This is a genomic window from Blautia sp. OM07-19, from assembly GCF_003481595.1.
Taxonomy (GTDB): Bacteria; Bacillota; Clostridia; order Lachnospirales; family Lachnospiraceae; genus Blautia_A; species Blautia_A intestinihominis.
Map to the genome: position 1 here is coordinate 1 of NZ_QULA01000009.1, position 115,343 is coordinate 115,343.

The following is a 115,343-nucleotide window of genomic DNA, read 5'->3' on the forward strand; positions in this document are numbered from 1 at the left end:
TATGGAAAATAATTTAAAAGATCAACATTATAAAAACATGGGTATAATGCTTCTACTTCTTTGGTTGTCCGGTCTTTTAAAATCCCTTCCGCATCCATTACCTCCCGGTCATGCAGCAATGCGTGGCTTACTTCATGGACTCCGGTTTTCATGGTCTGGAGATTACTCATATTTTCCTGAATTGCGATATATTTTTCTGTCTGATGATAATACCCCTTTGCTTCCCCTTCTATCTCCATCATGCGGATTGGCACAGGGGAAATGTTCTGCAATGCTTCCATGAACGTGTCATAAAACTGTACGCTCCCGGTAAGTTCCGGTACTTCCAGCTCTGCAATCGGTTCTCCCTCTGTCTGGCTGACATCAAATACTGTTGTCACACGGAACCTTGGAATGACCATCTCAACAATCTCTGTTTCCGGCTGACCGTCATCCCCGATCACCGGCTCTTTGGTCACCGGGTCAATCTTTTCAATCTCCTGTTTCTCACGGATGGGTGCCGGTGCGATGATCTGGATTCCTTTTTCCCCTCTCTTTACATGGCGGTTAAACTTCTTCTGCCATGCCTGATACCCTGCCACCAGAGTAGCCTCCGGTTTCTGCATGGTGATCAGAAGGGTGTTATTAAAACTGTAATTATGAAACTTGGACATGGTATTCAGATATTCCGTATACCGTTCCGAAGTAAAAATCTCCTTTACGCCCTGTTCCAGACGTTCCGATATTTCCTTTAACTGTTTCTCTATATTATTTGCCATATAAAAATCCTCCTTTTGGATGTTTCCCGCCAGAGAACCCTCTGACGGGAAAACTTTTATAACTCCTGCTCGTGTTTCTTCTTTGCCGGCTTCTGTACAGTCGGCTGTTGTAGTGCGTTTTGCTGTGCTTTCTCCTGCTTCAGACGGTCTACGATGGAAGGCTTATGTATGTTATCTGCGATTTCCGGCAGTTCCCGTTCTCCCACAGATTCTCTCTTATTGCTTTCCGCACTCGCTTCCCTGCCAATATCTTCATCTGCCATGATGGTTTCATTTCCCTTCTCGTCCATATTTAACAGGGAATTTAACTCCGATAACCGTTCCATCTTTTCATTCAGTTCTGCCTCTTTTGGAAACGGCTTTTTCACTTCTTCCTGTGCAGTCGCAAGCTGCTGTTGTACCGTTTCCAGTTTCTGCTCACTCTCTGCCAACTTTTTCTCGATAGAAGAAAAAGCATTGTGAATACGCTGGATATTTCCTGCGGGGTCTTTTCCAATCTCCAGCTTATAGGAACATTTTCCTTTGACCGTCAGTTCAAATGTATGGGTGAATGCATTAAACGTTGCTGACAGACGAAATCCATGATACTCCCCGACTTTGCCGCCGGTACTGACTGTCTTTAATCCTGCACAGGCTGCAAGTAACGCTTCCCCTGCCTCCTTTTTATCTGCATAATTGACATTCCCTACGTTCATAACAAAAGCATCATTGTCCTGTAAATCCACGCTTTTTATGACCTGCAAGTCTGCCTGCATCCCGGCAATCCGTTCCTTCAATGCACTGATCTGTACTGGGAAATTCTTTGCAATATCGGATTCCAAGCGGTAGATCTGACTGGTATGGTTCGCCTTTAAGAGCTTTAATTTACTGACCTGCACATCCAGATCCATCTTTTCCTTGATATACGGATTTCCTGTGGCAAGTGCCTTGATCTCGGCATAGGAAAGTGCCGTATCATCCACATCTTCACAGGCCCTGACCGGGGATTTACTGGTCATGATCTGGCTGATGAACTTCTGCTTGTTCTCCAGAATCTGCCACATGTACGCATCAAATGTATTTTCCGTAACGTACCGGAAGATCTTTACCTTCTCATTCTGGTTTCCCTGTCGTAAGATTCGACCTTCCTGCTGTTCCAGATCGGACGGCTTCCACGGGCAGTCCAGATGGTGCAAGGCAATCAATCGGTCCTGCACATTAGTACCGGCACCAAGTTTCGGTGTGGAACCCATCAGGATTCTCACCTGCCCGGCTCTTACCTTTGCAAAAAGGTCAGCTTTTTTTGCTTCCGTGTTATATTCATGGATAAAAGCAACTTCCTCTTTCGGTACACCTCTGGCAACCAGCTTCTCCCGCACATCATCGTACACATTGAAACTGCCATCCTCTTTCGGTGTGGACAGGTCACAGAAGATTAGCTGTGTTGTACGGTCTGCTTTTCCTTCCTCCCATACCTGATACGCATTTTTTACGCAGGTATTGACCTTGCCTGTTTCATCGTCCGGAAGAAGTTCATTTAATAATCTCTGGTCAAGGGCACATTTTCTTCCATCGTTCGTGATCTTCAGCATGTTATCCTCGGTTGGATTCACTAAGCCTGCCCTTACGCTTTCCGCACGTTCCGAAAATGCCCCGACCATTTCCTGCTGTTCCTCGCTTGGTTTTAAGACTTCGTTGATAAACTCTGCTTCCGGTACAGGAAGGTTCAGCATATCCGATGTCTGGATGTCCGCAGCTTCCTTAAATATGGAGATCAGCTCCGGAAGATTAAAAAAACGGGCAAACCGTGTTTTCGCACGATAGCCCGTTCCTTCCGGTGATAATTCGATTGCGGTCACTGTCTCCCCGAACGTTGCCGCCCAGGAATCAAAATGTCCCATGCCCATACGCATGAGTGTGTCATACTGGAGATAACGCATGATAGTGTAAAGTTCTGTCATACTATTTGACACGGGAGTACCTGTCGCAAAAGTGATCCCCCTGCCGCCGGTCAGTTCATCCATGTATCTGCACTTCATAAACATATCCGAACTTTTCTGTGCATCGGTCTGGGAAATTCCTGCCACGTTCCGCATTTTTGTATATAAAAAAAGGTTCTTGAATGAATGGCTCTCATCCACAAACAGCCTGTCTACTCCCAGCTGTTCAAATGTCACAACATCATCCTTTCTGGTCTGGTCATTGAGTTTTTTCATCTTTGCCTGTAAGCTCTTTTTTGTTTTTTCCAGCTGTTTGACCGTATAATTCTGCCCTGCCTGCCGTCCTGCTTCCTCGATAGAGAACGTAATATCTGCGATCTGCTGTTCCAGCATGGCAATCTGCCGTTCTCTGGAAAGAGGGATTTTCTCAAATTGTGTATGCCCGATAATCACGGCATCGTAATCCCCGGTCGCAATACGGGAACAAAACCGTTTTCGGTTTGCCGGTTCAAAGTCCTTCTTTGTAGCAACCAGGATATTTGCTCCCGGATAAAGGCGTAAGAAGTCACTTCCCCACTGTTCCGTCAGATGGTTCGGCACGACATAAAGGTTTTTTTGTGACAGTCCCAGACGCTTCGCTTCCATACCGGCTGCGATCATCTGGAACGTCTTTCCAGCTCCTACACAGTGGGCCAGCAGAGTATTGTTCCCATACAACACATGAGCCACCGCATTTTTCTGGTGCGGCATCAGGGTGATTTCCGGATTCATACCTACAAACTGGATATGGCTTCCATCGTATTCTCTTGGACGGATACTGTTAAACCGTTCATTATAGATCTGGCATAAATCTTCCCTGCGGTGCATGTCTTTGAATATCCAGGACTTAAATTCCTCCCGAATCAATTCCTGTTTCTGCTGTGCAAGCATCGTTTCTTTCCGGTTCAATTCCCGGTGTTCCCCGTCCGCATCCTGCACCGTATCATAAATCTTGGTATCCCTAAGATTTAAGGCATCTTCCAGCAAACGGTACGCATTTGCCCTCTGTGTTCCATAAGTAGAAGTAACAAGAGCATTTCCATAGCTGTCTATACTTTTTCCTGTGACATTCCACTGCCCGGTCACTTCGGCATACTGGACTTTGATCCGGTCCCCGACATAATATCTTGGTGTATGGAATGTCTCTGCCATGAACTGTGTGATATAGTCCTCCGAAATCCAGGTTGCACCAAGCCTTGCCTCAATCTCTGACGCATCCAGGTCTTTGGGCTGTACCTGCTCTAAATACTGCACGTTTACAATGTATTCCGGATGATTTTCGGCAAACTGTTTCGCAATCCGCAGCTTTTCCCTTACATTCCCGGAAAGGTACTCATCCGATGGCTCCCATTTTTCACCGATTGGATTCTTAAAGATGACTCCTGCAAGTTCCTCCGTCAGTTCCTCTTCCGTTTTCCCGGAAAGCTGTGACATATACGCAAGGTCAACCCCGGCTCTTTCTCCGATAGATACGGCAAGTGCTTCACTGGCTGTATCAACAGAAGTCACGGTTTCTGCCCGGCGGATGGTTCTCTTGGTAAAAATATCTGCCTTCCGTTTCAGTTCTCCCTTATCATCCAGAAATTCCAGAGATGTTAAAAGACAATAGCTGCTGTCCTGGCTAAATGCCCTTTTATTGGCATTACTGCTGAGCAGACCATACTTTGCTGTGAACGTATCGTATTCTTCATTGAGTTTCCCCTGAAGCTGTGTGATCTGCTCATCGCTTCCCTCGGTCATCTGACACTGAATCAGGGCATTCGTCGCATCACGGATCTTTACCATGCCTTTTACACGCTCGGTCGTTGCCGCCGGGAGTTCCATCCGGTTCATCACAGAGTTTTCCCGGTAATACACTTCCTCATTGACCACCGTAAAACTGAAATTCTTTACCTCCAGGTCTGCCGGAATGGACACCACATCTTCTTCCAGTTCCGTATCGGAAAGTTCCAGCTCCGTAATGGTTCCGTGGATATGCTTTACTGTTTCCTTTAACTGTTCCTCTAAGGTGACTCCCTCTTTTGCTCTTACAGTTACTTCCTGTTTTCCATACTGGGTACTCTCCGTTGTAAACTCCCCAAGCACCATTTCCGGATGCTCTGCAAAATACGCATTGACCGAATATCCTTCGGCAGTTTCCTTCAGATGTATCCAGTCCGGTTCCTCGATGGAAGCCCTGTCTCTTTTCTGGAAAAATAAAATATCGGAGACAACACCTGTATTGGCATTTCTCTGGAACGCATTATTTGGAAGGCGGATCGCCCCTAATAACTCTGCCCGGTTTGCAAGGTACTGTCGGACTGCCGGATTTTGTTTATCCATCGTCCCACTGGAAGTCACCACAGCCACCACTCCGCCGGGACGAATCAGGTCAAGGGATTTTGCGATAAAGTAATCATGGATCAGAAAATGGTGGCGGTCATATCTGCGGTCACTGACCTGATATGCCCCAAATGGTACATTCCCGATCACGCAGTCAAAAAAGCTGTCCGGGTAATCTGTTTCCTCAAATCCCTGTATGGCAATCTTATTTTTCTGGTAAAGCTGCCTTGCAATCCTGCCGGAAACCGGGTCAAGCTCCACACCATACATCTTTGCCTTGTTCATACTCTCCGGGATCAGTCCCATAAAGTTACCAACACCACAGGACGGTTCCAGAATATTTCCCTGTTTCAGTCCCATATTTTCCAGTGCTTCATACATGCTTCGGATCACGGTCGGTGATGTATAAAAAGCATTTAAGGTCGATGCTCTTGCTGCACTGTATTCTTCCGGTGATAAGGTATTCTTTAACTCCAGATACTCATTTGTCCAACTACTGTTATTCTCTTCAAATGCCTGCGGGATGCCACCCCAGCCAACATAACGGGATAAAATTTCCTGTTCTTCGGGTGTTGCCAGACGTTCTTCCTGCTCCAGAGTCTGCAATAAATGGATGGCTTCCATATTTGCTTTATACTTTGCTTTCGGACCACCTGCTCCAAGGTCATTATCCTGAATCCGAAAGTTATGCGGTTCTGTTACAATCTCTTCTACTTCCGGTTTTAAATATGGTTGAAATTCTCCCTCATATCCAAACAGTTCATTTTCTCCGGGAATATAATTGCGTCCGGTTTCCAGACACCGAAACACATCGGCAGTTGGTGCATTGCTGACTGCATAAAAATCATCATAAGAATACTTTGGGAAATCTTCTGTATGGTAGGTCGATAAATGCAGTTCTGTATTGGAACGGGTCTGTGCAACCAGATCTTTTCCTTCTATTCCTTCCGGCAATACCCCTACTGCTTCAAAATGATACCCCTGATACTCAAAAACACCTTCATCCCAGGACTCCGCCAGTTCTTCTGCTGTTTTAACCGTTATCTCTTCTTCTGATTCCTTTTGTTCCTGTCCCTCAGAAGTTTCTGTTATTTCCTGTTCCTGATTTTCCGGAATATCTTCTTTGGCAGTAACCTCTTCCTCTTCTATTTCCTCCACATCTGACATATCTACTACGGTCGGTTCTGTCACTGCCTTCGTATCCAAGAAATCAAACATGGTCATCTGGTGCCCGGATGGTTCCGCAAAAGACGGTTCTGCTTCCGGTGTCGGGAAAATCGTATAGGTTCCTTCTGCATACCGGTGAAGTTCTGAAAGAAGTTCTGTTTTCTGTTGGTAGTTTGTCCCATATGCCTCAAAATCTAATGGCAGAACTGCCAATGCTGCATCCATCTTCTGCAACAGTTCTTCTGTCTGCTCTGGGTTCTCTAAAACTGCCACCATTTCTTTTCCTGGTTTTTCCCAGAAGAAATCATCCGTAAATGGTCTGTCTATCTCTTCCGGAAGACGGTCATAAAAGCGTAGTACCTTGTTCGCCATCTGTTCCCGTTCATATTCCGGCATACGAGCATAATCTTCTGCCTGCAGGAACTGGTCATTCTTTATCAGATAAGCTACTCTATTTGCAACTTTATTCCAAGATAATAAAACTGACGTATATGGATTTCCATAAGCACCTCTTGCAAGAAACAATCCTTTTCCATCATAATTTGCGTGTGAATCATCCGCACCAGACAGTGCATGACTGCTTCCACCGATCCCATACTGTTCCTTGATAAAACCTGTCCTCGCTCTTTCATCCTCATGCAGCAAATAAAAGGAATATGTCCTGAGTCTGCCTTCGGAATACGCCCCACCTCTGACAAGAAATGCGTCGATCTCGTCTTGTGTAATGAACATCTGCTGTTCTTTCCATGCAAATCCCTCTCTTGCCTGGTATGGGATCACTTCATCTGCAAACTTCTGGAACTGTCTGGAGATATTGACCGGATTATAATGATGGAAACGCATAAGAGAGTTGTCCGTCTCATAGGCTTCTGCCAGTGCTTCCAGTCTTTCATTCAAATCCGAAAGCCACCCTGGATCTTGCAGTTTTTCAGTAAGATAATCCGTGATTTCCGGATAAATACTACGAAGATGCGGCAGATCTGCTTCATCAAAGACAATCTCTGCCACACCTTCTGCCATATCCCCTTTCATATAAGCAAGTGCCTGTGCGTGTTCCTTCAATGCGTTGTCCCTTGCCACATCCAATACAGACTGCGGGGCATATTCTCCCTGATTTAAAAGTTGATGGATACGTCTGCTGACATCTTTCCAGGATAAAAAGGCTTTATCCAAAATCTGGTCTGCCACCGTATGCCCGACTGCGATCTGCATCCCAGTTTCATCAAACCAGACGGAATACTCCCTTCCATCCATCTGAAAACCTTTGCCGCCTTTTCCATACTCACGCTTTACAAACTCCGTGTATTCTCCCGGTGACTGTTCACTCATAAAGTTATAGATGATACGCAGCTGGCTTCCTGTCCGGTTTCCTCCCGTCCGTAAAATATCATCCACAACACTTTCCGGAGTAGGAATCTCCCCGGCATATAAAGCAGCTACTCTTTCACCAATCTGCCTTTTCTGTTCATTTGCTGTAGGATATTCGGGCAAAGATAAAGCAGAGGCAATTTCTTCCTCTGCTTTGCTCAGTCCATCTTCTCTTGTATCTTCAACTAGCTGTATACCAATTCCGTCAAGATGCTCTCTTCCGCTGTTGCCATCAGTGCGTTCATATGTGCTGTCCAGGCCATCGGGTCTGCTTCCTTGTCCGGTGCCGGATGGTTCTTCAGCAGTTTCTCCATCTGGCTGTCCATCCTCTCCTGTGCTGCCTTCTCGATCTCTGCCAGATGGCTGTTCAGCTTTCCTGTCAGGAACAGGCTCTGATACAAGCTGTTCTTGTGTTCCTTCAGGAATGTCCTCCGAAGCATCCCGTATTTCCCTATCGTCACTTCTTCCTCCTCGACGGTCAGGTTCGGAAACAGGTAATCCCCCTTGCGATGATATGTCAGTTCCATAGTCGGTTCCTCCTTCATTCTCGATATTTTCTTCTTTGTTGTTTTCTACGTCCCGATTTTTATTTTCACGCATTAACGTGTTAAAGTTATTATAATTCCTTTCATTGGAAATTTCAACCTCTTTTCTGGCTTCTTCCAGAGAAATTTTATGTACTGTCCTTCCAATGTCGATCAGAACACTCTCACTGATCTGGCTTGCTGCATTTCCAAGAAAGGTCAGTACAGACAGCCGGTTATAATCCGTGATGTGCATAAAATCCTCTTCTTCCAGAAGCTCCATGGGTTCCAGTCCACACCGTCTGCAAAGCATATAATATATACTGTCCGTTGCAAGCTGGCGGAAATCACTGCGGATTGTAACTTCATCCAGATCTTCCAGATAGGTTCCTTCCGCTGCATATTCCAAGCCGTCCAGATATTCTTCCAGACTGTCTGCAACCATTTCCCTTGCAACCGCCATCAACGCATCCGATAAACTCCCGGTATCTTTTTCTTCCAGACCATACGCTTCTGCCAGATGGGTAAGGATCTCTTCCTGCTGATGTTCCTGCATCTGCCACAGGTAAGGGCTTCTTCCGCCTGCCACCATGTGCGTATCTGAAATATCAAACACATACCGGAGTCTGGTATTATGACCATTCTCGTCAAGCAGGGCGATTCCCCTAGCTCCCCGGTTTACCCAGCGGAACATTTTCTCATTCCACAGTTCCAGGGACGCACAGGCGGTTGCCTGTGGATGCTGTGCGTGGATCAGTAACTGGTCTGTAAAAGGATACCGGTATAGTCTCGCTGCGGTATCCATATAACCCATCCAGTCCCTTGGCGAACTGCTCACCAATGTCGCATGTTCCTGTGCCAGTTCCCGGATGTCCTGTAATTTCGACATACTGCCTACCTCCTTGCCTTATTTCTTTTTCTTCTTTGGAAATTCCAGATGGAACCTTGGCTTTCCGTCCTCCAGTGTCAGTAAAAGATCTGCGTCAAACTTTATATCTTTTTTTCTGGAATACAGCCCTTTTACATGGGTGCAGGCTTTATCAAGAAGCTCCACTGCCATCTTTTTATCCAGTGTTTTCTCCATGCTTCCTAAGAAACGGTTTTCTTTCCAAAGGGCAAAATCACACTGCCTGTTGGAGCAGTAAAAATTCTGCTTTCCTTCGTAGACATCAGAGCCGCAGACCGGACACTTACCGATCACTTCCCTTGCTTTCTGGAACCTTCTCCTTTCCGTTTCCGGTATTTCCCTGCACACAGAAAGAATCTTACCGACTAAAGAAGTGATCTCACCCATAAACTGTGTATCGGTGATCTGCCCTTTTTCCATCATTAAAAGCTGATTTTCCCATTCGGCAGTCATTGCGGCAGATTTCAGATAAGCCGGCATGACATTCACCAGTTCCCTGCCCTCTGTGCTTGGCAAGATCTTCTTTCCTTTTCTGACTGCATAGCCGGAAGAAACCAGTTTTTCAATGATACCTGCCCTGGTTGCCGGAGTCCCCAGTCCTTTCTTCTCTGTCTCCGAATCAAAGTCTTTATTCCCTGCGGTTTCCATAGCGGCAAGGAGGGTATCTTCATTGAATGGTTTTGGCGGGGAAGTAAAATGCACTGTCTTTTCTGCCTTTACCGGAGAAAGCGTCATTCCTTCTTCATATCCATATGGAATGGAAGTTTCTTTTTCCGTTTCTTCTTCCGGCTTGGCTTTCACGCACTGGTTCTTAAAGGCATTCCCCGCCGCTTTAAATCCCATCTGCACCGGCACTTTTCCTCTGGCGGTAAAATCATGTCCCTGACATTTGACCGTAATATCCGTCTGCTCATACTGATACTCTTCCCCTGTTGCCTGCACCAGCTGCTGGCAGACCAGCATCATCAGGTTCTTTTTGTCCGCCGTCAGATCAGAGATTCCTTTTTCTACGGCTTCTTTTGTTGGAAGAATCGCATGATGGTCGGATACTTTTGCATTGTTAATCACTCTGGTGATGTTATGTCCCAGCTGTCCATAATCCAAGAACGGAAGTAAGACTGGCATTTTCCCTACCAGTTCCTCTACGGTATCCCTCATATCCTCCGTCACGAACTGGCTGTCCGTTCTTGGATAAGTGACCAGCTTTTCTTCATATAATTCCTGCAGCATATCCAGTGTTTTCTTTGCCGTATAGCCAAAGTAACGGTTTGCTTCCCTTTGCAGACTGGTCAGATCATAAAGTTTGGGAGGAAACGCTTTCTTTTGTTCCCTCTTTACCTGTGTAATCACTGCTTCCGAATCCATACATAAGGAAGCAAGGAGATCGGCTGCTTCCTCATTTGCAATATTTTCAGAAACTACCGTAAGCCTTCCGTCTGTCAGTACTACTTTATAAAAGGCTTCTTTCTGAAAATGCTCAATCTTATCCTGACGTTCCGCAAGCATGGCAAGCGTTGGCGTCTGCACCCTGCCCACAACCAGACGTTTAAAATAACAGGTCGTATATGCCCTGGTTCCGTTCATTCCGATCAGCCAGTCTGCCTGTGCCCTGCATACCGCAGCCATGCAGATATTCCGGTATTCCTCTGCTCCTTTCATTGTCTGAAAACCTGTCCGGATTGCCGTATCTTCCATGGAACTGATCCATAAACGCTTCACCGGTTTCCTGCATCCGGCAAGGTCATACACTCTCTGGAAGATCAGTTCCCCTTCTCTTCCTGCATCACAGCCATTTACCAGATAGTCCACATCTGCCCGGTTCATCAGGCTTTTTAACACATCAAACTGTTTCTTCTTATCTCTGTAAACTTTCAACTTCCAGACCTGCGGGAGAATCGGAAGGTCATCAAACTGCCATTTCTCATATTTCGGGTCATATTCCTCCGGCTGTGCATACTCTGCCAGATGCCCAAGGCACCAGCTGACAATACAGCTCTCCCCTTCTAAATATCCGTCCTTTTTTTTATAAGCTGACAGATTTTTGGCATAACTCTGTGCCACACTTGGTTTCTCTGCGATCACTAAAAATTTTGACATACGCTTTTTTTGTCCTTTCTGAAAAAAGGGCAGCCAAACTGCTCTGGCTGCCCCTGTCCTTATTTTGGTTGCTTCTTTGGAGATGGAAGTTTATTCTTCTTCCTCATCCTCTTCTTCATTTACATACGGTCCGTCAGAGAACTCCAGCTGTTCGCTTACATAGTCATCCTCTTTGCCACGTCCATGCTTTTTATAAACGGCGATACCTGCCACTCCAAGAATCGCTGCAAATACGATTGCTCCAAGTCCTTTTACATTCATTCCTGTCTTTTCTTCTTTCTTCACTTCGGTTTCCTCCTCTGCTACCGGGGTAGTTTCCGGTGTGGTTTCCGGGATCACTACGGTTGATTCTTCGGTTTCTTTGCTCTTTTCTGTCTCATCCAGAAATTCTGCCAGGTCATTCTCATCGACCAGGGACATCATGTACACATTTTCTGTATTGCTGGAACGGTCAATGACCATGTAAAATGTATTTCCCTTCTTGGTCTGGATGGTAAGGAACTGTTTCGTATCATCATTTTCCTTATCATCCACCAGCTGGGCATTTCCCGGAGTAGAAAAAGCAGAATTATCCCCTTCCCCGGTGACCCTTTCGGTATCCTCTTTCTTCTCCGTATCTTCTGTTGATTCTGTTGCCGTTTCTTCTACTACCTGTGTCGTTGTCTCCTCTGCCGGTGGGTTTGCATTTGCATAAACCGTAGCAATGGATGTCCCGGAGATCATGGTGACTGCCATGGCAATCATAAGCAGTTTCTTTACCACTTTATTCCTCATCGTCTAAAACCTCTCTTTCTGTCATCTGACCAACAGGTGGTCTGTGAACTTCTGCGTTGTTTTCCTTTTTCTGCGGAGCTTTTGCATCCTCCACCGTGATACCACCGTCCTCATCCATCTGGATCGTAACGGTTCCTTTCTGAATCCCGTCAAGTAGGACAAGCAGGCTGCGGCTGTCCAGCTTCATGGAACGGAACGACTTAATGATCTCTATATCTTCCATCTGCTGTCTCAATGTATTCTGCCGCTTCAGGTGTTCCTGTAATTCAGCAATCTTATCCTCCGTTTTCTGAATATCATTCAGAAGTTTTTTTAATTTCATGTTCATCTGCCCTGTCACCTCCTTTAATGCAGACGACCAAACGCCATAAAATGTTCCTGCCAGTAAGCACTTGCAATGCTGGTATACTGGACAGGCTTGCCACAGTGGATCATCATGTTATTGCCGACATAGATTCCCACATGGCTTGCTCCCGGTGTGTCATAGGTTCCCTGGAAGAAGATCAGATCTCCCGGTTTTGCCTCCGATGGAGATACCTGCGAACAGTGTGACCGCAGCTCATCTGCAGTACATCTTCCGACATTCCATCCATTTCCACAGTTATTGATAACCCAGCTCACAAAACCGGAACAGTCAAAACCACTTGGGGAATAACCGCCCCATACATATGGAACACCCAGATATTTTTCTGCTTCCTGTATCATTTTTGCAAACTGTGGATCAGATAAAGCATCTGCCGGTATGTCATAACCAAATCCACTGCTTCCGGTGGGTATGCTGTTTAGATCAAACAGATAATCACGGTTGCCGTAATATTTGTTATACGCATCGTAGCGTTCCTGTTCTTCCTCTGTCATACGGCTCCTTAACACGGCATCCAGGCTGTGGTTTGTCATCGTTACATCCAGGCGGTTCACTTCTTTTGTGGTCGTGACCTGCACTTCCTGGCTTCCATTACTGTCTGCTATGTAGGCTTCCCATGTCTGGTGTCCATGTGCGGATGCCGCCGCATGATTGTCATAGTAAACATCGAACTGTACCCCATATCTTGCAAACGCTCCAGTATCTTCTACTACATATTCCACACCGTTCATGACTACATGTGTTCCGATCGGCACAAATGGGTTCGCTGCATCCACGGCAATCGTATGGTTTGCTGTCGGCATCGCCCCACTGGCTGTCGGTCCGCCACTCCACTGCCCACAGCAGATCGGGCAGTTACAGTATCCACTCGTCACAACCTGTCCCAAGGATTCCCCTACCCGGACCGTCTTGGTTTCCGTAACCGTCTCTCTGGTAGAGTCTGTGGTGATCCCATACTGCTGTCGGAAGATTTCCTTAATCTCCTCTGCCACTTCCTCGTAAGTGAAGCCGCCATATTTTACCGTAAGATAAGAGATCAGCTGATATGGGTTATGACCGATCTCATCAATCTGATACCGGTATTCATCGTAATCCGGATGGGTGGATTCCATCTGGTTGATCTGTGTATTCAGTGCTTCTTCCAAGGCACGGTACGCATTTTCAGCGGCATAAATATCTTCATCCGTACTGGAATAGCTGGTAGAGATGATCGCTGAGGAAGCTCCCTGCAAGGATGCCGTACAGCTGGTAAAACTGGCTGCGATCAGCACAAAGATCAGGGCAAAGACTGCTACCGTGGCAAAAATTCCCCGGTTCTGTGCCATCACCATCTTGACCGCATCTTTCGCTTTTTCCGTAAACTTCTGTGCGGAAGTGATCGCTGCATCCTTTACTTTTTTACTCTGTCTGGCTGCCTGATACTGCTTCTGGTAACGCTTCTTCTGAAAGAGTTTCTGCAGGGCAGATTTCTTTTTCTTCTCTGCTTCTCTTTTCACTGCGTCCTTCGCTTCATTTCCATAGGCAGTCTCAAATATCAGCCTGCTCCTTTCTGCTTCATCCAGGACGCTTTCTTTTAATCTCCGGGATTCTTCCCTCCGCCCTTTCAGCCGTTCCCGCATGTAGATGGATTTCCTTGCAAGGCTTTCCCCGACAAGCTCTGCCCGGTGTGCCCCTTCCACTGCCGCATTTTCATCCTCTTCTTCGTGCGTTTTCCAGTGTGCTGCTGTGACTGCCGCATCTTTGACTGCCGATGCCGGATTCCGGATACCGATCCCGGCACCATGTACCATGCCGTCACCCTCATCACCAAAAGACAGACGGGAAACTTTTTTCCGCTGTTCCTTCAGCACCCGTTCCCTTTTGGACTTGCCTTTGATCTCCTCGTGGAACTTATCCAGGGAATCTTCCATCACTTCGGAAGTTTCCCGGTAACGGGCAGATTCTCTTTTGGCTGCTTTTTCTTCTCTGGAAGTCTCCTTTTCCTTCCTTCTTTCCTTTGCAGCATAATCCCTGACCATCTTTTTCTTCCGAAGATCCCGGCTGTCTGCAACTGTCTCCAGATATGCCCGTTCCCCTCTTGGCTGTCCACGGATACTCTCTATGCGAAAGGCAGATTTGGGGTTCTCGCTGCTATCGTCTGTAAGCCCCTCTTCTACATCCGCATCAGTTGCTATATCTTGTTCATCATCCAATATATCTGCATGTTCCCTACTATATCTGGGTTTTCTGGAACTCTGCTCCGGCTGTTCCATCTCCCGTTCTTCTTTCAGCCGTTCATGTCTGCGTTTACTAAAATCCAGTTCCTCTTTCTTCTCACTGCGGAAAATCTCGGTATCCGTATCCCGCCCGGTGATCCTTTTTTCTTCCTTGTTCCGGAGGTTTTCTTCCCGCAGTCCATCCCGGCTCATCTTCTGGACGGTTTTATCTCTCGCCTTATACTCATGCTCCTGCAACTTTGACCATCCCCTTTACTGCTTTGTCCCGGTTATTCTGTCTTATCCTGATAGTCCTCCCATTTCTCCAACACTTCATCTGCCATCCCTGCAATGGAATCCGTCAGCTTGTCTGTCATTCGCTCACTTAAAGTTCCCCTTACAGCCAGACAAGATGTAATTCCCATGAAATCAATCAGTTCCGCCAGATAGATAAGGTCATCCATCATTTCATCAGCCGTCACTTTTTCCTTTGTGTCCTTTTCCATTTTCAAAATCTCCTTTTCATTGTCTACACAGATTCTTTCTGCAAATATGCAGCAAGGTTCGCCGCTGCATCTCTCCATGTTTCTGTAATCTTCCATCTTGTAATCCTCCATGATTTCCAGGCAGAAAAATTGCCGGAAGTATTCCTCCGGCTCATCCTCTACTCTGTTTTATTTTGTTTCGTTTATTTCTTTAATCGTCCCGTTCTCCGATACCAAGTTTCTTACGCTTTTCCACCTCATCCGGCTTAGAAGTCATCAGGGCATACAGCATCAGGGAATTATCAAACTTATCCTTGAACGGGATAATGGTGCTGCCATAAAAGACCAGTCCCTCACCTTCCCCGCTGTTCGTTACATAAGAAAGCTGGTGAGGGGAAATGTTGAGCTGTTTTGCAAGGATCTGTCTGTCACCAGATGCCTGGTTGAGCATCAGGATAAAGTCCGAGTTTTCAAAGATGTTCTCAATCTCCCGGCTGGCTAACAGGTCTTTTACGTTCTGTGTGATACCCGTAGGGATACCACCCCATTTACGGAAACGCTTCCAGATCTCCACACTGTATGCTGCCGTCTGCTCCTCTTTTAAGAGCAGATGGAACTCATCAATGTAATATCTGGTACTCTTATTCGCAGAACGGTTGACCGTTACCCTGTTCCACACCTGGTCCTGCACGATCAGCATACCCAGTTTTTTCAGCTGTTTTCCCAGATCCTTAATGTCAAAACATACGATACGGTTACTCAGTTCCACGTTGGTTCTATGGTTAAACACTTTTAAGGAACCATTGACGTAAATCTCCAGTGCCGTTGCCAGACGCTGTGCTTCCTGCTCTTTCTGATTACGGAGAAGATTATATAAATCCTCTAAAATCGGCATTTTTTCCGGTACCGGGTCAGAAAGGAAATCCTGATAGACCAGCCTTACGCATCGGTCAATGACGGTCTTTTCAACCGGCTCCAGTCCGTTCTTTCCGCCTACTACCAGCTCACAAAGAGACAGGATGAAGTCCGATTTTAAGGAAAGCGGGTCATCATCGTCAGCGTAATCCAGGTTAATATCCATCGGATTGATATAATCGTGGCTGGTCGGGGAAATACGGATCACCTGTCCATGAAATGCCCGGACTAACGGATAATACTCCCCCTCCGGGTCACAGACGATAATGTCATCTTTCGTCACGATAAATGCATTTGCAATCTCTCGTTTTGCCGCAAACGACTTACCGGAACCCGGTGTACCAAGAATCAGTCCGTTCGGGTTCTTCAGTTTCTTCCTGTCTGCCATGATAAGGTTATTGGACAGGGCATTTAATCCATAATAAATAGATTCCCCAGCCATAAATAATTCCTGTGTGGTAAACGGGACAAAAATTGCCGTGGATGTCGTTGTCAGTGCCCGTTTGATCGGTACAAAATTCACCGCAAGCGGCAGGCAGCTCATCAGTCCCGGCTCCTGCTGGTAATCCAGCCGTTTCAATGCACAGTTATATTTCTGTGCGATACCGGCAGTCTGGAACACCACATTTTCCAGTTCCTGTTTGGTCGGTGCAGTATTTAAGAACAATGCTGTTACAAGGAACATTCGCTCATTTCTGGACTGTAGATCTTCCAGAAGCCTTTTTGCTTCCCCACCGTATGTATTTAAGTCCGAAGGAATAATGTCCATGTCATAGCCTGCCCGGACTGCTTTTTTCTGTTCCTCGATCTTCATACGGTTAATATCCGTCACCTTGCTTTTTACCAGCTTGATTGCCTTCATCTGGTCGATGGACTGGATATGGAAATTCACCATCAGGTTGCTGTCCATCTCCAAAAACTCTGCCAGCATCTTGTCGGTAAGTTCCGGTGCAAGGATCTGTAAATAGGAAACAGCTCCCATCGTGCCGCCCATCTCAAAATCTTTTCCATTCTTAAATACAAAACTGGTCGGTGCGACATAATCCTTGGTACTAAGCCCTGTCCGAAGTACATCGTCATAAGAGAAATGGAACGGAACTTTGCTGTCCTGGTTAAAGATTTCATACATGATCTGTAACCGTTCCTCTCCGTTCAGCGGATAGGCAGATACCCCAAGGATCTTAAAGTTATTCAGAATATCCGACTCGATACGTTCCAGTTTTGGCCGTGCTTCCCGGATATTCTCCGCTTCAATCCCAAATGTGATATATTTGGTACGCATCAGCCCGTTATTTCCTTTTGCCAGCTGGTTATTGAGCATCTGGGCAAACTCCATACGTAGGTCATCAAATTCATCCTCCTGCGGATTGATATGGATGATCTTCTCATACTCTGCCATGTTGCTGTGCTGGTTGATAAAAGACAGCTGAAAATGAATTGTGCTGTCAAAGTAATTCAGGAAATCACACCAGTTTTCAAAGATGGCGTTCTTATCTTCATTCTGTGCCAGCTGATAGTTGATGTCATAAAAACGGATCGTCTTGGAATAAAACTTGTCCTGCACCCGGCAGATACCGTCCCTTCCCATCTCATGGTATGGAATCGACTGCTGTGCAGTGATCCTCTTATCTCTGGCACTATCCGGTGTTTTCTTTCCTGTCCCACTGCCTTTCGTTCCGGAAACCACTTTTCCTGCCGGACGCTGCCCCGACGGTGCTGCGACAGATCTGCTCTTTTTCTTTTTTGCGTTTTTCTTTGCGTCACGCACTGCCTGCTTTTCTGCTCTGGCTGCCAGCTTTGCTTCCCTTTTTGCATTTTTCTTATCCGCTTTTTCATGTTCCTTATGCAGTTTTTCTTCATATTTCTGTGCCCTTTTGAGGGCTTTCTTTTCCCTGCGTGTCAGTTTCCGGTTCGGTCTGCGGACACCTCTTTGCCGTTCCAGTGCTTCATACCCTGTCACCATAGGCTCATCATGCAGTCTGCCGCTTACTGGTTTTCTTTTCATTGCGGGGTCTGGAAGTTCTTCTTCTCCATCCTCCTCATCCAGCCAGTAATCATCCGGATATAATTCGTCTAAGCTCTGTGGCGGCTGTCTATCGTTTTTTCTTTTTAACACCCTTCGTTCCCCCTTTCTTCTTTTTGACCACGGTATACTTTTTCTCGTACATATTTTCCATCTGGTACTTGCGTACCGGAGGACGGATAAATTTTACGGTGATCATATTTTTTAAGACCTTTTCTAACGGGAGTCCATCCTTCTCATACATGGCAAACAAAAATGCCGGAAGCATCAGAAGGCACATCCCGGTCGCTGCGTTACTGGAACCAATAATTCCCCTGCTTAAGAAATAAAACGGAAGCCCTACCGCCGCCGCAATCCCAAAGCAGATCAGCTGCCGTTTCGTCAGATTGAAAATGATCTTATTCTTGACCTTGGTTAAGTCTTTAGGCACAGATACAAATGCCATTGCCAGTTCCTCCTTTCTTAATGGGCGTTAAAGATACTGCGGGCGAAGTTTCCTGTTTTCATCAGACTGAAACACAGGATCACCGTGTATGCCATCACGCCGAACAATGCAGAATGTATGTTATCTGACATCTGGATGTTTGCGACCAGGACCGCATAGATTCCCACGCAGACCATCATAAAAAATCCCTGGAATGCCAGTGCAAACAATCCACGAAGATAGTTGTTCCCGATCTGCCCCCATTCCCGGTTGGACATGGTTGCGAACGGGATCGCTCCAACGGACGAATAGAGATAAATCTCAATCATACGTCCATACAAAATCACTGTAATAAAGACTGAGATAATCTTCATACACAGGCTTACAAGCATCGTTTCCAGTGCCAGTATGACAAGTTCACCGATCTCCATAGATTCCATCGCCGTCTCCATCGTGGAGATCATCGTATCTATATTGATCGCTGTATCAGAACTGATAACCCCAGCTGCCCGGCTGACTACGGACTGCCCGACATCAAATACCGCCATCGTGATCGTAAAGGTATGGCTGACGATCCAGACTGCCACCCACATCTTGAAAAAGTATTTAAAGAACATCCAGGTGTCGATGTCGTGCATGTTGTTCTTTTCCGTCAACATGGAGATCAGCTCATAACAAAGTACAAATGTGATAATCATACCGGCAATCGGTACAATGACCGACTCGGAAAGATTCTGTATCATGCTGTAAATGCTGCCATTCCAGCCCTGCGGTGTCTGCCCAACCTGAGCAGCAATCTGACCGGTCTTTTCATTGACATCGGTATACATTGTTGTCAGGTTGGAACTTACCATGCCTGTCAGAAGATTCCTCATCCATTCTTCAATCGCTTCAAATATCCGATCCATGAGTCATCTCCCTCCTGCTTCTCTCAGCTGAACAATCCGGACAGTAACGGTACCAGCTGGGTGCCGATCAGAACGACACCGCCTCCTGCCATCAGCTGCTTGATTCCCTGGGACTTTGCACCTGGGTTGTCGTTTCCATATCCTTCTAACAGGTTAATAACACCCCATACTGCAAGTCCGGCTCCAATCGCCACCACAAGTGTCTGCAAAATATTGATTGCCTGATTAAAAAACGCCATATTCGTTGTCTCCTTTCAAATCTCTGTATTTCTCTGGTTTCTATCTTTAAGAAGTCTTTTCCGGCTCTGCCCTTACGGGTGGCCTTTCATGATCTCTCAAATCCATCACCTCCCAAAAGGGCAAAGAAAAAAGAGCTATGTGTCCGAATCTTTCACATGCTCTGCTTCCTTGTTTTCTGTATTTAATTCTCCTGCCAGACTCTCTTCCGAAAACTCATACAGGTCAAATTCCTGTGTCCTCGTCAGTTTCACTTCCATCCGATGCCGCATATACGCTTCCACATCAAACTCATTTTTCTTATCGTAGTCTGACAGCTCCTTATACCGTTTGTGTTTGGTAATATCGAACTTGTCACTGAAAAATGGTCTTACACCTCGAAGCTGCAAAATACATTTGCTGCCATCCATGACCGCAAGTTCGTCCCGGCTCATCAATTCCTTTCCTGTTTTTTGATAGTTCATCCCGTAAGAACGGCTCTGTCCACGGGTGTCCGAAGTGTTATATAAATCAATCGTTTCTTTTCCCAGCGTCTCGGAAATCTCCTTTAAGGTCGAACTTTCCTTACCGCCAAGGAATAACATCGTGTCGCAGTTGCCTAAGATTGTTTCAGCTGCATCTTTGTAGATTGTCTTTAACTGGGACTGCGACTGGAGGATAATGGATGCAGAGATTTCCCTGCTACGAATGGTGGCAATCAGCTTGTCAAACTTTGGAATCTGACCGATATTTGCGAACTCGTCACAGAGGATTCTGACATGATATGGCAATCTTCCATGATGTACATCGTCCGCTCTGTCACATAACAGGTTGAATAACTGGCTGTACATCATCGCCACAACAAAGTTAAAGGTATCATCCGTATCAGAAATGATAATAAACAGTGCTGTCCTCTGGTCACCTACCATATCCAGTTCCATCTCATCATAGCTCATGATCTCACGAAGCTCTGCAATGTCAAACGGTGCAAGCCTTGCACCACAGGAAATCAAAATACTCTTTGCTGTTTTTCCAGTAACAAAATGTCAATAGTTTTTTAATCATTTTTCTCAAAAAGGCAAAAAAATAGAACGTATAGTTTATTTCCATACGCTCTATCTCACATTTCATATTAAATTTTGAATTCTACAAATTTTTTATATTTCGTTGTCAATATGTTTTCTACTCTAACGCCCCTTTTACTTTTTTGTGGGAAATGCACCGCTCCTCCCGATTGGCAAGTGCCTTCACCCTGCCTTCTAACAGAAGTTCCCTTCCTTTTTCATTTCTTGTATACACACAGTCATAATTTCCGATATACGGATGCATGCATTTTGCAAAACGTTCCGCATCCTCCTTCTTTTTCGAAAAACAATTTGGAATGGCATAGAAACCATTCAGTCCTTTGTGTCCCTTCTTTTTCACAAGTATGTAACGCTGGTTGTCGATCACATCAAAAAATTCATTGACACACTGTGCGAACAACGCTTTATCCCTGCCGCTTCCACCGGACAGATAAATAATATGGTTATCCGGTCCGTTTGATTCTGTCTCAACTTTACAGTGTGTTTCTTCCAGAAGCTGTTGCTCCTCTAATGCTTTGCGGATTCCATTTCCAAATGCCTTTAATCTTTTTAGCGGACTTCCCAACATGAAAATTTTCGGGAAACGTATCATAATTCCAGCCAGTCCGGCAGCAATGAAGAAGTAACAGGTTCCGGCCAGGATACCATTTTGGGACGCTGCAGCAACAATACCTGCCCCAATTGCCCCGATCAGACACAGAATTCCTGACAGGATCATTGTAAGAATCGCATCCCAGAAAACAACACTTGTGACAAATTTGTCTTTTACTTCTGTCTCATCCACAATATCCATTTTGTCATAGACTGCAAGTGCACTGTTCCAACGTTCTTTTAACGTATCGCGCTGCCCCGACATTTTCAGCATTTGTCTGTTAATCCTGTCAATATTCGTTTTATTAAATGGCGTTTTAATAACTGACAACCGTTTCATTCCATTTTCAATCGTATTTTCTGTATAATGCAGACCGAGAAAATGTTCCATCCTTCGCTCCAGCATACTGTAATCTTCACTGATCTGATTGTCATCTGCCTTTAGCACTTCGTTCCACGGTCTTAAACAGACTAAATGCCAGATGTTACTTGTTTTTTCCGGATGTTCTTTCATCACACGGATGGCACGCCCTCTCATCTGGTTGCTTAACATAAATGAGCCTACAAAGCTTGCAAGGATCAGGGAATTGATACAAGGAGAATCCCATCCTTCCCCTAACAGCGATTTTGTACCGATCAGCACCTGCATATAGCCTTTTGAGAAAATATCTGTTACCGCCCCTGTGAGAAAATGTGCATTTCCAACCGCTGTCACTTTAAGATAATCTGTTTCAGAAAGATTTCCGATCCTGCTGAATGTAACTTTTCCGCTCATTCCGATCGCCTGCTCTAATGCTTCTCTTGCCTCTGCCGGAATGATCACAATCGTTCCACAAAGCACCCCAAAACGGATTTGTTCGTTTTTCTTTTCATTGTCACGACGGAGCATCTCAAAAAACGGAAGCACTCCAAGTGAGTTAACATCATATTCTGTATTTCCAATTGCTTTTTCATATTCTTTCCGGATGTAATCTGTCAAAACAAGCAGCCTCAAATCCTGACCGGATGCCTCATATTCATGGAACACAATATCACGGATGCTGTTACATTTTCCAAGGGAATTTGTGAGCATTTTTTCCACTGCCGCACTTTTCGTCATGACGACTTTTTTCTTTTCTATCAGACCGTCGGATTTTAAATCAGCAATTAGCAATTCACGATATGACTTGTCACACAGGTATGAATCCACATCATCATACAAGAATCCCTGTAACAGACGCTCCATCCATTGCACATTCATGTCCGGTAATTTTTTTGCCCCCAAAAGCCTCTGTAATCTGGACGGAATTGCAATATTTTTGCTCTGTAAATAAATCAACAGTGATGCCAGATATGCCGGATTATCCAGAAGCAGATCATCTGAGAGCTGTCCACTGAACCCCTTATGGCTTCTTACGTACGTAAGGAACTGAGTATCCCGCATGATTTTTTCTGTCATTGCTTTACTGCGTTCTTCAAAACGTCTGACTTCCTTCTCTTCTTCTTTTGTTGGATAGTTGAAGTAAACATAATCCTGATGCGGACAGAGGCTTCCCTCTTTTACGAGCTCCGGTATCGTAATCTCTTCATCGATCTCTCCACACATATTCATGTACCGCGTCCACATAGCCGGTGTGGAATCATATGGTGGTGTTGCTGTCAAAGCGATGATTTTAAGGTTATTCACCTGTTTTTTGAATTCTTCTAATGCTTTCCACCATTCACTTCGCAAGTGGTGGCATTCATCCAGACAGAGTACTTCGATCCCAGCCTCTTTCATCGTCCCAACCAGATCAAAACCGCTGTAATCTACTTCCTTTGTCTCTGTTTTCGCCGGGCACTCGTCTGTGCCTGTGCCACTATCCTCACCTGCATCTTCCTGTATTCCCTGAAATCTTGTCATGGCACTGTGTAATGCCTGATAGGTTGCAACCGTGATCGCCTTTGGCTGTTTTAAATTCTGTGAAAGATAATCTTCCCCCTGTATGCCCTCACATAAAAAAGCTTCCTCAATCCTTGCGATCCACTGCTCCCGGATCGTAATGGATGGTGCCAAAATCAGTGCTTTTCCGTTCATCCTGCGGATCAGTTCAATTCCCAATGTCGTTTTCCCGGATCCGGGTGCCGCTACAATATGTATTTTTCCATCTGCCATGTACCTGTCTGCGTGTTCCAAAACCCTTGCCTGATACCTTCTCCATGTTCCTTTAAACTCTAAAATACCTTCGTAATTCATAATCATCCATTTTCCTCTGCTTATTCCACTTTTTCTGTGGTCTGTAACTATTATATACAACTGCCAATTTTCTTACAAGAAAGATTCCGTGTCCAATAAGAAGTATGCCTATGTTGGGATATTTAAATCATTCTGCATCCTCAAAGCAAATGAATTTAAATAGAATTTCAGGTGTGCCTGTGATAAAATATTAATAAGTTTAACAACTGAAATTTGACTGTATCATTTTGTTCATCAAATTTATTATTCATAAGGTGTCTATTTTGATCCTAAGAAGAAATGAATTTTAGGTCTTGTATATTCATCAAACTGATCTTCTGTCTCTGTATCAAATGAACAAGACAAACTGATAGGCGCATCCTGATCATAGAAACGGAAACTCTTATAAAATGTCCCATTTAGAAATTCATCTTTAAATTGTTGTGGAATAGCCTGATAAGATAATATCTCAGGATTAGATACGGATACATTTAAATTCTCAAAAGACTTTTGTAATGTCGCAAAATCTTTTTCTGTCTGCATTAAATTCTCTTCTAAACTCTTATTAATATCCACACCTTCTACATATGAGATATTGATGATAGTACCACTATTATTGACTTGAACATGAACATAACAATCAGTAGCACCTGAATCTCTTAAATATCCCATAACAGTATAACTTGATCTACTACGTGATTCATTTGGATTGTCTGCATGTACTCTTACACATACAGGTTCTAATGCCTTTTTTACTATTTCTACTTGTTTTGCAGAAGCTGCAATTCTTTGATCCATTGCCTGCTTTCCTTTTATATATTGAGGTATATAAGTACCGACTACAATAAGTATTGGGATAACTGCAAAGGCAATGAGTTGTTTTTTTATATCAGGAATAGGGATTCTATAAGCATGTGCCATGTTCTCGGCATTACTTCCTGCTTCAGATAACATATCTATAGATGTAGAGACTGTACTTACTGCACCAGCCACCTGCATAGCACTTCCTATATTCTTTGCAGTATCATTATCACTTTCTTTAAGGAATCGACCAACAGCTTGTGACGCCAAAGCAGCAGATACCTCTTTAGAATAATCTGTTTCTGACTGTTTCACATTTAATCTACCTATAAGAGATTTCCATTTCTTACCGTTCATTCCAAACTTAGGGGCAAGTGCACAGAAACAGAATATAATAACATATATAATGACAAATCCTAATGCAGTAAACATCCCTGTAGGCTGAAAACCTTTGTTTTGGAATACTAAATCATCTATCATCTCTAATGGTACTATTAATGCACATTGTACAAATGAAAAGATGAGTGCAACCACTGCAATCTTTGGATATATACAATATCTTTGAATCATTTTTTTCTCTTTATTGTTAATCATGGATATCACCTCTGTTTCTAGTATAACTTATTTTTGAATGAAAAAAGAGCGATATTTTGCTCTTACTATATTTGTTTCTTAACTAAAAGGAAATTACGAATATTTTGATGTTTAATACCATACTCAAGTTTGATTGTATCATGGTTCATCCTTGACCCGTTAGAGGGCAACGCATTTAATCCGAACAGCTCATTTAAAATAATATTATTCCTTTATAATTCTACAAACTTGAATTTTGTCTGATTACCAATTATCTTTTGTAATTTATAGCTGCATCAAAAAGAATACCAATACACTCAAGAGTATCGTTACTATTCCCATTATGATAAACATCATGGAAGTAAAACTTTTTGAAATTGGTCTATCAACATAGCACTTTTTAGGATTGTTTGGATTATAATAAACTGTCATCTTACTGTTGATAGGCCACAACTGCTCTGCAAGTTGACGCAAATTTGCAATGGATCCAGTTTTTACATGTAGCCAGCCTTTTTCATCTTCATAGACTTCTGATTTCACCGGTACGGGTACTCCAGATATTTGCGTTGTTTTAATTCCACAAAATATTTTCTTTGTTTTATAACAAGTTCCATTCACAAAGTACTCCACGATTGGATACACCCTTCCATTTCCCGGAAACCCATATTGTTTAACAATACCGTCTGTCTGCTTTGTACACAATTGATTCTGTCTTTTTACAATGATATTGAAAGTAACTCCTAGTAAAACCAATATTACACCAAGACCTCCAACTGTCATCAATTCTAACCATGCAATTTGTATTTCTGTCATAGTTTCATCACCTCAAATTCCAGTTTTCTTGATTCTGCAAACTTGAATTTGTAATTACATTCCATACATATTGGCATTCTTTACAATCACTCTATCTCCTTTTTCTAATTGTTCCTTAGAAACTCCTCTTAACCCAAGTCCAACATGTTCTGTTTTATATCCACAACCATTTGATTTTCGTTCTTTTGTATGTATATCGATGTTAGTAATTATAGTCTCTAATACACCTCCATTTGTTTTATAAACACACGCATTTTCTCCTTCTCTACACATTCCTGTTGATATGTTTCCTGTGACAACTGTTCCACCCCCCATAATTGTAAATACATCATCAATAATCAATTCAAAGTCTTCTTTTAAACATAATGGAACATCTAATCTGTTCATATACTCTTTTTCTCGCTCTTTTTTGCTTTTACCAAATAATCCCATAGTGTTTCTCCTTTATAACTTCTAATTTGTTGCTCAAATCATATCACATTTTCAAACATATCTCAATTCCAATTGTCTCTGCCCCCATCTATTGCATTGCCTTTCGGCTTGCTTCTGTAACCAGCATCCGGTTAATCTTTTCTTGCATGGTTTCCTTTGCATCTTCATTGAAATGATAGCGGACAACATATACTGTCTGCCCGATTTTCTTTGTAAATGTGTTTCCCTCTGTTTTTTTATTCATCATTTTTTCCATAATCATCTATTTCCTTTCTTTCCTGTGCCCGACAGAGAGAGGTTTGCTTCTGTCCCTGCCGGGAGTTTATCGGCACGCTGACAACGCAAGTGTCAACATAGGGTTTGAAACTTTTTTCGGGTAGTTATTTCTGTTTTCCAAAATACTATTGAAAAGTTTTTTGAATGTTCTTGTTGACACCTGTTAAAAAGTAGCTGAAACACCGGTAAATACAAAGGATTTTGGTGTCAACAAAAATGTCAACAAGCAGTAAATTTCCGGGTAATCAGTAGCCTTTCGGCATCAAAATCAGCCTTTCTCTCTGTCGGGCAGATCAAATGGCAGCTCCAACTGTTCTGCTTTCGTCAGCTTTGTAAATCCATCTTTATCCGGTTCGTTGCCACCCTCTTCTTCTGCTCCTTCCCTGATCCAGCTTCTCTGTCTGCCATATCCTTCCTTTGAAAATCTGTGGACTCCGGCTCTCTTCCAGCCAGTGATCTGCGTATCCATAATGGAACAGATCTCATTTGTCTCGAATTTTTTCGGCTCCCGGTCAAAATGGTCAAAGGCTTCTTTCCAGATCTGGACGGAACATACATGACTACCTTTATAAGCGTCCAGCCAGCCTTGTATCATTCCTGCCATCGTATCTTCCTGTGTGAACTGTTTTCGGTATTCACTGATCTCCTGCTCCATTTCCTTTGAGAACTTCAACAGGCTGCTCTTATTCTCCGTTGACCAGTAGATTTCCATTACTTCTGCCCACAACTGGTCAAAATAGGATCTGGCTTCTTTTTCATCATCGAGGATATGCTTCTCTGCCTTACTGCTGTCTATAGCAATCGGCAGGAACCGTCTTGCCCCGGTACGGTCAAAAGGAATGAACTGCCTTGTGTTCGTTGAACCTGCAAAGATACACTGACGCTTCCGGTCTTCCTCATATTTATCATAAGGGTTCCGGTAAGTGTCTTTCTGTCTGGTCAGGAATGACTTGATTTCCTCATTGCTCTTTGCACTGATTGCAGCAATCATCTCCGACATTTCCATAATCCAGTGTCCCCGGAGATGCTCGTATATCTTACTGTCATTCAACTGCTTCAGATCATCAGAAAACCAGTCATCGTTCAATGCAAGAAAACGGAAAAATGTGGATTTTCCGGCTCCCTGCTGACCTACCAGACAAAGCATTTCATCTGCTTTACAACCGGGGCGGTAGATTCTGCTTAATGCTTCCATCAGGAAGTGCTTCACAACCTCATAGACAAAATCCGAAGCATCTGCCCCCATATACCGTTGCAGAACATAACGGATTCTCTCCTGCCCGTCCCACTCCAGTTGTTCCAGATACTCACAGATCGGGTGGTATGCCCGGCTGTTGGCTTCTATGCGAAGTGCCTTATCCATACATTTTTCACTTGTGAGTTTGTAATAGCGTTCAAAGAAATAGTAGAAATAAGTCCTGCCATCATCATCCAGCTTGCAGACTTCCTCATTCCACCAGAGTTTTTTTACAATATCAATCCTGCCTGTCAGCTTGTTGTATTTCATACTCTCACGCACAAGCGGATCATTTCTCAGCACAACCATATAATTTCCAACCGTTGCTTTCGCAGTTCCTTTCTGTGTATATTCCAGCATCTGTTTCACTTCATCGACTTTGCTTTTATCTACCATCCGGAACATTTCTTTCATGGCATCTTTCTGTTCTTTTGTGGCGATCTCCTTTATCTTCTCTTTCGCATTGCTCAATCCGCTCCACCTCCTTCCATTTTTCTTTTACAAGTGCTTCCTTATCTGCCCTGTCCCCAAAGAGCAGGATATCCAGATAATACTCAACAACTGACAACTCCCTGAGAGCAGTCATAAACTTTTCATGCCATTCTTCTGTCCGTGTTTTTGGTGCATACTGTTCTTTCCATTCCAGAAGCAGGCTCAGATAATCCAGATAGGCTCTCAGGCATCTCAGATGTTTTTTCTGCCAAAGTTCTTCTGGTGTCGGCTCTGGCTTTTTTGCTGAAACGCTTCTCCTGTTCTGCGGTGATCCCCTGTCCCTGCCGGAATAAGGAATCCCAAAATCATCTGCCAGCTTCATGGCTGCATCTTTCAATCCAATGTCAAACAGTTGTGCCGTAAAATCAATGGCATCTCCTGTACAGCCACACCCGAAACAATAATATCTCCGGTCAACTTTCATGCTGGGTGATTTGTCATTATGGAAAATGCAGCGGATCAGTCCGCTCCTGTTGGGCTTTAACCCATACCTCTCCGCAGCCTGCCGGACGGTCACATTCTGTTTTACTTCATCAAATAATCCCAATTCGTTTCCTCTCTTTCTTAAATCTGCTTCCCAAATCTGGGAAGCAAGTTTTCACAAAAAACAAAAAAGCACTTTGTCCTGTCCTTACGGAATCAACAAAATGCCCTTATAGTTCCAGATCACTGGAATGTGATCTTCCTTTATTCAGTTGTTTTCTCTCTGCCTCTTCTCTTTGAATCTTTGCTACGTTCAATGCAAGTTTTTCTCTGATTGACGGCTTCACTTCTTTTTTGATTTCTTCTACAACGGCTTTTTTCTTCTCTGGCTGTTTTAACTGACGGACAACCCTCACAACAGCTTTTTCCATCGCATATTCGATTTTTTTAATCAGACCGTCCAGCCTGTTTATCGCATATTCCTTTTCTTTTCGTGATGCCTTACGTTCCGGACTCTGAATCCATCTCTTAGAATCTTCCGCAAGACGAATGTCATCTTTTCTGGTAGCCCGCATTGTTTCCTCTGCGACTTTATCCACAGCCTTGTCATAGGCTTCACTGGATACTTCGTCAAGCAAGGTTTCCACATCTTCAATACGGAGGGTAAGCTGTTGCAGTTCCTCTCTCTGTTCTTCAATCAGCTCGCCCTGACTTAGAATCCGGTCAGAATTGGAAATGAAATTTTCTTTAAATTCTTTTTCCTGCTGTTCTATTTTTTCTTTCTGTGACTGGATAACCTTTTCATTTGCCCTGACATGGTTTGACTGCCTTGCAAGTTCCAGATGATTCGCATTGACCTTATCCCTCTGCTGATTGAGCATTTCCTGCTGAACCGCAATCTCTTCTTTCTGCTTCATTCGGATATAGTCCTGTTTCTCCAGATACTGCCTTCCTCCATAGGACGGTTCTTCGTCAATTTCCAGTCCATGACGTTTACAGATATCCAGGAACATTGTCCGGCAGGCAGAATCAAAAACAACCTTACGGTTATTTGTCTTTGATCTTTTCTTTTCCGGATTCGGAAGTTCAAAGCCAAGTTCTTCCAGTGCCGCTTCCTGTTTCGGTTCAATCTCCCCATACCGGTTCGTAGCATCGAATACATGACGCTCATGAATATGCGGAGTCGCTTCGTCCATGTGCAGTGACCAGTCAATGATATGCACATTAGAACCAAACCGCTCATCGAACTCTTTCTTGAATTCATCAAAAACCAAAACCAGCGTTTCCACAGAAGCGTGTTCATCTATCGTCCCAAGCTGATAGATACTTTCTTCCGGACAGGTCTTTTTATTTTTCAGAACATCTTCCACCCCTTTACATCTGTCGGGGTGTCTTGCTTTCTCATGACGTTTATTCTGGTTAATCACATAATCGCTGTAATGATCCACATAGTATGCCATCTCAATCTGGTTAAAAGAAAAATTATCCTCTTTTCCCCGGTCTGCCATTGTGGTATATCCCTGATAGCAGTCCCAGTAAATATTCTGACGGACACGTTCATTGTCAATATGCTCACTGTGTTCCGGGTCAAATCTCCGGTCATTGTGAAGCGGATTGTAAACACCGTCTTTCCCAGATCTGCCGTTATGCCTTGTGCCTTTCAATTCACATCTCTCCTTTTTTCAAGTTGTTTCCCCGGAGGGGATTGCAGCGAAGCTTCCAAAAGTCTCTGTCCCCGTTACAGACAGTACCCAGTACCATATGGCGAAACGCCATATCACTGGGCAATGGCTGCCGCCCTTAACCTGCTAAGGGCTTTGCCCCTTAACCCCAGCAAGATGCTGCCGCTCTTTGCAATCTGGGCACAAAGGACTTCCAGCCCTCTGTACTCCCAGCAGACAAAACGTAACTCCTGCCGCTGTCCCTTCAGCAGGATCTCCGTTCCGTCTGTTTTTCAAAAATCCTCTGCATCGGATTTTGTGAAAATATAAAAATGGGTAAAACAAAGGGCACTAACTTTTTACGGTTAATGCCCTTTCCTTTACTCATTCACTTTTCAGATAATTCCTGTATGTATCATTCTGATAATTGCTTCAGAACCATTTTAACATTCTTCCTAAGTTTCATTCCGTCCCTCAGTCCCAACCGGTAGAAAAATTCTTCTGTCTCTGCTCCACTGTTAAATATCTGGTCGCAATATTTTGTAATGGCCTCTTCCTGTTTCTGTGGAAGTGTGGCAATCACTTTTTTATATTCTTCCTCAACTTCATCTGGTTCTGTCACAGACGGCTGGCTCAGTTTCCAGTCTGCATACTCTTTTCCCATATGCTCCGTTATGGTCAGGTTGATAAATTCTTCAATCTCTTTTGTAATCTTCATTTAAGAATCCTATTCCTTTCTCCAGTGGTCTACTTCATCAATCTGATTTTGATTGTTTCCAGCCACACCACTGCCCAGCCAGAAAGCACAGCAGGATATAAAGTATAAAACCTGCCACAAGCATCCTGACCGCTTCTGTGCCTGTCTCCTGTCCGAATCCATACCCTAAAACTGCTGTAATGCAGATGATCCCCGACAGGATATGAAATACCGTTGCCGACAGCCATGTGAAGAACATAACCACCAGTTGTATCATTGTCAGGCATATACGCACTGGCAGTAATACGATTTTCACAATAATTCTTACAACAACCATGACTGTCCACCCCTTTCACTGTTTCAGATAACTACGATAGCTGTCTATCACAGAATCTGTCACACCGCTTTTGTAAATCTTTCGGATATCAACGATTTTTTCATCTTTCAAAAGTTTCAGCCAGTCCAGTAAATCTTTTCTGCTGTTTGCAAAATTACAACATCTTCCGTCTGCATATTCAATCCAGTATCTCATAAGTCCCTCCTACACATACACCAGTTCATTTAAAATAATTTCATCTACCCGGCTTCTTGCATTGTTTGCCCGGCGAACCCATTCCATCTGATCTCTGCTTTTCAATTCTTCCGTAATGCCTTCCTGCTCCATAATCTGTTCCATGAGGAAATCCCTGCGTTCCAAACACTGCTCATTCAGATCTGCGAGATACGTCCAGAGCTTACCACTCAATGTCAGATAGGAATACAAGCCACTCTTGTAATCTTTCAGATAGTTTCTGTGAAGACTTCCATAAAAACCAATCTCTCTTTTCTCTTCGGGTACTGCGATCAGTGGCAGATAGATTTCCCCGACAAGGATATAATCCAGACCATTACTGTTATCGTGAATGATTCTTTCTAATTTGCTCATGCTGATGCAACTCCTTTCTTCGGTTCTGCTGGGGGAAGCAGTGATAGCGGAATGAACACACCTTTTGCAATATCTTCCTGCCGGATCTCTTCTTTTTTTGCATCCAGTTCGGCTTTCTTTTTTGCCTTTGTCCGTTCATAGTATTCCTGCTGCTTTCCATTTGCTTTTCTTCTCAGGTAATTCTGGTGAAGCCTGTCTTTTCTGGCTTCCCGTTTTTCCATTTCTTCAATTTCTTCCGGTGTCATTTTCACCTCACCGAAATGTGGCGGTAAATATCTGCCGATGAAGTTAAAATAGATTTCCACTTCCTGTGTCGTCTCAACGCTTCCTTTCCGGTCACGCTCATGCACCACAATCTTTTCTACAAATTCATTCAGCATGTAAGTGGTCAATTCCTCAAAATTTTGGTATTTATCAACCAGAGCAATAAACTTCTCCGCTGATCTGCGACCTTCTTCATAGCCTGATAATTCAGCTTCCATATCTGCAATTTCTGCCGACAAATCTTTCTGTTCTTTAGAATACTGTCCATCAAGAATCGCATAGCGTTCATCTGGCAGCTTGCCAAGAATATTGTCCTCATAAATTCTGCAGATCAGTTTTTCCAGTTCCTGCACACGCTTTTTTGCCTCTGCCAATCTGCTTTTCAATCTTGTGATCTCACTGGACTGCTGTGAAGTCTGTGCCTTTTTTACTGTCTCCAAAAATTCTTCACGATTCAACTGTGAATACTCCGCAACAGCCTTTAAAAGTTCCTTAATCAGCTCCATAACCACATCAGCATTAATTCTGTGCTGTGTCTGGCAGAGTGTTCCAACCGGAACTTTAGAATATGCAGAACAAGTATATTGTGGTACTCGCTTGCCATTATTTACTCGATGGACATACATTTTGGAACCACAGTCTGCACAATACATCAGACCTGTCAAGGGGTGGGCTTCTCCCCATCCATCTGGATATCTTCTCACATTGCTTCGGATTCTCTGTACATTGTCAAAAGTTTCCTGATCTATAATGGCTTCCTGCGTGTTCTCAAACACCGTCCAATTATCTTCAGATACGTAATGGCTTTTCTTATCCTTGAAATGTTTTCTGGTCTTGAAGTTCACTGTATGACCAAGATACTCTCTTTTCTTCAGAATGCCTGCAACAGTAGAAGAGCCCCAGCCATAAGGATCTTTGATTTCTTCTACTCTGCCTTTCCATAATCCGGCATCTTTCTTTGCCATATGAACCGCTGGTATCTCAACCTTATCCTCTTTCAGTGCCTTGGCAATCTGATATGGTCCGTACCCATCCATTGTCATGTGAAAGATTCTCCGTACAACTACAGCTGCTTCTTCATCAACAATCCATACATTCGGGTCATCCTTGTCTTTCAGATACCCATATGGTGTTGTACTTGCCACATGCTTGCCGGATTTTCCTTTCGCCTTGAAAGTGGATTTTATCTTTTTACTGGTATCCCTTGCATACCATTCATTCATGATATTTCGGAATGGAGTAAAATCATCGTCCTCCCGGAAGCTGTCTACATTCTCGTTGACTGCAATCAGGCGGACATTCTTCTGTCGCAGCAATTCCATATATTGTCCGACTTTCAGATAATCTCTTCCCATTCGGCTCATATCTTTAATCAGAATCGTTCCGACTTTCCCCGACTCTACTTCTTTCATCATGGCAAGAAAGCCTGGGCGATCAAATCTTGTACCGGAGATACCATCATCAGTAAAATGAACAAGATTGGTAAATCCATGTTCTTTTGCATATTGTTCCAGCAGTTTCTTCTGGTTTGAAATACTGTTGGATTCCCCGTTTAATTCATCATCACGACTAAGACGTTCATACAACGCTGTCATGAATCCCTGTTTCTCTGTCATAGTCAGATGTCCTCCTTCCTTTGTTTATTAATTGCCTGTTCTCATCCCATATCCGTTCCTGTACCGGGTTCTGATGTTTCCGGGACGTATTAACCAAAAAAGACACGCTGAATGCCTATTCAGTTCTGGTATCACTACGGGCAGGCTGTTTCGTTTTCAAGGTTCGTGTAAGAAGTAAAAAAGATTCTTACACTAAACGAAATGCTCAGAGGTCTTTTTACAGCCCCCTTACTGCATCTTTTTTGATTTCGTGTCATCTTTTTAAAGTTCCTTACACAATCTCTGTACTGACGAAACAAAATACGGACATGTTTTGAAATTGTTTTTTACAAAATACAATTTTGTTCTTTAAGGTAAAAAAATAAGCCTCAAGAGACTTTTTAATCATTTTGGAGCTCCAACTCTTTAAATTTGATTGATTAAGAAGTCTCTTCAAACTTACTACACCTGCCGCCAGTTTATATTTCTTATACTGACGCACTGCAAAATGCTCCGGTTCTTCCTTTTCCAGTTCCTCAAACAGCATATCTACTGCATTTTTAAATGTCTCATCATCTTCCCTTGTTTCCGAAGCGTTGATAAACTCAAGCAGGGTCGCAAAGTTCTGTTCTTCTTCCGGTGCTTCATACCAGATATAGCCGATCAGGGCACAGTACAGAAGCCTCTCTGCTTTCGTCCAGAAATCCTCACTGGACTTCTCGCCTTCCCCTTTCGTGTTCACCATAATCGTATTTACCAGTTTCAAAATATCCTTTTCTGAATGGATATAGTGGAAGGGGTTATAGTGCATACTCTTGGAAAAATTGATCGTATTCAATACTTTCACTTTATATCCATGCCGTACCAGCATCTTTCCGCACTCAATGATAATCGTCCCTTTCGGGTCCGTGACCACATAACTGATGTATTTTCCCATCTGCATCAAGTTGGGTTTTACATAAAAACGTGTCTTTCCTGAGCCAGATCCGCCAATCACGATCACGTTCTTGTTCCTCGCAAATTTCGGATTCTTTGGTCTGCCATTCATGGTCAGCCGTTCCGTCATGGTCAGCAGGATATTGTTCTCAAATACCGGGTCGATAAAGGGTGCAATGTCTTTTGCCGTCCCCCATCTTGCCGAACCATACTCCACTCCCTGCCGGAACTTTTTGGCATTTTTCCCTTTCATATAGACCAAGAGCTTCACCGCCACGGCTCCTGTAATCCCAACCAGCAATTCATTTTTATGCATACTTGGAAGAATCCTGCTGAATGCCATCTGGAAATTTAAGACCAGTACCATCAGTCTTTCTATCATGGAATCACCCACACAGTATTGATATAACCATGCCAGCTTATTTCCCACATAAAAGATCACGATATACGGAAGATTCATCAGAACAATCCGAAGCAGCTTATGTACATCCACCGGCGGTAACCTCTCCAGGTATCCTTTTCCTACACCAAGCAATTTCTGTAATCTGCTCATAATGACGGCTCCTTCTCCTTTCCTTTTGTTTTCTCCAGTTCTCTGTGCTTTGCAAGCGATTTGGTGATTGCCTGCTGTAACTTCTTCCTCACAGATGGTTTTTTGTCCTTATTCAACGTCTGTCCTGTATATTCCTTAAAAGCGGCAGTCATCACATCGGCATCTCTTGCCTTAAAGAACACATAATATCTTGGCGGGTCAGCAGTCACATCTTTTTTCAGACTGAAATCAATGCTGTACTTTTTTGCTACCCGTTCAAAAGACTTGATATTTCCATCTGTGATCTCAATGTTGGACAGCTGTACATTCTGCTTCATCAGCTTATCAAGACTCTGTTTTCCCTTATAGGTCTTATCCTCCTTTTCCTTCTGGGGCTGTTTCTGTCCCTGCTGTTTTTTCTCCTGCTCCATCTTTGCAAGAGCCTTTACCATGGCAGCTTTCAGCAGGTTGGCAGTGACCTTGCCGCAGCGGATACAAAGTGAGACTGTTTTCTCATTCACTTCATCCTGCAATCACACCACGCCCTTTCTTCTTTCACTGCTGTCTTATCCTCATTTATCACATTGCTGCTCCTTTCCTCTCTTTTCTGCCAGTTTCATATATTCTTTTTCTGATTCTGCCCCCACTTTGATACAGCACCAAAGGACAAATCCATATACCAGAAATACTGCAGCTGCAGCAACGATCAATACTGTTTTTGTCATCTTCTTTTCTCCCTAATTCTTTTGAAATTTTATAAAAGGGCATCTATGAATCCTGTGTCCATAAATGCCCTCATCCATTACTAAGAAATCTTATAATCTCTTATTTCTTCTTTTTGCGAAGAATCACTGTTCCACCAAGACCAGCCATTCCAGCCCCTGCAAGCAGAATCCAGAACAGAATCGGTGTATTATCTCCTGTCTTTGGTGAAGTCGATTTCTTTGTTTCTTCTGTGGTTTTTGTCTCCGGTGTTGGTGTGGTTTCTGGTGTTTCCGTCGGTGTCTCTGTTGGAGTTTCCTCTGGTTTCGCCTCATCCTTCATCACAACCTTCTGGATTTCTCCAGTATCTTTGACCGTAAACTTCACATCTTCTGCAACCAGATAACCATCCGGTGCAGTTTCTTCACGGAGGATATATTCCCCGATTGGAAGCATCTCAATATAGTGTGGTTTTTTCTCAGATGTCCAGCTTTCTACGGTCTTTCCATCTTTATCAAGGATCGTCAGTTTCGCTCCTGGCAGCTCCTTACCGGAAATATCGGTCTTGGAAATCTGCACTTTTGTCACATCATCCTTCATTTCCACCTTCTGTACTTCACCGGTATCTTCCACCGTAAAAGTGATGCTCTCTGCTGTCACATAACCGTCCGCAGGAAGTGTTTCTGTCATGGTGTACTTCTTGCCAGCGGTCAGTTCTTTGATGATATGTGGTTCTTTACCAGAAGTCCATTCATCCACAGTGTTTCCACTCTCATCTGTAACTTTCAGTTTTGCTCCCTCAATCTCCTTTCCGTCTGTCAGGGATGTTTTGGTAAACTCTACGGTTGTCGGCTCATCTTCAAAAGTAAACACATAAGACAGTGTTTCCTTATCTGCCCCACCATATTCAAAAGTAAATTCCTGTACCTGGTCTGTTGTCGCAAATCCCGGTGCCGGAGAAGTTTCTTTCACATAGTAGGTATAGCCAAGTGGCAGATCTGCCGTAAAGGTCAGTTTTCCTTCCTTATCCGTAGCCTGCTCCTCAATAACCGTATCCTCTTTCAAGATCACATCGCCCTTTGCATTGACAATATTTTCTTTATTGCACAGGGCAAATACAGCCCCTTCCAGTACACGGTCGGAATCTTTTTCTTTCTTTAACACGTTTACTTCTGCTCTCTGGCGTTTGTTCTGCCAGTCAGCAGAATAAGTAACAACTGCGGTATTCTGGTCACGGTAAGTCAGATCCACTTCACGAGCTTCTCCATCCAGGACATATCCATTTGCTGTCTCTTTCTCTTTGACACAGTATTTGCCAAGAGGAAGGTCTGTCAGTTTCGCCACTCCTGTTTCATCCGTCGTGATTGTTGCTACCAGTGCATCCTTTTTGTAGTAATCTTCACTCTCACCATCCGCCGCTTTTATATCTTCTAAGGCATAAACCTCAAAAGTAACGTCTTTCAGGGAACCGGAAAGATATTCAAACAGATGCTTCATCCATCCGCCAATGGAATCCAGTGCAGATATTTTCTCCAGGAACTCACCTTTTTTATTGATGATAAGTGTTCCGGTTGGCACTGCATCTTTCATCTCTACCTTCTGGATTTCAGCAGTATCGTCCACAGTAAAGGAAACTTCTTCCGCCATCAGATAGCCATAAGGAGCCATTTCTTCACGAAGAGTATATGTCTCCCCGGCTGTGAGTCTTTCAATCAAGTGTTCCTCACCCTTTACAGACTTCCATGTATCTACCACATTTCCATCCTTATCAAGCACCGTAAGCGTTGCCCCGGAAAGTTCCACGCCTGTCGTAATATCGGACTTCGTAAAGGTTACTTTTGTCGGCTGGTTCTTAAATACAGATTCCAGCTCTACCATTTTCACATCCTGTCCCTGATATTTGGCAGTCACTTCCAAAGTCTCAAAAGAAGAGACATACCCTGCCGGAGCTGCAAGTTCTTTGATATAGTAAGTACTAAATGGAAGGTCAACGTCAAATACTGCCTTTCCATCTTCCCCACTGACTGCTTTTCCAAGTAAGGTATCTGCCTTCACAATCACTTCTTCATGTGCCAGAATATCTTCTTTTGCATAGATACCAAACTCTGCACCCGCCACAACCGTTTTTGTCTCTGCATCCTGTTTTACTACGGACACTTCCACTTTCTGGCGGTCATTCTCAAAGGTTGCTGTCTGCTCAATAACTGGTGTTTTCTGGTCTTTGTATTCAAATGTTACTGTCTGTGCTTCTTCATTTAACACAAAGCCCTCTGGTGCTGTCTTTTCAACAATCTTATAGGTTCCAAGTGGAAGGTCAGCGATCTGTGCCTTTCCATCCTTATCCGTGGTAACAGTTCCTACCAGTTCCCCAGAAGCATACTCCAGGATACGGTTTCCATTATCATCTTTCTGGAAATCTGCTGTATAAATATCTTCGGCAGCATATACCTCAAAGACTGCTCCCTCCAGAGTTTCTTTCTGATAAGTAAAGTCATCTTTATAACCATTTAAGACCTCACCCTGTTTTACGATGTTCAGTTCTCCCTTAACCGGATGATTCTCGTATGCAATCTCGATGATCACATCGCCGGAAGTTCCGTCCATCTGATATGCTGTATTGGAATCTACATTCACCTCATAGTAATTCTCATTGAGCGTATATCCATAAGGTGCGTTCACTTCCTCAATACGGTAATGTCCAATTTTCAGATTCTGTGGAAGGATTAAGTATCCCTGCTCATCTGTAAAATAAGATTTGTGTTTTACCGTCGTCGGATAGGTTGTTACCTGTTCCACATACTTTTCTGTATCCAGGTTAAAAATCTTAAACTCTGTATTCTTCTGAAGCACTGCTTTCTTTGTCTCATCGTCCTGTTTGATGATCTTCAGCTTTGCTTCAAACTCTTTGTCAAGCAGCACTCTCCATACCTGCGGTGTAGTCGGATGATTTTCCGTAATCTGCACGATGAAATCATTGACCGGAGTGTAATTATGTGGCGTGGTTGTTTCACGGACGATGTAAGTTCCATAAGGAAGTGCAATACTGCGGGCATACCCTTTCTCATCTGTAAAGATCTCTGTTGCACCATTTTCCCCGATCACTACCGGCTTGACAGAATCAAAGTCATAGCTGCCATCTTCTTTTACTGTTAGGGATGATACCAGATAAGCGGTAAATCCTGCACCTTTCAGTAAATCGGCATCTGTCTTTCCGTTGTTCGCTGCCTTGATAATCTCAAATGGCTGCTTCATCACCTGTTCCAGAGACAGACAGTCACGCTTCACTTCCGCTACAAGATCACCCTCGTAGTTGCAGACCAGATCATGTTCTTCTTCATCTGCCAGGTAACCCGTTGGCGGAGTAATCTCTTTTACATAGTAATTACCAAGGTATAATCCATCTACGGAAGCCTGTCCATTCTTATCTGTTGTGAGAGTGGCAACCTGCTCGCCTGCTTTGTAGATCACACCAGTTGCTCCATCCGGATGGACAATATCCTCACGGGCATACAGTCCATAGACTGCCTTTTCTAAAGTAGCATCTCCCTGTGGAACAGCCTTCTTTGTTTCTTTGTCCTGCTTCTGTAAGGAAATCTTTGCTATCACACGCTCGTTTCTGAAGGTATGCTTAAATGTCAGTTTCGCTTCCTTATCGTTTGTATAAGAAAAAGTAAACGTATAGACATCATCCGCATTTCTCAGATAGCCTTCCGGAGCCTGTACTTCCTTTACATCATAGGAAAATCCCAGCGGCAGGTCTGCGGTAAACTTCGCCATTCCATCATTTCCAGTTGTCACTTTCTCAATCAGAGTGCCTTTCTTTACAACAACCGTTCCATCTGCATTTTTAATGTCACTGGCTGCATAAAGTCCAAAAATTCCTCCATCCAGAGGATTTTCTGTATCCTTATCCTGCTTTGTCACAATCACTTCTGCTTTCTGTCTGTCATTCGTAAAGGTTGTCTCAGAAAAAACAACATCTACATTCTGTCCTGCATAAGAAAGAGTGACAGACTTTTCTTCCCCGGCATTATAAAATCCGGTCGGAGCCTGTTTTTCTTTGACGATATATGTACCAAGATGCAGGTTTTTCAGAATGACTGCCCCATTCGAGTCTGTTGTCAGATTCTCTTTGACCAGATCACCCTTGCTGTAAACCTTGGCACCATAAGCAGTTTTAATATCTGCCCCGGCATACACATCATAAATCGCACCTTTCTGTCTGCGTTTCTCATACTTAAATGTTGTTCCATTCTCGGTGACATCTGCACCTGTCAGAACCTGACCTTCTTTATAAACAGTCAGCTGGCCCATCTGTTCTTCATCCGGAACAGTCACAGTTGCTGTTTTGCTGACTTCCAGTTTTACGTTGTAGGCAGTTGCATTGATACGGTATCCTGTCGGAGCTGTAATCTCTTTCAGATATACGGTATTCTGTGTCTTAATGATCTGTACGGACGCTTCCCCATTCGCATCAGTTGCCGGTAACTTTGTGATTAAATTTGTACAGTTTGCATCACTGTATAAACCAAACACGGCACCTGCCAGCTTTGCGTCTGCTTTTGCATCTTTTTTAATCACCTTAACACTTGCGTACTGTACCCATGTTACTTTGAAGTCCACATATTTTTCATCATCAACACCTTCACCAAATACCAGTGCCAGGTCCTGTGAACCAGATCCGGTACTGATCTTATACGCAGAATAATCTTTTGTTACACTGCCTTTCATCGTTGCAGACCAGTTTCCTGCGACATCCTGTACCTGTGTAAGAGGTGCAGATAAATAAAACTTAGTTCCACCACTGATTTCCACTGCTTCGCCAGCTTTGCTTGTCTTTCCGGTTGTCACGTTATGGAGTTTCACACCACTTGGGAGTTTCATTGTGATACTCTGCAGTTCATCTGCTTTAAAAGTGATTTCCTTTGTTCTCTGGCTGTTGCCATCTACATAAGCTGTCACATCTGCATCTGAAAAAGACATTGCCACATCCGGAATATCTGGCTGAGAAATACAATAATTATAAAGTTTTTTCGCAAGATTCTGTGCAGTAGTGTTTGCACCAGAAAAAGCATCTGAACTGCCATTCGCATACGACGCAGCAAGATGTACCAGAATAAATCTGGCTCCTGCACTCAGGTTTCCATAGCCATTTTCTTCTGTAAAAAATCCATCATCGCCAGAGGCTTTTGTGCCATAGTAGCATACTTTAGCCAGTGCTTTGCCATCCCCAACCTTATTGATTGTATATGTTCCCGTACCAGGTCCCGGTTTGGACGGCTGTACACAATAAGCTGTGGCAGACACATTACCGAATTTTACGGTATACTGATACGTCAGATAAGTTCCATAACCATAATCCGCATATCGGTATTCGGCACCTCTTGTCACTGAAACCTGTTGTGAACTTCTTGCATTTCCTGCTGCCGCCATAAATGTCACTGTTTCACCCGGCTCCATCTCATACAAGTCAATTCCTTCATTTTCTGCCTGATCCATTACTTCTGAAACGGTCAGACCAGATTCTTCATCCGTCGTCACTTCCTGGTCATCTGTAAGATCTGTTACAATCTCTTTTGACCCATCCGAATCAGCATCCTCCTCCGCATTACCAGAATCTTCTGTTTCACCGGCATTCCCTTCACCAGCTGTATTTTCAGAAGAACTCTTTGTCTGTGCTTCTGTTTCCGGCTCTTTTACCGTAATGTTTCTGCTTACTCTGTAAGCTGGATGACCGCTGACTGGTTCTACTGCATAGACAGCTTTGTAGGTATCCGGTGTATGTGCGTCAAAATCTGTACCGGCTTCACTCTTTGCTTCATGGAATAAAACTTTCACCTTTTTTTCATTCACGCCCTCTATACCGGACAGATCGACTTCCACCTCAAATTCTTCTCCATAGGGAATCTCAATATCCTTTGCTTCCACAATTTCATCTTTGTCAAGAGTATCCTGCACATCCTGCAGTTCCGGATATTGCTGTTCAAATGAAGTTGGCTCTGGTTCTAATTCAGAAGCAGAAACCATGACTGGTTGAACGATAACAGACGCCAAAGTTGCAACTGCCATAAATCCCGACAAGAATCTTTTAAATCGCATTTTCATTTTGACTGAGTCCTCTCTTTCTTCGATAATTTACTCCACTTTCGTTCAGGCTTACACCTGCATGAATCAATCATAGGAACCACCTCCCTTATGTCTTGGATTGACTTTTAAATAAAAACAGGATTGAGCTATTTAAGCCGCAAGAGGTAATTCGTAATCATTCCTGCCAAGGGTGCCTCTCATCCATTGCCCTTCACGTTGTCACCGAACACCCGCCGCCAGATGCGTAGCTGGGAAATTCAGGTATCCTCTTGCTGCTGATATGAAATTGTCAAGGTTCACTTTTAGAGGGAATTTATTATTTTGAATTAAGATAGACATTTGCCCCTCCACTAACCGCATGTGTGAAAGGGCAAAAATTAACCTGTTTGAAATTTTTTTAGAAAATTTTTTGAAACAGCAAAAACTTACAAAGTTTCCAGCCTGTCTTTTAGTTTCTGCAATACTTTGTTTTTCCTGTTTCTGATTGTCTTTGTACAACACCCGAAATATTGTGCTGTTTTTTTTACTGTGTACTCTTCAAAAAATAATAGTCTTATCAATTCCATTTCTTCTTCAGACAAATATTTCAGAGCTTCCTGCAGCTCTTGTATTTCTGACAGCCTGATGACTATTTCTTCTGGTGATAATATATGCAAATAACTGTTGTAACTCGTTTCCTCTACTTTTTCTATTCCGCATACACCATTTTTCTGCATTTTTTCAAGCTGGTATCTTTCTTTTCTTCTTGACTGGTACCATGCCAGATATACGTCTCTGGTAACTTCTACGAGAGTTTCATTTACACGCAGCACATACCGTTGTCTTTCCTTTGGTTTTTTACCACGCATCTTTTATTCTCCCTTCTGAAGCACTCCGATCAGTCTGCCTGCATTTCTTCTCATTTTCTGCTTTGCCTGTGAAATACATTTTGATACTGCTGGTTCTGTAATTCCAAACACCCGTGACACTTCTCTTTGTGTCCGCTGCTGAAAATAAATTTGATGGATCACCTGTCTCTGCCGGTCAGTCAGCAGATCCATGAATTCTCCAATAGCTTCTTCTATAATCAGTTTTTCAAGTACATTCTGCCTTTTGTCCACCAATTCGCACCAGCCTTCTGAAATATGGCTATATGAAATGCAATTATTATGTTCTCGTACCTCCCTGTTCCTGCACAGCCGATCTTCACCTTCTAATATCAACCGCACATACCAGGGCTGATTATCAAAAAAATCTTCCTTAACAACTGTTATTTTTCTTCCTGCTTCATATACATAATCTCGACAGGTAAATAAAGGAAAAACCGTTCCATAATCACCTGCACAATAGAAAACATATCCTGTCTGATACGCAATAATTTCCGCACCATCTATCAGTCTCTGCTTTACAACTGCCACATCGTTTTCTCTTAAATACCTGGCGGATGGAACCTTTCTTCTTTCTTCCCTGTTACCTACAACCTGTTTCAATTCCTGCAATGTCAGCATAATTACCACCCTTCTGCCTGCTGGCAACAGGTGCCCATCAGCAGAAAGGATAGGATTATTACTGATCTACTGGCAAAAGGGCAGTAAAAAACAGCTTCCGGCACACCCGTTTTTTTTAACGAGAGCCTGAAACTTCCTTACTGCCCTTTCTGCTAATTTACAGCAGCCTCTATTTTATTTTCCGTCTGATGTCCCGGTCAGACTTCTTTGCATTTCTTTCTGTTTTTATGTTCTTTTCATTTTCCATCAAAACAGAATAGTCTCCCATTGCATCATAGGGACACTGCTTCCGATAGATTAAATTTTCTTGTCTGGTCATCAATCCTGTCTCCCTTCCTTGTTTCTGTCTCTTTCTCTCTGTTTGCTATTTTAACAGCACAAAAAACTATTATCCTTAGCATATATGGGGAGTTTTTTTGTTTTACACCCCATATATGGTGAAATTTCACCTGTACTCATTAAAACTTTCTATCAGTGAATCTATTGTCTGCATGATAATTTTCTGCTCTTTCCATTCCATCTTCTGAATACGATAAAATACTTCCTCAAACTGCTTTCTTTTTTCTGCATCGTCCCTCTCTTTTCCCATCAGGATATTGGCATCTGTTTCCAGGATCTCAATCATCTTCCTGAAAATCTCAACAGACATTGCCGTTTGCCCTCCTTCTATCCTGCTGACCGTATTGACACTGATACCTGCTTTTTCCGCAAAAGATTCCTGTGACAACTTCATTTCCTGCCTGCGTTTTCTGATTCGTTCTCCCAATTCAATAAGTTCTGTGGAAATTGCACGATTGCTCAATACGGTGTCTCCTTTCCTGCAATTTATCCCAGCTTTACGACATTGTGTCGCAAAGTTTCCAGAAAAAAAGCAGCTAATTTTGTCTTAGCTGCTTTTCAAAAGATCTATTTCATTTTATTCTCGGTATTTTATGTATTCCTGTAATAACTGTGAGCAAGAAAACACTAAGATAAATGATTGCCTGTCCAACCATTGCCAGAAGAACGACACTTCCTATCAATCCTCCGATCAGAAAATTCATTATCCATACTGCCAGTGTTCCTCCAAGGTCAAACCCTCTTGGAACCATCCAGACACACATTTTTCCAATTCCGAATGGTATCCCCATCAGTAGCAACAGCAATAAATAATTGCACTTCCCATCCTGGATACAAAGCGGTCTCAGCACTGCAAACAATACAACAATCACCAGTGCTGGAACAATAACTTTTTTTATCATATTTCTCATGTTCCTTTATCCTCCATACATATCGTGATTAACCTCTGCCTGATAATAGCTGTTTATCGTTGCCGGGGCATTATACAGGGCAGTCAAAAGATATGCTTTAATGTTTCCAACCTTGGTCGTATTTCGATTCAGACAAAACAGCACATATTCGATATGTGAATAATTCAGCTTCATAAACCTGCTTTTCACCAAAGCAACTGGCTTTTCTGTCCCTGCGATCCGAATCATACTGTCCTCCGGCATCATCATAACTTCAATCATCAGTTCTACCAGTTCATCCACATCTTCTTTGGCATGATATTGATAATCTATGTTTTCATGAATCACTTCACGATATGCCCGCATCTCCTCCATCACATCTCTTTTCTTTTTCAGATTGCCTGATATGATTGGATAGGATTGATTTATCTCAGTTTCACTAATATCAGTCTTGTTAATATCAGTATTATTAGATTGTGATTTCGGATATTCTGGTTTTGTGATTTCCACTATTCTTGAATGATGATTTTCACAATTTTGGAATTGTGATTCTGGAAATTCTTGATTTGTGGTTTTCATCATTCCTGAATTGTGATTTTCACCATTCTGTAATTGTGATTCCACACAATCCTGAATTGTGGATTTCACTACTCCTGAATGATGATTTTCACAATTCAGAAAAGTGCCTGTTTTTTCCCTATTCTCAGCTTCTGATTGCAGATTTGCACATTCTTCATGGTTTCCCTGCTCAGATTGCAGATCTGCACATTTTCTATAATTTTTCTGCTCTGATTGCAAATCTGCACAGCTATCCATCGGCTTTTGGTCTGGCACTTCTCTGAGCATAAAATTTTTCACATAAATAACATTAGGCTTTCCCAGACCCAGACGTTTCTTTTCAATCAGTCCAATCCCATTATTACTGTCCAACTCTTTTACCAGCTTCACTGCCTTTTGGGTTCCACAGTTCATCAGCTCTGCAATTTCTTCCACCGTGAAAATAATATATACTCTGTCCTCTGAATCCAGCCATCGGTTCTTAATGCTCAGGCTCATACGGTCCAGCATCAGACCGTATAATACCTTTGCTTCACAAGAAAGAGCTTTAAAGCATGGTTCTGTAAACAGCACTTTCGGGACACGATAAAAGCTATATTGTTCCGCTTCCATTCCCGTAAAATAATCAAACTGTATCTTCTGCATCTGCTACTCCTTCTCTGTTTTGTTTCCATTTATCCAAAAGCATAAAAATAACTTCTTCTATCTGTTCTTTAGAATATGTCTCTGGAAAATAATTGCCGATTCTTTTTGCCGGAATGGTTACATTGATTTTACTGTTTTCTTTTTTCAATAAAACGGCATAGATATAACCCTGATTTAATTTTCCATTTGCACTGCATTCCTTTAATTGTTCTGCCTGTTGTTTTGTCGGAAAGATATTACTGTTGACAATTCCTTCCAGAAGCCATTCCTGTTCCTGTGGTTTCAGATAAGACAATTTTTCTCCCACTATCATAGGGATTTTATTATCGTCCACATATTCCAATAATCCATCTGATAATGAAGCCAGACGGATATATCTCTGCACAGTTCTTCCACTGTCCCCGGCTGTTTCACCAACCATATCTGCCGTATATTTTTCACCTTTACTTCCCTGGTGCTTCATAGCATCATATTTCATCTTATAGGCATGGGCCTTTTCACTTGGCAGAATATTTTCACGCTGAATGTTGGAATCGACCATAATTATGACAGCTTCATCATCTGTATAGTTTCGGACAAGGACCGGCATAGTTGTTTTGCCACACAGTTCACAGCCTCTTTTTCTCCTGTGACCTGAAATCAGTTCATATCCACCTTCTGATCGGGGTCTTACCAGAGCAGGATTTAAAACACCGTAGTTTTTAATACTCTCTACTGTCTCAGCCATTTTTTCATCATCGCTTACATGAAATGGATGATTTTTGAAAGGATAGAGCTTTTCCAGTTCTATTTCCACAACCTGGTTCATACTCTTTTCCGGTGATTCTTCTAATCCCAGTAACTCATCATAAGAGGTAAGCTGAATCTCTTTTTTCGGTCTACGCATGTTTCAACACCTCCTGAACCAGTTCTCTGTAACTGTCTGCCCCTTTGCTTTTTCCATCATAAGCAAATATACTTACACCTTCAGATGCTGTTTCTGCAAGACTTTCCGTTCTCGGAATCGTCTGCTCAAAAATCTTAATGTCATTTCCATATGTAGTTTTAATTGCCTGTTTGTTTCTCTTTGCATTATTGTAACGGCAATTATCCATTGTGAACAAAATACCTTCTATCTGCAATTCCGGATTAAACCTCTGATGGATTCCTTTTACCACTTTCAGTAATTCCATAAGTCCATCCGCCGCATAATATTGTGGCTGTACCGGAATCAGAACGCTGTCCGCTGCACTCAACGCATTGATTGTCAGCATTCCCAATGATGGCATACAGTCAATCAGAATATAATCATATTCATCTTTCAATAGTTCCAGATACTCTTTCAGTACTTTTTCCCTATCCTCAACAGTAAATAAGGACATATCCATTCCGGCAAGCAATTTATTGGACGGAATCAGATCCATCCCTTCTTCATGGTGCAAGACTGCTTCCTTTGGATCAAACTCCAGTCCCATGATGATATTTTCCATCATACTCTTTAAAGTCACTTTGAGATTTTTGGGAAATCCCATTCCCATTGTCAGATGTCCCTGCGGATCTGCATCTACCAGCACTACTTTTTTCCCATTCTTTGTCAGTCCGGCTCCCAGATTGATGGTTGTCGTTGTTTTGGCTACTCCGCCCTTCTGATTTGCAATAGCAATTACTTTACACATATACCTTCCTCCGATTTACTGTTTTTCTTCTACTTCTACATAAACACGAAAATATTTACTTGTTCCTTTATTTGCATAAGCATCAGATACTTCCAGGACATCCAATTCCTTATGATTTTCCAAAATACGTCGAAACCATTGAATGTCCCTCAAAGTACCCTGTAATCTAATTTTCAGCATATATATCCTCCCAGTCTTTGTAAAAGCAATACTCTGGATAACGGATTTTAATAGCTTCCCAGAAATACCGGGCATATCCACAGCAAAACAGATCCTCTACGGTATAACACTGACATTCTTTCAACTGATCTTCTTCTGCTTCGTAATCTCCGACGCTTGGTGTTCCATTACAATACAGGTTAAATGCCATACGGACAATTCGTAAACTTCCACTGGTCTGCCACCCTTCCTGCAGGCATTCCGTTTTTACACATCCAGTTTTAAAATTATAGATTTTATTCACATTATCTCTTGTGTCTCTGTCGATACCCAGGCAATAAATCAAAGCCCGATGGTAGACATCCTGATATCTGCATTTTTTCAGATATTCCTCATAAAATTTTTCGTGTTCCCTGCTCTTGAAAGTAATTGTGCGAGAATTGCTATTCTCTGCTCTTAACGCTGTGTTTGTCATTTTCGTTTTCCTCCTGAATTTTTAATATTTTGGTATAAAAAAGACACTCCATTTCTGGAATGCCCTATAAAAAATAGGGACACCCGCTTTTGACAAGTATCCCTATAATCTATCAATAATCTGATAGCTCTCTATTCATTTTCATATTCAAGATTCTTTGTGTTCCCCGTCCCGAGGTCTAACGCAACAACAACGGTTACTTTCTTCACAAGGCTCTTTTCTTTGTGATTTTCACCTATTTTTCTGAAACTGAAAAACTCCACAAAGTGCGTAAATTCAAGGATTTCTACATATTTTTCCTTTGTAGCAACACCGCAGTCTCGACAGTTGTTTTAGTTTCCAAGGGAAGTTCTTTCACTTCCTCACCATCAACAGGCACAGGAAAGTTGAATACAATCTTCTTTATCCAACTTCCGTCTTTCCTTTTCTCCGGGAACATCTCAATTCGCTCGATAAAGGCCTTCATAAACTCTTTCTGCTCCGCTTCCGTTGCGGAATGGTAGACTTCATCAAATGCCAGCAACAAGCGATAGATATTGTCACCGGAAATCTTCTCCTGCTGAATGCTGCGGATCTGACTTTGCAATTCGCCAATCTGAACTTCAATTTCCTCTATGGTATCATACTGCTCATCATAGCGGCGCTGCAAGTCCAAAATTTTTCTGTCATAGTGGGCATCGTTGATGTCCAAGGTATCCATCTGACGCTCCAAGCGGCTTTTCGTTCCAAAGGCTTGCTTTAGCCGCCCTTGTAGGACAGCTATCTGCTTTTCCATATCTTCTGTATCAACTGCTGTTCCGATTTTCGCCTGAATCGCTTCTACAAACCGTGGATTATTGACCATAGCGGAGATAACCTTCGCCACAAATTTGTTGATCTCTGTCTGCTCGATATTCAACCGGAAGCTGCACTCATGTCCGGTAGGCGTAACCGTATTTTTGCAGTAGTAATAATACCGTGTTTTCTTGTCCTTGCTGTGTGCCTTGGCGATATTGCCGTACATACTCTTGCCACAGCATGGGCATTTCAAGATACCGGACAGGATGTGGGCGTGATCTGGATTGTTGACCTTTTCCCGCTTAAAGGAATTGATCTTGCGCTTCTCCTGTGCCAGATACCAATCTTCTTCGGAAATAATGGCTTCGTGCTGCCCATCGTAAACAGGGAACTCCGACTGCTCGACCACGTGCATCTCATTTCTTGTACCCTGTTTCTTTTCGGTTCTCCGTCTGCCGTAAGCAATTTTACCCATATAAACGGGATTGTCCAGTACGTCCTGCACAAAGTTCCTTGAAAATCCGGGAATGGTGTTATTCTGCCGCAGCTTCTTGATAAAACCGTTGCGGTTCAGATATTTGGCTACTCCGGCAACGCCCTCGTTGGTATGGATGTAGCGGTCATAAATGACCCGGATCACCTCAACTTCATCCTCTGCAATGACAAGGTTTCCATTTTCCAGTTTGTATCCATATGGAGCGAAACCGCCGTTCCATTTGCCCTCACGAGCCTTTTGCTCACGTCCTGCCATTGTCTGTGTGCGGATATTTTCTCGCTCAATCTCTGCCACCGCAGACAGCACAGAGATCATCAGCTTTCCTGCATCCTTGGAGCTGTCAATGCCATCCTCCACGCAGATCAGATTGACACCGAAATCCTGCATGAGTTGCAAAGAGTTCAGAACATCCGCCGCATTTCTGCCAAATCGGGACAGCTTAAAGACCAGCACATAAGAAACATCATCTTTGCCGTCCTGGATGTCATTCAGCATCCGTTGAAACTCCTGCCGCCCTTGGATGTTCTTGCCGGAAAATCCTTCGTCAGAATACTCCCCGGCAACGATCATATCCTCGTATGCCGCATACTTCCGCAGCTTGTCACGTTGGGCATCCAAGCTGTACCCGTCAACCTGCATGGAGGTGGACACTCTCGTATATAGATAACATTTAAGTTGTTTCTTTTTCAGAATCGCCACCTCCTTCGTTCATTTCTTTTACCACAAGTCCTTCGTTACGGATATAATACTCCAAAAGCCACAGCACATAATCCGGTGCATGGCGGTTGTCCAATTCCCACTCGGTCATCGTCCGGTATGGTATATGAACCAACTTGCAAAAGTCCTTCCGGTTTAATCCCGTGCTTTCCCGCAACTTTATAATTCTGTTTTTACAATCCATCTGCCTATCTCCCTAAAAGCAAAAATACACGTTGCGTACATATTATAGCATATCCGCAACAAGTACGCAACGTGTAAATTGTAAATTTTTACGCAGCCTTATCCGTCAAAGGCTGCGCTTGATTACTTTTCTCGGAATGCTCCACTTCCTGCGGAGCGTCCTGTTCCAATTTATCCAAAACCTGATGTCCATATTTCTGGAGCATCTGGCTCATAACATCCACACAGCGGTCAAATGCCGCATTATATTTCGCTTCCTCATAATATTTCTTCAATAGGCGATTCCTCCATCAAAGTTCCATATCCTGTCCACGCTTCCGTGCAGTGTGTTCGTGCTCCTGCGTTTCTTTTCCTTTGCTGAGGACAACATCAAGAAAAGCCCGAACCCTTTCGGATGCGATTTCCAGTGCATCCAAGAAGGGCTGGGCTTTCTTTTTCAGCTCTTGATATTGTTCATGCAGCGCATCGTACCGCTGCTTCCATGTTTTTGCACTTTTCTCCGCTTGCTCGAATTTCTGCTTGTACTTGATCTTCTCTGCCTTTTCCGCAAAGCTACTGACAGCATAATCTTTGAGTGTGCGGCATTCATCCGGTGTCAGAGTGATATTGTTTCCGAATATGGCCTTCTTGCCCATCGCTTCAATATCCTGCACCGTCAGTGCAAGAGTCTTTGCCGTCTTGGTTTCCTTTTGCAGCGCTTCCAGTTTCTTTTTCTGTTTTGCTGTGGCAGCTTTGGCATCCTCCAAACTCTGCTCTGCCTGTGCTACCTGCCCGGCCACAGTTTCCAGCCGCTGCTGTTCTGCCTGCACCTTGAACTGGGTCACAGTCAGATGTTCCTCGGTGCTTCCACGTTCTCCACGCTCCAGATCGGTATATCCGGCAACTCGCATGAAATGAAAAAAGTCATCCTGCAACACACTGTAGGATGACTTCAAAATCTTTTTTCCTCTTGCGTTCAACATTGGATTACCGTCCTCGTCAAGCACCGGCTTGGACTCCCATTTCTTACTGCGGCTGACCTGTGTGATGACCTCCTTAACGGTTCCCCGGAGGGCTTCATCCTTGCATCGCTTCGACCAAAGTATCTGCTTTTCCACCACCGGGATATAAACCACATGAAGGTGGTAGTGGTACACATTTTCGCCCAAAGCTTCGGACATTGCTCGGTTGCGCTCATCGGCGTGCATCACAGCGGAGAGGATATACTGCTCACCACCTACGATCTCCGCAGCAGCTTTGTAGGCATCGGCATAAAACTGTTTCGCAAATTCATAGCCGCCATGATTGTAGAAATAAGCGGAATTCACATCAAATGCCAACTCACCGTATTTGACGGCATCCGGTTTCAGACCTCTGGTGGAGATCACGCCGTCTTGTTCCATCTGCTCAAACATTTTTACATAATCGTCCGTGGGTGCTTTGAAATGGACGTTCAGAGAAGTGCGTTCCGGCACGATGTCCTGATTGCTGTAGCTGTCCTTTTCACGCTCATTGTGTTCCTGTACCTTTGCCACATCTGCCGGGTTTCCCAAGTCCTGATTTCTGGCTACGGTACGGTCTATTCCATCGTTTCTTGCCATTGGCGTTTCCTTTCTTTGAGATTTGCAGACAGCGGAGAACTACGGAGAGGCACTTTTTCAAAGTGTAATAACCCACTATGACACTTTCATCCATACTGGCTGCAAAGTGCCGTGGGCTCTCCGAGGGCTCTCCCGAGGGGGAATGCGGTCACTGCGGTGACCTCTGCTGAACTGCCCGAAAACTGTCTGCATCGTTTTCTGTTGTTCAGCCCGGATAGCTGCTGTTTTGCGAAACACCACCCATCCCGGCGGCAGTGAAAATCAAATCTTTCACTGCAATAGAAACAGCCCAAATAAAGGAAATGAGCTGTTTCTATCACAAGCGTTTCACGCTCTTTTGCTGCGTACATACGTACCAGCCAATGGGATTTACTCGACCTGCCGCCATTCCTCCGGAATGTCCTCCGGTACGTACGTACACGGCGAATTTCCGTAAAACCCATTTATATGAGGTCGTGCAATGGCTTCCACGCCCATGAATCCCCACACCCGTCGTCCGGCAGAGTTGGTGATGTTGTTGCAATGCTCCAGATTGAATTTCTTGGCATTGGCAATCATGGCGTCGCTGAAGCTGCGGGCTTTCAGCGGTGCAAGGGAATTTTCTTCGCACCACATCCGATAGATTTCATAGAAATCCTTGGAGCTGATGGACGCATCCGCTTTACGCCGGATATATCCCTCGGAATCCATGAAATCAAAGATATTGTTGTTGTCACGCTTGACCGCTTCCCGGTTTTCCCGGATACGGTCACTCTCCGTAAACTTAAAGTTGTTGGCAACAAGCCGCTGTAAGCCTTCAAATGCCCATAGGAAGATACCCTCGGCTTCAGCTTTCATCTTCTCTGCAAGGTCAGGATCGTCAGCTCTGTCCACCGGCTTTTCCTTGGTAGTCAGCACAAGCTGTCTGCGATAAAATCCGTCACTGCGGTCATACAGGGCTTGCAGATCACCGTTACTGAATGCCAGCAGCCGGGCGAACATCCAGCCCTGATAACTCTGCTTGCCTTTACGTTCCAAATCCATCTTGCCCTGTGCTGTCACGATGGATTTTACATAGTTGGTCTGGCGCAGAGCTTCCATCCGCATATCATCATCCACGCACAGCAGGATGTGTTCCAGATCGGCACGGGCGAAGCGGTTTTCAGAAATCTTGCCGATGCTGCCGTCTTTCATATTCGTGCCAAAGATAGCAGAAAGCGCAGCTCCGATTTGGGATTTGCCCTCGCCGCCGTTCCCCTTAATCACCATCATGCGCTGTCCCTTGTTGGAGGGAATCAGACAGTAGCCAATGAACTCCTGCAAAGTGGGGATGTCCTCCGCATGGAGCAGCCCATCCAGAAAGTTCAGCCAGATCACCGGCGCAGTAGCATCGAGATTGTAAGCAACAGGCAGACGACTTCGCACGATAGCCGGTCTGCCCTCGGTAAATGTTCCGTTCAGCAGCAGCGTACCGTTGGACACATGAATGCGATCCTGCTCCGGCGGAAAGTCCGGCACTTGTGCTTCCAGTTTCAGCACTTCCAGAATGTTGGTGATCTTCCGTGGGATATTGTTCGCAGCACAGAATTTCAGCTTGTCGTAAATCTCCCCACGCAATGGGAGATCGTCCGTCACTCTACCATCGGGCGTGAAAAAAGCTCCGTCTGCAAAGATGATTCTGCGCTCATGCAGAAATTCTTCACAAAACAGAGCTTCGTTGATGTTCTGCCCATCAAACCACATGGGCAAGTTCATATCAGGCGTTTTTCGGTTCTTCGCCATGGTACGCCACCTCCTTCTTCTTTCGTGCGGTGTACTCTTGCAGAAAAGCAATCTTGCCCTCCTTCATCAGCTTGTCCACCACAGCAACCCGTTCTTCCAAATCGCCCACGGTCAGCACGTCTGCCATATATTCGATATGGCAGTGCATCTGGCAAGCTTCCACAAAACGATCATCCAGAGCATTTTCCGGTGTCTTGGGTGCGTATCGTACTTTCCAATCTTCCAGCAGATGCAGATAATCCGTCAGCACCCGGAAGCACAGCATTTCATCCTCCCGGAACTGACGGATATAGGGACGTTTGAGCTTGGCCATAGCTGCGGCAGTGGGCGGTTTCGGGTTAAGCCCGAAGTCCGAAGCCAGCTTTTGCGCTGTCTCATAGCTGCTCATATTGAACAGCCTTGCCATAAGGTCGATCACATCTCCCTTTGCTCCACAGCCGAAACAGAAGAAATAGTCCTTATTCAGCTTCAAGCTCGGATGCCGGTCGTGGTGGAACGGGCAGCAAGTCATTCCGTTGTGGCTCACTTTCAGCCCATAGTGTTCGGCGGCTTGCTTGATGCTGATTGCCGCCTTGATGGTTTCATAGATGGTCATAGAAAAACCTCCGTTCATAATATTCTGGAAAGCACGAAGCACCCGCCGTGATTGGCAGGTGCTTCGCTCCTTCTATTATGGTTATGCCGAATTTTTCAAAAAACAGGCTAATGACAGGACAATCCTGTTTCAAAAAACAGGACAACTTATCTGAGGACGTAGATTTCTTCACATTTACATGATATAATTAGAAAAATGGAAAAACAGGACAGGAGGGCAAGCATGAACCAAGAATTGATGACTTTGGATTTTTGGCAGGATACGGTCATATATGAGGGCAAAACATTTCCTGTCGGTACGCTTGCCTGTGATGCACTGAATGTCCCTGCGGATACCATTGCAAAGGCGAACGAGCAATGCGAGAAAATCAATCTGCTGCTCGGAACATTAAACGCCGGACAGGACGCTTCTGCACTCTGTCCTATGGCAAGGGGAGCTACTCTGGCGATGCTGGATACTCTCAGCGAAACCCCGCCGTTCTCTTATATGGACATACCAAAGCACAGAGAACGGATAGAAAGGGTTTTTACTGCCGAAAATGCCTTGAAATATGTGGAGTTTGCCACAAAAGCCGCAACCAATTCTTTGCAATTTGAAGAAATCCAGAACTATGCCGAAGCAATCACGCTCCAGCGCTATACCGCTGTATGCGGGCATCTGGCCTACTCCCTTGGGGAATACCAAACGGCCATGCTTGATTTTGCAGAAAAATCAGACGGCAACGAAGCTGACCGCACCGCAGAGGGCTTTGCCAGAATGTTCGGCAATTATTTCCCGCCGGAGTTTTCCATCACGGAGGGCAATACCTGGATGTCTACCCTGAACAATTCCGTTCAGTATGTATCCGTCATCCGTCCCGGCGAAAAAGTTGCGAAGCTGGTCAAGCGGATGCACTATGTATCCTTTGTGGGGATGTTCCGGTCTGATCTCTTTGAGGGCCTGTGTGTTGGTCATGCACCGAAGAAATGCAAAATCTGCGGAAAGTGGTTTCTGACCACCAACGCAAGGCACACCAAATACTGCGGCGGATATGCACCGGGGGACAAGCTGCACCGCACCTGTCGGCAGATCGGCAACCTAAAAGGCAGAGAACAACGGGAGCTTGCGGACGATCATCCGGTGAAACAGATTTATGAGAAGCGGCTGAATACCATAAACCGCTATGTGAAGCGTGGTACTCTGGACGCTGATCTTGCGGAGGTTATGAAGAAGCTGGCAAAAGATAAGATGCTCCGGGCATTGAGCAATGTAGACTATGCCAAGGGAGATTACGAAAAAGAGATGGGACAGGCGGCTTTGAAGAAAGAAGCATTGAATAAAAATAACTTATAGGTATAAACAATGAAAATTATTGAAGTTACAGAAAACAAAAAGGAATATCTGGATTTGCTGTTATTGGCTGATGAGCAGGAAAACATGGTAGATCGCTATCTTGATAATGGCAGGATGTATATCCTCGATGATAATGGAGTTAAAAGCGAATGTGTCATAACCGGCGAAAGAAATGGTGTGCTTGAAATTAAGAACATTGCAACAGTTCCAGAACATCAAGGCAAAGGCTATGCAAAAGCTTTGATTGACTTTATCATCGAGAAATACAGCGGACAATATGCTGTTCTGCAAGTTGGAACGGGCGATAGTCCACTGACAATACCATTCTATGAAAAATGTGGTTTTGTCCTTTCTCACATAATACCAAATTTCTTTACAGACAATTATGACCACCCAATATATGAAGGTGGTGTACAGTTGGTGGATATGGTGTATTTGCAAAGAAAGTTCTAAATGCTGATATGGTAAACCGGAAGGAGGTGCGCTATGCTGAATGATTTTACATGGAATATGACCGGATACATACCGAAACACCATGTCAATCCGCACGGCGATAGCATCATTCCCTATGTGGCAGAGCGCATCTTCCAACTGGAACCGGAGCCGCCCAAGGTAGATAGTCTGAATGAATATATCCTGTCTGCCTTGCAGGAAAAGAATTTGCTTTATTTTTCGTTTTTCCTACATCACTACGAGCCGCAACTCAACAAGCGTATCAAATCCTTTCTCGGCATGGATGGCGGCGATCTGTACGACACAGACCGATTTATAGATATAAAGCTCTCCTGCCGGGAGCAAATGCTTCAAAAGCTGATGGACTATGACCCTGCCAAGGGTGCAGAGTATGCTACATACATTTTCCCGTTCATCCGGGATGCTATGCTCCGTTTTCGCATGGGCGAAGAAAAATGGTCGGTGTCCTCTCTGACCAATTACAAAATGGTGCGGTCAATGGCTTGGCTGTACCACAATACCAAGGATGCGGTCAACGAATTTTCCAAGAAATACAACTGCGATCTTGCCCTTGCGGAAGAATATCTGAAAGTTGTCCGTGGAATCCGCAATCAGCAGCCTTTCTATGTCACAGACGAGGACGGCGAAGAAACAGGCGAGGATGTAGCCCTTGACGATAGCTGGAACTATACCGATATCCTCTGGAACGGCATACAGGCAGAAAAGGTGCAGCGGGCATTTGAGAAACTGAATTACCGGGAACAGACCTTGCTCGAAAAACGGTTAGCAATTTGCATGACCTGTGGGCGTGTCAGCTCATGGAAAGACCGCCCCACCTTTGAAGAACTGGCGGTTATGTTTGAGGGCAGTACAGCCAGCGGTGCAGAACGAGCCTACCGAAAAGCAGTGGACAAGTTGACGGAATTGTTGGTTGCCGAGGGCGCAATCCATGCAGTCCGGCTAAAACAGAAATCCAAGATTAAGCGAAAAAAGAAAATCGCCGCCGCAATCTACGAATATCAGGCAGACTGCGACGGCGAATGGGGCGAAATATCATTAGATTTTGAGAACGGCAAGGCAGAGGTCATTTTGCTTGCCGATTGGGATACAGTGAAAACAAACAAATTTGCAAGCAGAGCAATCGCCTATCTTCTGAACTGTGAGAACGAAAAATTACCCAAGGAAATAATGGTGGCCTTTGAATAACGAGGGAGTGAGATACATGGAACAATTATTGATTATTGAAGATGATATAGGGTTGAATCAGGGTTTAAGTAAAGCACTGAAAGCAGATGACCGTCAGATCATTTCCTGCCAAGACCTAAAAGCGGCGAAGGAACAGCTTCTTTGCGGCGGTGTATCCCTGATCCTGCTGGATATCAATCTGCCGGATGGCAGCGGGCTCGAGTTGCTCCGGGAGGTCAAGGAAAACACACCCTATATTCCTGTTATTCTGCTGACTGCCAATGACACCGATCTGGACATCGTAGACGGACTGGAGAGGGGCGCTGATGATTACATTACCAAGCCCTTTTCTCTTTCGGTTTTGCGGGCAAGGGTGAATACCCAACTGCGAAAGCAAGCGTCAAACCATAAAAATGCGCCGTTCCATATGGATCTATTTCACTTTGACTTTGAGGCTATGATCTTTTATGTGGGAGATTCAAAAGTGGAATTGAGCAAAACAGAACAAAAATTACTGCGTCTGCTTGTTGAAAATCGTGGTCGAACCATGACCCGTGGAGACCTTGTCGACCGGATCTGGACAGATGGCGCAGAATATGTGGATGAAAATGCTTTGTCTGTTACGATCAAGCGTCTGAGGGATAAGCTTGGTGCACAGAAATACATTAAAACCGTCTATGGAATCGGTTATAGCTGGGTGACAAAAGATGAATAAAACCGGTATTGTGATCATACTGCTGTGTTTTCTGGCGGCGGCAGCTGTTGTGTTATGGGAGCGGAGAAAGACCAGAAAAACGATGGAAGAAATCGAAAGGATGCTGGACGCTGCCATGACCGGCTCCTTTTCTGAAACCAATTTTGATGAAAGCCGGCTGTCTGCTTTGGAAACAAAGTTTGCACACTATCTTTCCGCAGCAGAAGCATCTTCTCGAAATGTAGCGCAGGAAAAAGACAAAATCAAAACCTTGATTGCGGACATCTCGCACCAGACAAAAACGCCGATTGCAAACCTGCTGTTATACAGCGAGCTTCTGAAGGAGGAAACTATGCCTGCATCGGCGAAGGCAAATGTGGAGGCGCTGTACAAACAATCGGAAAAGCTGCGATTTTTGATCGATTCTCTCGTAAAGCTTTCCAGACTGGAAAACGGGATCATTTCACTCTCCCCTCAGCAAGCAGCGCTGCAGCCGCTGCTTGAAAGTGTGGTAGAACAATATACTGCCAAGGCTTCTGAAAAAGGATTGTCTTTGCAAATGCAGGATACAGATGCTTTTGCTGTATTCGACTTCAAATGGACAGCGGAAGCGCTGGCTAATATCGTAGACAACGCCATCAAATATACAGAGCATGGCACAATCAGGATTTCTGCCGTAAGTTACGAAATGTTTGCAAGGATCGATATATCGGATACCGGTTCAGGCATACCGGAAAATGAGCAAGCGAAGATATTTGCTCGCTTTTACCGCTCAAATAGTGTGCAGAAACAAGAAGGGGTCGGCATCGGCTTATATCTTGCCCGACAGATCATATCCGGCGAGGGCGGTTATATCAAGGTTGCTTCCGTTCCGGGAAAAGGAAGTACGTTTTCCATATTTCTGCCGAAATAACAACAATTCTATCAAAACTGTTAGATTTCATTTTCCGCCGGAAAGAATGTGGAAAGATTCCTATGCGATAATCTGTATGTATCAAAGGATCATTTCCTTTCATATATACAGATTTTTTCATGGAGGTACTCATTTATGGAAGTTTTACAGGCAAAAAACCTGAAAAAGATTTATGGCTCCGGCAATAACGCAGTTCATGCGTTGGATGGAGTTGATTTAAGTGTAAAGAAGGGCGAATTTGTTGCAATTGTCGGCACATCCGGCTCCGGCAAATCCACGCTGCTGCACATGCTGGGCGGGCTGGATCGCCCTACAAGCGGCACGGTTATGGTGGACGGACAGGATATTTTCTCCCTGAAGGAGGAAGCGCTGACCATCTTCCGCCGCAGGAAAATCGGCTTTGTATTCCAAGCATATAATCTTGTTCCGGTGCTGAATGTGTATGAAAATATTGTTCTACCCATTGAGCTGGACGGTGGCAAGGTCAATAAGGATTTCGTACAGCAGATTGTACAGACACTTGGGCTGGATGATCGTCTGGATGCGCTGCCCAATCAGCTCTCAGGCGGTCAACAGCAGCGAGTAGCCATTGCCCGTGCGCTGGCGGCAGCACCCGCTATCATTCTGGCAGATGAACCCACCGGCAATCTGGATTCCAAAACCAGCCAGGATGTATTGAGCCTTTTGAAAGTCACCAGTCAAAAGTTCGCCCAGACAATCGTAATGATCACTCACAACGAAGAAATTGCGCAGATGGCAGACCGCATTATCCGTATCGAAGATGGTCGGATCGTCTCCCAGAACTAACGGGAGGTGGCTACGATGAATGTCAAAAACAGAAAATGTATTCGGAAGCTCAGCTTAAAATCTCTTTATGCGAACCGCCGCCGCAATCTGATCGCCATTTTTGCCATTGCGCTGACAACGCTGCTATTTACGTCCATGTTCACCATTGTCTTGTCGTTGAACGCCAGCTATGAAACCTACCAGTTTCGGCAGGTAGGCGGCTATGCACACGGCACCTTTAAGGATGTTTCCCCCGAGCAGGCGGAACGTATCGCCGCCCACCCGAAGGTAAAGTCTGCGGGGGCACGGAAGGTGATCGGCATCACTGCGGATGGTGTCTTTTCCAAAACGCCGGCAGAGATCAGCTACATGGATGCCAACTGCACCAAATGGAGCTATGCCACCCCTACTACCGGACGGATGCCCGAAAGCGGCAAAGAGGTGACCATGGATACGGCAGCGTTGCAGCTGCTTGGCGTGACGCCGGAACTGGGCGCAGAGGTCACGATTTCCTATTCCATCACGGACAAGGATCAAACCGCCTTTACTGTAACAGATACCTTTACGCTGGTGGGCTATTGGGACTATGATGAACTAATGCCTGTTCATTACATCAACATCAGCCGTGATTACGCAGATGACATCGAAGCGCAGGCAGTGAAAACAGGGTTACAGTCTTTCCGCACCGATTTGAATGTCATGCTGGCCTCCAGCACAAACATTCAAGGGCAGATGGAGCAGGTGGATACCGATCTGGGCTACACATGGGACAGCTATACCGATCCCAACAGCGTCCGGATCGGCGTCAACTGGGGATATACCTCATCCCAGCTGGAGTCGCAGCTCGATCCAGAGCTGATGGTCGCCATAGCAGCTTTTTTGCTGCTGGTGATTTTTACCGGGTATCTTATCATTTATAACATTTTCCAGATCTCTGTTGCGGGGGATATCCGGTTTTATGGACTTCTGAAAACCATTGGCACAACGCCCCGGCAGCTCAAACGCATCATTCGCCAGCAGGCACTTCTGCTTTGTCTGATCGGCATTCCGGCAGGGCTGCTGCTGGGCTACGGCATCGGCGCTGTTCTGGTACCTGTTGTCTTGCGCTCCACCCAGTTGGAGGTGGGCATTACCACCATCAGCACTTCGCCTGTGATCTTTGTTGGCTCCGTGCTGTTTGCCCTGCTGACGGTGCTTTTGTCCTGCTCCAAGCCCGGGAAAATGGCAGCCAGGGTTTCTCCGGTGGAGGCTACCAAATATACGGATGCAATGCAGACCAAGAAAAAACAGCGCAGCACCCGGGGAGCGAAGCTCCATCAGATGGCCTTTGCCAATCTGGGACGAAACAAAAAAAAGACGGTGCTGGTGGTGGTGTCTCTGGCACTGTCGGTGACGCTGTTCAATGCGCTGTGTGCCTTTGTGGGCGGCTTCAGCATGGAGAAGTATGTATCCTTCACGACCTGCGCCGATTTTATCGTCAGCACGCCCGACTATTTCCGTTACAACCCGGCAGATGAATTCATCACGCCGGAACAGATCGAAGAGATCGCAGCAAACACAAAGCCCAGTCTTTCCGGCACGGGATATGCTGTGCGAAAACCCGTATATCTTTGGATGACGGAGGATGCTCTGCGGCAGGACTATGCAAGGTACGAAAGTGCTGAGCAGTTGGACAGCCATATGAGCCGCATGGAGCACCGGGGCGATATGGTGATGGGAGATACCAGAATCGAGGCTCTGGATAACAGCCTGTTTGACAAGCTGCAAGTGTTCGACGGAGATATTTCTCCTATGCTGGAGCCAAACAATAACGCTATTGCCATTGCGGTTTCCTTAGATGACTACGGTAATCTGCCCAATCCTGAATACTACCCCAAGGTGGGAGACACGATCACCGCCACCTATGCGGACGATGTGAAATATATCGACAGCCGCACCGGGGAACTCCGCACCGAAGATACACCGGAGGAGTACTTTCAGGAAAAACTGTATGGAGCCAGAGATGTAGAGTACACGGTCTGCGCCTTGGTAGAGCTTCCGTATTCCATGAGTTATCGTTATGGTGGTATTGGATATGAGACAGTTTTGTCTGTGGATACCGCACAGAGGGACAGCGGTGGTGCGGCCATTCCGATGCTCTACCTGTTCGACACAGCAGACGAAGCTGACGAGACCGAAGCAGAGCAATATCTATCGAAGCTCACTGCCGGTGAGTTTTCCCCCTTGATGTATGAAAGCAAGGCCACGGTTCGCTCTGAGTTTGCTCAGTTCCGGCAGATGTTCCTTCTGATAGGTGGTATCCTCTGTGCTATCATCGGACTGGTGGGACTCTTAAATTTCTTCAACGCCATGATGACTGGTATTCTTTCCCGCCGCCGTGAATTTGCTGTGCTTCAGGCTGTAGGAATGACAAACCGGCAGCTCAAAACCATGCTGATCTATGAGGGATTGTTTTACGCAATGTCCTCCGTAGCGGTGGCTTTTATTCTGTCGCTGGCGGTGGGACCTCTTGCAGGAAAAATGCTGGGCAGTATGTTCTGGTTCTTTGAGTATCGATTCACCATTCTGCCTGTCCTGCTGACAATTCCGGTATTTCTTCTGCTGGGGTGGCTGATTCCTTGCATGATGTATGACAACGCAGCAAAATGCAGTGTTGTAGAGCAATTAAGGGATGCTCAATAACTGTTAAGCAAAAAATGGCCCTCTGCCAATGAAAAGGCAGAGGGCTGAGTTTTAATCTAAGGGTTTACATTCAGTTACAGTTTTTAGATAAATTTCGGGGTTTCCGTTCAAAACAAGGTCTGCATATCCAATCGGGTCATTGTAGATTAGATAGTCCAGCTCTGACCGCTGATACATATTGTCAGCAACCTCATTCTCCACGGCTATTGTATCAATAGCAATCATACTGCCATCTAAGAATTTCAGTTCCACACAGGCATTATCCATGTTGAACTCACAAGAAATCAACCTATCCATAAGAAACCTCCACTTTGCTGGATGTTAGATCATCCCAAAATATTTGAATGCTTCTCGGATTGCTTTCTCTTTTTCCGGTGGACACTGGGGCTGTCTGGAATCCTCGGACTTCGGCAGATTATAGTTCTTACCAACCCCAATCCCACATTTTCGCTTAATTTGTGAGATATACAGGTTGGATACCTTTAACCCGCTATGCTCCAGCACATAGTCCTTAATCTGGGTGTAGGTTGCCCCATCTTGAAATTCGGACATATCCATATCTTCCAAAGAGAACTCAACCCGAATCTTTTTCGAGTCGACCTCGCCCTTGGAAAGCAAGACAACCGTCTCCACATGCACCGTCTGAGGGAATTGATCTACCCCACATACTTTCTTCAACTCATATCCATTATCGCACAAAAATCTCAGATCCCGCGCGAGTGTCGCGCTGTCGCAGCTTACGTAGACGACACGTTTTGGCTGCATCTTGAGGATGGTCTTGAGCAGCATTTCATCGCAGCCTTTGCGTGGCGGGTCGACTACGATCACGTCTGCGTAGACACCGTTTTTCTCGTATTCTCTCGGCAGGACTTCTTCTGCTTTTCCGACGAAGAATTCCACGTTTTCAATATTGTTGATCTGTGCATTTCGTTTTGCATCATCGATCGCTGCCGGGACGATTTCTACGCCTCGGACGAATTTGGCTTGCTGAGCGAGGAAAAGGGAGATCGTTCCGATTCCGCAGTACAGATCCCAGACGGTCTCTTCTCCATGAAGGTCTGCATATTCCAGTGCCTTAGAATACAGTTTCCAGGTCTGTTTCGGGTTTACCTGGAAGAAAGAAAGCGGTGAGATCTCGTAAGAAATATCCCCGATCTTATCTGTGATATATTCCTGTCCCCAGATTGTTTTGACCTTGTCTCCAAGGATCACGTTGCTTCGTTTCTTGTTGATGTTCAGGGAAATGCTGGCCATTCCCGGGATCTCACGCAATTTCTCGATCAGTTCTTTCTGATGCGGAAGATCCTGTCCATTGATGATCAGACAGACCATTAGCTCCCCTGTAAAAAATCCATAACGCACAAAAATATGACGCACTAGTCCCTTGCCTGTCATCTCATCGTAAGGAGCGATACCATACTTCTCCATATGCGCGATCACAATATCCAGGATTTCCTTGTTCTGCGGGATTCCCAGCGCACAGTCACGGTTCTCGATGATCGCATGGGTGCGTCCTGCATAAAATCCGGTGATGATCCTGCCTTCTTTGTTCCGTCCAACCGGGAACTGTGCCTTGTTTCGATAATGATAAGGCTCGTCCATACCGATCATTGGCTCCATCGGAAGGTCGCGGAATCCACCGATCCGCTCCAGATGACCGCGGAGTTTCTTTTCTTTAAAAACTTTCTGTTCTTCATAAGATACCGCCTGAAGCTGGCATCCGCCACACTGACGGGCTGACGGACACACCGACTCTACGCGGTATGGAGATGGTTTCAGGATCTCCATCAGACGTCCGTATCCGTAGTTCTTTTTTGCCTTCATGATCTTGGCTGTAACAATATCTCCAATCACTGCGTCCTTTACAAAAACAGTGAAGCCATCAGCTTTTCCAATGCCTTCACCGTCTGTTCCGCAGTCCACGATTTCTAACGTAACAATGTCATTTTTACGATATTCCATGGAATCATACGTCTCCTGTTCTTCTCAGATTTGATTCAAAAAGCCTGTTGTATCCAAGCCATTCTTTCTTGCCTTTGTCCGCTGCAAAGATCTCTGTCAGAGTCTCCATGCGGGCATCTGTGTTGTCTGCGAGATTCAGTGCTACTGCCTCTGCAAGTGCCGGTTTCTTCGGAGAACCGTATTCCAGTTCGCCGTGATGTGCCAGGATGCAGTGTACCAGCTGATTTTCCAGTGTTTCCGGGAAATCCGGAATCTCTTTTGCCAGATCATGCACCATCTGGGCACCGATGATGATATGTCCCAGAAGCTGTCCTTCATCTGTATAATCATTCATCGGGAAGGAAGAAAGTTCCTTTGTCTTGCCGACATCATGAAGCAGCGATGCTGTGATCAGAAGGTCTCTCTTGAGAAGCGGATAAGCATTTGCCATATAGTCACAGAGCTTTGTAACGCTTAAGGTGTGCTCCATCAGTCCTCCGATAAAACCATGATGCACGGTCTTTGCCGCGGAATGCTCCTGGAAAGATTTCAGGAATTCCTTGTCTTCTACAAAAAGTTTATTCAGAAGTGCGGACAGGTATTCGTTCTTCACGCTCTTGATCATGCCAATGATCTGTCCGTACATATCGTCTGTGCTGTTCTCGCTGACTGGAAGATAATCTGCCGGGTTGTATTCTCCTTCATGTGCCTTGCGGACTCTCTTGATATTTAACTGCATGGCACCTGCAAAAGTTGTCACATCTCCGACAACTTCAATATAATCCAGTGCGTCAAAATCATCGATCCCAAGTGAATTCGGGTCCCAGATTTTGCCGTCCAGCATGCCTGTCTTGTCCTGAAGAATCACGTTTTCGTATGGTTTGCCGTTCTTTGTTGTTGCTGCCTGTTTCTGTTTACAGAGATAGATCCCGTTGAGTCTGTCTCCTTCGTGTAATTCGTTTATAAAACGCATGATACTCTTGCCTTTCTATTTTTCCTTTATTGTAACTTTCAGTTGTACATCTTCGTATTCGCCGAATGGATTCTTGCGGTATACATTGACTGTCGTGCGTGTTCCCTTATTCAGCCCCTGGAGTACAGACGCATATTCTTCCATCGACTGTACTTCCTGCCCGTCCAAGGCATGCAGGATGTCTCCGTTCTGGATCCCTGCTGTCATTGCCGGAGAATCCTCATCCACTGCATCCACATAAACGCCCCGCGGAACATCCAGATTCTCAGACTGGTAGGATGAGATCGTCGCTCCCATGATCCCTATGTAACAGATATCTTCTCCATTTGCCATGCTCTCAAGAAGCGGCCGAAGCTGTGCTGTCTCCACCGCACGGATCACATTGGTACGGTCTTCTTCCTGATTCCAGATGATTCCTGCAACTTCACCGGAAGAGTTTAATAAAATCCCTCCGCCTTCCTCACTGCCGACCATATCTGTCGTGAGCATTCCATACTCCTCATCAGCAACCTTAAGTGTACCTGTCACAGACGTTATCGTTCCTCCCATAAGAGAATCATAATCACCTGACGGACTGCCGATCGCAATAACGGACTCTGTCTGCTTCATATCATCTGCTGTCACCAGCGGCGCTGCCGGGATTTTCTCCTGCGTCTCCTCATCCACAGACGTAAAAGGGACCTTTATCACAAAAAATCCTGTCCTGAGATCCTTCTTGCACAGAATCCCATCGGTCACGGTTCCATCCGAAAATGTGACCGTAAATTTATCTGCTTCCTGCATCTGGTCTGAAACTGTCAATATATAAAAAGCTTCGGAATTTTTGAGAAAAACAAATCCCTCCTCATCTCCGTATTCCAGAAAGGAATCATCCAGAAGGTCAGAATCCTCTCCTGCTGCCGATATCCGCACAAGTGCCCTGCGCGGTTCCTCCGCGATCTGGCTCATCCCATCTGACAGGTCGTTCTGCCAGGCGGTGGAAGCCGATGTTTTCTCCTGCTCTGTTGCTTCCGGTGTCGGCGTTACCTGCTCTGCCTTTACAGATGGTGTCAGAGTGACAACTGCTTTCTGATCCGGGGCAGTTCCAAATCTCTCCAGTGCCTTCGGAACGATCAGTGCCATCGTACCCGCTGCACAGGCGCCAAAGATCACACCGCAGACTGCTGCCGTCAGAAATTTCCCCGCCAGTCGTTTCCTGTCCGTCGGCTGCTCTTTGATCGTCTCTTTTATAAAAGAATAATTCTCCGAAGATGCTTTCTTATCATTCCGCATATAGCTTTTTCTCCTATAATTCAAACCTGACAATTCGTGTTTATTTTAGCAGGAAGTTATGAATTTTTTATGAATAAAATCCGTCTAATTTTTATCATGTTTTTCCGTCATAATGCCTTATTTTTACTGCCCCATTCATAACAAATCGAACATTTGTCTTTTCATTCCAGTGGAAATCATGTAGAATAGAAAGGAATAAAAGAATTATTATAAATAACGAGGAACTATTATGAATCAAAAAGCATTAAATGCACTGGAATATCCCAAAATCATAGAGAAACTTACCGAAAAGGCATCTTCCGGTATGGGCAAGCATCTCTGCCGAACTCTGGAGCCATCCACTGACCTTGAAGTAATCCGTACCATGCAGGTACAGACACGCGATGCACTGACACGCCTTTTTCAGAAGGGCGGCATCTCCTTTGGAAATGTCAAGGACATCCGTGGCTCTCTGAAACGTCTTGAGATCGGAAGTTCTCTTGGTATCCTGGAGATCCTGGCCGTCTGTAACCTTCTTGAGAATACTTCCCGTGTCAAAGCCTACTCCCGCCGGGACCGTGCTGATACACCGGAGGATTCTCTTGACCATATGTTTGAGGGACTTTCCCCTCTCACACCGCTCTCTACGGAGATCCGCCGCTGTATCCTTTCCGAAGATGAGATCAGTGACGATGCAAGCCCGAACCTGCGCCAGATCAGACGCAGCATGAAAGTGACCAATGACCGGATCCACTCTCAGCTTTCCGGACTGGTAAACGGCGGTGCAAGGACTTACCTTCAGGATGCTGTCATCACCATGAGAAACGGCAGATACTGTGTCCCTGTCAAAGCTGAATATAAGGGACAGGTGCCTGGTATGATCCACGACCAGTCTTCCACCGGTTCCACACTTTTTATCGAACCAATGTCTGTTGTAAAACTGAACAACGACATGCGTGAACTTGAGCTTCAGGAACAGAAGGAGATTGAAGTCATCCTCGCTGACCTCAGCGTACAAATCGCAGCAGAACGTGAGGCTATCTCCCTCAATCTTGAGATCATGGTACAGCTTGACTTTATTTTTGCAAGAGCTGCTCTTGCCATGGAGATGAATGCAAGTGAACCGATCTTTAACGACGAAGGACGCATCAACCTCAAGAAAGCCCGCCACCCGCTGATCAACAAGAAAAAAGTTGTCCCGATCGATATCCGTCTCGGCGATACCTTTGATCTTCTTGTCATCACCGGTCCAAACACCGGCGGTAAGACCGTATCCCTCAAGACAGTCGGGCTTCTTACCCTGATGGGACAGTCCGGGCTTCATATCCCGACTCTGGACCGCAGTGAACTGGCTCTTTTTCATGAGGTATACGCAGATATCGGAGATGAACAGAGTATTGAGCAGTCCTTAAGTACTTTCTCCTCCCATATGACAAATATCGTTTCCTTCCTCGAAAAAGCAGATCAGCATTCCCTCGTTCTGTTTGATGAGCTCTGTTCCGGAACGGACCCGACAGAGGGTGCCGCACTTGCGATCTCCATCCTCTCCTACCTTCATGACAGAGGGATCCGCACCATGGCTACCACTCATTACAGTGAGCTCAAAGTATTTGCGCTCTCTTCCTCCGGTGTCGAGAATGCAAGCTGTGAATTCGATGTAGAAACCCTGAGCCCGACTTATCGTCTTCTGATCGGTATCCCGGGTAAGAGTAATGCATTTGCGATTTCTTCCAAGCTCGGTGTTCCGGCATCCATCATCGAGAAAGCCAGAGAACAGATCAACGAGCAGGATGAATCTTTTGAGGATGTGCTGACTTCTCTCGAAGAAAGCCGTATCACGATCGAGAACGAGCGCACTGAGATCGCACAGTACAAACTCGAGATCGAAGACCTTAAGAAACAGCTTGAATCCAAACAGGAAAAACTGGATGTACAGAAAGACCGCATCATCCGCCAGGCCAACGAAGAAGCTCACAAGGTTCTCCAGGAAGCCAAGGATTATGCCGATCAGACGATGAAGCTTTTCCATAAATTCCATAATGATTACGTGGATACTGCCGCAGTTGAGCGTGAACGCCAGCAGCTTCGCAAGCGTCTCAACAAGACCGAACAGAAAATGGCACAGCCTGTCACCAAAAAGAAACCAAAGAAAGAACTCACCGCCAAGGATGTACGTCCTGGCGATACCGTACGGGTACTCAGCATGAACCTTAAAGGCACAATCAGCACCCGCCCGGATTCCAAGGGTTATCTGTTCGTCCAGATGGGCATCATCCGTTCCAAAGTCCATATTTCCGACCTGGAACTGATCGACGAACCGGTGATCACCACCTCTTCCTTCTCCCGTACAGGAGCAGGCAAGATTCGTATGTCCAAATCTGCCAGCGTTTCCACTGAGATCAATCTTCTCGGCAAAACTGTAGATGAGGCTGTCGCAGAACTCGACAAATATCTGGACGATGCTTATCTTGCTCATCTCAAGACGGTCCGCATCGTCCACGGCAAGGGAACCGGTGCCTTGCGAAAAGGTGTCCACAACTATCTCAAACGCCAGAAACATGTTGAATCCTACCGTCTCGGTGAATTCGGCGAAGGTGATGCCGGCGTAACGATCGTAGAATTCAAGAAATAGGGAAAGGCGAATACTATGGTAACAAAACAGAAAATCTTAATCGTAGATGATGACAACAATATTGCAGAACTGATTTCTTTATATCTTACAAAAGAATGTTTTGAAACCAGAATTGTAAATGACGGAGAACAGGCTCTTAAGGAGTTCTCTGTCTTCCAGCCGGATCTGATTCTTCTTGACCTGATGCTGCCAGGTATCGACGGCTATCAGGTCTGCCGGGAAATCCGCCATACTTCTGATGTGCCGATCATCATGCTCTCTGCCAAAGGAGAAACCTTCGATAAGGTACTCGGTCTGGAGCTCGGTGCAGATGACTACATCATCAAACCATTTGACACAAAGGAGCTCGTTGCCCGCGTTCGCGCAGTCCTGCGCCGTTTCAAGGTCAAACAGCCAGCGGCAAACCCGTCAGAAAAATGTGTCAGCTACCCGGATCTCATGATCAATCTAACCAACTATTCTGTCACTTATATGGGAAATCATGTCGATATGCCGCCGAAGGAACTGGAACTTCTCTATTTCCTCGCAGCATCCCCGAACCAGGTGTTTACCAGAGAGCAGCTTCTCGACCATATCTGGGGCTATGAATACATCGGCGATACCCGTACCGTTGACGTTCATATCAAGCGTCTTCGTGAGAAGATCAAAGACCACCCGCAGTGGAGCCTCGCAACTGTCTGGGGCATAGGATACAAGTTTGAGGTCAAAAACAAATGAAAAAACGACTGACCTCCATGTTTCTTGTTGCCTATATCCTGCTTGGCATTCTGGGATTTTTCCTGGTAACCTTTGCAGGCTCCCATATGCTCGAGGCAAGACTCGAAAAGTCCATTACTTCGGACATATACCAGACAGCCCATCGTATCGCAGAAAGTGATCTTGTCAGTCATAACATCACTTCTGCCAACATGGAATCTATCCGCAGCAATCTGTCTCTGGCAACCAACTATCCGGATACGATCATCTGGATCATCAACAGTAACGGACAGATCATCTTAAGCACACGCAAGGATATTTCACCGGACAATCCCATTGATCTGGAGGGATTTAATCCGGCCTCCTGGGGCAGCAACTATTATCAGATCGGGGACTTTTATGGATATTTTTCAGAAACGCGGCTGAGCACGATCGCACCGATCACAGAAAACCTCAACACCCGCGGTTATGTGGCGATCCACTATCTGATGAGTGACCTGTACCAGAGCCGCAGCAGCCTGCTCTGGATCATCCAGCTTCTGTTTGTGGTCACTTATCTGCTGGTCGCTGTATTGTTTATCTTTTATAGTTTCCATGTACGGAAACCGCTCCATGAGATCACAAAGGGAGCCTCCGAATTTGCAAACGGAAATCTGTCCTATCAGATCCCGGTCGACTCCGAAAATGAACTCGGCTACCTTGCCAAAAACTTAAACTACATGGCAGACAAGCTCAACCGGAACGGCGAATATCAGCGTCAGTTTATTTCAAACATCTCGCATGATTTCCGCTCTCCTCTGACTTCGATCAAAGGTTATGTGGAGGCTATGATCGACGGCACCATCCCGGTTGAGATGCAGGAAAAATACCTCAAGATCATCTCCTACGAGGCAGAGCGTCTGGAAAAACTTACCCGCGGACTTCTGACACTCAACGAACTGGACATCCAGAAGCGTATGCTCAACATCCAGTCGTTCGATATCAACCAGGTCATCAAAAGCACTGCTGCTTCTTTTGAGGGTACCTGCACGACGCGGCAGATCCTTCTGGAACTGGTCTTATCAGGCAAGGAACTCTATGCCCGTGCAGACATCGAACAGATCCAGCAGGTACTGTATAATCTTCTCAGCAACGCGATCAAGTTCAGCCCGGATCATTCCACGATCACGATCGAAACGACGGAGAAAAACGACAAGATCTTTGTTTCCGTCAAGGACCATGGCATCGGGATCCCGAAATCCAGCATCAACAAGATCTGGGAACGTTTCTATAAGATCGACCGCTCCCGCGGCAAAGACCAGAAAGGCACCGGTCTCGGACTGGCGATCGTCAAAGAGATCATTTCCGCTCACGGGCAGCACATCAATGTGATCAGCACCGAGGGCGTCGGAACAGAATTTATCTTTACGCTCGAAAAGGCAAAGTAGATTTCTCTACCTTGCCTTTTTGTTATCTTGTAAATCTTTGGTTCAACGGTCAAATGGGCTCTGGATCATACGGTCTTCCTGGGTCAGATATACACCTCTTGGCGTGATCCTGATCTCCGGAATGACCGGAAGTGCCATAAATGACAGAGTAATAAACGGGTCAAAGCCCTCCGGGATTCCCATCTCATGTGCCTTTGGTATCATGCGTGCTAGCTTCTCATTTACCTTCTCATATCCGGCATCACTCATAAGTCCCATGATCGGGAGCGGCAGAGTGTCGAATACCTGTCCGTTTTCAACCAGGGTATAGCCGCCCTGCGTGCGGAGAAGTTCCTGAACTGCCAGATACATGTCATGATCATTGTCGCCGATCACGATCAGATTGTGTGAATCGTGGGACACGCTCGATGCGATCGCACCACCGCGAAGCCCGAATCCTTTGACAATTCCCACGCCGATCTTGCCGGTGTTTTTGTGACGTTCGACTGCTGCGATCTTCTGATAGGTTCCATCCGGTTTAAATACTTTCCGGCCCTTTTCTTCTGTATAGCCAACTTCCTCCTGGACATCTTCTGTTACGATCTGTCCTTCCAGCATCTTAAGGATATGTACCTTTCCTTCTCTCCACGGAAGGCAGAGATCAGATTCCCTGAATCCCAGAAGATGTACTGTATTTTTGAGCTGAGGATCACATGGGCGGATCTCAACTTTTTCATCCTTGATGATCTTTTTGCCCCTATGGTACACTTCCAAGACATTCATATCACTTAAGTTATCCAGCACAACAAAATCTGCCTGATATCCCGGTGCGATCGCACCAAGATGATGCAGTCCATAGCATTTCGCTGCCTGTATTGTTGCCATCTTGAGTGCCTGTTCCGGTCTCAGCCCAAGCTGAACTGCCTTTCTGACATTGAAATTGATGTGTCCTTCTTTTCGGATCTCTTCGATGTGCTTGTCATCGGTGCAAAAGCAAAATCCTGAGGTATCGGTGTGATGCTCTACGATTCCCTTAACGATCGCTTCCAGGTTCTTGGCGGCACTTCCCTCACGGATCAGCACCTGCATTCCATTTCTGCACTCTTCCATGGCATACTCATAAGTCACACATTCATGGTCTGTGGAAATGCCTGCCAGTGCATATGCAGCCAGATCTCCCGGCGGCAGAAATGGTGCATGTCCGTCACGGACTCTGTCCTTAAAAACGGACAGTTTCTCATGCATGGATACACTTCCGTTTACAACAGACGGTGCATCCATAACCTCGCCCAGTCCCAGGATCCTCGGATTGTTCAGATAGGCTTTCATCTTTCCTGCTGTAAGGGTGCATCCATTGTCATCGACATGTGTCGCCGGAACGCAGGAAGGCATCATCACATAGACATTTGCCGGAACCTCTTCCGTCTGTTCCAGGATATAGTCGATTCCGTCAGTTCCTGAGACATTTGCGGATTCATGAGGATCCACAATGAAAGTAGTCGTGCCGCACTGTGCAGCCTGACGGATCAGTTCTCCCGGAGTTACCAGTGTCGATTCCAGATGAAGGTGGCTGTCAATAAATCCCGGACAGAGATATTTCCCATCCAGGTCGATTTCTGTCTCTCCTTCATACTCTCCGACACCGATAACAATGCCGTCCTCGACTGCCACATCTCCCTTACAGAACTCACCGGAGTGAGCCATAAACACATTTGCATTTTTGAAAACGAGAAACGGTTTGCGGATTCCACGCGCAATTTCTGAGTAGATACGATATCTTTCCAGTTCCATGCAGATCCCTCCTTTTCGATCAGCAGTGCAGCTTTATTTAGTTTTAGCGGGAATTTATTTCCATTTATGATCATGCAGTTCTCCCTGGAGCTGCATGTGGTCAAAGTTGTTCTGACGCAGTGCCTCATACAGAACGATTGCCACTGAATTGCTCAGATTCAGTGACCGAATGTCATTGATCATTGGAATGCGGATACAGTTTTCCTTATGTTTCATAAGGATCTCCTCCGGGATTCCGGCACTTTCTTTGCCAAACATGATGTAACAGTCGTCCTCAAATTTAACATCTGTATAGGTCTGAAGTCCTTTGGTTGTTGCGTAGTAGATCTTCGCTCCGGGATTTTTCTGAAGGAATTCTTCGTAATCCAGATAGGTAGTCACATCCAGATCCTTCCAGTAGTCCATCCCGGCACGTTTGATTGCTTTTTCACTCAGGCTGAACCCCAGCGGCTCGATCAGGTGAAGCCTTGTCCCTGTCGCCACGCAGGTTCTGCCAATGTTTCCTGTGTTTGCCGGTATCTCCGGCTCATGCAGTACGATATTCAGTCTTGCCATTTCTTATCTTTTCTCCATTTCTCTCCCCAGGAAAATCTGGTCAGTTCATCCTGAGAAGGACGTTCCAGATAGCGGATCAGCCCGCCGCTGTACAGAAGCCGGTCATTCCCCTCAACAGCCTTGCCGATCACTGCCGCCGGGATCTGCTGATGAAGACATTCCTGTACAACTTTCGCCCCATCTGTACACCCCAGAAGGACAGCACCATCTGACAGTAATTTGTACAGATTTACATCCAGTCTCTCACAGATCTCTATTGTTTCCTGGCGGACCGGGATCGCACGAAGGTCTGCACGAAGTCCTGTTCCGGAAGCCTCTGTCATCTTCCACAGACCGCTCAAAACACCGCCTGTTCCCAGATCATATCTGGCATGGATCTCATCCTTAAAAGGCTCAGAAAGCATCTCCGGTACTCTGCACTTCTCCAGTGTACGGACGGTATTCCAGAGAAATCCATCTGAAAAATATTCAAGAAGCTTTTCTTTCTCCTTCTCGATCAGGATCTGTGTTCCCTCAATTGCGATCACGCCCGCAACAACCAGATCATCTCCGATCTCAAGTGCACCGTCGATTTGACTTTTAAGTGCCTCCATTGCCTGCTGCCCCAGTTTCATATGTTCATCCTCCGTTTCATCTTATACCTCTTATAAAAGAATGGAGAGAACACTTGGAACTACCATTGCAAGGACAAGAATGACTGCGATCACAGCAGCAAATATTTTTCTTTTTTTCGGATCAAACATTCCCATTTTTATCACCTCATTCTATGTTGTCCAAATCCAGCTCTATCGTTTCTGTGTGTGCATTATTGGACAGTGGATTTCTGTTTTCATAATCGAACAGAATTGTTGTCCCATCCGGGAAAGCTTCTATGTGTGCTGTTTTTGAAATCTTATGTTTCTTACGGTAAGTCCATACAGCACTTTCATACGGTTTCTGATCTGCTGCAAACGAAGGACGTTTCTTAAGTTTTTCTCTTAAGTACAGATCATAGAGCATATGCTGTGCTGCCACATCCGCATCGAGATCTGTTTCCTCACGGAGAAATTCCAGCAGGATCTCATAACGGCGCATCCTTGAATGTGAGATCTCGCTGTAGCCTTTTTTCTCATAAAAAGCTCCCAGCTTCTCATAAAAGGTAAACGCATCCGCAAACTGCGGCACCAGATATTCCAGTGTGTTCTGAAACTGTCCGCTGTTGTAATAAACTTCCACCATACTCTCTACCATCTTAAGTCTCAGGACTTCCTTATAGGACAGCCAGTTAGTAGAAAGCACTTCGTATGGTTCTTTTTCTTTATGCATGATCCCGTATTTCTCTGCTTCTTTTTCCATCAGGGAACCCTTGAGCACCTTGAGGAAACCAAGCTGGAGCTGATCCGGTTTCATCCTGTACACATCATTAAAAGAACGGTGGAAAGTATCATAATCCTCATACGGAAGTCCTGCGATCAGATCCAGGTGCTGGTGGATGTTTCCAAAGCTGTGCACCTTCGCAACACATCTCTCCAATTTGTCAAGATCCATATGTCTGTGGATCGCATGAATGGTGTCCGGATTTGTGGACTGTACACCGATCTCAAGCTGGATAAGTCCGGGACGCATCCTGCTCATAAGCTGCATTTCTTCGTCCCGAAGAAGGTCTGCCGAAACTTCAAAATGAAAATTCGTGATCCCATTGTCATGCTCTAGGATATATTTCCAGATCGTCATTGCGTGCTCGTGCTTACAGTTAAACGTACGGTCCACAAACTTGACCTGCGGCACCCTGTGATCCAGGAAAAACTGTAATTCTTTCTTGACCAGGTCAAGATCACGGAACCTGAGCTTCTTATCAATAGAAGAAAGACAGTAACTGCAGGAAAAAGGACATCCCCTGCTGCTCTCATAATAAATAATCTTGTTCTCAAAGTCCTCCAGATGTTCATATACAAAAGGAATCTCACTTAGATCCGTAAGTTCTCTCCATCCATTGTGATGGATCTCCTCGCCTTCACGATAAGCAATCCCTGGAATCTCAGATAAAGTTCCCACACCGTCCACATAATAACGCACAAGCTCGAGGAACGTCTTTTCGCCCTCACCGACCATGACACCGGTCACCTGCGGAGTCCTCCGAAGAAAAGCTTCCGCATCGAAAGAAACCTCCGGACCTCCCGTCCAGAATTTTACATCTGGAAGGATCTTGTGAAGATCCTCAAGCAGATCTCTGACAAAAGAAATGTTCCATATATAGCAGGAAAAGCAGACTACATCTGCTCCACTTAAATAAATATCCTTCAAAATCTCGTCTTTTGTCTGATTGATCGTATATTCTCCCAGGAGAATATGCTCCTGATAAGCGGATGCATATGCCCTGAGATCGTATACTGCAAGATTTGAATGAATATATTTCGCATTACATGCTGCCAGTAATATTTTCATAAATCTTATAAACCTTCCCGGACCTTATTTGTCCAGAAGTTCCTTGATCGCAGCTTTTGGAGTCAGGCCAACCAGACGCTCTGCTTCCTTGCCATCCTTAAAGATCAGAAGTGTCGGGATGCTCATGATACGGAACTGCTGTGCGAGACCAGGCTGCTGGTCAACATCGATCTTGCCTACACAGTATCCTTCCTCTGCCAGTTCCTCAACGATCGGTCCCTGACGCATGCACGGTCCACACCATGTTGCCCAGAAATCCAGTAATACCGGTTTCTCTGACTTAAGAACTTCCTGCTCAAAATTCTCTGCTGTAATTGTTTTTGCCATAATGCTTCCTCCTTGATATTTCGATCCACGATTAGTGTTTCTTGATTTTTATTTATGATACCTTTTTGTGCCGGACATATTTGCCGGCGCTGATGGCTGCCATACTGCCTTCGTAAACGGCCTTGGAAACCTGGAGAAGTCCGCCTGTGCAGTCTCCTGCGGCAAAAAGTCCCGGAATCGTTGTCGCCATCTCTTCGTCGGTTTTGATATTTCCCTTATCGGTGATCTCTGCTCCCATCTGTCTGGCAATCTCTGTGCTTCCTGCCGTACCGAGTGCCACAAAGACACCGTCCGCAGGATAAAAAGAGTTCTCTGGTGCTTCCGCATCCTGTGCAGCTGTATCACTCTGCATCAGAAGTCCGGAAACCTTGTCATCGCCTTCGATCGCCTGGATCTTCATCGTATTGACTGCGATCGGATGTTCTCTGGAAAATTCCGGTTCCTTCCCATCCGTATAGATGGTCACATCCTGCGTGACATTCCGAAGTTCCTCTGCTTCATGAAGGGCGAACTCACCGTTTCCGACAACGGCAACTTCCTTTCCTCTGTAAAAAAATGCATCACAGACCGCGCAGTAGCTGACACCTCTTCCTTCAAATTCCTTAAGTCCCGGAATCTTCGGGGCACTGCGCTTCCCTCCTGTCGCCAGGATCACGCTGACTGTGTCAAAATCACCTGCTGTCGTCTTGACAGTAAATGTATCAAAACCACTGATCCCAAGGACCTCTGCATCCAGGATACGCACTCCCAGGGCTTCCGCCTGAGATATCCCTCTCTCGTAGAGTTCCTTACCGGAAAGCGGCTGTTCCAGTCCATAATAATTCTCGATCTTCTCCGCCTTTTCCAGTGCTCCGATGCCGTTGTTGATGACAAGCGGATTCATGTTTCCCCTTGTAGCATACAGAGCGGCTGAGATACCGGCGGGACCTGCACCGATGATCACTATATTTTCCATTTTATCACCTGCCTTTTTGTTATTTTATAATATTACACCAGAGAAGAAATGTCCAGAATGTTTTCGCTTCATTCCTGACAGGGCATTGAAAAATCCAAAATTTTTTTGTGTATTTCTCTTTACAATTATGTTATATTTATGTTGTTTCTAAATTTGTCATTTATTTTAAATGTATATAAGGAGTAACTATTATGCGCAGTTTTGAATATTTTGCCCCTACAAAGGTTATTTTTGGTAAAGATTCTCATTTGCAGATCGGTGATATTCTGAAGAAAGAGAACTGTCACAAAGTTCTGATCCATTACGGAGGCAAGAGTGCCGTCGCTTCCGGGCTGATCGACGAAGTTTCCGGATGTCTTACTGATGCCGGCATTGATTTCGTTACCCTGGGCGGCGTTGTCCCGAACCCGCGTCTTTCCAAAGTACGTGAAGGTATCGAGCTCTGTAAGAAAGAAAACGTAGATTTCATTCTCGCTGTCGGCGGTGGAAGTGTTATTGACTCTGCCAAGGCGATCGGGTACGGCGTTGCAAATCCATGGACAGATGTCTGGAATTTTTATCTCAAGACAGAAGTTCCGACTGCCTGTCTTCCGATCGGCGTCATCCCTACCATTGCAGCTTCCGGAAGTGAGATGAGCAATTCCTCTGTCATCACCAATGAGGATGGCTGGCTGAAACGAGGTGCTGCCAAATGCGATCTCTGCCGTCCGAAATTTGCCCTGATGAACCCGAAGCTTACCTACAGCCTTCCGCAGTATCAGACGGAGAGCGGCTGTGTGGATATCCTCATGCACACCATGGAGCGTTATTTCGTCAATATCGAGACTATGGAGATCACAGACAGCATCAGTGAATCTCTGATGCAGACTGTCATCTACAACGCACGTATTCTTATGAGGGAACCTGACAACTACACAGCCCGCGCAGAGATCATGTGGGCAGGAAGCCTCTCTCACAATGGTCTGACCGGATGTGGAACCGGCGGTGGCGACTGGGCATGTCACCAGCTTGAGCACGAGCTTGGCGGACTCTATGATGTCACTCACGGTGCCGGTCTTGCAGCGATCTGGGGAAGCTGGGCAAGATATGTATACGATGTAAATCCGGAGCGTTTCGCACAGTTTGCGACCAACGTATTCGATATCCCGTGCGGTCTTGATTTCGAAAAGACCGCCCTGGCAGGAATCGAGGCAATGGAGGACTTTTTCCGTTCGATCAAGATGCCTGTCAGCCTGCATGAACTTGGACTTGACCTTGATGATCAGCAGATCCATGAACTCGCTTTTAAGTGCAGTTATGAAGATACCCGCACGATCGGCGTGTTCAAGCAGCTCAATATGAAAGACATGGAAAAGATCTATACCATGGCAAGATAACTTTTTATAAAAAATCTCCGGCAGGATTCCGTAAATCGGTTCTGCCGGAGATCTTTTTGTTCCAGAATATTTATTTACTGAATGAGATAAACGTCGGTGTAGTAAACGCCCTTTGCCTCTCCCTCTGCATGTGTTGCCACATAAATGTCAATGCAGTTTGTCTTGATCGCGCCGCCGCAGTCCTCTGCCACATAAACCTGTCCATTGATCACGACCTTGCTTCCGTAAGGAATCTGAGACGGATCTACAGCGATCGTATGGTTTGTCGTCGCTGTCACACCTGTTGAAGTGATTCCGTTGGCATATGGCCCGCAGCAGATGCTGCACGGACAGTAATGTGTGATCTTGAACACACCAAGGTCTTTGAGCTTGGCATCTGATGAGGCTGCTACTGCCTTTCCGATCTGAACGCCATTCTGTTCAGTAACACTCTCATCTGTTTCCAGCGCATCCGAAAAGACTCCTTTTCCACTGCTTTTGTGAAGAGTGCCTGCATCTTTCTTCGTATCTATGGAAGCTTCTGTACTCTCCTGACCATCTGAGACATTCAGACAGCTTGTCGGGATATAGCCTTCCTGCTCTGTGCCGTCCGCATTCTGGTATTCGATCCTGCTCCAGACATTGTTGACAGTTCCTGTCCGCTTCACCTCGTCCAGTTCCAGGACTTCTCCGACAACCTCTCCGTCCTTCTTTCCCGGATAATCCAGAATACTGCTGTCGGACGTTACTTCAACCTCCTCCGCATCCATCGATACGATCTGATTCTCGCTGTTAAGTGCCTGTGTCTGTATGTAACCTATGACTTTCTCTCCGTCAGCCTCAGCTTCCACCTTGCTCCAGCCATTGTCGCAGATCGCAGTCTGTTCCACCTGATCTCCGAGCGATACCGCTGCAAGCTCTGCACTGCTGTCAGAAGGCATCGTATAGATTCCTGTCTTTCTGGCTGTCACATAGAGTGTCTCCTGATGTGCTGCCACCTGAACCGTATTTCCCTTGCCGTCATCTGTTTCAAACATCTGCACAGCCTTATTTTCTTTCTGTGTATCCTCTACTACAGTATTATAATCTGGAACTTCGCCATAAACCAGAGATGCATGACACAACAATACACTCCCCAGTAAAAAAGCCGTCGTTCTCTTATTCACAGATCTTGTCACCTCTTTCTGATTTACCTTCGCCAGTCTCCCGGCGATTCTGTGTGTATTGTAGCACATGAACTTCGTGATTTCAAAATTTACACAAAATTTTCACCGTTTTTTATGCCGGAAAATATTTTTGAAATTTTTTTAATTTTTTTCAAAAAAACATTTGACAAATACAAATTCATCTGGTATAGTATGTCTTGTCGCTGAGGAAAACAAATAAAACTTCCAAACAGAACACATGCGATAGTGGCGTAGTTGGTAACGCGCGACCTTGCCAAGGTCGAGACCGCGGGTTCGAGCCCCGTCTATCGCTCTTAAGAATCAGGATTTAGTCCTGGTTTTTTTTGTCTGTAATTCTTTATCTGTCAGATATTATCTATACAAAAAGCAGAGGAAACTTTGATGGGATTTCCCGAACCAAAGTTTCCTCTGCTGTATCTGAAATTTATATTTCAGACCTGTTCTTTATTCTTAGTGGTGGAACAGACGGATTCCTGTGAACGCCATTGTCATTCCATATTTGTTACAGGTTTCGATCACTGCGTCATCTCTCACAGAGCCACCTGGCTGTGCGATAAATTTCACGCCGCTCTTATGTGCGCGTTCGATGTTATCACTGAACGGGAAGAATGCATCAGATCCGAGCGTTACATCGGTAAGCTGATCGAGCCATGCACGCTTCTCTTCTTTTGTGAAGACTGCCGGCTTCTCTGTGAATACGTTCTCCCATGCTCCGTCTGCCAGAACATCCATGTATTCGTCGCCGATATAAACATCGATCGCATTGTCGCGCTCTGCCCTGCTGATGGTATCTTTGAACGGAAGAGAAAGAACCTGCGGGCTCTGACGGAGGAACCAGTTATCTGCCTTCTGTCCTGCAAGTCTGGTGCAGTGTACACGGGACTGCTGTCCTGCGCCGACACCAATCGCCTGTCCGTCCTTGACAAAACATACGGAATTGGACTGTGTATATTTCAGGATGATCAGAGAAACTTTGAGGTCGCGCTTTGCTTCTTCTGTAAGTTCTTTACTCTCGGTTACGATGTTGGAGATCAGCTCGTCGTCGATTGCAAGTTCCTGACGTCCCTGTTCGAAAGTCACGCCATATACCTGCTTGTGTTCCAGCGGAGCCGGTACATAATCCGGATCGATCTCGATCACGTTGTAATTGCCTTTTTTCTTCTGTTTGAGGATCTCAAGGGCTTCCTCTGTGTAACCCGGTGCGATCACGCCATCGGAAACTTCTCTCTTGATCAGCATTGCTGTGTCTTTGTCGCAGACATCAGAAAGAGAAATAAAATCACCGAAAGAAGACATACGGTCTGCGCCTCTCGCTCTTGCATAAGCGCAGGCAAGCGGGGAAAATTCTTTCCAGTTCATATCGTCTACCCAGTAGATCTTTGCAAGTGTTTCTGTCAGCGGAAGTCCGACTGCTGCACCTGCAGGAGAAACATGCTTGAAAGAAGTTGCTGCCGGAAGTCCTGTTGCTTTCTTGAGGTCTCGTACAAGCTGCCAGCCATTGAATGCATCGAGGAAGTTGATATATCCAGGTCTTCCTGAATGAACTTTGATCGGAAGCTCACTTCCGTCCTCCATGTAGATCCTGGAAGGTTTCTGGTTCGGGTTGCATCCGTATTTTAACTGTAATTCGTTCATCTTATCTCATCCTCCGTATCTTACTTGTTTTTGTTTACGATCTTTGTCTCATAGTTTCCTGTTGCGATGTCGATGTAACGTACAAACAGGGAAACTTTGTTGTCTTCGTTCAGGCTGTTCCAGAGAAGTTCTGTGAATGCTTCCATATCGTCCGGAATATCTACGAGTTTCGGTTCTCCTTCAAAGCTTGGGAGCGGATTTCCGTCGCATTTGTAAGTGTGGATGAAACGTCCCTCACCTGGAATTGCTTTTTCGTATGCGTAAGTGTAACGGAGGCAGGCATCCGGATTTCCGTTGTTGCTCTTGAGGATTGACATTGCGTAACTGTATTCGCCGTTTTCGATGTGCATGACACCGGAGATCCTTGGTGTATAGTTCGGTCCGTCCGGCTCAAATTCGCGGGATCTTAAGGACTGTTCGAAGGTGAGCTGTTTGTCCATTCCTTCATAGATCGTGTCTGTCTGATCGCCGTTTGTCACAATTGTCTTATTTCCCAGTACACGTACCGGAGCATAAATGATCAGGCTCGGATCTGTCAGTTTGGATGGATCAAATGCCTGTGTGCGGATTCCCTCTCCATCCTCGACAAATACTCGATTCCTGCTGTTTTCACTTCTTCCCATGATAAAATAAGCTGTTACTGCTTTGGTTCCGTCTGCGGAACGTCCAATGATGATTCCTCTTCCCGGATAAGAGTTGCTTTTCAGTTCATTTTCCAGTGAAATTCTTTCCATGATTCGTCTCCTTTAGTGTTGTAATAAGATACAAAAACCGCCTGGGTAGTCTGTTGCTTACACAGGCTGCCCAGGCGGTCGGCACGTTACTTACTGCACTCCCTGTAGGTGATCCTACTTCCGCCAGTCATGCAGTCGTTATAATATCATAATATGTTACTGTTCACTTCGTTCACAGTAACTTGGTCAAAATGCCTTCCAAATCACCTACGGTGATAGCATTTTGCCCTGTATGTCTCGGGATTTTGCCATATTCATGGCAAAACACCTCGCGGGATACTACCTGCGAACAATTACATAATATACTACTTTATTTAGTTTCGCAAGAATAAAAATCAAAACAATTATTCATCCACGCTGTAGTTCGGAGCTTCCTTGGTGATGTGGATGTCGTGCGGATGAGATTCTTTGAGGGATGCAGCGGAGATCTTGATGAATTTTCCGGTTGTCTTAAGCTTCTCAATGGTTTCTGCTCCACAATATCCCATACCGGAACGAAGACCGCCCATAAGCTGGAATACAGTGTCCTCAACATGTCCCTTGTATGCTACACGTCCTTCTACACCTTCCGGAACGAGTTTCTTCGCATCCTGCTGGAAGTAGCGGTCCTTGCTGCCGTTCTCCATGGCTGCGATAGATCCCATACCACGGTATACTTTGTATTTACGTCCCTGGTACAGTTCGAAAGTTCCCGGGCTCTCGTCGCATCCTGCAAAGATGCTTCCCATCATGCAGACATTGGCTCCTGCTGCGATCGCCTTGGTGATATCTCCGGAGTATTTGATTCCGCCATCTGCGATGATCGGGATACCATAGCGGTTAGCTACTTCATAGCAGTCCATAACAGCTGTGATCTGTGGAACACCGATACCTGCAACGACACGTGTCGTACAGATGGAACCAGGTCCGATACCAACTTTGACAGCATCTACACCGGCATCGATCAGAGCCTTGGTAGCTGCTCCTGTGGCAACGTTTCCTGCGATCACCTGAAGATCCGGATATGCATCCTTGATCTGGCGTACTGCACGGAGGATATTCTCGGAATGTCCATGTGCGGAGTCTACAACGATAACGTCTACATTTGCCTTAACAAGTGCATCTACACGTGCAAGAACGTTAGCTGTGATACCAACGGCTGCACCGCAGAGCAGACGTCCCTGTGCGTCCTTGGCTGCAAGTGGATATTTGATCTGTTTCTCGATATCCTTGATCGTGATCAGACCTTTTAAGTTAAAGTCGTCATCTACAATGGGTAATTTTTCTTTGCGGGATTTGGCAAGGATCTTCTTTGCCTCTTCAAGAGTGATTCCTTCCTTGGCTGTGATCAGTCCCTCGGATGTCATGCACTCTCCGATCTTCTTGGAAAAGTCTGTTTCGAATTTGAGGTCACGGTTGGTAATGATACCGACCAGTTTTCTTCCCTCTGTGATCGGAACACCGGAGATACGGAATTTCGCCATCAGGTTGTTCGCATCTTCAAGGGTATTGTCAGCGGATAAAAAGAATGGATCTGTGATAACACCGTTCTCAGAACGTTTTACCTTGTCTACTTCGTCTGCCTGTGCTTCGATAGTCATATTCTTGTGAATAATACCGATACCGCCCTGTCTCGCCATGGCGATCGCCATCCTGTGCTCAGTAACTGTGTCCATTCCTGCGCTCATCATAGGAATGTTCAGTTTAATCTTCTTTGTTAAATACGTTGCGACATCTACCTGATTCGGAATTACTTTTGAATAAGCCGGAACTAAAAGAACGTCGTCAAATGTAATTCCTTCACCAATGATAGTACCCATTGCATTTCCTCCCTTGTATATTATGTTATTTTGAATTTGTTCCATAGTTTAACAAAAATAATTTACAGTGTCAATCCAAAAAAACTTTGCTCGGGGCTGAATTTTTGATAGCCTGCTGCATCGTTTCATCCGGTTCGATAATGATCTTGCAGTTCTCGCCCTTGTCCCTGGTGATGATCGCAAAACGCTTATGGGATGGATTTCCGGAAGAATAGTCCAGTGTCTTCATCTTACTGTTGCTGTTGTAATAATCCAGGCGGTGTGAATCCAGAGGGGCTACAAGGTCAGCCTCCTTGATGTTCACTGTCTTGGCCTTCTTACGTTTGGATTTCGCCATGACCATGTCAATGTCCATCTCTCCGTTTACAAAAAGATACTCGTATTCGAGGTCTGTCTTCGGCACGATAAAGTAGCATGCGATTCCAAGCACAACTGCTGCCAGAAGGAACAGGAAATTGAATAAAAGTCCTGCTACAGCGGCAAGCACGGTCAGACCGATCAGGCCATATTTTGTTATGGCGTCTTTGGATGTCGGCTCTTTCTTTACCAGAAATTCAGAATATAAATCACTCATCTCTGTTTTCCTTTCTTTTGTTTTTCATTATTCTATCATAAAAGAAGACCAGCGTCTATGACGCTGGTCTGATATTTAGAAAACTTTAATTACATCATTCCGCCCATTCCTGGTGCGCCTGCCGGCATAGCCGGAGTATCTTCTTTGATCGTTGCAACTACGGATTCTGTTGTAAGCAGAGTGGATGCAACACTTGTAGCGTTCTGAAGGGCACTTCTTGTAACCTTAACCGGGTCAAGGATACCTGCTCCTACCATGTCTACATATCTCTCGTTCAGGGCATCAAATCCGATTCCTGGCTCAGATTCTCTTACTTTGTTGATGATGACAGAACCTTCCAGTCCTGCATTTGCAGAAATGTGGAATAACGGAGCTTCCAGAGATTTGAGGATAACATTTGCACCTGTCTTCTCATCACCTTCCAGAGTTGCAACCAGTTCAGCAACTTTCTTGGAAGCATGGATGTAAGCAGATCCACCGCCTGCGATGATTCCTTCTTCTACTGCTGCTCTTGTAGCTGCAAGAGCATCTTCCAGACGAAGTTTTGCTTCTTTCATTTCAGTTTCAGTTGCAGCACCAACACGGATAACAGCTACGCCGCCTGCCAGTTTTGCAAGTCTTTCCTGTAATTTTTCTTTATCGAATTCGGATTTTGTCTCTTCGATCTGTCCACGGATCTGTGCAACACGGTCTTCGATTGCTTTCTTGTCTCCAAGTCCGTCAACGATAACTGTGTTTTCTTTTGCAACTTTGACAGATTTTGCACGTCCAAGCTGCTGCATGGTAGCTTCTTTGAGGTCCAGTCCAAGTTCATCAGAGATTACCTGTCCGCCTGTCAGGATAGCGATATCCTGAAGCATTTCTTTTCTTCTGTCACCATATCCAGGAGCTTTGACAGCTACTACCTGGAAGGTTCCTCTTAATTTGTTTACGATCAGAGTTGTCAGAGCTTCACCCTCCACATCCTCAGCGATGATGAGAAGTTTGGCACCTGCCTGAACAACCTGCTCCAGTAACGGAAGGATCTCCTGAATGTTGCTGATCTTCTTGTCAGTGATCAGGATGTATGGATCTTCCAGATTTGCTTCCATTTTTTCCATGTCTGTGGACATGTATGCGGAAATATATCCACGGTCAAACTGCATACCTTCTACCAGGTCAAGTTCTGTATGCATGGTCTTGGATTCTTCTACTGTGATAACACCGTCGTTGGAAACTTTTTCCATTGCGTCTGCAACGAGCTGACCAACTTCTTCATCACTTGCAGAGATTGCAGCAACGTTTGCGATCTGTGCTTTGCCGCTGATCTTCTGGCTCATTTCTTTGATAGCTTCTACTGCTGTGTCAGTAGCTTTTTTCATTCCTTTTCTGAGGATGATCGGGTTAGCGCCTGCTGCCAGGTTCTTCATTCCTTCGTGAACCATTGCCTGAGCAAGAACAGTTGCTGTTGTAGTACCATCACCAGCTACATCATTTGTCTTGGATGCAACTTCTTTGATGAGCTGTGCGCCCATGTTTTCGAATCCGTCTTCCAGTTCGATCTCTTTTGCGATCGTAACACCATCGTTTGTGATGAGCGGAGCACCAAACTGTTTGTCAAGTACTACGTTTCTTCCTTTTGGTCCGATCGTTACTCTTACTGTATCTGCAAGTTTGTTTACACCAGCTTCAAGTGCGGCTCTTGCTTCTGCGCCGAATTTAATTTCTTTTGCCATGATGACTGTCCTCCTAAAATAATGTCGATTTAATATAATTATTCAACGATTGCAAGAATATCATTCTGTTTTACGATGATGTATTCTTCGCCGTCAAGTTTTACTTCTGTTCCTGCGTATTTGGAGTAGATAACTTTGTTTCCTACTTTAACTTCCATTTTAACTTCTTTGCCTTCAACAACTCCGCCAGATCCTACAGCGATAACTTCTGCCTGCTGTGGTTTCTCCTGTGCCTGACCCGGAAGTACGATACCGGATTTTGTTGTTTCCTCTGCTTCTAACTGTTTTAATACAACTCTGTCGCCTAAAGGTACTAATTTCATGATCTATTTTCCTCCTTTATTGTTGCCTTGCTTTTCGATTACTAGCACTCATTTCGTTTGAGTGCTAATCACTGTCCTTATATTATTTAATTCCGTTATTTTCTGCAACTCTTTTCATCGTCATAAATTACTATATTTTTAGATATTATCTCTTTTTTTCTTTGATTTTCTTTAATTTTCTTATTTTACTGTTTTTCAGTAATTTTTTATACAGGATCAGCGGACACGCATCCGGTGCCTCCTTGCTGTACAGCGCAAAAAAAAGCTCCTTCTCACCAGACATACGCCCGATGAAGAAGAGCTTTCTTAGACTCTTATTTCTGATCAGTCTCTGATCATGCTTTCTTGTTTCTCTGTGCTTTGATCTCTTCGAGTTCGTCGAAGATCACTTCATTGAGAACCTTGATGTAGGTTCCCTTCATACCGGAAGAACGGGACTCGATAACACCTGCACTCTCGAATTTACGGAGCGCATTTACGATCACGGATCTGGTGATTCCCACACGGTCTGCAATCTTGCTCGCAACCAGGATTCCCTCTTCGCCATCCAGCTCGTCAAAGATATGGATAATCGCTTCCAGTTCGGAGAATGACAGAGTGTTGAAGGCTGATTTGACAACCTGCTGCTTACGGTCCTCTTCTGCATTCTCTTCGTGTACTGCACGCATCATTTCAAGCCCTACTACGGTTGTGCCGTATTCACTGACAATGATATCCTCGATATCGTATGGCTTATTATCACGATACATGAAAACTGTTCCCAGACGTTCGCCCGCAATATCGATCGGATTGATGATACCCTGGCAGCTGCTGTCAACGTGCTCAAACCCTAAAGTCTGAAGATTCACATTTTCCTTAGTTGATAAAACTCCCAAAAAACGCTCGTTCAACAATTCATCTACGTGTCCGCCAACGTTATCCTCAATCAGTTCAGTTATTTCCTTCACACCCGGGCATAAACTGATGCCTAAGACTTTGCCCTTCTTGCTCAGTACCAGGATATTGGAACTTAAAGTCTCCATCAGAACCTGACAGATGTCATTGAACACAACCTTACTGGAACTGCTATTGTGCAAAAGTTTGTTAATTTTTCTTGTTTTATCTAACAACTGAACGCTCATCTTGGCCTCCTTCAATGATTTATTCGATGTAACCATCTTTATAAGATAATAGTACACGCTTCACCACGAAAAATCAAGATATTTTTATATTTTTTTCGATTTTATCTGCATTTTCAGAAAATTCTTATATTCAGTCTTCTTCTTTTGTTTTTGCCTCTACATAACCGCAGGTTTCCTGACTGCAGACCAGTTTATTTCCTTTTTCGATCATATAGCTTCCGCAGACAGGGCACTTCTTGTCTGACGGTTTCTGCCAGGACATAAAATCGCATTCCGGATTGTCAATACATCCGTAATACTTACGTCCCTTCTGTGTTTTCTTAAGGACGACATCCTTGCCGCATTTCGGGCAGGCAACACCGATCTTTTCGTAATAAGGCTTGGTGTTTCTGCACTCCGGGAATCCCGGACAGGCAAGAAATCTTCCGTGAGGTCCGTACTTGATGACCATATTTCTGCCGCAGACATCACAGACCTCCTCTGTGACTTCATCCTGGATATCAACTTTTTCCAGTTCTTTCTCAGCTGCATCTACGTCTTTCTTGAGGTCAGGGTAGAAGTTTCTGACAACCGTCTTCCACTGGACAGTGCCTGCCTCCACGCAGTCCAGAAGGCCTTCCATCATCGCCGTAAAGCGCACATCCACGATGCTTGGGAATGCCTGTTTCATGATGTTGTTGACAACCTCTCCAAGTTCTGTCACATAGAGGTTCTTCTGTTCCTTGGAAACGTAACGTCTGCTGATGATCGTTGTGATCGTAGGCGCATAAGTACTCGGTCGTCCGATGCCCTGTTCCTCCAGCGCCTTGACGAGGGACGCCTCTGTGTAATGTGCCGGCGGCTGTGTGAAATGCTGCTCCGGTTTGAGTTCTTCCAGAGTAAGTTTCATGCCTTTTTCCAGGGACTGACTCAGGACATTGCCTTTCTGGTTATCCTCTTCCTGTGTATAGACGGATAAGAAACCATCAAAAACTACCTTGGAAGCCGCAACGGTGAAAGTATATTCTCCTGCTCCGATCTTTACAGAAGTTGTCTCATATCTGGCTGCCGCCATTCTGCTGGCAGTAAAACGTTTCCAGATCAGCTGATACAGACGGAACTGGTCTCTGGAAAGAGATTCCTTGATCATTGCCGGCAGTCTGGTGATGTCGGTCGGTCGGATTGCCTCATGCGCATCCTGGATCTTCTGCTCTTTCTTGACAGATTTCTCTGTTACAGATACATACTCTTCTCCGTACTGCTGTCCGATGTATTCTCTTGCGGCTGCATCTGCCTCCTGGGAGATTCGGGTGGAATCGGTACGCAGATAAGTGATGATACCTACTGTGCCGCTTCCCTTGATGTCAACACCCTCGTATAACTGCTGTGCCAGACGCATTGTCTTCTGTGTGGAAAAATTGAGTGTCTTGGATGCTTCCTGCTGCAGAGTACTGGTGGTAAAAGGAAGCGGAGCATTCTTGATACGCTCACCCTTCTTGACTTCCGTGATCTCATACTCTGCATTTTCCAGTTTCGCAAGAAGTTCTTCCATTTCTTTCTTATTGTGAATCGGCATCTTCTTGTCTGTGCCGTAGAATTTCGCCTTGAGAGGTTTCTTCTCTCCTTTGACACGGAATTCACCATCCAGGCTCCAGTATTCCTCTGGAATGAATGCATTGATCTCATCCTCACGGTCACAGATGATACGCAGTGCTACAGACTGCACACGACCTGCACTTAAGCCTCTCTTGACCTTGACCCAGAGAAGCGGGCTGATGGTATATCCTACCATTCTGTCCAGCATTCTTCTCGCCTGCTGTGCATCTACCAGGTTCATATCCAGATCCCTTGGCTGCTTGATAGAATTCTTCACGGCCGTCTTGGTGATCTCATTGAAAGAAATCCTGCGCATCTTGGCCGGATCTTCCTTCAACGCCTGCATCAGATGCCAGGAAATCGCCTCTCCTTCACGGTCAGGGTCAGTTGCGAGATAAATCTTGTCTGCTTTTTTTGCAGCCTTACGAAGTCCCGCAAGGAGCTCTCCTTTCCCACGGATCGTAATATATTTCGGCTCAAAATCGTTATCCACATCGATTCCGAACTGACTCTTCGGGAAATCCCTCACATGTCCGTTTGATGCCTGTACATCATAATTACTTCCAAGAAATTTTTTTATGGTTTTTACTTTTGCAGGTGATTCTACTATCACCAGATATTTCGCCATGCTACCTCTCCTACTTTTGCTAAACTCTCCGGGATCTGTTGCTTCAAGAGTCGACGTCTTATGTCGGTTTTAAGTCTCTTTTATATAATAATGTCTGCCGATCTCCCGGATCAGACCTGACAGCTTTAACTCCAGCAAAAGGCTTCCGACCTGCCTCGGCGGAAGGCCTGTTTTCTGAATTAAAAAATCCGTAGATTTTGGTCGTAAATCGAGACAACTATACACCAATTTCAAATCGCTTGCAAGTCCTAAGTCATTTTTTGAGTCGGATTTTACCTTATTTTCATAATTCATCCCCAGTTCTCTGAGAAGAATTTCCGGACTGTACGCGATTCCTGCCCCATCATATATCAGTTTGTGGCATCCTATACTCAGTTCCTCATTTACAGGTCCCGGAATCGCATAAACTGTTTTTCCCTGATCCAATGCCCACTGTGCTGTGATAAGCGAACCACTTTTTTCTCTTGCCTCTACGATGAGCACCATATCCGCAAGTCCACTTATGATTCGGTTCCTTGCCGGAAAAAAATAATTTCTTGCTCTCATACCCGGAGGCTGTTCACTTATGATTCCTCCTCCTTCCCTCAGGATACGTTCATACAGGGCTTTATTTCCCGCCGGATAACAGATATCCACACCACCTGCAAGAACTGCGTAGGTTGCTGTTCCTCCCTCCAGTGCTCCCTTGTGTGCTTCTGCATCAATCCCGTAGGCCATGCCGCTGATGATCTGCACTCCTGCGCTGCTGAGGACCTTTGCATATCGAAATGCCTGGATTCTTCCGTATGTGCTGCACGCCCGTGCTCCAACGATTGCTATACTTGGTTTTTTCCTGTCGGGCAGTCTTCCTTTTACAAAAAGTATTTCCGGCATTTTGGGGTAATTATTTAATTTTTCCGGATATTCTGCACTTTTAGAACTAATCCGGAGGATTTTTTCTTCTGGTTTTTCTTCCATATAAAATACCTCATTCTTTCCTGTTTTATGACACTTTAGTTCCAGTATTTTTTGTCAAACGCACGATAGGAAAGCGCCTCCCCTATATGATGCTTCTGTATAGTTCCTGAATCATCCATATCTGCAATTGTTCTTGCCACCTTCAGAATACGGTGATATGCCCGTGCACTGAATGGCATATGCTCAAATGCCATCTTAAGAAGACCCCTTCCCTGGGCGTCCAGTTTACAGAATCGTTCTATCTGGCTTCCTTTGAGTTCTCCATTGAACTGGATTCCTTCATTCCTGTATCGGCTTCTCTGTATTTCCTGGACCCGTGTAACACGTTCCTGAATCTTATTCGTCGATTCTCCGATCCGGCTGCTGCTCAGCCCTTCAAAAGATACCGGTGTCACATCCGCACAGAGATCCAGTCTGTCAAGCAGTGGCTGGCTGATCCTTCCAAGATACTGTGAAACCTGTGCCGGGGTGCAATGACAGCGATTCATATCAGGATAATGCCCGCAGGGACAGGGATTCATTGCCGCACACAAAATAAAATCTGCCGGAAAATCATAGGTTCCATATACTCTTGAGATTCGGATCACTTTATCTTCCAGAGGCTGTCGCAAAATCTCCAGGCTCCGCCTTGAAAACTCCGGCATCTCATCAAGAAAAAGCACGCCTCTGTGTGCCAGCGTGACCTCTCCCGGTCTGGGATTTCGTCCGCCGCCGGCCAATGCCTGTGCAGAACAGGTATGATGTGGACTTCGAAATGGCCGTTTTCTCACAAGAGGATCACCCGGAGACAAAAGCCCCGCGATACTGTAGATTTTGGTCAGTTCCAGTCCTTCCTCAAAACTCAGTGACGGCATGATCCCGGGTATTCTTTTTGCTATCATGGTTTTTCCTGCTCCCGGTGGTCCGATCATAAGCAGATTGTGAAATCCACTGACTGCAATCTCTACCGCTCTTCGAAGACTTTCCTGCCCTTTGATCTCACAGAAATCTGTTTTTTCCGTATTTTCTTCCACTGTACTTTCGATATCCTCCATACAATAGTCTTCCGGATCTCTCAGATATTGAATCATTTCATTGAGATTTCTCACACCGATCACTTTCATATCCGGAATCAGTCTTGCCTCTTTCAGATTTTCTGCCGGGACAACGCAGAAACGACACTTTTCTTCCCTTGCCCGTATTATCATTGGCAGAATTCCTGAGATTGCATGAATGTTTCCATTCAGGCTGATTTCTCCGGCCATCATGACTGCCGTAAGCTGTTCCGGTCTTAATATCCCTGAGGCAGCAAGAACCGCCGCCGCAAGCGGAAGATCAAAGCCTGCTCCTTCCTTTTTGATATCTGCCGGAGCAAAATTGACAGTGATCCTCTTTGGCGGAAGCGCAATCCCATTATTTTTCAGTGCTGTTCTTACCCTATCCTGTGCTTCTTTTACCTGCGCTGAAGGAAAGCCGACCATAGTAAAGGAAGGCAGCCCATCACTGACATCTGCCTCCACCTGAATGGGATGTACCTCCATTCCCAAAATTGCTGCTGATAGTACACTTGCAAACATTTTTCTCCTTTCTTCTTCCGGCCCCCGATCTGCCTGATATTCGTTACTGTTCACTCCGTTCACAGTAACTTGGTCAAAATGCATTCCAAATCACCTTCGGTGATGGCATTTTACCCCGTATGTCTCGGGATTTTGCCATATTCATGTCAAAACACCTCGCGGAATATTACCTGTGAACAGTTACTGAACTGTTTTCTTCAACATATGTTAGTGTTTTCTTCAACAATTCTGTCTTTCGTACTTTGCAGAATTGTTTCTGTTATAATATTTTGCTGGAATATAATAAGATTTTCAGAAAAAAAGAAAAACCTGCCTTTTATATGCAGGCTTTTAAAGAAAGATTTTTGCTCTGATCTTATTATAATCTATTGTCAGCCAAAGCTCAACTGCATATTTCACATTCCCAATCGAAATGCTCATCCGGCTTGCAGATTATTATGATACTACAATCGATTACCTTGTAGGACGCATGGACAACAAGACACCAATCAAATAAATCCATATCTGTATTTTTGCAGAGCCAACAAAAAAACGGAATCCCTTTTCAGAGATTCCGTTTTTAATATCTGCTGATATATATTTTTATTGCCAATGATGCTCTGCTTCTTCAATCTCCTCAATAAACATAATCAGAAAGCTGATAAGAAGCAAAATACTGGATACCCAGATAGCTTTTTCACCGTATGCCACAGAGAGTCGTCCTCCGATTCCTGCTCCTATGGCAAACAGAAAGATAATGGCATAATAGCACAGTGCCTGGTGAAGCAGACACGACTTTTTTTCGCGTATATAAGCTGAAAAAGCTGCTGTACCGCTTCTAAGATTTCCGATACACATGGTACTGGCATAAGAGTTTCCCTCTACCTTTCGGAAGGTCTGTACCTGCAGGGCACAGGAGAAGGATACCATGGTAGTAGCCAGTACATTCATATTTCCCGGTACAAAGCCTACCAAGAACAACAGGATAATTTCTACCAGAAGGATTCCCTGGCGCCAGTGAAAGCGTCTGGCATAGCGAAATTTATTCTGAATACGCTCTGCCAGCAGTACTCCAAGGAAAAATGCGGTCAGAGGAACCAGATAATGTAATCCTGCTTTCACTTCGCCGTTCATAAACCGCTCACTCATCAGTACCACGTTTCCGGTCTGAGCGTTGGAAAAAACGCCGTCGCGTGTGAAGTAGGTATAGGCATCCTGAAATCCTCCTGACACTGCAAGAAATGCACTGTTTATGAAAGCTTCTGAGGTCTGTACCTTCTTATGATGGTCCATAGCAAGTTCCTTCCTTTGTCTTTCGTCTTTGTTCTGCATATGCGATTTTAACTCTGTCAAGTCCGCTGCACCTTCAAAGCTATAAACTATAAATCCTGTAAACACTCAATTTGATATACAGGCTATATCGTTCTTATATGTCAAATTTAAAACACCGATGATTACTCTGGTTTATGCTCTTTCAGATATTCCTTACGTCCTTCTTCATAAAGGTTATTTCCCTCGCTGTCAATAATAACAACAAGCGGCATATCCTCTACATAAAGCTTACGAAGTGCTTCCGCGCCAAGATCCTCATATGCAATCAGCTCAGCTTTCTTGATACATTTGGCAAGAAGAGCTCCGGCACCGCCGATCGCTCCGAAGTAAACGCCGTCATATTTCTTCATGGCTTCTACAACTTCTGGAAGGCGTGCTCCTTTTCCGATCATACCGCGTGCTCCTACTGACATCATAGTCGGTGCATAGGCATCCATACGTCCGCTGGTTGTAGGCCCTGCGGAACCGATTACTGCTCCTGGTTTTGCAGGAGTCGGTCCTACATAATAGATTGTTGCATCTGTTGGGTCAAACGGGAGCTTCTCTCCCCTTGCAAGAGCTTCACACATACGCTTATGACCTGCATCACGGGAGGTGTAGATAGTTCCTGTAAGAAGAACCTGATCTCCTGCATGAAGAGTCTTTGCCAGTTCTTTTGTCAGGGGCAGTGTAATTTTTCTTTTTTCCATGATCAGATCACCTCCGTTTTGTGACGGGTTACATGACAGTTGATATTAACTGCACACGGCATTCCCGCAATGTGTGTAGGCATTGTTTCAATATTCAGACCGATGGCAGTGGTCTTTCCGCCAAAGCCCTGAGGTCCGATTCCAAGCTTATTCACCTTCTCAAGCATTTCGTTCTCAAGATCTGCGTAAAATGGATCTGGGTTGTGGGAATCCAGAGGACGCATCAGTGCTTTCTTTGCAAGAAGAGCACATTTGTCAAAGGTTCCGCCGATTCCGACTCCGACTACCATAGGAGGACATGGATTAGGACCAGCTGTCTCTACTACTTCCAAAATGAAATCCTTGATTCCCTGAAGTCCTGCAGACGGCTTAAACATACGGATCATACTCATATTCTCACTTCCGAAGCCTTTTGGACCTACTGTGATCTTAACCTGATCTCCCGGAACGATCTCTGTATAGATCATAGCCGGTGTGTTATCTCCTGTATTTCCGCGACGTACAGGATCCCTTACTACAGATTTTCTTAAATATCCTTTGTCGTATCCACGACGTACCCCTTCATTGATGGCATCAGTGAAATCTCCGCCTACAAAGTGTACATCCTGTCCGATTTCCAGAAATACACATGCCATTCCGGTATCCTGGCAGATCGGCACATTCTCCTTATCGGCAATATCAAAGTTCTCAATAATATTGTCAAGGACGCCCTTGGCGATTTCTCCGTCTTCGCATGCACGGCATGTTTTGATGGCGCATTTTACATCTTCCGGAAGATGTTCATTTGCTTCGATACAGAGTTTTTCGATGACATCTGTAAGTCTGCTTACTTCTACTTCACGCATTTTGGTAAGCTCCCTTCTTTTTCTTATCGCTGTTCGTGACGAGCGTATTTCGGAAGCAGTAATGGAGATACCTTATCAGTATGTACATCTGCTTCTTTCAGTTCTTCTTCATATGCATAAACGTGATTCAGATTCATTTCTCCAAGTTCTACGTCTTTGCATTTTGCAGCTGCTTTTTTACCGGCATTTCTTCCAAATACGATTACATCCAGAAGAGAATTACCCATCAGTCTGTTTCTTCCATGGATTCCGCCTGCTGCTTCTCCCGCAACTAAAAGGTTTGGAATTTCCTTTGTAAATCCGTCTCCGTCGATTTCCAGACCACCATTCTGATAATGAAGTGTTGGATAGATCACGATCGGCACTTTTCGCATATCAATGCCATAGTTCATGTACATACGGAACATAGCCGGAATTCTTTTTTCGATGGTGCCTTCGCCTCCAATAATCTCGATCATTGGAGTATCAAGCCATACACCTTTTAATCCGCCCGGAACTTCCACGCCACGGCCTTCTTCACATTCACGGATAACACCAGAAGCGTTTACATCACGTGTTTCAAGTGGATGGATATAAGCTTCTCCGTTTACGTTTACAAGCTGTGCGCCAACGGAACGAACCTTCTCGGTTACCAGTGCACCAAGGATCTGTGACGGATAGATTGCACCGGTTGGATGATACTGAATGGAATCCTGGTAAAGAAGAGAAGCACCTGCTCTGTATCCAAGCACAAGACCATCTGCAGTTGCACCATAGTGGTTAGATGTCGGGAATCCCTGATAATGCATTCTTCCTGCACCACCTGTTGCGATTACTACAGTCTTTGCTCTTGCAACAGAGTAATCTCCTGTTTCCATGTTGAGAAGAACAGCACCTGCTACCTGTCCCTTTTCGTCCTTCAGAAGCTCAACAGCAGAAGTGAACTCAACTACAGGAATACCAAGGTTGATAACCTCATCTCTGATGGTACGCATGATCTCGGATCCGGAATAGTCCTTTGCAGCATGCATTCTCTTTCTGGAAGTACCGCCGCCATGTGTTGTGATCATGGTTCCGTCTTCTTCTTTATCAAATTCAACGCCAAGATCATTCAGCCATTTGATGGCATCAGGAGCTTCCATTACAAGTCTCTTTACCAGCTCAGGCTTTGCAGCAAAATGTCCGCCGCCGAAGCAGTCCAGATAGTGCTGTACAGGAGAATCGTTTTCTTTATCTGCTGCCTGGATTCCGCCCTCTGCCATCATGGTGTTGGCATCACCAATACGAAGCTTTGTGACGATCATAACGTCAGCACCTGCATTGTGGGCTTCGATGGCACAGGAGGAGCCTGCACCGCCGCCGCCGATTACAAGTACATCTACATCATAATCGATTTTGTTAAGGTCAATTTTTTCGTTCAGCAAACGGCTTTCGGAATGAAGCATTTCTGCCAGTTCAAGTGGTGCTTTCTGACCTTTGTTTGGTCCTACCTTGATTTCGGCAAATGCATCTGGGTTATAATCCGGATGGAATTCCTTAAGAAGAGCGTCTTTCTCGTCAGCGGTCAGACGTTTTGGCTCTGTTGCCATACGCTCTGCTCTTGTAGCCTCTACCTTTTTGATGGATTCCATCATATTTTCTGGATATGGTGCATACATGTTTTTACGCCCTCCTTATTTCTCAATTTCTCTGTTGTTGTAAAGTTCCTGCATGTCAGTGATCGGTTTCTGCATGATCTGCTCGATCAGGTCATCATATTTACCCTCGTGAATCTCTTCCACACGTTTTGCAAGGTGTTCGCTCTTCGGGGCAATGTATTTACCTGTGAGACGTCTTGCCAGAAGACCAACCATTGGATGGGAAATACCAGCCGGGCATCTTACGGAACAGCATCCGCAGCTTACACAGTCAAAGGATTCCTCAGCGCATTTCTCAAGCTCGCCTCTCTGTGCATATGCAATATACTGCATTACATTTAAGTCCTGGGTACATGCTTTTGTACATGCATTACATCCGATACAGCTGTAAATTTCAGGATAAAGTTCCATCATTACCTGCTGGTTCGGCTGAAGCTCTTCCATATTATAAAGTCTCTTGTCAGTAGGGAAGAATGGGATGCTTGCCACATACATGCCTTCCTGTACCTGTGTCTGACAGGCAAGACAGGTTTTCAGTTCGTTATCCCCTTTGATTCTGTAAATGGTTGCGCAGGCACCGCAGAATCCATGACGGCAGCCGCAGCCTCTTTTTAAGGTGTAGCCTGCATATTCCATAGCTGTCATAATGGTCAGGTCTGCAGGTACAGTGTATTTTTTACCGAAGAAATATACGTTTACCATATTTTCCATGTTGGGTTGTTCCTTTCTTCTGATTGTCAATTATTTGCTTAGTACTCATCCGGTAACTGGTCAATTTCGTCCATTCTGAATACCGGACCATCCTTACATACGTACTTAGATCCAATATTGCAGCGTCCGCATTTACCAACACCGCATTTCATACGAAGCTCCAATGTTGTATAAACCTGAGTTCTTGTAAATCCAAGCTCTTCCAGTCCCTGAAGCACGAACTTGATCATGATTGGCGGTCCACAGACAAGGGCTACTTTATTGGTATCAAAACCGATTTCTTTCAGGTATGTAGGTACGAAGCCAACATGTCCGTCCCAGCCTTCCTGCTCGCGGTCAATGGTCAGGTATACATTTACATCTTTTGCATTCATCCAGACTTCCTGGATCTCTTTTAATTTTACAAGATCGTCTGCAGAACGAGAACCGTAAAGAATATCTACAGTACCATAGTCATCCCGGTTGTCCAGCACGTAATTAATTACGGAACGAAGCGGTGCAAGACCAATACCTCCGGCAATAAACAGAAGATTTTTGCCTTTCAGCTTATCTTCTACCGGGAAATGGTTTCCGTATGGTCCTCGGACTGTGATCTCATCACCAACCTGAAGGCTGTGCAGATAAGAGGTCAGATCTCCGCATCTTTTGATACTAAATTCCTGATATTCTTTGTTTGTAGGAGAAGAGGTAATGGAAAACATACCCTCACTTACTCCTGGTGCACAAACCATTGCACACTGACCTGGCATATGCTCGAAAAGCTTGCCTCCGTCCGGTGCAGTTACGCAGAAGGTTTTTACATCCGGAGTCTCCTCATGAATGTCTGTGATCACGCCAACCTGTGGGATCAACGTATCCAGTGTGTAGTTTTTATGACAGGTACATTCGCTCATTACTTTTCACCTCCATGCTTTTCAAAAGCCTTGATCACCTTCACGATATTCAGTGATGACGGGCATTTTTCCACGCAACGGCCGCATCCCACGCAGGAATACATGCCATTATTGTTAGCCGGGAAATAGACAAGCTTATGCATGAATCTCTGACGGAATCTCTGCATCTGGCTGGTACGGTTATTTCCATGAGCCATCATTGTGAAGTCAGAATACATACAGGAATCCCAGCAGCGATAACGTTTTACACCGTGTCCTGTGTCGTAATCCTTGATGTCATAGCACTGGCAGGTAGGGCATACAAAAGTACAGGTTCCGCATGCCAGGCATGGTTTATATAAAGTCTCCCATACAGGAGAATTAAACTTCTCATCGGTTGCATTTCCATCCCATCCTTCCAGAGAAAGATGTGTATATGGAAGCTGTTCTACAATATTATGGATTGCTTCTTTTTCAGCAGAAACCTTTGCTTCATCAGAGGCATCTGCATCTGTAAGAAGGTCTTTAACTGCTTCTGTAAGAACCTGACCTTTTTCACTGATTGCTTTCCAGTAAAGTGTTCCTTCTACCATCCAGACAGCCACATCAGCTGCAGGATCTGCTGCATCTGTTCCAAAAACCTTACAGAAACAGGACTCCTCCGGTTCATGGCATGCCATTGCAACGATAGTTCCATGGTCTCTTCTTGCAGCATAAAAAGTGTCAATAGGATCTGCAAGGAAAACCTTATCCAACACTTCCATACCCTTTACATCGCAGGCTTTCATGCCAAATACAACGAAAGGACTGCTTCTAAGCTCTTCCGGTTCAACAGTCAGCTTCTTTCCATCACGAACGCAGGTATAAAGAGTTTCGCTCTGTGGGAAAAAGGCATCTTTACCGGATTTTACGGTTTTCAGTGTATCAAGATCAGCCTCTTCTCCTTCATTCCAAAGGCCGAAGTTGGTCTGTCCTGCCTTTTTGATCGGAATGATCAGATCCTGGCTTTCTGCGATTTTCCGGAATAATGCTTCCAGATTTTCTTTTTCAATCTTATACATACATTATCCCCTTTCTGCCACTACACCTGGCTCTACATCATCAAATGTAAAGCTGGTCAGCGGGCCTTTTGACTGGACATCTGCTCCTGCCTGATATTCGCCGTAGAAGGTATCAATATCTTTGATAAATTTACGATTAAACAGGTGAAGCGGAATCCCCTGCGGACAAACACGGCTGCACTCGCCACAGTCTGTACATCTTCCTGCAACGTGGAATGCACGGATAATGTGGAACATTTTTTCTTCAAAGGAATCCACGTTTGCCTTCTGGGCACTGTCAAACTTGGTGCTGTCGAACACACATTTACGGCAGCTACAGGCCGGACATGCATTGCGGCATGCGTTGCAGCGGATACATTTACTGAGCTCCTTCTGGAAAAATGCAAAACGCTCTTCCGGGCTCATTTTCTCAATTTTCTCAACTTCTGCAAAACGGTCTGCATCCTTTGTATCCTTGGACTCGCCGATGATCTCATCATAGATCATATGCTCTTTTCCCTTGCATACATGGCAGCGCTCCAGCATTGCCTCCTTGTAGGCTACAGTCTTGTCACCATAGATTGTGGAAATATGAAGCTCCTCACAGGCATCTGTAAGCTCTGCTCCGGAAATACTTTTGATTCCCTTGATTCCCATTTCTCGAAGCTTCTCCACATTCAGCTTTCCTTTGCATCCAACACCAATAATATAGGCCTTTTCACGATCCACGCGATGTTCTTTGATCAGCTGGTTAAAGCTATAGGTATCACAAGGCTTCAGACAGACCAGGGTTTTTCCCTCTAATTTGGAAGCCTCGATCATCATTTTACTTAAGTTCTGTCCGCAGAAGCCATTGTAAACAAATTCATCCAGGCTTTCTGCTGTTTCAAAATATGCTGCTTCCGGATTGTAAGACAGGTCTCCAGCTTTCCAGCCAAGAACACGCACTACGGTTCCATCAGCCAGCAGTTCTTTTGCACGGGTAATCAGTTCCTGCATCTTAAATCCTCCAATCTGACGTTTTTACCCAAAGAATAAATTTTTTCCACAAACTCATTCATGGTCTGGGAGAATTTTACACCTTCAGCGGCAGATACCCACTCTACACGGGTACGTCCGTTTTCTACACCAATGAAATCCAACATGGAGAAAAGAAGGGTCATACGTCTTCTTGCATAATAATTTCCTGTTGTGTAATGACAGTCTCCCGGATGACAGCCACACATGATCACTCCGTCAGCACCCTTTTCAAAGGCACGGAGGATGAACATTGGATTTACACGGCAAGAGCATGGCACACGAATAATCTTTACATCAGCCGGGTAGGAAAGACGGCTGCTTCCTGCAAGGTCTGCACCTGCGTAGCTGCACCAGTTACAGCAGAATGCCACGATCTTGGGTCTGAATTCTTCTTTTTCTTCTATCGACATATTGCATCTACCTCCGCTAAAATCTGTCTGTTGGAGAATCCCTGCAGATCCATTGCTCCTGATGGACAGGTTACGGTACATGCACCGCAGCCCTGGCAAAGAGCATTGTTTACTACTGCAATTCTTCTTGTTTCACGGATTCCGTGGTCATTTACCTGTTTTTCCTCATAGGAAATAGCACCATATGGACACACATTTGCACACTGAGAGCATCCGTTGCAAAGAAGCTCGTCAGAATGAGCAGTACATGGATTAGTTGTCAGCTTATCTTTTGCAAGAAGGCCGATTGCCTTTACTGCTGCTGCACCAGCCTGTGCTACTGTTTCCGGAATATCCTTCGGTCCCTGGCATACACCGGAAAGGAAAATACCAGCTGTAGGAGACTCTACCGGACGAAGCTTTGCATGTGCCTCTGTAAGGAAATTGTTGGTATCAATGCTTGCGGTAAGCATGGTTGCAATTTTTCTCACATCCTTATTTGGCTCAATAGCCGCTGCAAGAACTACCATGTCTGCTTCCATATGAATCTGTTTGTTTTCAAGGAGATCAGAAGCCTGAACCATAAGAGTTCCATCCGGCTGCGGAATAACCTTTCCAACCTGACCTTTTACATAATTAACACCGTAATCTTCAACAGCTCTTCTATAAAACTCATCGAAGTTCTTACCCGGAGTACGGACATCAATATAGAATACGGTTACGTTTGTATCCGGATATTTATCGCGGATCAGCATTGCATGCTTTGCAGTATACATACAACAGATCTTGGAGCAGTAGCTCTTTCCCCTCTCATCAGAGCAACGACTTCCGACACACTGTACGAATACAATATTCTTAGGAGCTTTTCCATCAGAAAGTCTCTCAAGATGACCCTTTGTAGGTCCTGCCGCATTCATGATACGCTCAAGCTCAAGGGATGTGATAACATCCTTACTCTGGCTGTATGCATACTCATCATATTTATCAAGAGGGATTACATCGAAACCGGTTGCAACTACAATTGCGCCGTATTTCTGTGTAACAATCTCATCCTTCTGCTCATAGTCGATTGCACCTGCTGCACAAACCTTGGAACAGGCACCGCATTTTCCGGTTTTGAATTTAATACAATTCTCACGGTCAATAACCGGAACATTTGGAATTGCCTGGGCAAACGGAATATAAATAGCACTTCTGTTATTCAGTCCGCGGTTAAATTCATTTGCATTTTTCTTAGATGGACATTTCTCAGAGCAAACACCGCAGCCGGTACATTTACTCATATCCACACTTCTTGCTTTCTTACGAATATCAACTGTGAAGTCACCCACAAATCCGCTTACCTTTTCAACTTCACTATATGTATAAATATTGATTTTCTCATGTGCTGCAGCCTCTACCATTTTGGGAGTAAGAATACATGCAGAACAGTCAAGTGTTGGGAATGTCTTATCAAGCTGTGACATTCTTCCGCCAATACTTGGAAGTTTCTCAACAATATCAACCTCATAGCCGGCTTCTGCAATATCAAGTGCAGACTGGATTCCTGCGATACCACCGCCGATTACAAGCGCACGTTTTGTTACAAGACTCTCTCCCGGCTGAAGAGGAGCATCTAAATTTACTTTTGCGATTGCTGCTCTTGCAAGGATCACTGCCTTTAAGGTAGCTTCCTCCATATCCTTGTGGATCCAGGAGCAATGCTCACGAATATTGGCAATCTCTACCATATATGGGTTTAATCCCGCCTTTGCTGCTGCCTTGCGGAAGGTAGCTTCATGCATACGCGGGGAACAGGAACATACAACGATTCCTGTCAGATTTTTCTCATGGATGGCATTGATAATTTTTGCCTGTCCAGCTTCAGAACACATATACTGATAGTCTTCAGCATGAACGACACCTGGCTCCTTTGCCGCCATTTCCACTACTTTTTTTACATCAACTGTGGCTGCAATGTTGGTACCACAATGACATACAAATACACCTATTCTCTGCACTTTTCTCTCACCTCCTGTATCTTCTGAATGCACTTACCAGGAGCTGCTGAGGTGTTTCCTCATCGATCAGTTCCGGAATCTCGTCTGCCTCCAGGTAGTTCTGGCCTCGTTCACGGACAACCAGCTGTCTGACAGCATCAATCAGTTTTCCTGGTTTTACATCTCTTGGGCAGCGCTCTACACAGGCAAAACAGGAAAGACATTTCCATAAGGATTTGGACTGTGCAAGTGCGTCTATATCGCCATTCTGTACATAAGTTACAAACTGGTGAGGTTTAATATCCATCTCATTAAATGCAGGACAGGTTGCGGAGCATTTACCGCATTTCATACATTTCAGGGGATTTACTCCTGAAATCTCTTTGATTCTTTCAGCTGCATTCTGGGCATTTCCATATGTATAAGCCATTACTTCGCCACCTCCTCTTTTACTCCAAGAGCTTCTGCAAGAAGTTCTGTAAAATAGTAAACAGGAAGAGCACCATTTCCGTTCTTTCTAAGATTATACATACAAAGAGGACAGGCTGTGATCAGCATGTCTGCTTCGAACCCTTTTGCACTGTCCATGATCTTTTCACACATGTTCTGTGCCATATCTTTTTCCTTCAGGGAAATATAACCGCCGCAGCACTCATTGCGGTATGGATAAATAACCGGTTCTGCTCCAAGAGCACGGATGAACTCTTCCATGATAGTCGGGTTTTCCGGATTATCAAATGCCATGATCTTTCCCGGTCTTAAAAGAAGGCATCCATAATAAGCACCGATTTTTTTACCCTTTAACGGATTGACAACTTTCTTCTTGATTTCATCAAATCCTACTTCATCACGAAGAACCTCCAGATAATGAAGGACATTTGTCTCTCCTTCATACGGGGCATCCAGTTTCAGATAATTGTTTGCTCTTGTGCAAATATCTTCCACATTTTTCATGTCATCGTTCACACGTTTAAGCACATGATGACAAGCTGAACAGACTGTGATCAGATCCTGTCCTTTTTCTTTTGCATCATTTAAAGCACGGACGGAAGAAAGCTTGGTGGCAATCTCGTCGCTGCCAAGGGGATATACTCCGCCGCAGCACTGCCAGTCTTTGATCTCTTCCATTTCGAAGCCCAGTGCTTTTGCAGAAGCTCTGGCATATTCATCCAGATCTTTTGCTTTATTCTTCAGGGTACATCCTGGATAATAACTGTACTTCATGCTTCTTTTCCTTTCTTGCTCAGGCAAAGTGGAACCCGACTTATCGTTTTTAAAAAAGAAGCCGGGGTATCTTTGCTGGTATTATTAAAGCTCGATCTGTGCGATTACTTCTTTTAATGCTTCTGCACTCTTCTTAAGAAGTGCTACTTCCTCATTGTTCATACGCATCTGGACTTTTCCCTGAATTCCATTTGGTCCTACAAGAGTAAGGGTGCTAAGGCATACATCTTCGATTCCATACTCTCCATGAAGCATAGAGGATACAGTTGCAAGAGAATCAGAGGCAGCCAGAATCAGACCAACCAGCTGACAAACAGTTGCAGATACTGCATAGAAGGTCGCACCTTTCTTTGCAATAACCTGTCCGCCGGATTTCTGTACATATTCCAGCATAGCTTCTTTGTCTAATGGTTCTATTTCCTTGCCATACGCTTTCATTTCTTCGTAATATTCATCTGTGCTCAAACCGGAAATGTAAGCACTTGTCCATGGAATAAAGGAAGTGTCACCATGCTCACCAAATACATAAGCATGGATATTTCTCTGTGCAACTTTAAAGTGCTCGGAAAGTCCATAGCGAAGTCTGGCTGTGTCAAGGATGGTTCCGGATCCCATGATCTGATTCTCCGAAAGACCGGAAATCTTGGTAAATACATAAGTCATAATATCTACCGGATTACTTACGATGATATACTTTGCATTTGGAGCTTCTTTTACAATCTGAGGAGTAATGCTCTTCAGAATATTAACATTTGTCTGAGTAAGTTCAATTCGGGTCTGCCCAGGTTTACGGGCAATTCCGGATGTGATGATTACAATGTCGGAATCTTTTGCATCTGCATAATCTCCTGCGGTCAGGGATACGGGACTTCTGAAGCAGGTTCCCTGCTCAATGTCCATAACCTCTCCTTCCACCTTTTCTTTGTTGATGTCAATCAGAACAATCTCAGAAGCAATCTCATCATGTGCCAGTGTATAGGCAATTGTAGATCCAACGCTTCCAGCTCCGATAATAGTAATTTTGCTGCTCATAATAAACTCCTTTCATGGGGTTTGTGGGATTATACCGTCTTTCCCCTGGAATTTGTTTGTTTTTTCCGTGGGATTTAGTAGTTTTCCCTGTGTGATGCTCTTTGTTTTTTGTTTATTTTTTAACAATCGCATTTAGAAAAAAAGCGGTTTAAACTCTATTTTCCGCCTTGCGACATGGCCTAACCCAGGAACACGGACGTAATCCCACTCTATTTTCCTGGGTTAAGTCATGTCACATTGTGTTTTTTCACAAACTTTTTCAACAAAGGACTTTTCCCTCTTTGTTTCCGCATAAAATATTGTTTTCTCCGCTTCATTTAAAATACCACAATGACAATCTTTTAACAACATATTTTTGAATTTTTTTATCATTTTCAAGTGGTTTTACATATTGCACAAAATTTCAGGATAATTTTCGATTGTTTTGTTAAAAGTCTCTCCGGAAAAAAATAGCTATCGGAGAGGCTTTCTCAGAATCCAAATCTATTGCTGCGTTAATAGAATTAAAGAGCGTATAATTTTATAATGTTCTTCAGCTTCTCGACTGCGTAGTGGATGGCAATACAACCTCTGCATTGCATCCGGCACAACTTACAGAGTCCATTTTGCTCCAAATTCACCAGCACATTTCGGTCTGCTTTATACTTATAGAAACTAAGGAGGTGTTCTCATGAAATATCAACGTATTCAGGATCTCCGAATTGATTCTGACCTGTCCCAGAAACAGCTTGGCGAAGTCCTTCATATCAGCCAGCGTTCTTACTCTCACTACGAGACAGGTTCCCGTGGAATTCCGGTTGAAATGCTGATCCGTCTTGCAGATTACTACGATACCACCATTGATTATCTTGTAGGACGAACAGATAACAAAGAGCCGATCAAGCCACTCAAAGCAGCCAAATAATGAATCTGCGGTCAAAAACACCCGCCTGACATACACATCTTTTCTGTATGTCAAACGGGTGCTTTTTCTTTCATTACTTATGAAACGGAGCCAGCAGCACGCTCGTCATTTAATTCCCCTCACCGGATTTTCGTTCTTCCCACTCTGCGATCTTGGAAATATTTGCCATCTCATATTCATTAAAGATCGAATCCTGCTGTGCATCAAAAGTATCCGGATCTATGGTTCCCTGATACCAGGACTTACTGTTGAAATAATCTGAAATATACTGTGTGACAAACTGTCTGCCATGACGGGCATAAATCTCATTCTTCGCCAGTTCAAGCTGGTCCGAACTGTACACAGCTACTTCCTCATCTGTCAGATAACGACTGTCACTGTCCGGGAAAAAGTACTCTCCTGTCTGTGTATCCGTCTGTGTCGGGTCCGGTTCTTCCTCCGGTATCGGTGTCGCTGTCGGGTCCGGTTCAAGATATACCTGATCTCTGCTCATGATGCAGTTCACGTTCGGATAAACGCTGCTGACCGGGTCACCTGTCGCAATCCTTACATACAGCTGTCCTTTATCAAAAATAATATTCCCGGCAGCCCTGTTTCCCTCAGAGTCGTTAAAATAAAATCTTGCTGCATTTCCGGCTACTTCTGCCGTAACATCTGCCGTAACAGACTGGCTCTGATTGCGGTCGGTCTGATAAAAACTGAACGAAATCTTATCCAGACTGATGTCGTAGACATTGATCGTTGCAGTTCCATCCGTACTGTACCAGTAATCCCAGAAATCATTCGGGTCAAAAGCCGCCACGACCGTCGGAACCGGGGTCGGTGTTGCTGTCGGACTCGGAGTCGGACTCGGAGAAGGTGTCACAGAAACAGTCGGAGCTGCCGTCGGTACATTCTTAAGTGCCTCCATCGCCTCCTGCTTTTGTCTTGCCTCGATCCTGGTCTTTCTGATTCCTGCCAGCAGAATTGCAGCTGCACCAAATATAATAAAAAGTGAGATCAGGATCTTCAGCAGTATCTTAAGTCTTTGTTTTTTTCTCATCTGTGTCACCTCGATTTTCCGACAGTTCCTTACCAGAAGCCTCTGTCTTTGTTACTCTTTTCCGCTCCAGCAGTATGTGCAGAGCTTACATGGTTCAATATCTATGGATGCAGTCAGATCGTCCAGACGATGATATTTCAGGGTGGTAAAATTAAGTTCCTTACGGATCTCCTCCAGCATCTCCTTGTAGTTCGTGGAATCCGGATCTGCATAGTCCGCAAGGATCTTGTCATCTACATTCTCTCCCTCTCTCTTCGCGATCACTCTCCTGGTGATCAGATCCATCTCGGATTTGGAACGGGAGAAATTCAGATATTTACATCCATAAAGCAGCGGCGGGCAGGCAGGACGGATATGTACTTCCTTCGCACCGTTGCGGTAAAGAAATTCTGTTGTCTCGCGAAGCTGTGTACCGCGGACAATAGAATCGTCAATCATCAAAAGGCTCTTGTCCTTAATCAGTTTGTGCACCGGGATCAGTTTCATTCTGGCGATCAGGTTTCTCTGGCTCTGCTGTGTCGGCATGAAAGAACGCGGCCAGGTCGGTGTATATTTGATAAACGGACGGGCAAAAGGTACACCGGAACGGTTCGCATAACCGATCGCATGGGCGATTCCGGAATCCGGGACACCGGCTACAATGTCAGGATGCACCTGTCCTGCATCTCTCTCGGCGAGCATATCACCACATTTATAACGCATTTCCTCTACATTGACACCTTCGTAGGTCGAAGTCGGATATCCATAGTATACCCAGAGGAAGGAACAGATACGCATCTTTTCTCCTGGTTTCTGAAGCGTTTCGATTCCTTCCGAAGTCACAAAAACGATCTCGCCAGGTCCCAGAGATTTCTCATCTTCGTATCCAAGATTAATGTATGCATGGCTCTCAAAAGAAACACAGCGTGCATCCTCCTTGCGTCCGATGATCAGCGGTGTACGTCCCAGGCGGTCTCTGGCTGCGATCAGTCCTTTCGGAGTCAGAAGCAGCATCGTCATCGAACCGTCGATCACTTCCTGTGCGTAACGGATCCCCTCTGCAATAGAATCCTTGGTGTTGATAAGAGATGCGACCATTTCTGTAGGATTTACGTTTCCCCCGCTCATTTCAAGGAAATGTGTACATCCGTCTTTGAAGCATTTCTCGATCAGTTCTTCCATATTGTTGATCTTGCCGACTGTTGTGATCGCAAAATTCCCAAGATGAGAACGGACCAGGAGCGGCTGTGGTTCATTATCTGAGATACAGCCGATTCCAAAATTCCCCTGCAGTTCAGAAACATCTTTGTCAAATTTGGTACGGAACGGTGAGTTTTCGATATTATGTATCGCACGGTCAAAACCTTTCTCCGGATCATACACTGCCATTCCGCCTCTTCTGGTTCCCAGATGAGAATGATAATCAATTCCAAAAAACAAATCCAGCACGCAGCTGGTTTTTGAAGCTACTCCAAAAATTCCACCCATGTCGTTTTTCTCCTTATTTTTTCTCTTTGATGATTCCTCGCCGGTATGCGTCCAGAAGCTGCATCAGCTCGCCAATCTTTTCCTTGAGAGCAATTCCGGTATCTGTATCTCCTACCAGTCTTCTCTTTGTTGTATAATGAACCGCTACCCGGTTGGAAACAATATCACTTTCTTTTGAAACCGCATCTTCCGCAGAAGTAAATGACTCATGTGCACAGAGGATCAGTCCGTAGGAATTGTATACCAGTGTGTATCCTGCAATTCCGGTAACCTTGTGGTATGCTTTGCAAAAACCACCGTCGATGACAATAACTTTGCCGCCGCATTTGACCGGGCTCTCGCCTTCTCCCTGATGTACCGGCACATGTCCGTTGATGATGTGCCCCTTCGCAGGATCCAGTCCAAACTCTCTGAGAAGACTGTCTATCACTTCTTCGTTTTCCAGAAGACGATAATATGCACCTTTCACTTCTTTGTGCGTTGCCTTGTCTGCAATAAAATATCTTTCAAATGTTGTCATCTTGTCTTTGCCGAACAACGGGGAGTTCGGGCTCGCCCAGATAAACCAGAGGATATCCCTGCCCTTACGCTGCTCTTCGTTGTCCACAGCAAAAAACGCTCTCCTTACATAAGCCTCCAGTACATCATAGAGTTCTTTGCCCTTGTAAGTCTTGCCATAGATCTGGACTTCCTTGAGACTTCCATCCTCATTCAAAGGAATACATCCGTGGAACAGAAGATTTCCGTTGAAAGTCTTGTAGAGACCGCCTTTGTCAAGCAGAAGGCTCATATGTTTCTGCAACTTCTCACAGTTACGGAATGCAGATTCCAGACGTTCCATCACGTCCTTCTCACCTGCGCTCAGCTCATATGGCTTCTTCCAGTCGATCGTCGGGAAATTTGTATCCAGCAGTGGATATTCCTTACCGTCAGGAAGTGTGATCGTGCATTTTTCCGGATCGATCCGATGGAGCAGACAGCGGTTTTCCATGTGGAATTCCTTATGACGGCGGATGAGCTGGCCTTCCAGTTTGAACTGGATGATAGCGATCGCCTTGTGCATCTTCTGTCCAAGGTCTTTCTCGGCTGCATTATAATTAGAAGTTCCCTTCATCTCAAACACACTGCACGGATCATCCTTGTATACTTCCATCGCAAACGTTGCAAGCGGCAGAAGGTTGATCCCATATCCATCCTCCAGGATATCCTGATTTCCATAGCGGAGACTGTTTCTGAGGACTGTTGCGATGCAGGACTGCTGTCCAACAGCTGCTCCCATCCAGACTGCATCATGATTTCCCCACTGAATGTCCAGAGAATGGTACTCCATCAGACGGTCCATAATGAAATGAGGTCCCGGTCCACGGTCAAAAATATCTCCCAGAATATGAAGGTGATCGACAACAAGACGCTGGATCAGCTCTGCCAGGGCTATGATGAAATTCTCCGCACGGCCGATCTCAATGATCGTATTTACGATAGAATCATAATAAGCTTCTTTGTCCAGTACTTCTGCCTTCTCCGTGATCAGTTCCTCGATCACATAAGCATAATCTGCCGGCAGTGCCTTGCGGACTTTGGATCGGGTATATTTGGATGCAGTGGTCTTGCAGACTTCGATCAGACGGTACAACGTGATCTTGTACCAATTTTCCATATCTTCTTCTATCTTTTTGACCAGACGCATCTTTTCTTTCGGATAGTAGATAAGCGTAGCCAGCGCACGCTTGTCACTGTTGCTTAAGGTATGTCCGAATACATCGTCGATCTTCTTGCGGACTGCACCCGAACCGTTGCGGAGCACATGGGCAAATGCCTCATATTCTCCATGGATATCTGACATAAAGTGTTCTGTTCCTTTTGGAAGGTTCAGAATAGACTGCAGATTGATGATCTCTGTCGATGCCTTTCCGATCGTCGGATACAGTTCTGCCAGTCTCTGTAAATACCTTAATTCCTCTTTTTTCATCTTCTTCTCCTTTAACTATGGTAGCATATCCGGTCCCCATACCGGTAATCCCAAATTTCAGACAAGCACATTGTCAAATAATGAAAACTGATTGGACTGCGGGATATCCCCAAAAATTCCCAGGTCGTCCATCAGGTCAATGACTGTCTTGCTGACCTTTGTCCTGTCGCGGAAGTCATCTTTTGACAGGAATTTGCCCTGCTTTGCAGCATCTACAACTGCTTCTGCCGCCTTGTCACCCATTCCGTCGATACAGTTCAGTGCCGGCATCAGCTTGCCGTCAATGATCTGGAATCTGTTTGCTTTTGCCTTGTACAGATCGATCGGAAGGAATTCGATCCCTCTCGCGTACATTTCCTGTACGATCCTCATGTCACGGATCGAATCCTGTTCTTTCTTGGAAGCCTCGTCGCCTTTTTTGCGGATCTCTGCAAGATAATAGTCCAGACGTTCCCTTCCCATACACATGGTCTCATAGGAAAAAGCCGTCGCACGGATACTGAAAAATGCCGCATAATATGCCAGCGGCTTGAACACCTTGAACCACGCGATCCTCCACGCCATCATAACGTAAGCCGCCGCATGCGCTTTCGGGAACATGTACTTGATCTTTTTGCAGGACCAGATGTACCATTCCGGAACCTTATGTTCTCTCATGGTAGTTTCCCACTCATCACGAAGTCCCTTACCCTTACGGACACTCTCCATGATGGTAAACGCAAGACTGCTCTCTACGCCCATGCTGATAAGGTAGATCATGATATCATCTCGCGTACAGATCGCAGTGGAAATCGTCGCCTTGCCCTCCTCAATCAGAGTCTGCGCATTTCCAAGCCATACGTCCGTACCATGAGACAGACCCGCGATACGAACAAGATCAGAAAAATATTTCGGCTTCGTGTCGATCAACATCTGCATCGCGAAATCTGTACCAAACTCCGGGATTCCAAGGCATCCCAGTTTACAGCCGCCGATATCCTCCGGTTTGATTCCCAATGCATCCGTACTTGCAAAAAGCGACATGACTTCTTTGCTGTCCAGAGGTACATCACGGGCACTTAAGCCTGTAAGGTCCTCGAGCATACGGATCATTGTCGGATCATCGTGTCCTAGAATATCAAGTTTCAGAAGGTTTCCGTCAATGGAATGATAGTCGAAATGTGTCGTGATGATATCACTGTTTTCGTCGTTTGCCGGATGCTGTACCGGTGTGAATTTCTCGATCTCTACACCTACCGGAAGAACGATGATTCCACCCGGATGCTGGCCTGTCGTTCTTCGGATTCCCGTACAGCCCTTGACGATCCGGTTGATCTCGCAGTAACGCTTGTGCTGGCCACGCTCTTCGTAATAATTCTTGACATAACCGAATGCCGTTTTCTCTGCCAGGGTACCAATCGTACCAGCCTTGAATGTCTGACCTTTTCCGAAGATAACCTCTGTATATCTGTGCGCATTCGCCTGATATTCTCCGGAGAAGTTCAGGTCGATATCCGGCTCCTTGTCACCCTTGAAACCAAGGAATGTCTCGAACGGGATATCAAATCCTTCTTTATTCAGCTTCGTGCCGCATTTCGGGCAGATCTTATCCGGCATATCGCAACCTGCCATACCGCCGAATTTCTTTACCTCCGGCGAATCAAAATCATGATATTTGCAGTTCGGGCACAGATAATGTGGCGGAAGCGGATTAACCTCCGTGATACCGGACATCGTCGCCGCGAGCGAAGATCCTACTGATCCTCGCGAGCCTACCAGATAACCATCCTCATTGGACTTCCATACCAGTTTCTGTGCGATGATATACATAACGGCATATCCATTGGAAATGATAGAGTTCAGTTCTCGGTTCAGTCGTTCCTCCACGATCTCCGGAAGGTTTTCTCCGTACATCTCATGCGCTTTATTGAAGCAGATATCCTTGAGATCCTGGTCGGAATTCTCGATGACCGGAGGGAACTTGTCCGGATGAATCGGGGAGATCTTCTCGATCATATCCGCGATCTTATTTGTGTTCGTGATAACGACTTCTTCCGCCTTCTCACTTCCCAGATAGGAAAATTCCTCCAGCATCTCCTCTGTAGTGCGGAGATAAAGCGGGGCCTGATTATCTGCATCCGAGAAACCGTTTCCTGCCATGATGATCCGTCGGTAGATCTCATCCTCCGGATCCATAAAGTGTACGTCACAGGTCGCAACGACCGGTTTCTTGAACTGGTCTCCCAGTTTGACGATCTTCTTGTTGATCTCGATCAGGTCCTCATTGGAATTCACGCGGTCATTTTTTTCATCTGCGATCATAAACGCATTGTTTCCAAGCGGCTGGATCTCCAGATAATCATAAAAATTGACAAGTCTCGCGATCTCCGGTTCCGGTGCATTTCGAAGCAGTGCCTGATACAGTTCGCCCGCTTCGCAGGCACTTCCGATCAGAAGTCCCTCTCTGAGTTCAAGGAAAAGGCTCTTCGGCACACGAGGCCGCCTTCTGTAATATTTCAGATGAGACTGGCTTACCAGTTTGTACAGGTTCACGCGTCCTGTCTCATTTCTGGCAAGGATGATTGCATGATAAGTCGGGAGTTTCTTGATCGTGTTGACAGAGACATTTCCCTGCTCATTCAGCGTATCTACATCAAAAATATCCCTCTCCCGAAGCATCTCCACAAACCGCACAAAGATCTCGGCCGTACATGCCGCATCATCTACTGCCCTGTGGTGATGGTCCAGAGAAACACCGACTGCTTTGGCAACCGTATCCAGCTTGAATCGGTTCAGTGCCGGCAGAAGGAATCGTGCCATTCCAACGGTGTCCACATACGTATATTCCTGTGGAAGTCCCTGACGCTTGCAGTTCTCAATGATAAAACTCATATCAAAGTCTGCATTGTGCGCAACCATGACCGCGCCCTCACAAAATTCCAGAAACTTCGGAAGGATTGTCTGGATATCCGGTGCATCCATGACCATAGAATCATTGATGCTGGTCAACTGCTCGATCCTGTACGGGATCGGAACCTTCGGATTGACAAAAGTGGAAAAACGGTCTGTGATCACGCCCTTTTCGACACGTACCGCACCGATCTCAATGATCTCGCAGGTCAGCGGGGAAAATCCTGTCGTCTCGATATCAAATACGACAAATTTGCCGTCCATCGACTGTCCCTCGCTGTTGGTAACGATCCCCTTGAGGTCATCTACGAGATACGCTTCCATACCGTAGAGTACCTTGAAATCAGAGTCCTTCGGCACACAGCCGCCCCATGCATCAAAGCAGTGGTTTGCCTCCGGGAATGCCTGTACAACGCCATGGTCCGTGATCGCGATCGCCTTGTGTCCCCATTCATACGCACGCTTGACGAGATCCTTCGCTGTGGTAACACCATCCATATCGCTCATCTTGGTATGGCAGTGAAGCTCGACTCGCTTCTGCGGACTGGTGTCCATCCTCATGCTCCTGAAATCTGCGATCTTCTTGATCCCGGAGATCGAACCGATCGTCAGTTCACTGTCAAAACGATCGATCGTGGTGACACCCTTGAATTTCAGGAACGCACCTTTCCTGACATGTTCGGTCACTTCCGGAACCTGTTCATTTCGAAGGAACATCTTGATCACAATGGAATCCGTAAAATCTGTGACAGTAAGGATCAGGATCGTCTTCTCGTTTCGGATCTCTCTTGCCTCTACTTCTTCTACCTGACAGCGGATCATGACCTCGCCCATCTCACCGGTGATTGACTCCAGCGGGATCGTATCTCCTTCAAAATCCCTTCCATATACAACGTCCGGATTGCTGTCCTTACGGAAGCCTCCACGATAATCGTTCTGCTGTCCTTTTTTCTTGTCAAAAAACTTCGATTTCTGTTCCTGTCCGGATTTTTTGGTGTCCTTTGTTTTGGAACTGTCGGATTTTTCCTTTGTCGCTTCTTCTGCTGTGTTTTCCTGTGCTTCGGCAGTCTCCGGGGTCAGTTTTGCATGTTTCAGGACATTGGCAACTTCCTGCCGGATCTGAAGTGCGGCATTTCTGCGGTACTTGCTCTCCTGTACTTCCTGGAAATCAAGGTTGATCTTAAGATTCATTCCACAGCGCTCGCAGAAAACCTTATGCAGATATTCCACAAGGATCTCGCTTTTTTCCCTTGAAATCACAGAATCCGGAAGGACCAGATCCATCTCCTCATCTGATGGGAAAGTAATCTGCGCCCGCTTGAACAGATTATATTCCAGCATATTGTAATTTTTCAGTTCCAGTTCCATGCTGGCACGGTAGATTTCGAGGAAATTCGACGGAGAATACTGCTTCGACAGATGAAATCTCTCGATCACAGTCACGCGCATCTCCATTCCCGGGAAACACTGCCGTTCGATCTGATCTTCCAGTGCAAAAATAAACTTCTTGTGGATCCAGCGTTCACTGTGGATGTAGACCCAGAGCCTTGTTTTTGCAGGATTGCAGGTCACCCTGGAAACTGTGACCATTTCCAGCCATTCTTTTAGCTGATCTTTCAACTTCAGGCTTGGAAATACGTCAAAAAATTCTTTTTCCATGTCTGATGCCTCTTTCTTACGCTTCCCAGTGGAGCAGTTCGTCTCTTAACGTATCCAGAAGTTCTTCCTCCGGTACTTTCTTTACGATTTCTCCTTTTTTGATCAGAAGTCCTACACCGACTCCACCGGCGATTCCGATATCCGCTTCCTTCGCTTCTCCCGGTCCATTGACTACGCAGCCCATGACCGCTACTTTGATATCCAGCGGAATGTCCTGAACCATCGCCTCTACCTTGTTTGCAAGGCCGATCAGGTCGATACGGGTACGGCCGCAGGTTGGACAGGACACAACTTCAATGCCTCCTTTGCGAAGCCCCAGTGTCTTGAGGATTCGTTTGGCTGATTTGATCTCTTCAAGCGGAGCTCCTGTCAGGGAAACGCGGATCGTGTCACCGATTCCCTGATACAGAATGATCCCGAGTCCGACTGCTGATTTGATATTTCCGGAATACAAAGTTCCTGCCTCTGTGATCCCTACGTGAAGCGGGTGGT

General features: G+C 45.1%; 95 protein-coding genes, 1 tRNA gene, 1 pseudogene and 1 riboswitch (1 of these 98 running past the window's edge). Of the genes and pseudogenes, 13 read left to right on the top strand and 84 right to left on the bottom strand.

Annotated features, from left to right (window positions below; all coding sequences use genetic code 11):
- From DXC01_RS08310 to DXC01_RS08515, 45 genes and pseudogenes are all read right to left on the bottom strand, one after another.
- Positions 1 to 758 (bottom strand): ArdC family protein (locus DXC01_RS08310; RefSeq protein WP_243111577.1); only part of this gene is annotated, 758 nt, incomplete at its 3' end.
- A 56-nt stretch (positions 759 to 814) separates the two neighbouring features.
- Entirely contained in the window at positions 815 to 8,986 is an 8,172-nt protein-coding gene (locus tag DXC01_RS21445; protein WP_118698701.1) for a DEAD/DEAH box helicase family protein, read from the bottom strand.
- 18 nt (positions 8,987 to 9,004) lie between these two features.
- Positions 9,005 to 11,101 (bottom strand): DNA topoisomerase 3, encoded by a 2,097-nt coding sequence (locus DXC01_RS08320; protein WP_117547086.1) that lies wholly within the window; start codon positions 11,099 to 11,101, stop codon positions 9,005 to 9,007.
- Between the two features lie 90 nt (positions 11,102 to 11,191).
- On the bottom strand, positions 11,192 to 11,875 hold the full coding sequence (locus DXC01_RS08325; protein ID WP_117547085.1) for a CD1107 family mobile element protein: 684 nt from the start codon (positions 11,873 to 11,875) through the stop codon (positions 11,192 to 11,194).
- Positions 11,865 to 12,203, bottom strand: coding sequence for a DUF4315 family protein (locus DXC01_RS08330; RefSeq protein ID WP_117494612.1), 339 nt, complete (start codon positions 12,201 to 12,203; stop codon positions 11,865 to 11,867). The genes DXC01_RS08325 and DXC01_RS08330 overlap by 11 nt, the downstream gene beginning before the upstream one ends.
- 17 nt (positions 12,204 to 12,220) lie before the next feature.
- A complete protein-coding gene (locus DXC01_RS08335) occupies positions 12,221 to 14,692 on the bottom strand; it encodes a C40 family peptidase (RefSeq protein ID WP_117547084.1) in 2,472 nt (823 codons plus the stop codon).
- Positions 14,693 to 14,724: 32 nt separating this feature from the next.
- Positions 14,725 to 15,036, bottom strand: a complete 312-nt coding sequence (locus DXC01_RS08340; RefSeq protein WP_117547083.1) for a hypothetical protein — start codon at positions 15,034 to 15,036, stop codon at positions 14,725 to 14,727.
- Positions 15,037 to 15,130: 94 nt separating this feature from the next.
- Positions 15,131 to 17,950: a VirB4-like conjugal transfer ATPase, CD1110 family gene (locus DXC01_RS08345; RefSeq protein WP_117547082.1), complete on the bottom strand. Its 2,820-nt coding sequence runs from the start codon at positions 17,948 to 17,950 to the stop codon at positions 15,131 to 15,133.
- Entirely contained in the window at positions 17,928 to 18,302 is a 375-nt protein-coding gene (locus tag DXC01_RS08350) for a PrgI family protein (protein ID WP_117547081.1), read from the bottom strand. Before DXC01_RS08350 ends, DXC01_RS08345 begins: the two co-directional genes overlap by 23 nt.
- A 17-nt stretch (positions 18,303 to 18,319) precedes the next feature.
- On the bottom strand, positions 18,320 to 19,189 hold the full coding sequence (locus DXC01_RS08355; protein ID WP_004612759.1) for a VirB6/TrbL-like conjugal transfer protein, CD1112 family: 870 nt from the start codon (positions 19,187 to 19,189) through the stop codon (positions 18,320 to 18,322).
- A gap of 23 nt (positions 19,190 to 19,212) precedes the next feature.
- A complete protein-coding gene (locus tag DXC01_RS08360) occupies positions 19,213 to 19,428 on the bottom strand; it encodes a Maff2 family mobile element protein (RefSeq protein WP_005338487.1) in 216 nt (71 codons plus the stop codon).
- 135 nt (positions 19,429 to 19,563) lie between these two features.
- Positions 19,564 to 20,439: pseudogene (locus DXC01_RS08365) on the bottom strand (VirD4-like conjugal transfer protein, CD1115 family); the annotation flags it as partial.
- A gap of 148 nt (positions 20,440 to 20,587) precedes the next feature.
- Complete coding sequence (locus tag DXC01_RS08370; protein WP_118698742.1) at positions 20,588 to 23,296, bottom strand: DEAD/DEAH box helicase family protein; 2,709 nt, start codon at positions 23,294 to 23,296, stop codon at positions 20,588 to 20,590.
- Between the two features lie 258 nt (positions 23,297 to 23,554).
- Entirely contained in the window at positions 23,555 to 24,670 is a 1,116-nt protein-coding gene (locus tag DXC01_RS08375; protein WP_021738879.1) for a hypothetical protein, read from the bottom strand.
- 264 nt (positions 24,671 to 24,934) lie between these two features.
- Positions 24,935 to 25,462, bottom strand: coding sequence for a DUF3592 domain-containing protein (locus DXC01_RS08380; RefSeq protein WP_021738880.1), 528 nt, complete (start codon positions 25,460 to 25,462; stop codon positions 24,935 to 24,937).
- A gap of 54 nt (positions 25,463 to 25,516) precedes the next feature.
- A complete protein-coding gene (locus DXC01_RS08385) occupies positions 25,517 to 25,894 on the bottom strand; it encodes a translation elongation factor Tu domain protein (RefSeq protein ID WP_021738881.1) in 378 nt (125 codons plus the stop codon).
- A gap of 88 nt (positions 25,895 to 25,982) precedes the next feature.
- A complete protein-coding gene (locus tag DXC01_RS08390; RefSeq protein WP_081695227.1) occupies positions 25,983 to 26,150 on the bottom strand; it encodes a transposon-encoded TnpW family protein in 168 nt (55 codons plus the stop codon).
- A 288-nt stretch (positions 26,151 to 26,438) separates the two neighbouring features.
- Positions 26,439 to 27,878 (bottom strand): virulence-associated E family protein, encoded by a 1,440-nt coding sequence (locus tag DXC01_RS08395; protein ID WP_227097757.1) that lies wholly within the window; start codon positions 27,876 to 27,878, stop codon positions 26,439 to 26,441.
- On the bottom strand, positions 27,793 to 28,446 hold the full coding sequence (locus tag DXC01_RS08400) for a CHC2 zinc finger domain-containing protein (RefSeq protein WP_021738884.1): 654 nt from the start codon (positions 28,444 to 28,446) through the stop codon (positions 27,793 to 27,795). Before DXC01_RS08400 ends, DXC01_RS08395 begins: the two co-directional genes overlap by 86 nt.
- Positions 28,447 to 28,552: 106 nt before the next feature.
- On the bottom strand, positions 28,553 to 29,986 hold the full coding sequence (locus DXC01_RS08405) for a hypothetical protein (RefSeq protein ID WP_021738885.1): 1,434 nt from the start codon (positions 29,984 to 29,986) through the stop codon (positions 28,553 to 28,555).
- Positions 29,987 to 30,398: 412 nt separating this feature from the next.
- Positions 30,399 to 30,701, bottom strand: coding sequence for a hypothetical protein (locus tag DXC01_RS08410; RefSeq protein WP_021738887.1), 303 nt, complete (start codon positions 30,699 to 30,701; stop codon positions 30,399 to 30,401).
- A gap of 37 nt (positions 30,702 to 30,738) precedes the next feature.
- Positions 30,739 to 31,017 (bottom strand): hypothetical protein, encoded by a 279-nt coding sequence (locus tag DXC01_RS08415; RefSeq protein WP_044963260.1) that lies wholly within the window; start codon positions 31,015 to 31,017, stop codon positions 30,739 to 30,741.
- A gap of 15 nt (positions 31,018 to 31,032) precedes the next feature.
- Entirely contained in the window at positions 31,033 to 31,212 is a 180-nt protein-coding gene (locus DXC01_RS08420) for a hypothetical protein (RefSeq protein WP_021738889.1), read from the bottom strand.
- A 9-nt stretch (positions 31,213 to 31,221) separates the two neighbouring features.
- Entirely contained in the window at positions 31,222 to 31,605 is a 384-nt protein-coding gene (locus tag DXC01_RS08425; RefSeq protein ID WP_021738890.1) for a TnpV protein, read from the bottom strand.
- Positions 31,602 to 33,485: a recombinase family protein gene (locus DXC01_RS08430; RefSeq protein ID WP_021738891.1), complete on the bottom strand. Its 1,884-nt coding sequence runs from the start codon at positions 33,483 to 33,485 to the stop codon at positions 31,602 to 31,604. Before DXC01_RS08430 ends, DXC01_RS08425 begins: the two co-directional genes overlap by 4 nt.
- 271 nt (positions 33,486 to 33,756) lie before the next feature.
- A complete protein-coding gene (locus DXC01_RS08435) occupies positions 33,757 to 34,953 on the bottom strand; it encodes a type IV secretory system conjugative DNA transfer family protein (protein ID WP_243111578.1) in 1,197 nt (398 codons plus the stop codon).
- Positions 34,950 to 35,465 (bottom strand): PcfB family protein, encoded by a 516-nt coding sequence (locus tag DXC01_RS08440; protein ID WP_117548360.1) that lies wholly within the window; start codon positions 35,463 to 35,465, stop codon positions 34,950 to 34,952. Before DXC01_RS08440 ends, DXC01_RS08435 begins: the two co-directional genes overlap by 4 nt.
- A 39-nt stretch (positions 35,466 to 35,504) precedes the next feature.
- Positions 35,505 to 35,657, bottom strand: coding sequence for a hypothetical protein (locus DXC01_RS20280; protein WP_004612794.1), 153 nt, complete (start codon positions 35,655 to 35,657; stop codon positions 35,505 to 35,507).
- Positions 35,658 to 35,757: 100 nt separating this feature from the next.
- Entirely contained in the window at positions 35,758 to 41,739 is a 5,982-nt protein-coding gene (locus DXC01_RS08445; protein WP_015540940.1) for a SpaA isopeptide-forming pilin-related protein, read from the bottom strand.
- A 407-nt stretch (positions 41,740 to 42,146) separates the two neighbouring features.
- Entirely contained in the window at positions 42,147 to 42,533 is a 387-nt protein-coding gene (locus DXC01_RS08450; protein ID WP_243111579.1) for an RNA polymerase sigma factor, read from the bottom strand.
- A gap of 39 nt (positions 42,534 to 42,572) precedes the next feature.
- Positions 42,573 to 43,208, bottom strand: coding sequence for a sigma-70 family RNA polymerase sigma factor (locus tag DXC01_RS08455; RefSeq protein WP_004612797.1), 636 nt, complete (start codon positions 43,206 to 43,208; stop codon positions 42,573 to 42,575).
- Positions 43,209 to 43,377: 169 nt separating this feature from the next.
- Positions 43,378 to 43,527 (bottom strand): hypothetical protein, encoded by a 150-nt coding sequence (locus tag DXC01_RS20285; protein WP_004612798.1) that lies wholly within the window; start codon positions 43,525 to 43,527, stop codon positions 43,378 to 43,380.
- A gap of 126 nt (positions 43,528 to 43,653) precedes the next feature.
- Positions 43,654 to 44,010: a helix-turn-helix domain-containing protein gene (locus DXC01_RS08460; RefSeq protein ID WP_083864366.1), complete on the bottom strand. Its 357-nt coding sequence runs from the start codon at positions 44,008 to 44,010 to the stop codon at positions 43,654 to 43,656.
- A gap of 109 nt (positions 44,011 to 44,119) precedes the next feature.
- On the bottom strand, positions 44,120 to 44,458 hold the full coding sequence (locus DXC01_RS08465) for a DUF6050 family protein (RefSeq protein WP_117494604.1): 339 nt from the start codon (positions 44,456 to 44,458) through the stop codon (positions 44,120 to 44,122).
- A 6-nt stretch (positions 44,459 to 44,464) separates the two neighbouring features.
- The gene (locus DXC01_RS08470) at positions 44,465 to 45,640 is read right to left on the bottom strand and encodes a DUF6017 domain-containing protein (RefSeq protein WP_117548359.1); all 1,176 of its coding nucleotides are present in this window, start codon (positions 45,638 to 45,640) and stop codon (positions 44,465 to 44,467) included.
- Entirely contained in the window at positions 45,621 to 46,526 is a 906-nt protein-coding gene (locus tag DXC01_RS08475) for a ParB/RepB/Spo0J family partition protein (RefSeq protein ID WP_117548358.1), read from the bottom strand. The genes DXC01_RS08470 and DXC01_RS08475 overlap by 20 nt, the downstream gene beginning before the upstream one ends.
- On the bottom strand, positions 46,519 to 47,295 hold the full coding sequence (locus DXC01_RS08480; RefSeq protein ID WP_096241086.1) for a ParA family protein: 777 nt from the start codon (positions 47,293 to 47,295) through the stop codon (positions 46,519 to 46,521). The genes DXC01_RS08475 and DXC01_RS08480 overlap by 8 nt, the downstream gene beginning before the upstream one ends.
- Positions 47,296 to 47,310: 15 nt before the next feature.
- On the bottom strand, positions 47,311 to 47,475 hold the full coding sequence (locus DXC01_RS20290) for a hypothetical protein (RefSeq protein ID WP_166462287.1): 165 nt from the start codon (positions 47,473 to 47,475) through the stop codon (positions 47,311 to 47,313).
- Complete coding sequence (locus DXC01_RS08485) at positions 47,462 to 47,929, bottom strand: DUF6075 family protein (RefSeq protein WP_117548357.1); 468 nt, start codon at positions 47,927 to 47,929, stop codon at positions 47,462 to 47,464. Before DXC01_RS08485 ends, DXC01_RS20290 begins: the two co-directional genes overlap by 14 nt.
- A 286-nt stretch (positions 47,930 to 48,215) precedes the next feature.
- Positions 48,216 to 49,892, bottom strand: coding sequence for a recombinase family protein (locus DXC01_RS08490; protein WP_118698743.1), 1,677 nt, complete (start codon positions 49,890 to 49,892; stop codon positions 48,216 to 48,218).
- A complete protein-coding gene (locus DXC01_RS08495; RefSeq protein WP_330427646.1) occupies positions 49,873 to 50,034 on the bottom strand; it encodes a hypothetical protein in 162 nt (53 codons plus the stop codon). Before DXC01_RS08495 ends, DXC01_RS08490 begins: the two co-directional genes overlap by 20 nt.
- A 157-nt stretch (positions 50,035 to 50,191) precedes the next feature.
- The gene (locus tag DXC01_RS08500; RefSeq protein WP_118661304.1) at positions 50,192 to 50,377 is read right to left on the bottom strand and encodes a hypothetical protein; all 186 of its coding nucleotides are present in this window, start codon (positions 50,375 to 50,377) and stop codon (positions 50,192 to 50,194) included.
- Between the two features lie 15 nt (positions 50,378 to 50,392).
- Positions 50,393 to 51,682 (bottom strand): plasmid recombination protein, encoded by a 1,290-nt coding sequence (locus DXC01_RS08505; RefSeq protein WP_118661305.1) that lies wholly within the window; start codon positions 51,680 to 51,682, stop codon positions 50,393 to 50,395.
- 369 nt (positions 51,683 to 52,051) lie between these two features.
- Entirely contained in the window at positions 52,052 to 53,443 is a 1,392-nt protein-coding gene (locus DXC01_RS08510; RefSeq protein WP_118661306.1) for a DNA primase family protein, read from the bottom strand.
- Positions 53,418 to 54,038: a CHC2 zinc finger domain-containing protein gene (locus DXC01_RS08515; RefSeq protein WP_118661307.1), complete on the bottom strand. Its 621-nt coding sequence runs from the start codon at positions 54,036 to 54,038 to the stop codon at positions 53,418 to 53,420. The genes DXC01_RS08510 and DXC01_RS08515 overlap by 26 nt, the downstream gene beginning before the upstream one ends.
- Before the next feature lie 222 nt (positions 54,039 to 54,260).
- Here DXC01_RS08515 and DXC01_RS08520 point away from each other — a divergent pair, with 222 nt between their 5' ends.
- The 7 genes from DXC01_RS08520 to DXC01_RS08550 all read left to right on the top strand — a co-directional run bounded on the left by DXC01_RS08520 (position 54,261) and on the right by DXC01_RS08550 (position 62,083).
- The gene (locus DXC01_RS08520; RefSeq protein ID WP_118698702.1) at positions 54,261 to 55,370 is read left to right on the top strand and encodes a DUF6076 domain-containing protein; all 1,110 of its coding nucleotides are present in this window, start codon (positions 54,261 to 54,263) and stop codon (positions 55,368 to 55,370) included.
- A gap of 9 nt (positions 55,371 to 55,379) precedes the next feature.
- Entirely contained in the window at positions 55,380 to 55,823 is a 444-nt protein-coding gene (locus tag DXC01_RS08525; protein WP_118661308.1) for a GNAT family N-acetyltransferase, read from the top strand.
- 33 nt (positions 55,824 to 55,856) lie between these two features.
- Entirely contained in the window at positions 55,857 to 57,029 is a 1,173-nt protein-coding gene (locus DXC01_RS08530; protein ID WP_118661309.1) for a hypothetical protein, read from the top strand.
- A 16-nt stretch (positions 57,030 to 57,045) separates the two neighbouring features.
- Entirely contained in the window at positions 57,046 to 57,723 is a 678-nt protein-coding gene (locus DXC01_RS08535; protein ID WP_118698703.1) for a response regulator transcription factor, read from the top strand.
- A gap of 82 nt (positions 57,724 to 57,805) precedes the next feature.
- Positions 57,806 to 58,615, top strand: a complete 810-nt coding sequence (locus DXC01_RS08540) for a sensor histidine kinase (protein WP_330427647.1) — start codon at positions 57,806 to 57,808, stop codon at positions 58,613 to 58,615.
- 135 nt (positions 58,616 to 58,750) lie between these two features.
- A complete protein-coding gene (locus DXC01_RS08545) occupies positions 58,751 to 59,422 on the top strand; it encodes an ABC transporter ATP-binding protein (RefSeq protein WP_006858253.1) in 672 nt (223 codons plus the stop codon).
- Positions 59,423 to 59,437: 15 nt separating this feature from the next.
- Positions 59,438 to 62,083 (top strand): ABC transporter permease, encoded by a 2,646-nt coding sequence (locus DXC01_RS08550; RefSeq protein ID WP_118698705.1) that lies wholly within the window; start codon positions 59,438 to 59,440, stop codon positions 62,081 to 62,083.
- Positions 62,084 to 62,134: 51 nt separating this feature from the next.
- On the opposite strand, the gene DXC01_RS08555 is transcribed toward DXC01_RS08550, so the two are convergent.
- The 4 genes from DXC01_RS08555 to DXC01_RS08570 are packed head-to-tail and all read right to left on the bottom strand — an operon-like array spanning position 62,135 to position 66,269.
- Positions 62,135 to 62,380: a DUF6061 family protein gene (locus tag DXC01_RS08555; RefSeq protein ID WP_006858255.1), complete on the bottom strand. Its 246-nt coding sequence runs from the start codon at positions 62,378 to 62,380 to the stop codon at positions 62,135 to 62,137.
- A gap of 24 nt (positions 62,381 to 62,404) precedes the next feature.
- Entirely contained in the window at positions 62,405 to 64,045 is a 1,641-nt protein-coding gene (gene rlmD, locus DXC01_RS08560; RefSeq protein ID WP_118698706.1) for a 23S rRNA (uracil(1939)-C(5))-methyltransferase RlmD, read from the bottom strand.
- A 4-nt stretch (positions 64,046 to 64,049) separates the two neighbouring features.
- Positions 64,050 to 64,997, bottom strand: coding sequence for a 3'-5' exoribonuclease YhaM family protein (locus DXC01_RS08565; protein WP_118252870.1), 948 nt, complete (start codon positions 64,995 to 64,997; stop codon positions 64,050 to 64,052).
- A 15-nt stretch (positions 64,998 to 65,012) separates the two neighbouring features.
- Positions 65,013 to 66,269 carry a S1C family serine protease gene (locus DXC01_RS08570; protein WP_118698707.1) on the bottom strand — a complete coding sequence of 419 codons (1,257 nt, stop codon included), beginning with the start codon at positions 66,267 to 66,269 and terminating at the stop codon, positions 65,013 to 65,015.
- Between the two features lie 229 nt (positions 66,270 to 66,498).
- Between DXC01_RS08570 and DXC01_RS08575 the strand changes: the two genes are divergently transcribed.
- The 3 genes from DXC01_RS08575 to DXC01_RS08585 are packed head-to-tail and all read left to right on the top strand — an operon-like array spanning position 66,499 to position 71,003.
- Positions 66,499 to 68,880, top strand: coding sequence for an endonuclease MutS2 (locus DXC01_RS08575; protein WP_118698708.1), 2,382 nt, complete (start codon positions 66,499 to 66,501; stop codon positions 68,878 to 68,880).
- Positions 68,881 to 68,895: 15 nt separating this feature from the next.
- Entirely contained in the window at positions 68,896 to 69,597 is a 702-nt protein-coding gene (locus DXC01_RS08580; protein ID WP_022215228.1) for a response regulator transcription factor, read from the top strand.
- Positions 69,594 to 71,003, top strand: coding sequence for a sensor histidine kinase (locus DXC01_RS08585; protein ID WP_118698709.1), 1,410 nt, complete (start codon positions 69,594 to 69,596; stop codon positions 71,001 to 71,003). Before DXC01_RS08580 ends, DXC01_RS08585 begins: the two co-directional genes overlap by 4 nt.
- A gap of 42 nt (positions 71,004 to 71,045) precedes the next feature.
- Here the strand turns inward: DXC01_RS08585 and ade are convergent, their stop codons facing one another.
- From ade to DXC01_RS08615, 6 genes are all read right to left on the bottom strand, one after another.
- Entirely contained in the window at positions 71,046 to 72,773 is a 1,728-nt protein-coding gene (ade, locus tag DXC01_RS08590; protein WP_022215230.1) for an adenine deaminase, read from the bottom strand.
- A 54-nt stretch (positions 72,774 to 72,827) separates the two neighbouring features.
- Entirely contained in the window at positions 72,828 to 73,328 is a 501-nt protein-coding gene (gene trmL / locus DXC01_RS08595; protein ID WP_118698710.1) for a tRNA (uridine(34)/cytosine(34)/5-carboxymethylaminomethyluridine(34)-2'-O)-methyltransferase TrmL, read from the bottom strand.
- The gene (locus DXC01_RS08600) at positions 73,316 to 73,942 is read right to left on the bottom strand and encodes an AIR synthase-related protein (RefSeq protein WP_118698711.1); all 627 of its coding nucleotides are present in this window, start codon (positions 73,940 to 73,942) and stop codon (positions 73,316 to 73,318) included. Before DXC01_RS08600 ends, trmL begins: the two co-directional genes overlap by 13 nt.
- Before the next feature lie 145 nt (positions 73,943 to 74,087).
- Positions 74,088 to 75,752 (bottom strand): B12-binding domain-containing radical SAM protein, encoded by a 1,665-nt coding sequence (locus DXC01_RS08605; protein ID WP_118698712.1) that lies wholly within the window; start codon positions 75,750 to 75,752, stop codon positions 74,088 to 74,090.
- Positions 75,753 to 75,776: 24 nt separating this feature from the next.
- Entirely contained in the window at positions 75,777 to 76,079 is a 303-nt protein-coding gene (trxA, locus tag DXC01_RS08610; protein WP_118252877.1) for a thioredoxin, read from the bottom strand.
- 52 nt (positions 76,080 to 76,131) lie between these two features.
- A complete protein-coding gene (locus DXC01_RS08615; RefSeq protein WP_118698713.1) occupies positions 76,132 to 77,034 on the bottom strand; it encodes an NAD(P)/FAD-dependent oxidoreductase in 903 nt (300 codons plus the stop codon).
- A gap of 191 nt (positions 77,035 to 77,225) precedes the next feature.
- Between DXC01_RS08615 and DXC01_RS08620 the strand changes: the two genes are divergently transcribed.
- The gene (locus tag DXC01_RS08620) at positions 77,226 to 78,410 is read left to right on the top strand and encodes an iron-containing alcohol dehydrogenase (RefSeq protein WP_118252879.1); all 1,185 of its coding nucleotides are present in this window, start codon (positions 77,226 to 77,228) and stop codon (positions 78,408 to 78,410) included.
- A gap of 74 nt (positions 78,411 to 78,484) precedes the next feature.
- Here DXC01_RS08620 and DXC01_RS08625 read toward each other — a convergent pair whose 3' ends face one another.
- A complete protein-coding gene (locus DXC01_RS08625; protein ID WP_243111581.1) occupies positions 78,485 to 79,555 on the bottom strand; it encodes a 3D domain-containing protein in 1,071 nt (356 codons plus the stop codon).
- A 240-nt stretch (positions 79,556 to 79,795) separates the two neighbouring features.
- Between DXC01_RS08625 and DXC01_RS08630 the strand changes: the two genes are divergently transcribed.
- Positions 79,796 to 79,868 (top strand) — tRNA-Gly (locus DXC01_RS08630).
- A gap of 158 nt (positions 79,869 to 80,026) precedes the next feature.
- On the opposite strand, the gene DXC01_RS08635 is transcribed toward DXC01_RS08630, so the two are convergent.
- The 23 genes from DXC01_RS08635 to DXC01_RS08750 all read right to left on the bottom strand — a co-directional run bounded on the left by DXC01_RS08635 (position 80,027) and on the right by DXC01_RS08750 (position 104,921).
- Entirely contained in the window at positions 80,027 to 81,211 is a 1,185-nt protein-coding gene (locus DXC01_RS08635) for a phosphoribosylaminoimidazolecarboxamide formyltransferase (protein ID WP_118252880.1), read from the bottom strand.
- A gap of 20 nt (positions 81,212 to 81,231) precedes the next feature.
- Positions 81,232 to 81,945: an IMP cyclohydrolase gene (locus tag DXC01_RS08640; RefSeq protein ID WP_118698714.1), complete on the bottom strand. Its 714-nt coding sequence runs from the start codon at positions 81,943 to 81,945 to the stop codon at positions 81,232 to 81,234.
- A 61-nt stretch (positions 81,946 to 82,006) separates the two neighbouring features.
- Positions 82,007 to 82,086: riboswitch (ZMP/ZTP riboswitch) on the bottom strand.
- A 203-nt stretch (positions 82,087 to 82,289) separates the two neighbouring features.
- Positions 82,290 to 83,744 (bottom strand): IMP dehydrogenase, encoded by a 1,455-nt coding sequence (gene guaB / locus DXC01_RS08645; protein WP_022214413.1) that lies wholly within the window; start codon positions 83,742 to 83,744, stop codon positions 82,290 to 82,292.
- 70 nt (positions 83,745 to 83,814) lie between these two features.
- Positions 83,815 to 84,318 carry a DUF6106 family protein gene (locus DXC01_RS08650; RefSeq protein WP_118698715.1) on the bottom strand — a complete coding sequence of 168 codons (504 nt, stop codon included), beginning with the start codon at positions 84,316 to 84,318 and terminating at the stop codon, positions 83,815 to 83,817.
- A gap of 89 nt (positions 84,319 to 84,407) precedes the next feature.
- Positions 84,408 to 86,033: a chaperonin GroEL gene (gene groL / locus DXC01_RS08655; RefSeq protein ID WP_022214411.1), complete on the bottom strand. Its 1,626-nt coding sequence runs from the start codon at positions 86,031 to 86,033 to the stop codon at positions 84,408 to 84,410.
- A gap of 38 nt (positions 86,034 to 86,071) precedes the next feature.
- A complete protein-coding gene (groES, locus tag DXC01_RS08660) occupies positions 86,072 to 86,356 on the bottom strand; it encodes a co-chaperone GroES (RefSeq protein WP_118698716.1) in 285 nt (94 codons plus the stop codon).
- Positions 86,357 to 86,691: 335 nt separating this feature from the next.
- Entirely contained in the window at positions 86,692 to 87,477 is a 786-nt protein-coding gene (gene codY, locus DXC01_RS08665; RefSeq protein ID WP_022214409.1) for a GTP-sensing pleiotropic transcriptional regulator CodY, read from the bottom strand.
- 130 nt (positions 87,478 to 87,607) lie between these two features.
- Positions 87,608 to 89,680 (bottom strand): type I DNA topoisomerase, encoded by a 2,073-nt coding sequence (gene topA, locus DXC01_RS08670; RefSeq protein ID WP_022214408.1) that lies wholly within the window; start codon positions 89,678 to 89,680, stop codon positions 87,608 to 87,610.
- Between the two features lie 69 nt (positions 89,681 to 89,749).
- A complete protein-coding gene (dprA, locus tag DXC01_RS08675; protein WP_118698717.1) occupies positions 89,750 to 90,637 on the bottom strand; it encodes a DNA-processing protein DprA in 888 nt (295 codons plus the stop codon).
- A 35-nt stretch (positions 90,638 to 90,672) separates the two neighbouring features.
- On the bottom strand, positions 90,673 to 92,277 hold the full coding sequence (locus DXC01_RS08680; RefSeq protein WP_330427648.1) for a YifB family Mg chelatase-like AAA ATPase: 1,605 nt from the start codon (positions 92,275 to 92,277) through the stop codon (positions 90,673 to 90,675).
- Positions 92,278 to 92,775: 498 nt separating this feature from the next.
- Entirely contained in the window at positions 92,776 to 93,465 is a 690-nt protein-coding gene (locus DXC01_RS08690; protein WP_118698718.1) for a YoaK family protein, read from the bottom strand.
- Between the two features lie 161 nt (positions 93,466 to 93,626).
- Positions 93,627 to 94,193 carry a Fe-S-containing hydro-lyase gene (locus DXC01_RS08695; protein ID WP_118698719.1) on the bottom strand — a complete coding sequence of 189 codons (567 nt, stop codon included), beginning with the start codon at positions 94,191 to 94,193 and terminating at the stop codon, positions 93,627 to 93,629.
- A gap of 2 nt (positions 94,194 to 94,195) precedes the next feature.
- Complete coding sequence (locus DXC01_RS08700; RefSeq protein ID WP_118698720.1) at positions 94,196 to 95,038, bottom strand: fumarate hydratase; 843 nt, start codon at positions 95,036 to 95,038, stop codon at positions 94,196 to 94,198.
- 23 nt (positions 95,039 to 95,061) lie between these two features.
- Positions 95,062 to 96,675: an FAD-dependent oxidoreductase gene (locus DXC01_RS08705; protein ID WP_118698721.1), complete on the bottom strand. Its 1,614-nt coding sequence runs from the start codon at positions 96,673 to 96,675 to the stop codon at positions 95,062 to 95,064.
- A 15-nt stretch (positions 96,676 to 96,690) separates the two neighbouring features.
- Positions 96,691 to 97,365: a 2Fe-2S iron-sulfur cluster-binding protein gene (locus tag DXC01_RS08710; protein WP_118698722.1), complete on the bottom strand. Its 675-nt coding sequence runs from the start codon at positions 97,363 to 97,365 to the stop codon at positions 96,691 to 96,693.
- 38 nt (positions 97,366 to 97,403) lie between these two features.
- Positions 97,404 to 98,258 carry an FAD/NAD(P)-binding protein gene (locus DXC01_RS08715; RefSeq protein WP_118698723.1) on the bottom strand — a complete coding sequence of 285 codons (855 nt, stop codon included), beginning with the start codon at positions 98,256 to 98,258 and terminating at the stop codon, positions 97,404 to 97,406.
- Positions 98,258 to 99,298 carry a 4Fe-4S dicluster domain-containing protein gene (locus tag DXC01_RS08720; RefSeq protein ID WP_118698724.1) on the bottom strand — a complete coding sequence of 347 codons (1,041 nt, stop codon included), beginning with the start codon at positions 99,296 to 99,298 and terminating at the stop codon, positions 98,258 to 98,260. The genes DXC01_RS08715 and DXC01_RS08720 overlap by 1 nt, the downstream gene beginning before the upstream one ends.
- Positions 99,299 to 99,301: 3 nt before the next feature.
- Positions 99,302 to 100,276, bottom strand: a complete 975-nt coding sequence (locus DXC01_RS08725) for a 4Fe-4S dicluster domain-containing protein (protein WP_118698725.1) — start codon at positions 100,274 to 100,276, stop codon at positions 99,302 to 99,304.
- Entirely contained in the window at positions 100,264 to 100,707 is a 444-nt protein-coding gene (locus tag DXC01_RS08730; protein WP_118698726.1) for a hydrogenase iron-sulfur subunit, read from the bottom strand. Before DXC01_RS08730 ends, DXC01_RS08725 begins: the two co-directional genes overlap by 13 nt.
- On the bottom strand, positions 100,698 to 102,686 hold the full coding sequence (locus DXC01_RS08735; protein WP_118698727.1) for a CoB--CoM heterodisulfide reductase iron-sulfur subunit A family protein: 1,989 nt from the start codon (positions 102,684 to 102,686) through the stop codon (positions 100,698 to 100,700). Before DXC01_RS08735 ends, DXC01_RS08730 begins: the two co-directional genes overlap by 10 nt.
- Before the next feature lie 7 nt (positions 102,687 to 102,693).
- Entirely contained in the window at positions 102,694 to 103,095 is a 402-nt protein-coding gene (locus tag DXC01_RS08740; RefSeq protein WP_118698728.1) for a 4Fe-4S dicluster domain-containing protein, read from the bottom strand.
- A complete protein-coding gene (locus DXC01_RS08745; protein WP_118698729.1) occupies positions 103,095 to 103,889 on the bottom strand; it encodes a CoB--CoM heterodisulfide reductase iron-sulfur subunit B family protein in 795 nt (264 codons plus the stop codon). Before DXC01_RS08745 ends, DXC01_RS08740 begins: the two co-directional genes overlap by 1 nt.
- Before the next feature lie 84 nt (positions 103,890 to 103,973).
- The gene (locus DXC01_RS08750) at positions 103,974 to 104,921 is read right to left on the bottom strand and encodes an L-lactate dehydrogenase (protein ID WP_118698730.1); all 948 of its coding nucleotides are present in this window, start codon (positions 104,919 to 104,921) and stop codon (positions 103,974 to 103,976) included.
- 670 nt (positions 104,922 to 105,591) lie between these two features.
- Here DXC01_RS08750 and DXC01_RS08755 point away from each other — a divergent pair.
- On the top strand, positions 105,592 to 105,825 hold the full coding sequence (locus DXC01_RS08755; RefSeq protein WP_118698731.1) for a helix-turn-helix domain-containing protein: 234 nt from the start codon (positions 105,592 to 105,594) through the stop codon (positions 105,823 to 105,825).
- 109 nt (positions 105,826 to 105,934) lie between these two features.
- Here DXC01_RS08755 and DXC01_RS08760 read toward each other — a convergent pair whose 3' ends face one another.
- The 5 genes in view from DXC01_RS08760 to ispG are tightly spaced (at most 57 nt apart) and all read right to left on the bottom strand, a layout consistent with a single transcriptional unit that may run on beyond the window.
- Entirely contained in the window at positions 105,935 to 106,867 is a 933-nt protein-coding gene (locus DXC01_RS08760; protein ID WP_118698732.1) for a YARHG domain-containing protein, read from the bottom strand.
- A gap of 51 nt (positions 106,868 to 106,918) precedes the next feature.
- Positions 106,919 to 108,334, bottom strand: a complete 1,416-nt coding sequence (locus tag DXC01_RS08765) for an amidophosphoribosyltransferase (RefSeq protein ID WP_118698733.1) — start codon at positions 108,332 to 108,334, stop codon at positions 106,919 to 106,921.
- Positions 108,335 to 108,347: 13 nt separating this feature from the next.
- Positions 108,348 to 110,303 carry a fructose-1,6-bisphosphatase gene (locus DXC01_RS08770; RefSeq protein ID WP_118698734.1) on the bottom strand — a complete coding sequence of 652 codons (1,956 nt, stop codon included), beginning with the start codon at positions 110,301 to 110,303 and terminating at the stop codon, positions 108,348 to 108,350.
- Between the two features lie 57 nt (positions 110,304 to 110,360).
- The gene (locus DXC01_RS08775; RefSeq protein ID WP_118698735.1) at positions 110,361 to 114,851 is read right to left on the bottom strand and encodes a PolC-type DNA polymerase III; all 4,491 of its coding nucleotides are present in this window, start codon (positions 114,849 to 114,851) and stop codon (positions 110,361 to 110,363) included.
- A gap of 16 nt (positions 114,852 to 114,867) precedes the next feature.
- Positions 114,868 to 115,343 carry the end of a flavodoxin-dependent (E)-4-hydroxy-3-methylbut-2-enyl-diphosphate synthase gene (ispG, locus tag DXC01_RS08780; RefSeq protein WP_022214399.1) on the bottom strand. It continues 580 nt past the right edge of the window, so only the last 476 of its 1,056 coding nucleotides appear in the window; the start codon falls outside the window, past its right edge — the gene reads right to left on this strand; it ends in the stop codon at positions 114,868 to 114,870.

Coding starts and splice junctions, on each gene's coding strand:
- DXC01_RS21445 (WP_118698701.1), bottom strand. CDS start 8,986: ATGTCGAAATTACAGGACATCCGGGAACTGGCACAGGAACATGCGACA.
- DXC01_RS08320 (WP_117547086.1), bottom strand. CDS start 11,101: ATGTCAAAATTTTTAGTGATCGCAGAGAAACCAAGTGTGGCACAGAGT.
- DXC01_RS08325 (WP_117547085.1), bottom strand. CDS start 11,875: ATGAGGAATAAAGTGGTAAAGAAACTGCTTATGATTGCCATGGCAGTC.
- DXC01_RS08330 (WP_117494612.1), bottom strand. CDS start 12,203: ATGAACATGAAATTAAAAAAACTTCTGAATGATATTCAGAAAACGGAG.
- DXC01_RS08340 (WP_117547083.1), bottom strand. CDS start 15,036: ATGGAAGATTACAGAAACATGGAGAGATGCAGCGGCGAACCTTGCTGC.
- DXC01_RS08350 (WP_117547081.1), bottom strand. CDS start 18,302: ATGGCATTTGTATCTGTGCCTAAAGACTTAACCAAGGTCAAGAATAAG.
- DXC01_RS08355 (WP_004612759.1), bottom strand. CDS start 19,189: ATGGATCGGATATTTGAAGCGATTGAAGAATGGATGAGGAATCTTCTG.
- DXC01_RS08360 (WP_005338487.1), bottom strand. CDS start 19,428: ATGGCGTTTTTTAATCAGGCAATCAATATTTTGCAGACACTTGTGGTG.
- DXC01_RS08370 (WP_118698742.1), bottom strand. CDS start 23,296: ATGAATTACGAAGGTATTTTAGAGTTTAAAGGAACATGGAGAAGGTAT.
- DXC01_RS08375 (WP_021738879.1), bottom strand. CDS start 24,670: ATGATTAACAATAAAGAGAAAAAAATGATTCAAAGATATTGTATATAT.
- DXC01_RS08380 (WP_021738880.1), bottom strand. CDS start 25,462: ATGACAGAAATACAAATTGCATGGTTAGAATTGATGACAGTTGGAGGT.
- DXC01_RS08385 (WP_021738881.1), bottom strand. CDS start 25,894: ATGGGATTATTTGGTAAAAGCAAAAAAGAGCGAGAAAAAGAGTATATG.
- DXC01_RS08390 (WP_081695227.1), bottom strand. CDS start 26,150: ATGGAAAAAATGATGAATAAAAAAACAGAGGGAAACACATTTACAAAG.
- DXC01_RS08410 (WP_021738887.1), bottom strand. CDS start 30,701: ATGAAGATTACAAAAGAGATTGAAGAATTTATCAACCTGACCATAACG.
- DXC01_RS08415 (WP_044963260.1), bottom strand. CDS start 31,017: ATGGTTGTTGTAAGAATTATTGTGAAAATCGTATTACTGCCAGTGCGT.
- DXC01_RS08420 (WP_021738889.1), bottom strand. CDS start 31,212: ATGAGATACTGGATTGAATATGCAGACGGAAGATGTTGTAATTTTGCA.
- DXC01_RS08425 (WP_021738890.1), bottom strand. CDS start 31,605: ATGAGCAAATTAGAAAGAATCATTCACGATAACAGTAATGGTCTGGAT.
- DXC01_RS08430 (WP_021738891.1), bottom strand. CDS start 33,485: ATGACAGAGAAACAGGGATTCATGACAGCGTTGTATGAACGTCTTAGT.
- DXC01_RS08435 (WP_243111578.1), bottom strand. CDS start 34,953: ATGAGCAGATTACAGAAATTGCTTGGTGTAGGAAAAGGATACCTGGAG.
- DXC01_RS20280 (WP_004612794.1), bottom strand. CDS start 35,657: ATGACAAAAACAGTATTGATCGTTGCTGCAGCTGCAGTATTTCTGGTA.
- DXC01_RS08445 (WP_015540940.1), bottom strand. CDS start 41,739: ATGAAAATGCGATTTAAAAGATTCTTGTCGGGATTTATGGCAGTTGCA.
- DXC01_RS08455 (WP_004612797.1), bottom strand. CDS start 43,208: ATGCTGACATTGCAGGAATTGAAACAGGTTGTAGGTAACAGGGAAGAA.
- DXC01_RS20285 (WP_004612798.1), bottom strand. CDS start 43,527: ATGACCAGACAAGAAAATTTAATCTATCGGAAGCAGTGTCCCTATGAT.
- DXC01_RS08465 (WP_117494604.1), bottom strand. CDS start 44,458: ATGAGAAATATGATAAAAAAAGTTATTGTTCCAGCACTGGTGATTGTT.
- DXC01_RS08470 (WP_117548359.1), bottom strand. CDS start 45,640: ATGCAGAAGATACAGTTTGATTATTTTACGGGAATGGAAGCGGAACAA.
- DXC01_RS08475 (WP_117548358.1), bottom strand. CDS start 46,526: ATGCGTAGACCGAAAAAAGAGATTCAGCTTACCTCTTATGATGAGTTA.
- DXC01_RS08480 (WP_096241086.1), bottom strand. CDS start 47,295: ATGTGTAAAGTAATTGCTATTGCAAATCAGAAGGGCGGAGTAGCCAAA.
- DXC01_RS20290 (WP_166462287.1), bottom strand. CDS start 47,475: ATGCTGAAAATTAGATTACAGGGTACTTTGAGGGACATTCAATGGTTT.
- DXC01_RS08485 (WP_117548357.1), bottom strand. CDS start 47,929: ATGACAAACACAGCGTTAAGAGCAGAGAATAGCAATTCTCGCACAATT.
- DXC01_RS08505 (WP_118661305.1), bottom strand. CDS start 51,682: ATGGCAAGAAACGATGGAATAGACCGTACCGTAGCCAGAAATCAGGAC.
- DXC01_RS08510 (WP_118661306.1), bottom strand. CDS start 53,443: ATGGCGAAGAACCGAAAAACGCCTGATATGAACTTGCCCATGTGGTTT.
- DXC01_RS08515 (WP_118661307.1), bottom strand. CDS start 54,038: ATGACCATCTATGAAACCATCAAGGCGGCAATCAGCATCAAGCAAGCC.
- DXC01_RS08520 (WP_118698702.1), top strand. CDS start 54,261: ATGAACCAAGAATTGATGACTTTGGATTTTTGGCAGGATACGGTCATA.
- DXC01_RS08525 (WP_118661308.1), top strand. CDS start 55,380: ATGAAAATTATTGAAGTTACAGAAAACAAAAAGGAATATCTGGATTTG.
- DXC01_RS08530 (WP_118661309.1), top strand. CDS start 55,857: ATGCTGAATGATTTTACATGGAATATGACCGGATACATACCGAAACAC.
- DXC01_RS08535 (WP_118698703.1), top strand. CDS start 57,046: ATGGAACAATTATTGATTATTGAAGATGATATAGGGTTGAATCAGGGT.
- DXC01_RS08540 (WP_330427647.1), top strand. CDS start 57,806: ATGGAAGAAATCGAAAGGATGCTGGACGCTGCCATGACCGGCTCCTTT.
- DXC01_RS08545 (WP_006858253.1), top strand. CDS start 58,751: ATGGAAGTTTTACAGGCAAAAAACCTGAAAAAGATTTATGGCTCCGGC.
- DXC01_RS08550 (WP_118698705.1), top strand. CDS start 59,438: ATGAATGTCAAAAACAGAAAATGTATTCGGAAGCTCAGCTTAAAATCT.
- DXC01_RS08555 (WP_006858255.1), bottom strand. CDS start 62,380: ATGGATAGGTTGATTTCTTGTGAGTTCAACATGGATAATGCCTGTGTG.
- rlmD (WP_118698706.1), bottom strand. CDS start 64,045: ATGGAATATCGTAAAAATGACATTGTTACGTTAGAAATCGTGGACTGC.
- DXC01_RS08565 (WP_118252870.1), bottom strand. CDS start 64,997: ATGCGTTTTATAAACGAATTACACGAAGGAGACAGACTCAACGGGATC.
- DXC01_RS08570 (WP_118698707.1), bottom strand. CDS start 66,269: ATGCGGAATGATAAGAAAGCATCTTCGGAGAATTATTCTTTTATAAAA.
- DXC01_RS08575 (WP_118698708.1), top strand. CDS start 66,499: ATGAATCAAAAAGCATTAAATGCACTGGAATATCCCAAAATCATAGAG.
- DXC01_RS08580 (WP_022215228.1), top strand. CDS start 68,896: ATGGTAACAAAACAGAAAATCTTAATCGTAGATGATGACAACAATATT.
- DXC01_RS08585 (WP_118698709.1), top strand. CDS start 69,594: ATGAAAAAACGACTGACCTCCATGTTTCTTGTTGCCTATATCCTGCTT.
- ade (WP_022215230.1), bottom strand. CDS start 72,773: ATGGAACTGGAAAGATATCGTATCTACTCAGAAATTGCGCGTGGAATC.
- trmL (WP_118698710.1), bottom strand. CDS start 73,328: ATGGCAAGACTGAATATCGTACTGCATGAGCCGGAGATACCGGCAAAC.
- DXC01_RS08600 (WP_118698711.1), bottom strand. CDS start 73,942: ATGAAACTGGGGCAGCAGGCAATGGAGGCACTTAAAAGTCAAATCGAC.
- DXC01_RS08605 (WP_118698712.1), bottom strand. CDS start 75,752: ATGAAAATATTACTGGCAGCATGTAATGCGAAATATATTCATTCAAAT.
- trxA (WP_118252877.1), bottom strand. CDS start 76,079: ATGGCAAAAACAATTACAGCAGAGAATTTTGAGCAGGAAGTTCTTAAG.
- DXC01_RS08615 (WP_118698713.1), bottom strand. CDS start 77,034: ATGGAAAATATAGTGATCATCGGTGCAGGTCCCGCCGGTATCTCAGCC.
- DXC01_RS08620 (WP_118252879.1), top strand. CDS start 77,226: ATGCGCAGTTTTGAATATTTTGCCCCTACAAAGGTTATTTTTGGTAAA.
- DXC01_RS08635 (WP_118252880.1), bottom strand. CDS start 81,211: ATGAACGAATTACAGTTAAAATACGGATGCAACCCGAACCAGAAACCT.
- DXC01_RS08640 (WP_118698714.1), bottom strand. CDS start 81,945: ATGGAAAGAATTTCACTGGAAAATGAACTGAAAAGCAACTCTTATCCG.
- guaB (WP_022214413.1), bottom strand. CDS start 83,744: ATGGGTACTATCATTGGTGAAGGAATTACATTTGACGACGTTCTTTTA.
- DXC01_RS08650 (WP_118698715.1), bottom strand. CDS start 84,318: ATGAGTGATTTATATTCTGAATTTCTGGTAAAGAAAGAGCCGACATCC.
- groL (WP_022214411.1), bottom strand. CDS start 86,033: ATGGCAAAAGAAATTAAATTCGGCGCAGAAGCAAGAGCCGCACTTGAA.
- groES (WP_118698716.1), bottom strand. CDS start 86,356: ATGAAATTAGTACCTTTAGGCGACAGAGTTGTATTAAAACAGTTAGAA.
- codY (WP_022214409.1), bottom strand. CDS start 87,477: ATGAGCGTTCAGTTGTTAGATAAAACAAGAAAAATTAACAAACTTTTG.
- topA (WP_022214408.1), bottom strand. CDS start 89,680: ATGGCGAAATATCTGGTGATAGTAGAATCACCTGCAAAAGTAAAAACC.
- dprA (WP_118698717.1), bottom strand. CDS start 90,637: ATGGAAGAAAAACCAGAAGAAAAAATCCTCCGGATTAGTTCTAAAAGT.
- DXC01_RS08680 (WP_330427648.1), bottom strand. CDS start 92,277: ATGCATTTTGACCAAGTTACTGTGAACGGAGTGAACAGTAACGAATAT.
- DXC01_RS08690 (WP_118698718.1), bottom strand. CDS start 93,465: ATGGACCATCATAAGAAGGTACAGACCTCAGAAGCTTTCATAAACAGT.
- DXC01_RS08695 (WP_118698719.1), bottom strand. CDS start 94,193: ATGGAAAAAAGAAAAATTACACTGCCCCTGACAAAAGAACTGGCAAAG.
- DXC01_RS08700 (WP_118698720.1), bottom strand. CDS start 95,038: ATGCGTGAAGTAGAAGTAAGCAGACTTACAGATGTCATCGAAAAACTC.
- DXC01_RS08705 (WP_118698721.1), bottom strand. CDS start 96,675: ATGTATGCACCATATCCAGAAAATATGATGGAATCCATCAAAAAGGTA.
- DXC01_RS08710 (WP_118698722.1), bottom strand. CDS start 97,365: ATGGAAAATATGGTAAACGTATATTTCTTCGGTAAAAAATACACTGTA.
- DXC01_RS08715 (WP_118698723.1), bottom strand. CDS start 98,258: ATGAGCGAATGTACCTGTCATAAAAACTACACACTGGATACGTTGATC.
- DXC01_RS08720 (WP_118698724.1), bottom strand. CDS start 99,298: ATGTATAAGATTGAAAAAGAAAATCTGGAAGCATTATTCCGGAAAATC.
- DXC01_RS08725 (WP_118698725.1), bottom strand. CDS start 100,276: ATGCAGGAACTGATTACCCGTGCAAAAGAACTGCTGGCTGATGGAACC.
- DXC01_RS08730 (WP_118698726.1), bottom strand. CDS start 100,707: ATGTCGATAGAAGAAAAAGAAGAATTCAGACCCAAGATCGTGGCATTC.
- DXC01_RS08740 (WP_118698728.1), bottom strand. CDS start 103,095: ATGGCTTATACATATGGAAATGCCCAGAATGCAGCTGAAAGAATCAAA.
- DXC01_RS08745 (WP_118698729.1), bottom strand. CDS start 103,889: ATGAAGTACAGTTATTATCCAGGATGTACCCTGAAGAATAAAGCAAAA.
- DXC01_RS08750 (WP_118698730.1), bottom strand. CDS start 104,921: ATGAGCAGCAAAATTACTATTATCGGAGCTGGAAGCGTTGGATCTACA.
- DXC01_RS08755 (WP_118698731.1), top strand. CDS start 105,592: ATGAAATATCAACGTATTCAGGATCTCCGAATTGATTCTGACCTGTCC.
- DXC01_RS08760 (WP_118698732.1), bottom strand. CDS start 106,867: ATGAGAAAAAAACAAAGACTTAAGATACTGCTGAAGATCCTGATCTCA.
- DXC01_RS08765 (WP_118698733.1), bottom strand. CDS start 108,334: ATGGGTGGAATTTTTGGAGTAGCTTCAAAAACCAGCTGCGTGCTGGAT.
- DXC01_RS08770 (WP_118698734.1), bottom strand. CDS start 110,303: ATGAAAAAAGAGGAATTAAGGTATTTACAGAGACTGGCAGAACTGTAT.
- DXC01_RS08775 (WP_118698735.1), bottom strand. CDS start 114,851: ATGGAAAAAGAATTTTTTGACGTATTTCCAAGCCTGAAGTTGAAAGAT.